This is a genomic window from Falsochrobactrum tianjinense (assembly GCF_019100495.1).
GTDB classification, from domain to species: domain Bacteria; phylum Pseudomonadota; class Alphaproteobacteria; order Rhizobiales; family Rhizobiaceae; genus Brucella; species Brucella tianjinense.
Genome location: NZ_JAHRVA010000001.1, coordinates 55960 through 169262 on the forward strand (window position 1 = coordinate 55960; position 113303 = coordinate 169262).

Consider the following 113303-nt stretch of genomic DNA (forward strand, 5'->3'; position numbering starts at 1 on the left):
CATGATAGGCGTGGTTCGACTTGGTATATGTGTACCGTTTATTTATGCGATCCGGTTAAGCTTGATGACAATGAGCATTGAATGCGTTAATTTTCAATATGCATCAATGGCTTCTCTACATTATTCTATTTATATTAGTATATCCTTTTAAGTCTCCTTGAGACGAATGCCTGGCGGACATTCATCGTCGGAGTTCCACCCCTGTATTGCCGCCGCCGGGGTGGCTGCGCTATAACGGAAACATCCGGGCAAGCGGGTATAGGCGCGGGGCACGTAACAGGGAGTTGCCAGCCTTGAATATCAATCCTGAGGCACGAACAAGCAGATCGCTGCTGCAGGCTGTCACCGCAGCCATGCTGGGCGCGGTTCTCTCCGGCTGCGCCGCTGGCGCATGGAGTGAAACCGTCAGGATCGACAGCAATCCACCCATGCCCAAAGAATGTGCGGGCTGGCAGAAGATCGACCTGAAACAGCGCACCGCGCTGGTTCTGCTTCGCGAGGATCCGCGCCTCGCCGTCGATATCGACGCCCATAATCTCAAGGGCCGCAATCTGGGTTGCTGGCAATGACCGGATCGCGCGTTCGCGCTCTTTGAAGAACGAGGGTGCCTACCGGCGTGATAAAACCACATTGCCTGCGCATTTTTATATGTGCATTTTTTACAGGTGATTCCGACTCGCTTAACCTCACATTAACCATAGAGGATAAAGGTCGATATCATATCGATTTCATCCGCAATGACTGATATGTCAGCGGACAATTCAGAAGAAGTGCGCCTGTGATACGATTTGAGAATGTCGGCCTGCGATATGGAATGGGGCCTGAAATCCTGCGGGATGTCAGCTTCCATATTCCGCCGCGTTCGTTCCAGTTCCTGACCGGCCCGTCGGGCGCTGGCAAGACATCGCTGATGCGCCTGCTTTTCATGGCGCTGAAACCCACCCGCGGCCTCATCAATATTTTCGGGCGCGATGTCGCGCGGCTGGACCATAAGGCCGTGCCGCTTCTGCGTCGGCGCATCGGCATCGTGTTTCAGGATTTCCGCCTGCTCGACCACCTCACCACCTATGAGAATGTTGCGCTGCCGCTGCGCGTGCGCGGCAAGGAAGAGGCGACCTACCGCCACGAGGTCGAGGAATTGCTGCACTGGGTCGGATTGGGTGATCGCATGAGAGTGCTGCCGCCAGTACTTTCGGGCGGAGAAAAGCAGCGCGCGGCCATTGCACGCGCGCTCATCGACCAGCCGGAACTGCTGCTGGCGGACGAACCGACTGGCAATGTCGATCCGCCGCTCGCCAAGCGTCTCCTGCGCCTGTTTACCGAACTCAACCGTTCCGGCACCGCCGTTATCATCGCAACCCATGATCTTTCACTCATGGATCAGGTCAATGCGCGCCGCATGATTCTCGAACACGGGCGGCTCGATATCTATGACTGACACGCGCGCACCCCGGCCAGGACCACAGCCCGGAGCCTTGAAGAAAGTAAAGGACGACCTGCGCGTGCGCCTTGACGACCTCAAGGACATGCTGATGGTGCGCATCGGCAAGCGCCGCAAGCGGCAGGGCCCCAGCCCCATCGTGCCGGATGGAAGCGTTACCGGAACAGCGCTGGTGATCGTGATCGCAATCATGACCTTTCTTGCCTGCCTCACCCTTGGCGGCGTCACGCTGGTCCGTGGCTCAGCTGCCGCCTGGCAGAGCCAGATTGCCCGCGAAGCAACGATCCAGATCCGTCCTGTCGATGGGCTGGACATGGAGAAGTCGTTGCAGGACGCCAGCAATATCGCGCGCGGCTTCGCCGGCGTGAAAAGCACCAGCATCATCGACAAGGATGCGACCGCGCGTCTGCTGGAGCCATGGCTTGGCAGCGGCCTCAATATCGATGATCTGCCTGTACCGCGCCTTGTCGTCGTGACCATTGATGAGAATGCGCCGCCGGATTTCGAAACCATGCGCACAGAGATCACCCGCGCCATCCCCAGCGCGAGCTTCGACGACCATCGCACATGGGTCGACAGGCTCGTCTCCATGGCCAATACGACTGTTCTGATCGGTACGACAGTGCTCTCTCTGGTGATCGCCGCCACCATATTGACGGTGATTTTCGCCACGCGCGGGGCCATGTCGGGCAATAGCCATATTATCGAGGTGCTGCACCTGATCGGCGCGGAACCGAAATTCGTGGCGCACGAGTTTGAATGGCATTTCTTCCGCACCGCGCTCAAAGGTGCGCTGTTTGGCGGACTGACGGCAATTCTGGTTTTCCTCGTCTTTTCGTGGTGGGCATCGCGACATATGGCGACGCCAGCGGGCGATCAGGCGGCGGCCATGTTCGGCAATTTCGCCATCGGGCGCGACGGTTATATCGGAGCTGCGGCAATCATCATTCTGGTGAGCGTGCTGACCATGCTGACCAGCCGCCTTACGGTCGTGCGCCAGCTTGCCACCATGGACGACTCGGAGGACAGTTCAGGAGCGCGCTCCGAATGACCGCATTCTTCGCCAGTAGCAACCGCAGCGCGAGAATTATTGGCAAGTTTCCAGCTTATCGCCGCAATGCTGGTTATGATAGCAAGGTGGTGTTGCTATCAGGCAAACAGGGAATCTCGGATAAGCGCCAGGAAGATGGCTATGCGGTTGCAAACAAACGAACCCAGACGGTGCCCCCGATGGCAGATGCGGCCCGGCATCGACGCCGCCTCGCCCTTGCGCCGTCCGGCGTCCCGTCTGTTTTGGGTAAATTCATATGGTCTGTCATAATGCGCGTGTTCCGACGACTTCAGCCCGTTTCCATTTTTCTTTTTGTGGCTCTCATCGCCTTTCTGATTGGCTTCCTTGCCTTCGGGGAAAAAGTCACAAGCATGCAATCACCCGCGCTGGATGAAGCCGCCGACGCCATCGTGGTTCTGACCGGCGGACAGTCGCGCATAAAGGCAGCACTCGACCTTCTCAAGGAAAAGCACGGAAAGCGGCTGCTCATCAGCGGCGTAAATCCGTCCACGAACGAGAGAGCCTTGCAACGCGCCACCAATACTGAACCAGGCCTGTTCGACTGCTGCGTCGATCTCGACCGCTCCGCGCTCAACACGGTGGGCAACGCCACGCAAAGCGAGCGGTGGATTCGCGCCAATGGCTATCGCCGCGTGATCGTCGTCACCAATAATTACCATATTCCGCGCAGCATTCTGGAAATGTCGCACCGGATGCAGGATGTGGAATTCATTCCCTATCCCGTGACAAACGGCGAAAAGCGCGAGCATAGCTGGGTGTCGGAAGGCGACACGCTGCGGGTATTGTTCATCGAGTATGTCAAATATCTTGGCGCCGCCATCCGGGTCGGCTGGGCGTCGGCTTTCGATAACAGCGGCTGAAAGCAACCGTTTCTCTGAATGCGCGAAATCCGTATGGAAAAACCTGTGCGTCCTGATATATCGGGTGCCGTCGCTTTGAATGAAAGTTCTCAATTCCTCCGCGCCTGATCGATCCGCCCATGGTCCATGGGGAGAGAACAGGACTAGCCAAGGTCCTCGCCGATACGATGCTTCTCTATCTGCGCTCCATCCTGTTCAATCTGGCGTTCTATATCTGCACCATGGTGCAGATGATCGTCTATACACCCTTCTATTTTCTGCTGCCGCGCAAAAAGGCGTGGATCGTTCCGAAAATCTGGGCGCGCAGCAATTTGTGGCTTCAGAAGCATATTGCTGGCACCGACTATGTGATCGAGGGGCTGGAGAATATCCCGCAGGGCGCCTATATCGTTGCACCCAAGCATCAATCGGCCTGGGACACCTATGCCTTTCTGCCTCAGCTCGACGATCCGGTGCTCATCCTCAAACGCGAACTCATGCGCATTCCACTTTTCGGCTGGTATCTCGCCAAGATGGAAATGATTCCGGTGGATCGCGGTTCGCGCGTCAAGGCGCTGCACTCGATCACCACGGGAGCGCAAAAAGCCATCGCCGAAGGCAGGCAGATCCTCATCTACCCCGAAGGCACGCGCCGCGCGCCCGGTGCGCCGCCGCAATATAAATACGGCATCGTCCATCTTTACGAAGCGCTCGACCTTCCGGTTCTGCCGATTGCGCATAATGCCGGACTTTACTGGCCGCGCCGCAAATTCCTGCGCTATCCCGGCACTATCCGCTGCCGCATCCTGCCGCCCATTTCTCCTGGTTTGCCAAAGGAAGAATTCCTGCGCCGCCTGATCGATGCGACGGAGACGGCTTGTGACGATCTTCTGGTCGCGGCAAGCCGCGATCCCAACCCCCCGCCCATGCCACCAACCGCAGTCCAAAGGCTCAAAGAGCTTGGCGAGTAACTAGAGCGTTTTTCGATCTGATTGAATCAGATCGACGCTCTATCTCTTTGTTTTAGCGCGCATCTTATCCGAAAACCGCTTCACACTTTTCGGAATGCACTCTATCGCCGCGAGTTTACATGATTTTCCGTTCACTTATGCCCGGAACCACGACAATTCGTCGCGTTGGGTTGAACTTTCGTTTTTCTTGCACCCAACCCTGAAACCCGTTATCAGAGCGCGACACGAAAGGACACATCATGAATATTGATGCCATCTCCATCGGCTCCAATCCTCCCGAAGACGTCAACGTGATCATCGAAGTTCCTGTCGGCGGACAGCCGATCAAGTACGAGATGGACAAGCAGGCTGGCGCGCTGATTGTGGACCGCTTCCTCTATACGCCCATGACTTATCCGGGCAATTACGGCTTTGTGCCGCACACGCTTTCAGAAGACGGCGACCCGATCGACGTTCTGGTGTGCAACACCCGCCCGCTGGCTCCCGGCTGCGTGATCAATGTGCGCCCGATCGGCGTGCTGGTCATGGAAGACAATTCCGGCAAGGATGAGAAGATCATCGCCGTTCCTTCGCCGCATTTGACACAGCGTTATGAAAAGATACATGACTATTCCGATTTGCCGGAAATCACGCTCAAGCAGATTCAGCACTTCTTCGAGCACTACAAAGACCTCGAGCCCGGTAAATGGGTGAAGATCGGCGACTGGGGCGACGAAGACTATGCGCGCAAGTTCATTGTCGAGGCAATCGAACGCGCCAAGGGCAAGTAATCAGCCCATCCCCTGTTCAATAAAAACGCCCGGTCTATGCCGGGCGTTTTTATGTGTATATTTTACAGCAACGCCGGCAACAGCGTCGTCCACATGAACTGACGGATGAAAAAGATAATCAGCAGCAGAATGATCGGCGAAATGTCAATACCGCCCAGATTGGGCAAAAGACTGCGGATCGGGCGCAGGGCCGGTTCGGTCGCCTTGTAGAGAAAATCACCGATCGCAGCGACGAAACGATTGGAGGAATTGACGACATTGAACGCATAAAGCCATGAATAGATGGCGCTAGCGATGATGATCCATGTGTAAATGTCGAGCGCCAGATCAATGGTACGGAACAATGCGATCATAAAGGTCTCCTTGGCAATCGGAGCGGTGTAGATCAAAACTGACCCAGAAAGAACGCTCCAGCCCTTTGAATCTCTGCATCGTATTATCCAAATCCGGTCGGGTTCAAATGCGATGCTTTAGCCGAGATGTAGCGGTTGCTTTGAGCAAGAACAAGAGCATGAGATGCAAGCAATGCAACTTTAATACCCTTGTACCCTTGCGGAAGAAAGAAGGTGCTATTTACAACATTCCAGATACAGATTTTCTGCAATGCCTGCTTAGGCGCCGGTTTGTCGGCGATATTCGTCCGGCGTGACCCCCATCAGTTTGCGGAACATCGCGATGAAGGCCGAGGCACTAGCATAGCCAAGGTCAAGCGCCACATGCTCGACTTTTTCGCCCTTTTCAAGCAGTGGCATTGCTTTCAGCGTTCGTAGGCGTTGCTTCCATTCGGGGAAGCTCATACCCAGCTCCTGCTTGCAGCGGCGCATGAGCGTGCGTTCAGACGTGTTTGCAAAACGGGCAAGCTCGTGAAGCGTGCGATTGTCACTGGGGTCAGCCTCCAGAACGGATAGGATTTTGCGAAGCGCAGGATCGCTGCTCGAAGGCAGATAGGACCCGGCACATGGCGCAATAGCTAGCTGGTCGAGCAGCGTATGCAGTAGCCGCGTCTCCTGCGGGAGCTGCGGTTGCGACGGCTTTTTCATGCGCAGATGTTCCAGCAAGGTGCGGATCAGCGGGGTCAGGCTCAGCGCACAGGCTTTCACAGGCATGTCTGCACACAACTCTTCAGCCACATAGAGCGAGCAGTAGCACGCTTCCTGGCGGTTGAGCCCTTGATGCTCGATATGTGGAGGAAGCCATATTCCATACTGTGGCGGAGCCAGCAGGTGGTTTTCACCTATGCGCACTTCCATCACACCGGTGAAGGAATAGACAAATTCACCCCAATGATGGCGATGCATGGGATAGCGTGCAGCCGGTGGCATGCAGGCAGTTCGAAAGAACAGCGGTTCCGGCAAGGCTTCCGTAAAGGGAGGCTGATGAGTGGCTTTCAAGGCGATTACCGCCATTGTGGCAATCCTGCGTTAGATCTTGTCAGTTTTAAGCTATATATATTATATCCGCCAAGGATACATCAATTGTTCGGATAAATCATAAGGATTCGGACAATGGAGCGGAAGCCTGTCGACACGCATGCGTTTGGTCTGATGCTTTTCGTTTGTATCAGCCTTGGCTTGCAGCAAGTCCTGCTGAAGATGACGGCTGCGGATATTTCGCCTTTGTTCCAGATTGCTCTGCGCTCTGGTGTCGGAGCAGCGTTGATTGCAGCCGTAATGATCACGCGCAGGGAAATCCTGACGATAGAAAACGGCATCTGGAAACCGGGCTTGCTGGTCGGTTTGCTATTTGCACTGGAGTATCTTTTTTTGGGCGAGGGGCTGCGGCTGACCTCGGCTACCCGTGCTGTGGTTCTGCTCTATACTGCGCCAATCTTTGCAGCACTCGGCTTGCATCTTCTCGTTCCGTCGGAGCGTCTGACACCCATGCAATGGGGCGGCATCGGCATCGCCTTTGCGGGAATAGCAATTGCTTTTCTGCTGCGCGGCGCGACCGTTCATGGCGATCTCCATGCAGTGCTCTTTGGTGATGCACTTTGCCTGCTTGCGGGCGTTACATGGGGAGCGACAACGATTGTGGTCCGTGGCTCGCGCCTTGCCGCGCTGCCTGCCAGGCAGACCTTACTTTATCAGTTGCTGATCGCCTTTGTGACTTTGTCTATTGCCTCTATAGTAATGGGACAGGCTCAAATTAATTGGAGCGGCGTATTGATAGGCAGCTTCACATTTCAGGCCTTCATTGTTTCCTTTGCCGTATTTCTTGTCTGGTTCCATCTCCTGCGACTTTACCGTGCATCACAGTTGGGATCGCTTTCCTTCATGACACCGATTTTTGGTGTCATTTTAAGTGCGGTCATCTTGGACGAGCCGATTGAGGCTAGTTTTGTGGTCGGCACGGCACTGGTGATAACAGGTCTCATGGTCGTTAATGGCAAGGATGCACTGGCCGATTTTGTCCGTAGATACAGGCGAAGCTGACAGCGATCAATCAGGCCGCGTCATGCGTCTGCCGTTCAGCGGCCGGGCGGATCAGTTCGTTGATATGTTCGAGCGCATGATCGCGCACCCGCATATTGCGCAGGTGTTCCAGCGTATTGACGACATAATCGACATTTGCTCCCGCTTCCCCATGTGCCGCCGCGATGATCGCCGCTGCATCCGCCCCCGTGAGCCCGCCCGCATATTGCGCGTGGTGCCGGTCGGCCACATAGGTCACGGCCCTGACGTCACGGCCATCGGCAAGCCGCAGGCGCAGCCATTTCTCGTGGTAGACCCGATTGGACATCTCCCGCTCGCGCAAATAGACCATCACCTCGTCCGTCATATCACCCGGCACGCGGAAGGCTATGCCAAGGCATGAGCCTCCGGCATCAAGCCCCAGTACCAGGCCGGGATGGTCAGGTGTTCCCCGATGAACATGGGAATAGATGCACAGGGTGCGGCGATAGCCATGCAATCGCGCGCGTACAGTTTCCACATGCGCAAACCCCGGCCGCCACATCAAGGAGCCGTAGCCGAATACCCAGAAATCATTGATATGGTGCTTGTCGGTGCGCATTGTCATGACGATATCAATATTTATTCAATAATGGCCATTTTTCGTCAATAATCTCCATAATCCCCGCTTTTTTTGACGAGCTGAACTTCACAAGACTCAATCCTGCCATAATATAGCCACCAGTTGAGAGGAGCAGAATAGGGTCGCCGGAACATTTTCGGGAAGTCCGGCACATCGCCGTATCGACCCATTATCCGATTGAAAGCAGGGCATTTTCAATGGTGCAAACTGGAACTGAAGCCAAGAAATCCAGAACGCGCCCTATAACGATTGCGATCGTTTTTCTTGTCCTCATCGCCGCTTATACGGCAGGCTGGTTCTACGTTGCCAGCCAGCTCGAAACCCGCGCCAGAGCCGATATGGCCAAACTGTCGGCCCAGGGCGTCGGTGTAGGTTGCGAAGATTTGCATATGGGCGGCTATCCGTTGCGCGTCAACGTGGTTTGCACCAGCATTTCATGGCAGCGGCCTTCCGCCGGCATGGCATTTCGCGCCGGACGCTTCACTTCCGGCTCACCGGTTTATGCGCCGCGCTCGCTGCGCAACGAACTGGCTGGCCCGGCTTTCATCGAGTTTCCAGGGCTGGAGCCGCTTGAGGTCAACTGGAGCGAATTCACCTCCAATACCCGCCTTGCCCGCCCCTTCCCCACCGAAATCGAACTGGATGCCCGCGATGTCACGGTTGGCCGGCGGACGGAAACGACCACCACAAAACCCATCGGCACGCTGGAGCAGATGAATTTCCAGATGAGTAGTTCAGGCGATCTGCTCAACGTCAACGGACGCTTCGCCGCCTTCAAGCTTGCGCCCTCCATCATCGGCAATGCGAAAAGCCCGGAAATCGACGGCCTCGCCGATATTCAGATTGCCGACGCTGCGACGCTGCTTGCTCCCAGCCCTTCACCGCTCAACGAGCGCTTGCGCGGCCATAGCGGCGTAATCAATCGGGCATTTCTCTCCATGCCCAATGGCGCCATGGTTTCAGTGGTTGGACCTTTTTCCGTGGACATGGAAGGGCTGGTCGATGCCGATCTGAAGGTTACGATGGTTAACCCGCATTCCTTCGCGCAGGCCGGGCAAACGCTTTTCCCCGAACAGGGCGGCAATATCGCCACTGTGCTTTTTGCGCTTTCCGCCATGCCAAAGGACGAAAACGGCAATCCCGTGCTGGAGATTGCCGTTCGCAAAGGCCGAGCCAAAGCAGGTTTTATTCCGCTGGGCCGCCTGCCGGAATTTTGAGCGCTTCGCTTTTAGGCTGCGCGGCCTGACGGCCGAAATCAGGCGCATCAATCTCCTGACCCGCATCGATGATGCCGCGACGAACGGCGCGCGTGCGGGTGAAAAGATCAAACAGTGCGTCGCCATCGCCCCAGCGGATCGAGCGCTGCAAGGAAGCCAGATCTTCCGAGAAGCGCCCCAGCATTTCAAGGATGGCATCCCTGTTATGCAGGCAGACATCGCGCCACATCGTCGGGTCGGATGCGGCCAGACGAGTGAAATCGCGGAAACCGGATGCCGAATATTTGATGACTTCCGATTTTGTTACCTGCTCCAGGTCGCTGGCCGTTCCGACAATATTGTAGGCGATGATATGCGGCAGATGCGACACGATAGCCAGCACCAGATCGTGGTGCTGCGGGTCCATCCGATCGAGGCGCGAGCCGCAGGCAACCCAGAAAGCGGTCAGCTTTTCAAGCGCTGCCGCATCCGTTTCAGGCAAGGGCGTGAGGATGCACCAGCGATTGGTGAACAGCTCGGCAAAGCCTGCATCCGGCCCAGAATACTCCGTACCCGCCAGCGGATGGCCCGGAATGAAGTGAACGCTTTGCGGCAACTCCGGCTGCATCTGCGCGATCACCGACGCTTTGGTGGAACCGACATCGGTGACGATGGCCCCCGGCTTGAGATTGGTTGCGATCTGGCGCGCAACCGTGCCGGATGAGCCGACCGGCACCGAGACGATGACGAGATCGGCGTCGCGCACAACCTCGGCGCTATCGGTGCTGTAGCTGTCGCCGAGGCCAAGCTCTTCGGCACGCTTGAGGGTTTCAGCGCTGCGCGTGGCGATAGCGATATGACCCGCAAGCTTTTCGCGGCGGATGACGCGCGCCAGTGATGAGCCTATGAGGCCGACGCCGACCAGTGCAATTTTGTCAAAATGGATCGTAGACATTGTTCTATTTTAAAAACTCTGTGAGAGCGGCCACGACGCCGCGATTGGCTTCTTCCGGTCCGACTGTCATGCGCAGCGCGTTGGGGAAACCGTATCCGCCAACGCGGCGCAGGATATAGCCGCGCCGTGAGAGCCACTCATCCGCCTTGTCCGCCGTGTGGGCGGCATCCTCGGGGAAATGGATCAACAGGAAGTTCGTCACCGATGGCGTGACGCGCAGGCCAAGCTTCGTGAATTCATCGCTCAGCCATGCCAGCCATTTTTCATTATAGGCCACCGACTTTTCGACATGGGCGCGGTCGCGGATCGCAGCCGAGCCTGCGGCAATCGCCGCCGAGTTCATGTTGAAGGGACCGCGAATGCGGTTGACCGCATCGATGACATGCAGGGGGCCATACATCCAGCCGATACGCAGGCCCGGCAGGCCATGGATTTTCGAGAATGTGCGCGTCATGACGACATTCTCGCTCGACGAGACCAATTCGAGGCCGGCCTCGTAATCGTTGCGGCGCACATATTCGGCATAGGCCGCATCGAGCACCAGCAGGACATGCTTCGGCAGGCTGGCATGCAGGCGGCGCACTTCCTCGAACGGCAGATAGGTGCCGGTCGGGTTGGCCGGATTGGCGATGAAAACCAGCTTCGTGCGCGCCGAAACACCAGCCAGGATCGCATCCACATCGATGTGCTCATCCTTTTCGCGCACCGTGACGGGCGTAGCGCCCGCAGCCATCGTCTGGATTTTATAGACGGCAAAGCCATGCTCGGTGATAATAGCTTCATCGCCGGGCGCAAGATAGGTCTGGCACAGAAGCCCCAGCAGCTCATCCGAGCCGTTGCCGCAGATAATATTGGCGACATTGAGCCCCTGCACTTCGGCGATAGCCTGACGCAGCGCCAGCGCCTGCCCGTCGGGATATATGGACAGATGGTCGGTACAATATCGATAGGCCTCGATCGCATGGGGGCTGGGGCCGATCGGCGTCTCGTTGGAGGAAAGCTTATAGACCTTGGCAACACCTTCCACATGCTCCTTGCCCGGCACATAGGCTGCGATATCGAGCAGGCCTGCCTTGGGCTGGGGACGGGTGAGGTTTTGCTGTTCGGTCATGATTTGGCTCCGCCAAAAGGACTAATGATAAGGTTACGCAGGGGGCATAAACCGCCATCGCGCGCAAGTCGAGGAAAACCTTATCTGCCTGCGCTAACTGTCTTTGCGCAAGCCCCCGACTGGCCTGCCGTGCGGTGCCAGCACCGGCACGAAGACCCGGCGCGAGGAACGCTGTGCCACCGGGAGTCCCTGATAGAGCCGCTTCTGAGCTTCAACCACCAGCACCCCGGCGAAAAGCGGCCACAGCCTCCGTCCCATCCCCTCCAGCGCCATGCAGGGACGGATCATCCAGCGCCGGGTTACGGGCGGAAAATGCAGAGAATTGCTGAGCGCGCTGACAGTGAAATTGGCTTCGCGCAGCAGCGCCGCCAATTGCGTGCGGCTATAGGGACGCCCGCTGCCAAACGGCGTATGGTCGAGACGCGCCCAGACGCCGCGCCGGTTGGGCACCACGATCACAAGCCGCCCATTGGGCGCCAGCACACGCCACATCTCTTTCAGCGTTTCAGCAGCGTTTTCGGCATATTCAAGCGCATGCACCATCAATATACGGTCAATCGAGGAATCAGGCAGCGGCAATTCCTCATCGAAAACCAGCACGGTCGCGGATTTTTCCATCGAAGGCCACGCAATCGCACCCTGACCGGCAGGCATGAAAGCGAAGCTGCGCTCGGTATCGGCGCTGAAACGGTCGAGATAGGGTAGGCTGTAGCCAAGCCCCACCAGCCGTTCGCCCGGCACAGGCTCCCACAGTGCGGTCAGCGCCATGCGGATGGCGCGCTCGGTCAGATGGCCAAGCGTTGTGTCGTAAAAGGCGCGTAATTCGATAATGTCCGGGTGCATGTCGGCAGGCTATCCCAAATCGCTGCAATGGGAAATGGATAAGCCATACTCCGATTTGCGCAACGGGCTGTAATTTTACAAAACAATGCTATAGACCGTGGCTTTCAAGCCCTCGCGGCGCCAAGATCAGGAGACCGGCAGATGCCAGAAGTCGGCGGCAAGACCATAGACGTGCTTTTCAGCGCGGAAGAAATCGCCTCGCGAAATCTCGCGCTTGCGCAGGATATTGCAAGACATAAATTTCACGATCTTCTGACGGTTTCCATCCTCAAGGGATCGTTTATTTTCGCAGCCGATCTTATCCGCGCCATGCATAATGCCGGTATCGAGCCTGACGTCGAATTCATCACCGTATCAAGTTATGGCGCGGGCAAGACCAGCGGCGAAGTCCGCCTTCTGCGCGATATAGACAGCGATGTGCACGACCGCGACGTGCTGCTGATCGATGATATTCTCGAATCGGGCAAGACGCTGAAATTCGTGCGCGACCTGATGCTCGAACGCGGGGCGCGCAGTGTCAGCATCGCCGTGCTGCTCGACAAAAACATGCGGCGCAAGGTCGATCTCAATGCGGACTTCGTGGCCTTTGAATGCCCGGATTATTTCGTCGTCGGCTATGGCATGGATGTGGCTCATGCCTTCCGCCAATTGCCCTATGTCGGGCATGTGAGGGACTAACTTCAGTCGAATTTCAGCAGCCGCTGAAGATATTCCTTCTCCATCTGCGGCGTCAGCGCATTGCCGAGCTTGCGGCGGATTTCATCAAGGATTTCGCGTGCGCGCTGAATATCGATCTCGCCCGGTATCTTGACGTCATTGCCAAAATCCGGGCCGCCATTACCAGGCTGGCGGCCAAGCGGATCGCGTCCGTTCTGACCGTTCTGGCCCTGGCCGTCCTGCCCCATGGCCTGCTGCATCTGGCGCATCATGTCACGACCGCCACGCCTGAGCGCATCGAGCGCATTTCCCTGCTCGTCGCTTGCTTCCGAACCTTCGCTGCGACCGAGCGCGTCACCGGCATTGCCCATGGATTTTCCTGCATCGGAGAAATCCTGATTGGGATCGATACCCATGCTCTTGAGATCATCGGTCAGCCTTTGCAGTTCCGATTGAAGACCTTGCTGGCGTTGCTGCAATTTGCGCATGGCTTCCGCCATTTCCGGCGGCACATCACCTGATGGACCGCCCTGCTGCGATCCGCCGTCTCCCAGCATGCCGTCATCGCCGGGGAATGGCTGGTCTTCCCAGAACTCGCCGTCGCTGCCGCCAAACTGCTGCTGCATCTGCTGGTCGAGTTTGAACGTCTCGTTCATCAATTGCTGCTGCTTGCGCATCATTTCGCCAAGCTTGTTCATCTGCTGCTGCATCTGTCCCGCCTGGCCCTGCTGTCCCTGCCCTTGCTGGCCGGGCTGCGCCTGCTGTCCCATTTGCAGATTGTTCATCAGTTCCTGCAATTGCGACAAAAGCTGTTCGGCCTGATCGCGCGAGCCCTGGCGCGCCAGATTTTCGATCTGGTCCATCATGCGTTGCAGATCCTTGTCCGTCAGCATCCGCGCATTCGGATCCATAGGCGTGTTGCGGGCATTGGGGTTTTGCTGCTGGCGCTGGGCAAACTCACGCAGGAAATCCTGCATCGCCTTGCGCAGTTCCGCCGAAAGTTTTTCGATCTCCTCCTGCGAAGCGCCGCTCTGAAGCGCATCGCGCAATGCTTCCTGCGCCTGCCGCAGCCGCCTTTCCGCCGCCGACAGATTACCGTCTTCAATACCCCGCGCCACCTGCCACATATAATCTGCCGTATCGCGCAGGGCGTCGTCGCCTGTGGCAAGGCGGAGCCTGCTGTGGATGGTTGCAAGCCCCAGATAATGGGCCATGTTCTGAATGGTTTCTTCCGGGCGCAGCATGAGCGCCGACAGCATATCGCGCACATGATCGCGCTGCATGGCGTCGAGCGCCAGAATACGGCGTTGCTCGACAATGGCGCGCGCCAGCGGATTGGAGAAAGGCCGCTCCGGCAGCGTTATGATCTTCGTCTCGCTACGAGCGCCATTGCCTGCGGCATCGGTGACGACCAGCGTCAGCGCCACTTTCTCGCCTGCCCACGGATGCTCGGTCAGGTCCTTGGCAGTCGTAGCCTCTTTGGTTCCGCGTCTGGGCAGGGCCAATGGCAGTTCCGGCGCATCGTAAAGAGGTAGCGCTTGCTCTTCCTCTTCCTCGTCCATATCAAGCGGCACGATTTCGCCATAGGCCTTGGCCGGACCATAATCGTCGTGGATCTCATAGGCAAGCTGCAAGGTGCCGTTGAGCGCGCGGCCAGGCTCCTTGGTGAAGCGGATAGTGGGCGGATTGTCGGGCGTTACCGCGAAGCTCCACTGCGCGCTGGTGCGTGACAGCGACAATGTCTCATTCTGCTGGAGATCGTAGCGGAAATTGCGGCTGCCATCGACCACGGCCTGCTCTGCTGCGGCCTGTTCGCTCTCCCTGGGCGAGTCGGAGGGAGCGACGGGCGCAATTTCACGGCTATGACCCGTGGCATCGGTTGCCGTAAGGCGTTCGGAACCACCACCGATCACGCGAATGGAAACGATGCTTCCCTGCGGGACGCCTATAGTTCCTGCGGTCGCAGCGGCTTGCTCATCCGCACTTAGAAAAATCGGCGCGCGTCCCGTATAAGCGGGCGGTGTCACCCATGCATCGATGCGCGCAATAGCCGTATCTCCGCCCGGACGGATATTGAAGGCATCGGCAATATGTCCGCTGCCAGAGCCGAAACTATAGGCAAAAGCGGTCACGAAAAGCAGGGCTATGACGGCGCGCAGCCCCAGCGGATCGCGTTCGGGAACGCGCGGACGCGGCAGGCCGGATTGCAGCCCCTTGAGCCGTTCGGCCATGCGGCGCTGATGCTCGCGCCACAGCGCGACCGTGAAGGGATCGTTTGCGCCCGTTGCCATATGTCCGCTCTGCACCGCCAGCGGTTCGTGAACAAGGCCGTTCGCCTTCTCGATATGCGCGGTAATCTCAAGAGCCGTGGGAGAGCGGAAGCGCGACGGCAGATAGAGCCCCGCCAGCGCCGCCACGGCAAACAGGGCGAGAACGGCGATATGCAGCCAGCGCGGCATGAGCGCGAAAAGACCGAACCAGCTCAGACTGGCAAAAAACGCAGCCAGCGCGATCAGCGGCAGCACCAGCGGCCAGAGTCTTTCAAATCCGATGATGAGAACACTGCGCAGATGCAGGCGGCGCAAGGATGCACCTTCGCCGGAAAACAGGCGAAGCAGTGCATCACGCTTGCGTGTACGCAAGTCCTTGCTGTTTTCGCTGCGCTGCGTCATCCGGGCTTTCTGCTGCGTGTTCCGGTTAAGTCCTCATACTTAGAATAACACGCATCATGGCAAAGACGAGGCTTACGTCGATAAATCAGAGCCAATCCGGCACGGAATCGAGTGCCAGCAATTCCTCATAGGTGCGGCGCGGCCGGATGATATGATAACGGTCGCCATCCACAAGCACTTCCGGCACCAGAAGGCGGCTATTATAGGTGCTCGACAGAACCGCGCCATAAGCCCCGGTCGTGCACACGGCGATCAGATCGCCCGGCGCAGGCTTCGCCACTTCACGATCAAGCCCGATATAATCGCCGGTTTCGCAAACAGGCCCCACGAAATCGGCGCGAATGCGCGGCGCGTTGTCGGCTGGCACCCTGACCGGCTTGATCTCGTGAAAAGCCTCGTAAAGCGTGGGGCGGATGAGGTCGTTCATCGCCGCATCGACGATAATGAAATTCTTCGCGTCGCCTTCCTTCACGAAGATGACTTCCGTCACCAGAAGCCCGGCATTGCCGACGATCAGGCGCCCCGGCTCGAACAGGGTTTTCAGGCCCAACGGCTTGATGTGCCTTGCAACGATTTCCGCATAGGCCACCGGCAGCGGCGGAGGATTGTTGTCGGTGCGATATGGAATGCCAAGCCCGCCGCCGACATCGACGTGGCGGATATTGTGGCCGTCAGCCTGCAATTCCTTGACCAGTTCCGCCATCAGCGCAAAGGCATTGTCGAAGGGTTCGAGATCGATGATCTGGCTGCCAATATGCATATCGATGCCGACCACATCCAGACCGGGCAGGCTGGCCGCGCGCGCATAGGCTTCGCGCGCCTTGACGCGGGGAATGCCGAATTTGTTTTCGGATTTTCCGGTCGAAATCTTGGCGTGGGTTTTTGCGTCCACATCCGGGTTGATGCGCAGCGATACGGATGCTCTCTTGCCAAGCGTTACAGCGCGGGCAGAGAGTATTTCCAGCTCCGGTTCCGATTCAACATTGAAGCAGTAGATGCCTGTTTCAAGCGCGAAATCCATCTCCTGCGGCGTCTTGCCGACGCCGGAAAAGACGATTTTGTTTGCTGGAATGCCTGCGGCGAGCGCACGACGGATTTCGCCTTCCGAGACCGTATCGGCGCCCGCGCCAAGCTTCGCCAGCGTCTTCAACACTGCCAGATTGGAATTGGCCTTCAACGCATAGGCGACCAGCGTGTCCATATCGGCGAAAGCTTCGCTGAAAACGCGGTAATGGCGCTCGATAGTAGCGCGGGAATAGACGTAAAAAGGTGTACCGACAACCTTCGCGATTTCAGGAAGGCCGACATTTTCGGCGTGAAGCACGCCGCCACGATATTCGAAATGATTCACGGGAAACAGCCCCCTGTCAGGTCAAGGATTACAATAGCTTGTCGAGAATGAAGGGCTTGTCTTCCTTCGGCTTTTCAATCGTGCGGCCCTGATCGTTGGTGATCGTCGCGGCTGGCGGCGGCTCAAGCGGTCCCTTGCGTCCGCAGGCGGCGAGTGTAGCCGCAAGCGCTGCGATCAGAAGCACGGAGGAAATGGCGGAGCGGCCTGTCATCAGCTTTGTTCCCTGAAATCTGTCTATGGGGTTAGCTCTAACCCAAAATAATCGAAAGTGAAATCGCTCTTAATCGAGTTCGAAAGTTGCGATCACCGGCACATGATCGGAAGGGCGCTCCCATCCGCGCGCTTCGCGCAATATCTGCAAGCCTTTTATATCGCCCTCAAGGTCAGCGGAACCCCAGATATGATCGAGCCTGCGACCGCGATCCGACACGTCCCAGTCCTTGGCCCGGTAACTCCACCATGTAAAGATTTTCTCATCCGCCGGAATGAGGTGGCGCATAAGGTCGCTCCAGCCGCCCTTGACGCGCAGATCTTCCAGCGTTTCCGTCTCGATCGGCGTGTGGCTGACGATCTTGAGAAGCTGCTTGTGCGACCAGACATCGTTTTCCAGCGGCGCAATATTGAGATCGCCCACCAGAAGCGATGAATAGCCGTCCGGCTTCTGCGCGACGATAGCCCGCATTTCCTCAAGGAAGGAAAGCTTGTGGGCAAATTTCGGATTGATTTCAGGATTGGGCTCGTCGCCGCCCGCAGGCACGTAGAAATTATGGATGCGCAGCTTCTTGCGCCCCGCTTCCACCACGGCGCTCAAATGGCGGCAGTCGCCCATGTCGCAAAAGCCGATCTTTTCGACTTCGCCCAACGGATGCCGGGAAATGGTCGCGACGCCATGATAGCCCTTCTGGCCGCTGATTTCGACGTGCTCATAGCCGAGCGCGCGGAACGGCTTGAACGGAAACAGATTGTCGGGACATTTGGTTTCCTGGAGACACAGAACGTCCGGCTGGTAATCGCGCAGGAACTGCTCGACCAACGGCATGCGCAGGCGCACGGAATTGATATTCCAGGTAGCAACGGAAAAACCCATGGGAAAGACTCGCGACAATCAGAAGATGGTCGCGAAACTAACCATTTATTGGATGAATGCAACCACGCTCGAAAGGATCAGCGCTGCTTGGTTTTCGTCGCGATGCGCTTGTAATCAATCTTGAACATATCGTCGGTGAAACGCACGCCGGTGCGCAGGTTGAAAACCATCACTGTGGTATCAAGATTCTGCGCGTCGGTGATCGTCCACTGCTTGAGCTCGAAATTATTCGGATCAAACATCATCGTGATGGTCGAGTTGCCGAACATCGATTTGTCGCCGACTACCAGCGTCGTCATGTCCGGCTCCTGCTTCACGCTTTGGAGACGACCGCCGCCCAGATTGATGCGGTCGGCGAGAAGCATGTTGAGCGGCGTGGTCGAAAGTGCATAGAGGTCCCACGTATCGAGCTTGCGATTGTTGATGACCACCTGATTGCCGTCGGAAATCACGCGGATGGGCGAATTATTGTAGTTGAATCGAATCTTGCCCGGACGCTCGATATAGAATGTGCCGCCGGTCTGCTCGCCCTTGGGGCCGAACTGCACGAATTCTCCCGTCATGGTGCGCACTGCCGAGAAATGATCGGCGATCTTCTGCGCTGCCGCCGCACCGCTGACGCCCTGTGCCATGGCCGCACCCGGCACAAAAGCAGGCATGGCAACGCCGAGCGCCAAGGCTCCTGCAGCCGCTACTACCGCAAGACGTCCGGCTTTTGCCCAGGCAGAGAGACGGGCGCGAAACGGGGAGAATATCATCGACAAACCTTTTCTTTTTCTCACTTTTTCAGGCTAATGCGCTACTTTGTCTCTAGTGTGGCAGGCCTGGCCCCAGGGCCGTCGAGATTGCCGCTCTGGCACAGACGCTAAAATTCGTCGTCCTCGGTCGGCACCAATATCTCGCGCTTGCCCGCATGGTTGGCCGGGCTGATGATACCCTCCTCTTCCATGCGCTCGATGATCGAGGCAGCGCGGTTATAGCCGATGCCGAGACGACGCTGGATATAGGAAGTCGACGCCTTCTTGTCGCGCAGCACCACAGCCACCGCCTGATCGTAAGGGTCGTCGGAATCCTCAAGGCTGGAGGTTCCGTCGGGGCCGCTGCCGCCCTCATCTTCTTCATCCTCGGTGATCGCATCAAGATATTCCGGCACGCCTTGCAGCTTGAGGTGCTGAACAATACGCTCGACTTCGTCGTCGCCCACGAAAGGCCCGTGCACGCGCTGTATACGCCCGCCGCCCGCCATGAACAGCATATCGCCCTGCCCCAGCAATTGTTCGGCGCCCTGCTCGCCCAGAATCGTGCGGCTGTCGATCTTCGACGTGACCTGAAACGAAATACGGGTGGGGAAATTCGCCTTGATGGTGCCGGTGATGACATCGACCGACGGGCGCTGCGTCGCCATAATGACATGGATGCCCGCCGCACGCGCCATCTGCGCCAGCCGCTGCACCGTGCCTTCAATATCCTTGCCCGCAACCATCATCAGATCGGCCATTTCGTCGATGATGACGACAATATAGGGCATGGGTTCGAGATCGAGCTGCTCGGTCTCATAGACCGCCTCGCCGGTATTGCGGTCGAAGCCGGTCTGCACGGTGCGCTCGATCTGCTCGCCCTTCTTCTGCGCCTGACCCACGCGCTGGTTGAAGCCGTCAATATTGCGCACACCGAGTTTCGACATCTTGCGATAGCGGTCTTCCATCTCGCGCACGGTCCATTTGAGCGCCACGACCGCCTTCTTCGGATCGGTCACGACCGGCGTCAGCAGATGCGGAATACCGTCATAAATGGAGAGTTCCAGCATTTTCGGGTCGATCATGATCAGGCGGCATTCATCCGGCGTCATGCGATAAAGCAGCGACAGGATCATGGTGTTGATGGCCACCGACTTGCCGGAGCCGGTGGTGCCTGCCACCAGCAAATGCGGCATCTTGGCAATATCGGCAATCACCGGCTCGCCATTGATCGTCTTGCCAAGCGCCAGAGCGAGCCTTGCTTTCGATTGCTCGAAATCGCGACTGGCCAGCATTTCGCGCAGGTAGACCATTTCGCGCTTCTGGTTGGGAAGCTCGATCCCGATCACATTGCGACCCGGAACCACCGCCACGCGCGCGGCAATGGCACTCATGGAGCGGGCAATATCATCGGCAAGGCCGATGACGCGCGACGATTTGATACCCGGCGCAGGCTCAAGCTCATAAAGCGTAACCACCGGTCCCGGTTTTACATTAATGATCTCACCGCGCACGCCGAAATCTTCCAGCACGCCTTCAAGCAGCCGAGCATTCTGCTCCAGCGCATCGCGCGAAAGCGTCGCATCACGCTGCACGAGCTTGGGTTCGGCAAGGAAATGCAGCGCGGGCAATTCGAATGCACCGCCTTCTTTAAGGAATGAAGGCTGCGCCTCGCGCTGGATGCGCGCACCCTTCCGCGGCGTGGGCGCGCGTTCTCCCACCCGCGTCTTGCCGCGCGCAGGCGGCGCGTCGTGCCACTCCTGCCCGGCAAGCGGGGCATCATCCATATCGAAAGGCGGCTCGCCCTCGTCGGGTCCATCGAACCCCGGCTCGCGGCGCAGCCCATTGCGCGTTTGCGCATCACGTATATCGTCGAATTCATTATCGCGCGGCTTGCGGCGACCCAATCCTGTAAGGCGCTTGAAGCTCGCCGATATGCTCAACGCCATATGGGTCAGCGCGCCGATCACCTGGAAACCGCCGCCGGAAACGGCTTCCTCGTCGCCCTCGCTATCATCATCTTGAGCTGTGGCACGCGGGGCCACCGGCATTGCAGGATTGACCATCGAATGACTGCCGCCGATTATGCCGCTGGCAAACAGGCACAGCCAGAGCGCGGGCACGGCCAGCACCAGCGCAATAACCGATGCGATTGTTCCCTGCGGAAATTCACCCAGAAACATTCCGGGAATGCGCAGCATCATATCGCCGAAAACGCCGCCAAGCCCGATCGGCATCGGCCAGCTTTCGGGCACGGCAAAACAGCTTGCAATTGCAGCAAACAGCAATGCTGCACCCAACCATGCGAAGCTGCGCTTACCCATCCGCCCGATATTTCCGCGCGTAACCAGCAGTAAAGACCACACCGCCAGCGGCAGCAGAGCAGGCACGCTGGCCAGTCCGAAGAACTGCATGGCGAGATCGGAAAAGACCGCGCCCGGATAGCCGAGCGCATTGGTGACAGGATTGCCGGTGGCATGGCTGAAGCTTGGATCGGCCACATTCCATGTCGCCAGCGCCCCGACAGCCATAGCCGCCAGCGCAAGCAGTGCCAGTCCCAGCAGGATATAGATCTGCCTGCGGAAAATATTTACCAGCCTTAGCCTGTCTTCTGAAATCCGCTCGTCACGCAGCGGGTATGAGGGCGAATATCCTTGCCGCATATAGCCTGTCCCGAACCGTCTGATCGCCCCCGGCCAAACGCCGGGAGCACAATGAATCGGGCCGATCCTAGAACAGCGATGGTTAATTCCCCATTAACCATGCATCCCATCCGCCATCAGGCTATTGCACGGACTCGCCATGCAGGGCGATATCCAGGCCTTCGATCTCGGCCTGCTTGCCCGGACGCAGCCCCATCACGGCCTTTACCGCGTAAAGGATGATTGCGGTTGCAACCGCGGTATAGGCGACGGTAACCGCCGCGCCGAAAAGCTGCTTGGCTACGCTTGCATCGGCGGAAGCGGGATTGATGGCCGCATCGGCAAACACGCCAGTCAGGATTGCGCCGACAAAGCCGCCGACCCCATGCACGCCGAAAGCATCGAGAGAATCGTCATAGCCCAGCACATGCTTGATCCTGACCGCTGCGGCGTAGCAGACCGCACCTGCAATAACACCCAGAATGAGCGCGCCGGTCGGATTGACGAAACCGGCAGCAGGCGTGACGGCAACAAGACCGGCCACCGCACCCGAAATGATGCCGAGAATGCTGGGCCTGCCCGAAATCGCCCATTCCACGAACATCCAGGCCAGAGCAGCGCCTGCGGTTGCGACCTGCGTATTGAGCATGGCGACGGCGGCAAGAGAATTCGCGCCTAAGGCCGAACCGGCATTGAAACCGAACCAGCCGACCCAGAGCAGCGCCGCGCCGATGACCGAAAGAACAAGATTATGCGGGGCCATATTCGTGTGGCCGTAACCGTCACGCTTGCCGATGATGAGCGCTGCGACGAGACCAGCGACACCGGCATTGATGTGCACCACCGTACCGCCCGCAAAATCGAGCACGCCGTCCGAGCCAAGGAAGCCGCCGCCCCAGACCCAGTGTGCGACGGGGATATAGACGATGAACAGCCATAGCGTCAGAAAAACCAGCATGGAAGAAAACTTCATACGTTCGGCGAAGGAACCTGCAATCAGCGCCGGGGTAATGATCGCAAAGGTCATCTGGAAGGTGATGAAGAGATATTCGGGAATGGTGCCGGTGAGCGATTCCATTGTCACGTCCGCAAAGAACGCTTTCGACAAGCCGCCAATATAGGCATTCATCACGCCGCCATCGGTAAAGGCCAGCGAATAGCCTGCGACCATCCATAATACCGACATAAGACAGGCGATGGCGAAGCTCTGCATCACCGCCGAGAGCACGTTTTTCTTGCGCACCATGCCGCCATAGAAAAGCGCAAGGCCCGGAATGGTCATCATCAGGACCAGCGCGGTCGAGATCAGCATCCATGCCGTGTCCCCCGTATCCAGCGCCGCTACCGGGCCGGCACTTTCCTGCGCCAGCGCCCCGCCTGCGGAAATGAGCAGCGCGGAAAGTGCTCCCAGCGCCGCTTGCCTGTTTCTTCCTGTCATGAACATAGAATTTCTCCATAATAGCGGCTTCCAAGCGCGCCTGCGCCAGAAAGTCCATTCAAACAGGGAGAAACAAGAATCATGCCAGTTGCTCAAAAGCCTGCACAAACAACAGAAAAGACCGGCGGCGTCCGGTTCTGCTGCGCAATTGCGGCGCGCGCTTTCTTACATCATTGCGTAAATTTTAACCGTGCATCGGAGGTCTGATTGTTTTTTAATCACGCCTTTCCTCATGCACACGGATCAATCCTTCCTGTGCGACAGAGGCGATCAGCACACCGTCGCGCGTATACAGCGCGCCGCGATTGAAGCCGCGCGCACCAGAAGCGCTTGGCGTATCCTGCGTATAGAGCAGCCAGTCATCAAGCCGCGACGGGCGATGAAACCACATCGCATGATCAAGGCTTGCTGCCTGCAATTCACGGTCGAAAATGCTGCGGCCATGCGGGTGCAGCGAAGTATCGAGCAGCGTCATATCTGATAGGTAGGCAAGAATTGCCGCCTGAAGCGCGCGATTATCCGGCACGATTCCTTTGGCGCGCACCCATACATGCTGGCTGGGCGGCAACTTCTCGCGCGAGAAATAATGCGTGAGCGAAACGGGCTTGATCTCGATGGGCCGCTCTCGCTCCCAATATTTGCGCACATTGGCGGGTGCCAGATGCAGATATTTCTCCTTGAGATCGTTATCGCCCACCAGTTCTTCGGGCATCGGCAGTCCTTCAGGCATGGCGATCTGGTGATCGAGCCCGCCCTCATCGATCTGGAACGACGCCGAAAGCGTAAAGATCGCCTTGCCATGCTGCTTGGCCAGCACGCGCCTTGTGTTGAAGCTGGAACCGTCACGGATGCGGTCGACTTCATAAATAATCGGAATCTCCGGATCGCCCGGACGGACGAAATAGGCATGCAGCGAGTGCACATGGCGCTGTGCATCAACCGTGCGCTGGGCTGCGATCAGCGCCTGCCCAATGACCTGCCCGCCAAAGACCCGCTGCCAGCCGACCTGCGGACTGTTGCCGCGAAAAAGGTCCATTTCCAGCGTTTCGAGATCAAGGGTGGAAAGAAGCACCTCCATTGCCGCGGTCTGTTTCGGTAGAGCCAAACGTGACTTTTCATCATGGGACATGGACAGCCTCTCCCCTGCGATCTTATATGGGCGTATATTGCGGATGAAATGTTTGGGCCTGCACGATGGAAGCTGTCAAGCAAAAGGCCAGTGATCTGAAGGGAAAAGCGATGTCTGCCGGAAAGAAGCACGAAATAACGGACAGCAACGATGTGGTGATCGCGGGCGGCGGCTATGTCGGCCTCGTCACCGCCGTCGCGATCAAATCCGCAGCCCCGCATCTCTCCGTCACCGTAATCGACGGCGCGCCTGCGGGGGCGTGGAAGACCGATCCGCGCGCCTCCTCCATCGCTGCTGCGGCCTCGCGTATGCTCGAAAAGATCGGCTGCTGGCATGAGATCGTCGCGCAGGCACAGCCCATAACCGAGATGGTTATCACCGATTCGCGCACCTCCGATCCGGTACGCCCGGTTTTCCTCACCTTTGCCGGTGAGGTGAACCCCGGCGAGCCCTTTGCCCATATGGTGGAAAACCGCGTGCTCAACACCGCGCTCCACAACAGGGCGGACGACCTGGGCATCATCTTCATCGAAGCCGTGAATGTCGAGAGTTTTGAAACCGGCCCGGAAGCGGTCGCAGTCAGGCTCGGCAATGGCGAAACGCTGCGCACGCGCCTGCTGATCGCAGCCGATGGCGCCAGATCGCGCCTGCGTGATCTGGCGGGCATCAAAACCGTCAACTGGGATTACGGCCAGTCGGGCATTGTCTGCAATGTCGCCCATGAGCATCCGCATAATGGACGCGCCGACGAGCATTTTCTGCCTGCCGGTCCTTTTGCGATTCTCCCCCTGCCCGGCAATCGCAGCTCGCTTGTCTGGACCGAGCGCACCGCCGAAGCCGAACGCCTGATTCGCGCCGACGATTTCGTCTTCGAGGCCGAACTTGAACAGCGCTTCGGCCATCGCCTTGGCGCGCTGACGGTCGAAGGCCCGCGCCGCGCCTTCCCGCTTGGCCTCACTTTGGTCCGCGAATATGTCAAGCCGCGTTTCGCCCTTGTCGGCGACGCCGCTCACCGCATTCATCCAATTGCCGGTCAGGGCCTGAATCTAGGCTTCCGCGACGCCGCAGCCATTGCCGAGATCATTGTCGAAACCGACCGGCTGGGCCTCGATATCGGCTCCTTCGCCGCCCTTGAGCGCTACCAGAGCTGGCGCCGCTTCGACACGGTGCAGATGGGCGTTACGACCGATGTGCTGACCCGGCTTTTCGCCAATGACAATCCCGCCATCCGCTCCGTTCGCGATATCGGCCTCGGTCTTGTCGACCGGGTTCCGAGCCTCAAATCCTTTTTCATCAAGCAGGCTGCCGGGCTTTCGAGCGATATACCCCGCCTGTTGCAGGGCGAGTCGATTTAAGACCGGGGCAGCACTGGAAGCAGCCTGCAAGCGCCCTATGTCGCAGGGAGCAACCGATCGAGAGGAGCTTCCCATGGACAGAAAAGCAACCGCCGTCTGGCAAGGCACACTCAAGGAGGGCAAGGGTGCGCTGACCACGCAAAGCGGCGCGCTCAAAAACCTTCCCTATGATTTCAAGGCCCGCTTCGAGGATGAAAGCGGGCAGGCGGGCACCAATCCGGAAGAGCTTCTGGGTGCTGCCCATGCCGGCTGCTTTGCAATGCAGCTTTCCGCCTTCCTCGCCGAACACGGCACGCCCGCTGAAAAGCTGGAAGCCACCGCGACCGTCAGCGTCGGCCCCGCTTCGGGCGGCGGTTTTGCGATCAGCCGCAGCGCACTGACGCTCAATGCCAGCGTCCCCGGCATTTCCGCCGATGACTTCAACAGGCTGGCCCAAAAGGCCAAGGAATCCTGCCCGCTCTCAAAAGCGCTGGGCGCAATCGAAGTCACGCTCGACGCAAAACTGAATTGAAACTATTTTATGGAGGGCTGGCCACAGCCTTCCATATTTTATTCATTTTTCAGACCGGATTTTTCGAATGCAAAGGCCTTTTGCAATTGCTACCCTGTTGCTTACCATGATAACCGCTCCCTCCCATGCCGTAACGGCACATGAAAAACTCGATGCGCAGCAGCGCGACATCGGCACGACTGCATTTACGGCGCACGACTACCGGCCCGGTACAGTGCAGCATATCGTGCTGTTTCGCTATAAGAACTCCGTGACGCCTGCCCAGATCAAGGAGACGCGCGAGCGCTTCCTCGCGCTGAAGGATGAGGCCCGGCGCGATGGAAAGCCCTATATTCTGCGCCTTGAAGCGGGCGCGCAGAACAGCGGCGAAGGCGTCGATCACGGCTTTCAGGAAGGCTTTATCGTCACCTTCGCATCCGAGGGCGACCGCAATTACTATGTCGGCACACCGGTCGTGAGCGATCCCCGCTTCTATGACGCGGCCCATCAGCGCTTCAAAGATTTTGTCGGCCCGCTTCTTGCGGAAAAGGATGGCGTTCTCGTATTCGATTTCAACGCGTCCGAAGCATAGCTATTCCGGCAAGTGGCAGACGGCCTCAATATTATGCCCATCGGGGTCGATCACGAAGGCTGCGTAATAATCAGGATGATATTGCGGGCGCAGCCCCGGCGCGCCATTGTCGCGCCCGCCCGCTGCAAGGGCCGCTTCATGAAAGCGGTTCACTTCCGAACGCGTTCCGGCTGAGAAGGCGACATGCAGAACACCTTCCAGCCTTGCATCCTTCTGCTTGCCGATCCAGAATTCCGGCTTGCCGTTGCGGCCATAGCCGACCCACCCCCGAAATTCCATGATCTGCGCAATGCCAAGTGGCGCGAGCGCTGCATCGTAGAATGCACGCGATCTGGTCATTGTGGAAATATTGAAGCCGATATGATCGAGCATAATGGTCTTCCTCATGAATACCGCACTAAAGCAGATATTGGCGGAACCGCAAAGATCAAGCCTTCCCCCAATGGTCTCGCCGCCAAACAAGAAAGGGAAGGCACGAGCCTTCCCTTTTTAACTGTGATCTGAATTGCCGCGATTACACGCGGCGCTCGACCATCATCTTCTTGATTTCGGCAATCGCCTTGGCCGGGTTCAATCCCTTGGGGCAGGTCTGCGTGCAGTTCATGATCGTGTGGCAGCGATAGAGCCTGAACGGGTCTTCGAGATTATCGAGACGTTCGCCTGTGGCTTCGTCGCGGCTGTCGATCAGCCAGCGATAGGCCTGAAGCAGCACAGCGGGACCAAGATAACGGTCGCCGTTCCACCAGTAGCTCGGGCACGAGGTCGAGCAGCAGGCGCACAAAATGCACTCGTAAAGTCCGTCGAGCTTGGCGCGGTCATCATGGCTCTGCAACCATTCCTTCTGCGGCTCCGGCGACACCGTCTTGAGCCATGGCTCTATGGAACGATGCTGGGCGTAGAATGTGCTCAAATCCGGCACGAGGTCCTTCACCACCGGCATATGCGGCAGCGGATAGACCTTGATGGAACCCTTGATCTCGTCCATGCCCTTGGTGCAGGCCAGCGTGTTCGCGCCATCGATATTCATCGCGCAGGAACCACAAATGCCTTCGCGGCAGGAGCGGCGCAGCGTCAGCGTCGGATCGATCTTGTTCTTGATATAGAGCAGACCATCCAGCACCATCGGGCCGCAATCGTCGCGATCGACATAATAGGTGTCGATGCTCGGATTGGCGTCGTCGTCCGGCGACCAGCGATAGATACGGAATTCCGTGACATGCTTGGCCCCATCCGGGCGCGGCCAGGACTTGCCTTCCTGCATGCGGGAATTCTTGGGAAGTGCGAGTTCAACCATTGCTCATTCCCCCGATTAATAAACGCGCTTCTTGGGCGCAATCTTCGCAAGCTCAATGCCGCCTTCATCTTCCGTGGTCAACGGATCGAGATGAACAGGGCGGTAATCGAGCCTCACATCGCCATCGGGCGAAAGCCATGACAGGCTGTGCTTACGCCATTCGGCATCGTTACGATCTGGAAAATCCTCATGCGCATGGGCGCCGCGGCTTTCCTGACGGGCTTCTGCCGAAACCACAGTAGCCATGGCATTGGCCATCAGGTTTTCCAGTTCAAGCGTCTCCACCAGATCGGAATTCCAGATCATTGAGCGGTCGCTCACCTTGAGGTCCGGCAGTTCGTGCCAGATCTGGTGCATACGCTCGACGCCCTGTTTGAGCGATTCGGATGTGCGGAACACGGCTGCATCTTCCTGCATGGTGCGCTGCATCTTTTCACGCAGCACGGCAGTCGTTGTCGAGCCATTGGCATAACGCAGGCGGTCGAAACGATCCATGATCTGTTCGCAGGCTGCTTCGTTGATGTCGGGAATTTTCGATTCACGGTCGATGACCTGACCGGCGCGGATTGCAGCAGCGCGACCGAACACGACAAGATCGATCAGCGAGTTGGAGCCGAGACGATTTGCGCCATGCACCGATGCACAGCCCGCTTCGCCGACGGCCATCAGGCCGGGCTGGACACGATCTGGGTCTTCTGCGGTCGGGTTGAGCACTTCGCCCCAATAGTTGGTCGGAATGCCGCCCATATTGTAGTGAACTGTCGGTAGAACCGGGATCGGCTCCCTGGTAACATCGACGCCCGCAAAAATCTTGGCCGATTCCGAAATACCCGGCAGGCGCTCATGCAGAACAGCCGGATCGAGATGGTCGAGATGCAGGAAGATATGGTCCTTGTCGCGGCCCACACCGCGCCCGGCACGGATTTCCATGGTCATGCAGCGCGAAACCACGTCGCGCGAGGCAAGGTCCTTGGCCGAAGGGGCATAGCGCTCCATGAAACGCTCGCCTTCGGAATTGACCAGATAGCCGCCCTCGCCGCGCGCGCCTTCGGTAATCAGGCAGCCCGCGCCATAAATGCCGGTCGGATGGAACTGCACGAATTCCATATCCTGAAGCGGCAGGCCGGTACGCGCCACCATGCCGCCGCCGTCGCCGGTGCAGGTATGGGCGGAGGTCGCCGAGAAATAGGCGCGGCCATAGCCGCCCGTCGCCAGAACCACCATCTTGGCGGAGAAGCGATGGATCGTGCCGTCATCCAGGTTCCATGCCACGACGCCGGTGCACACACCATCGGTCATGATGAGATCGAGCGCGAAATATTCGATGAAGAACTGCGCATTGTGCTTGAGCGACTGGCCGTAAAGCGTGTGCAGGATGGCGTGGCCGGTACGGTCGGCAGCGGCACAGGTGCGCTGCACCGGAGGGCCGTCACCAAAATTCTGCATATGGCCGCCGAAAGGACGCTGGTAGATCTTGCCTTCTTCGGTACGCGAGAACGGCACACCGTAATGTTCCAGCTCATAGACGGCCGCAGGCGCTTCCCGCGCCAGATATTCCATGGCGTCCGTGTCGCCGAGCCAGTCCGATCCCTTGACGGTATCGTACATATGCCACTGCCAGCTATCCGGTCCCATATTTCTGAGCGAGGCGGCGATACCGCCCTGTGCGGCAACTGTGTGCGAACGGGTCGGGAAAACCTTGGTGATGCAGGCGGTCTTCAACCCTTGTTCGGCCATGCCAAGCGTGGCGCGCAGACCCGCGCCGCCGGCGCCAACCACCACCACGTCAAATTTATGATCGACAAACTTGTAGGACTTACCGCCCGCAGCAGGCGCCGCGTTATTTATTGCACTAGCCATCGGGCTATCAACCTCCGAAGCTCAGCTTGAGGATCGCATAGAGGCTGGCAAAACCGACCACCACCGTAAAGAAGGTGTTCAGCATCACCAGCACGACTTTCATGCCTTCGCCGTGAATATAATCTTCAATAATAACCTGCATGCCAAGGCGCATGTGATAAACGCCGGTCAGGACGAAAAGTGCCATCACCAGTGCTGTGAGCGGATGGGCAAGAACAGCCTTCACTTCCGCATAGCTTGCACCATTGAGCGAAATAACCAGACCTATGAAAAACAGGACCAGCGGAACAAGTGCCACAGCACTCATGCGCTGGAACCAGAAATGGCCGGTGCCTTCCTTGGCTGACCCCAGCCCGCGAACCTTGCCCAAAGGCGTACGCATATCGTTCATTTCAGATACCCTTTCAGCGTACCGCGAAAGCAACGACCCAGACGAGGATCGTCACAGGCAGCGAGAAAGCCAGCGTCGCCCAGGCGATCTTGCTGGCTGTATGCTTTTCAAGCCCCGCACCCATATCCCAGATGAAGTGGCGCACGCCGCCAGCCAGATGGTGCAGCAGTGCCCAAGTGTAGCCGAACAACACCAGATAGCCGATCCATGAACTGTAGATCGCGCTCACCATGTTGAACGCATCTTCGCCAATTGCAGCGGCAATCAGCCATGCGGCGAGAAGAAGCGTGCCGAAATAAAGGGCTCCGCCGGTAATGCGATGCACGATCGACATGGTCATCGTGATCTTCGGTCGGTAGACCGACAAATGTGGCGATAGTGGTCGCTGACGCGTCGCGCTCGGTTGTGTCATGGCTCTTTTGGGCTTCCCTGACGTTTTATCCCTGCGTCCTTCGGCCCAAACCTTGGGTACAAGAGATAACGGGTTCATCCGAACCCTGTTCGATGCCGCCCGGAACATGGAAAAGCAATTTCGACCCTGCCCCGGCGCAACCAAAGAATTATGGCGAGACCGTGATGCACGGTCCTATGAGCCGCTTTCTACTGCGCTTTCACCATAACGTCAAAGACGCTTTTTAGCCAAACGACTAACAATTGGTCGCACCTTGACGACACATTGGCGTGAACAGGCGATTCAAACGATTGAAGCTGGCTACGCCAAAAACATGTGTAATTTCATCAACTTTAGTGATTCTGCTCAACTGCCGAATCGAATCACATAGCTCGACCAGTCCGCGCTGGCTGCGATCTGCTCATAGAGCTTGCGGCCGTCTTCGGGCAGGCGCGGCGCATTGAGCGCCAGACGCGACCAGCTCCGCTCCTCAGCCTTGTCGGCAAGCAGGTCGATCAGCGCCTTGGCGATACCCTTGCCGCGATGATCATGATGCACATAGATGTGATCGACCTGCCCCGCGCGCAGGCCGGAAACCGGTTCGGGCAGATCGTAGAAGATCACGAAGCCGACCAGCCTGCCATCGACACGCGCGCCAAGAATTTCAGTGGCGCGGTCCTGCAACAGATGCTCGGCATAATAGTCGTCGGGCCTGCGCGGCGCGCCGCGCTTCAATGCCTGCGCATAGCTGGCGAGCAATGGCGCAAATTCATGGGCATCGCGCAAATGAAGCAGCGCAATGTCAACGGCATGTTCCTGGGTCATTTGGCGTTCCTTGGCTTTTCCGTCACTGTTCTGGCAAATCATAATGCAACGAGAGCAGGCATAAAGAGAGCTCAACCTTTTACGCAGGACCAATGAGAAAGGTCAATAAAGAGCTAAAATCACCTAATATCTTTGTTAATCTATGGCTGCATTCCATTTGGGTCGAAGTCATAGAATGGTGTAGGTTTCCACCTCAAGATCAAGATATTCCATACCGGCATATTCAATACCCTGTCCAGGATTGGCTCTGCTCGCTTTAACAACAGAGCCCTTGATATGAACCTCATCATTAGGGGAGTAAGCCTTACGGATTGAATCATCGTAATGTCTGAAGAAAGGGTTTTTTCTGTTTGCAGGCATGATCATGTTATCAAGGACAGTCTCTTTCTGAAGAATATCTTTTGGGCCACCAGTAACACTATACTTAGTAAAAGCCCCACCGAACTCTTCATGAAAATCTTTAAATGGGATGGCGTTGTGCGTGTCAGTCTTGATCCTGTAAAGATGGGGAGCCTTTAATTCCGTATCCAGAAATTCATCAGCACCAATCCTCTTGGTCCTTAAATTCCTCCAGCGATGAGAAATCCCATCTCCATCAAAGCGAAAACAATTCCAGTCTTCCTCCAGATATCTTTGAACCCCGGCTCGCGAACCCGCTGAAAATACTGTATTCCTTCCAAATTGCACAAATCTGGGTAGACCCTTGTTACTATAAGTAATGCCGTTAAACCCTTCCTTCCAGATGGTAGAAGGAAGTCGACTGTCATAACGATATGTGGTCATACGTAAAGGTTCGGCCTCAAAGCTTCTCCACCTCCGACCTGGAATAGGCCAATCTGCTATATTGGGCGTGTCCATATCCCGTCCTTATACCTGAAATTCCCATGGTCAGATTAACATTCACACACCCGCGCATATACTGATCGATATACCAGAACTATAAAATGCGTTCCTGATGCGCGTGTTCGCCCCCTGCTATCGGAGGATCGCGTAATGGTAAAAGATGCGCCTGATGCAGACACCAACAAAAAAGCCGCTGGGCGAAGCAGCGGCTTTGCAATTTCTGTATGGAAAAACTACTTATTTCCAGTCGCGAATATCGACAAAATGACCGGCGACGGCGGCGGCGGCGGCCATAGCCGGCGACACCAGATGCGTGCGTCCCTTGAAGCCCTGACGGCCTTCAAAATTACGGTTCGAGGTCGATGCACAACGTTCGCCCGGCTTCAGGCGGTCGTCATTCATGGCCAGACACATCGAGCAGCCCGGCTCGCGCCAGTCGAAACCCGCTTCGATGAAAATCTTGTCCAGACCTTCCGCTTCCGCCTGTTCCTTCACGAGGCCAGATCCCGGCACGACCATCGCATCGACGCTATCGGCCACCTTCTTGCCTTCGATCATGCTTGCTGCTGCGCGCAGATCTTCGATACGTCCATTGGTGCACGAGCCAATGAAAACGCGGTCGATGGCGATATCCGTTATTTTCGTTCCGGGCTTGAGGCCCATATAATCGAGCGCGCGCCATTTGGATGTGCGCTTGTTCTCATCCTCGATCTCGTCGGGATTGGGCACGCTGCCAGTCACCGAAACCACATCTTCCGGCGAAGAACCCCAGGAAACGATCGGCGTGATCTTCGAGGCGTCCAGATCGACGATCTTGTCGAAATGCGCGCCTTCATCCGAGCGCAGTGTCTTCCAGTAGCGGACCGCCTGCTCGAACTCCTCGCCCTTGGGCGCACGCGGCTTGTCCTTGATATAGGCGAAAGTCGTCTCGTCAGGTGCGATCAGGCCAGCGCGCGCGCCGCCCTCAATCGACATGTTGCAGACCGTCATGCGGCCTTCCATGGAAAGCGAGCGAATGGCGTCGCCAGCATATTCGATCACATAGCCGGTTCCGCCTGCGGTGCCGATTTCGCCGATAATGGCAAGCGTGATGTCCTTGGCCGTGACGCCGGGCGCCAGCGTACCATTGACACGCACCAGCATGTTCTTGGCTTTCTTCTGGATCAGCGTCTGCGTGGCCAGCACATGCTCCACCTCGGATGTGCCGATGCCATGCGCCAGCGAGCCGAAAGCACCGTGGGTCGAGGTGTGGCTGTCGCCGCATACGATGGTCATGCCGGGAAGCGTAAAGCCCTGCTCCGGCCCGACAATATGCACGATACCCTGACGCCGGTCGCGCTCGGAATAATATTCGACGCCGAAATCAGCGGCATTCTTCGCCAGTGCCTCGACCTGAATGCGGCTTTCCTCATTCTTGATACCATGAATACGATCCGGCGAGGTCGGCACATTATGATCGACCACGGCCAGCGTGCGCTGCGGATGCCGCACCGGACGACCCGCAATGCGCAGGCCCTCGAATGCCTGCGGGCTGGTCACTTCATGCACAAGATGGCGATCAATATAAAGGAGGCAGGTTCCGTCTTCCTGCTGATCCACTACATGGTCGTCCCAGATCTTGTCATAAAGTGTACGCGGCGCGCTCATTGCGAGTTCCTTTGAATAGTTCTCATCGTGCCTGACATATGCACCTGCCGCCGCATTTCGTCAAGAAACCGCAACCGCAACAGGGTGTCGCAGTAAGAAAGTTACGCCGGAAGGCAGAAATTGTAGGAGATATTACGTATAGATTTTCATTGTGCAAATAAAAAAGCGGCCGGAGCCGCCTTTCAAAACCCATGACATTATAAGCGATTGCTTATTCCGCAGCAGCCTTGGCGGCTTCGGCCTTGGCGGCAGCTAGCTTGTCAGCTTCGCGCTCTGCCTTGGTGCGGTTGTCTTTCTTCTCGGCGATACGGGCTGCCTTGCCGGTCAGGCCGCGCAGGTAGTAGAGCTTCGCGCGGCGAACCTTGCCGCGGCGCACAACTTCCACACCTTCCACGATAGGCGAGAAAACCGGGAATACACGTTCCACGCCTTCGCCGTAGGAAATCTTGCGAACGGTGAAGTTTTCATGCAGGCCGGCACCGGAACGGGCAATGCAGACGCCTTCATAAGCCTGCACACGGGTACGCGTACCTTCGGTCACGCGGACCTGAACGCGAACGGTGTCGCCGGGCTGGAAATCCGGAAGCTTGCGCTTTTCTTCGATCTTTGCTGCCTGTTCGGCTTCAAGCTGACGAATAATATCGGTCATCGTCGTACTCCTTCTGAATTATTCTCAAACAGTCAGAGCGCTCTGCACTTGCCGCCAGGCTACTTTGGCCGTGCGGTTATGCCTTGAACCAGGCAGGAGCGGTACACTATTTATTCGTTTACGGATGTCGGATTTTACCGAACTGGCGCGGCAATACACCATTGATGGCGATGAATCAAGAGCGGCGCCGTTTCTCCTGATAGGCGTCCCATAAATCGGGGCGACGTTCGCGGGTGATGCGCTCCGCCTGTTCATGCCGCCACCTGTCGATTGCACCATGATTGCCCGAAGTCAGGATTTCGGGAATGGCGCGGTCTTCCCAGACCTGCGGGCGGGTATAATGCGGATGTTCCAGCAGGCCGGTTTCAAAACTTTCTGTCTCGCCCGATTGCTGGTTTCCCATCACGCCAGGCAAAAGCCGCACGACCGCATCAAGCAGCACGATCGCCGCCGTTTCGCCGCCTGACAGAATATAATCCCCGATGGAGATTTCTTCAAGCGCGCGGCCTTCGATCACCCGCTCGTCCACGCCTTCAAAGCGTCCGCAGACAATGATCGCGCCCGAGCCTTCTGCCAGTTCCCGCACCCGGCTTTGCGTCAGCGGCGTTCCGCGCGGGGTCATCAGCAGCATGGGACGGCCATCGGCCACGCTATCGAGCGCGCGCGCCACCACATCTGCCTTCATCACCATGCCCGCGCCGCCGCCGGAAGGCGTATCATCGACCATGCGATGCCTGCCTTCGGCAAAGTCACGAATTTGCACCGTGTCGAGCGCCCATGTTCCCTCGCTCAGCGCCTTTCCCGCCAGTGACACGCCGAGCGGGCCGAGAAACATTTCGGGATAAAGGGTCAGCACCGATGCGTGAAACGCACCCGCCTCGTCGCGCTGTCGAAAACTGCTCATGGCTTTTTTGGCCGCTTGCTCTGCGCGCCGGAAGCATCGTCTTCCTCATCGGCAATCAGACCCGCAGCTTGCGGATCGATCCGTATGACGCCTGCCTCGAAATCAATCTCCGGCACCGCCGCTTCCGTGAAGGGGATCAGCATGGGGCGCTTGCCCTTCTCGCTCAGTTCGATCAGGTCTCCGCCGCCAAAATCGAAAACCGCGCTGACCATGCCATAGGATTTTCCGTCTGCATCCAGCACCTTGAGCCCGATCAGATCAGTATGAAAAAACTCGTCCTCGTCGAGTTCCTCATCGGGCAATTGCGAACGGTCGATAAAAAGTTCCGTACCGTTGAGCGCTTCCGCCGCATTGCGATCATTGATGCCCTTGAAACGGACGACAACGACATTTTTGGCCGGGCGAATTTCCAGCGCTTCATAGCTCCTGCCCTGCGCGTCATAAAGCAGGCCGTAATCGGCGATAGCCAGCGGATCGCCGGTAAATGTCTTGACCCTGACTTCGCCGCGCGTGCCATGGGCGGCGCCGATGGTGGCAAGCTGGATCGGATTTTCTGGACGCGGCATTATTATCTCGTTTCTGACTTTAATTTCCTATCGCTTACCCAATTTCCGGCAAGAACGCCAAGAAAAATAAACAGGCCCTGTTTACGGCACGGCAACCTGTCGCTGGCAGACTATCGCCGACGCAACCCAACTGGCGAAATTCAGATCATGACCACACAAAGCGAAATCCTCATTCCCGCCCGCGCCGATCTGCTGGCCGCGCGCGAGGAATGGCTGAAAACGCTCAGGGATATGCGCCGGCTTTCCGATAATACGCTCGAAGCCTATGAGCGCGATACGCGGCAATTTCTGCATTTTCTCACCCATCATCTGGGCGAGCCGCCATCGCTCGGCGACATAGCCAGCCTGCGCGTTGCTGATCTGCGCTCCTATCTCGCCAGCCGCCGCAATGACGGCGCAGGCGCACGGACCTTGGGACGCGGACTTGCGGGAGTGCGCTCCCTGCTGCGCCATCTGGAGAAACGCGGCCTCGTGAATGCTGCCGGTGCAGGCGCAATCCGTGCGCCGCGCCAGCCCAAATCACTACCCAAACCGCTGAGCACCGACGAAGCGCTTCGCGTCGTAGCAGTCGACGGCCAGATGACGGAAGAACCGTGGATCGCAGCCCGCAATACGGCCGTCCTCACATTGCTTTATGGCTGCGGCCTACGCATTTCCGAAGCGCTCAACCTGACCGGAGACGCGCTGAACGATCCCGATGCCCGTTCGATTCAAATCGTCGGCAAGGGCGGAAAATCGCGGCTCGTGCCGCTGCTTCCTGTCGTACATCGGGCGCTCGCGCAATATCGCGCGCTCTGCCCCTACGATCTTTCAGCCGATAAGCCGCTGTTTCGCGGCGCGAAGGGCGGTGTGCTGCATGCGGCCATCATCCAGCGCGAAATGCAGAAGCTGCGCGCCGGTCTCGGCCTGCCCGACACGGCCACGCCCCATGCGCTGCGCCATTCGTTTGCCACCCATCTTCTGGGACGCGGCGGCGATCTGCGCACCATTCAGGAATTGCTCGGCCATGCCAGCCTGTCTACCACCCAGCTCTATACCGGCGTCGATCAGGCGCGGCTGCTCGATGTTTACGACAAGGCCCACCCGCGCGCTTAAATAAAAAAGGCGGTTCGCCATCCGGCAAACCGCCCTTTCGTGCAACTTGCAAAACCGCTTACATATGGATCGGCTTGGCGTAAGTGGCCATGGCCGATTCGCGCACGGCTTCCGACATGGTCGGATGCGCATGGCAGGTGCGCGCCAGATCTTCCGACGAGCCGCCAAATTCCATCAGAACGGCGAGTTCGTGGATCATTTCACCGGCATTATAGCCCAGAATATGCGCGCCAAGAACACGATCCGTCGCCTTGTCGGCAAGGATTTTCACAAAGCCGTCCGATTGCAGCATGGAGCGTGCGCGGCCATTGGCCGTGAACGGGAACTTGCCGACCTTGTATTCCACGCCTGCGGTCTTGAGTTCCTCTTCGGTTTTGCCGACAGAAGCCACTTCCGGCTGCGTGTAGACCACACTGGGAATGACGTCGAAATTGACGTGCCCGGCCTGTCCGGCGATGATTTCGGCAACCGCCACGCCTTCATCCTCGGCCTTATGCGCCAGCATCGGGCCCTGCACCACGTCGCCGATTGCATAAATGCCTTCGACATTGGTGCGCCAGTGATCGTCGATGGCGACGCGGCCGCGATCGTCCACGACAACGCCTGCTTCCTGTAGGCCCAGCCCATCAGTGTAAGGACGGCGGCCCGTCGAAACCAGAACCACATCGGCATCGAGCGTCTGCACATCGCCGCCCTTGACCGGCTCGAAAGTCACCTTCGCGCCATTCTTGCCAGCCTTTTCGACGCCCGTCACCTTGGCGCCGAGCTTGAAGGCAATGCCCTGCTTTTCGAGCAGGCGCTGGAACTGTTTGGAAACCTCGCCATCCATCGCGCCAAGCACCTTGTCGAGATATTCAACCACTGTGACCTTGGCGCCAAGACGCGCCCAGACCGAACCCAGTTCGAGACCGATCACGCCGCCGCCGACCACGACCATATGGCCGGGAACCTTGTCGAAGGAAAGCGCGCCGGTCGAGGAGACAATGACCTTTTCGTCAAAGGCCACATCCACGCCCGGAATACCTGCAACATCCGACCCGGTGGCGATGATGATGTTCTTCGCTTCGATTTCCGTAACCTTGCCATCTTCAGCGGTCACAGAAACCTTGCCCTTGGCCACAACCTTGCCGGTGCCGATATAGGGCGTGATCTTGTTCTTCTTGAACAGGAATTCGATGCCCTGCACGTTCGCCTTGACCGTATTGTCCTTGTGGGCAAGCATCTTGTCCAGGTTGAGCTTCGGCGTTCCGACTTCCACACCCAGCGTCTCGAAGGAATGGCCCGCTTCGGCAAATATCTCCGAGGCGTGCAGAAGCGCCTTGGATGGAATGCAGCCAATATTGAGGCAGGTGCCGCCGAAAGTCTTGCGCTTCTCTATCACCGCGACGGAAAGGCCGAGTTGGGCAGCCTTGATTGCGGCGACATAGCCGCCGGGGCCGGTACCGATGACAACCACATCGTAAGACATTGAACTATCCTTCTTGAGTCTGTTCGTGAGCGGACCGTTGGGCGGTCCTTTTATTCCTGTTCAGGTGCGCAGGTTTGAAAGCGGAATGTTTCCCATTGCAGCGGTGTTTCGGGCTTTGCCGAACCAAAATCATAACCGTCGAGTGCCGTCGCGAGATCGGGGAAGAGAATAGCCTGCGCCGCCGGCTCGTCCGCTTTGGGCAGCACATCGGCCTCCGCACCTTCCTTGAGCGCATAGATGACATTCTGCCAGATGCTGCAATCGTCAAAATCCTCCGGCTCGCTGCCACCATTCTTGCAATTGAAGGTGATAAGCGCATAGGGACGCGCCACGCCTTCTTCCGGCCAGATCACCATGCCGGACAGCTTGAATTCCGGCTTGTCATTGGCCGCGATGGTGAATTCATTCGATGGTGCAGGCGTCATTTCCAGCGCATTAGCCTGCGCGGGATGAAAGCTCAGCGTATAGGCGCCGTCGCGGTCGCGATAGATGGCGCGGTTCTGCGTGCACGCCGCCTGCACAGCGGTCGAGAAAACCGTTACGGCAAGTGCCGAAGCAGCCATTACCCTGCAAAGCTTTTTCATGTCATGCATTGGTAAGTCCTCTTGCTCGTCTGGACCGATAATCACGGACGGTGGTTAAAAGACCAGAGCAATGAACATCAGCACAAGTCCGGCGAGCGCGCCGATCCAGACCAGAGAGCGGATATAGGGAATGCCCGTCAGATAGAGCGGAATATAGACGATGCGGCAGGCAAACCACAGCCACGCACCATAAAGCCCCCAGCCCGATGCGCCATCCCAATCTGCGGCGCTGCCCTTGAGCGCCAGCGCCAGAGCGAGCGCAATGAAAGCCGGATAGGTTTCACGAAAATTCGCCGAAGCGCGTTCCGCGCGACCGGCAAGCGGGCCGGTGGGTTTAAGTCCTTCGTCACGCGGACCCGCATTCCATGTGCTGCCGAGTTCTCTGGTCGCAGTCATACCTTGCAGGAGAATATGCGCCACCAGCAGGACCACGCTCCAGCCGATTATCGGCAGGAAAGGCGAAGCGGAGAAAATCGTCGGCTCCATCACTCGGCTCCTTTCGGGTATTCCCCGCAGTTTTTGCCTGCGGGGAATAATCTCTCTTACAAATCAAGAACCAGGCGTTCCGGATCTTCGAGGCTTTCCTTGACGCGCACCAGGAAGGTCACAGCCTCCTTGCCATCGACGATGCGATGGTCATAGGACAAAGCGAGATACATCATCGGACGGATGACGATCTGGCCGCCGACGACAACCGGGCGCTCCTGAATCTTGTGCATTCCCAGAATGCCCGACTGCGGCGCATTGAGGATCGGCGACGACATCAGCGAGCCATAGACACCACCATTGGAAATGGTGAAAGTGCCGCCCTGCATGTCCGCGACCGAAAGCTGCCCGTCGCGCGCAGCACGTCCGAGACGACCGATTTCCTTTTCGATGTCGGCGATCGACATCTGGTCAGCATCACGCACGACCGGAACCACGAGACCCTTGTCGGTGCCGACAGCCACGCCCACATGGGCGAAATTCTTGTAGATGATGTCGGTGCCGTCGATTTCGGCGTTAACAGCAGGAATTTCCTTCAGCGCATGGGTGACGGCCTTGGTGAAAAAGCCCATGAAGCCAAGCTTCACGCCATGCTTCTTCTCGAAAATATCCTTGTAGCGCTTGCGCATGTCCATCACCGCCGACATATCGACCTCATTATAGGTCGTCAGCATCGCGGCGGTGTTCTGCGCATCCTTGAGACGACGCGCAATCGTCTGGCGCAGGCGCGTCATGCGGACGCGCTCTTCACGCGACGCATCATCTGCCGGAGAAGCCGGACGGGGAGCAGCAGGCGCTGCTGCTGCCGGTGCTGCGGACACGCCCTTGGCGATAGCGTCCAGAACGTCGCCCTTGAGCACCTGACCGCGCTTGCCCGAACCCTCGACCTGATCGGCGGAAATGCCGCTCTCGGTGAGAAGCTTGGAAGCGGAAGGCGCAGGCTGCATGGCAGGGCCCGACGAAGCGGGCGCGCTCGCTGTTGGAGCAGGTGCGCTGGCTGCGGCAGGTTTGGCTTCTTCCTTTTTCGCAGCAGGTGCGGCGGCGGCACCGGCGGCATCGATCTGGCCGAGCAATGCGCCGACTTCAACCGTGTCGCCTTCCTTGGCGGTGATTTCAGCCAGAACGCCCGCAGACGCAGCCGGAACTTCCACTGTCACCTTGTCGGTTTCCAGTTCCACCAGCGGTTCATCGATAGCAACAGCTTCGCCGACCTGTTTGAACCACTTTCCGATGGTTGCCTCTGTAACGGACTCCCCAAGCGTGGGAACGCGGATTTCGGTAGCCATGGTTTTTTCTTCCGTTGATCTTCAAACTTTGAATTTCGTGTTCAGTTCAGGCGGGAGCAGCTTCACCGAAGCCGCTCCGTCGCCACATCAATTGCCCAGCGCATCCTCAAGGAAAGCAGCCAACTGTTCAAGGTGCTTCGACATCAGACCCGTCGCAGGCGACGCCGCCGCCGGACGGCCCGTATAGCGCACGCGCTGATGTTTGGCGTCGATATGCGCCAGCACCCATTCCAGATACGGGTCGATGAACGACCACGCGCCCATGTTCTTCGGCTCTTCCTGGCACCAGACGATTTCCGCCTGACGGAAGCGCGACAGCTCGTTGATGAGCGCCTTGGCCGGGAACGGATAAAGCTGTTCGACGCGCAGCAGGTAGATGTCGTCGATCCCGCGCTTCTCACGCTCTTCGTAAAGGTCGTAATAGACCTTGCCCGAGCACAGCACGACGCGGCGGATCTTGGCGTCCTTCTGCAACTTGATGCCATCGCCCTTGCTGTACTGGGCGTCGTCCCACAGCAGGCGATGGAACGATGAATCGCCCGAAAATTCGCTCAGCGCCGACACAGCACGCTTATGGCGCAGCAGCGACTTTGGCGTCATCATGATGAGCGGCTTGCGGAAATCGCGCTTCATTTGGCGACGCAGAATGTGGAAGTAGTTAGCCGGCGTCGTACAGTTCGCCACCTGCATATTATCTTCCGCGCAAAGCTGGAGGAAACGTTCCAGACGGGCGGAGGAATGCTCCGGTCCCTGCCCCTCATAGCCGTGCGGCAGCAGGCAGACGAGGCCCGACATGCGCAGCCACTTGCGTTCGCCCGATGAGATGAACTGGTCGAACACGACCTGTGCGCCATTGGCGAAGTCGCCGAACTGGGCTTCCCAGAGCGTCAGGGCGCGCGGTTCCGACAGCGAATAGCCGTATTCATAGCCGAGCACGGCTTCCTCAGAGAGCATCGAATTGATGACCTCGTAGATCGCCTGTCCCTTCTGCACATTGTTGAGCGGGATATAGCGGCTCTGGTCTTCCTGATCATAGAGAACCGTATGGCGCTGCGAGAAAGTGCCGCGTTCGACATCCTGCCCTGACAGGCGGATCGGGCTGCCTTCCATGACCAGCGAACCGAAGGCCAGCGATTCTGCGGTTGCCCAGTCGATACCCTCGCCCGTGTCGATCATTTTGGCGCGATTGTCGAGGAAACGCTGCACCGTGCGGTGAACGTGGAAATCCTTCGGCACTTCGACGAGCTTCCTGCCGATTTCCTTGAGTGTCTTCATCGGCACGCCGGTTTTTCCGCGGCGCTGTTCGTCGGCATTGTCGGCGGTCCGAAGCCCGCTCCAGGCTCCATCCAGCCAGTCAGCCTTGTTCGGCTTGTAGCTCTGGCCGGCCTCGAATTCCTGTTCCAGATGTTCGCGCCACTCGGCCTTCATCTTGTCGATGTCGGCCTGCGTTACCAGACCTTCCGCCATCAGCTTGTCGGTGTATAGCTGGACGGTCGTCTTGTGCGCACGGATTTCCTTGTACATCAGCGGCTGCGTGAAGGACGGCTCGTCGCCTTCATTATGGCCGAAGCGGCGGTAGCAGAACATGTCGATGACCACCGGCTTGTGGAAAGCCATGCGGAATTCCATCGCAACCTTGGCCGCGAAAACCACCGCTTCCGGATCGTCGCCATTGACGTGGAAGATCGGCGCCTCGATCATCTTCGCCACATCCGATGGATAAGGCGACGAACGCGAGAAGGCCGGATTGGTCGTGAAACCGATCTGGTTGTTGATGATGAAGTGGACCGTACCGGCCACGCGATGTCCCTTGAGGCCCGAGAGACCGAGGCACTCGGCCACAACACCCTGACCGGCGAAGGCGGCATCGCCATGCAGCAGCAGCGGCAGAACCTTGGCGCGCTCAGTCAGCGGCACCAGATCGTCGCGGGTACGGCCCACCAGAAGATCCTGCTTGGCGCGGGCCTTGCCCATGACCACCGGATTGACGATTTCCAGATGCGACGGGTTGGCTGTCAGCGACAGGTGAACCGTATTGCCGTCGAATTCGCGGTCGGATGAAGCACCCAGATGGTACTTCACGTCACCCGAGCCTTCCACATCGTCGGGCGTGTAGGAGCCGCCCTTGAACTCGTGGAAAATGGCGCGATGCGGCTTGCCCATCACCTGTGAAAGCACGTTAAGGCGACCACGATGCGCCATGCCGAGCACGATTTCCTTGAGGCCGAGCTGGCCGCCGCGCTTGACGATCTGCTCAAGTGCCGGAATGAGCGATTCGCCGCCATCGAGGCCGAAACGTTTGGTGCCCTTGTACTTCACATCGATGAACTGCTCGAAGCCTTCCGCCTCGATCAGCTTCGACAGGATGGCTTTCTTGCCTTCCGGCGTGAACGCAAAGCCCTTGCCAGGACCTTCTATACGCTCCTGAATCCACGCCTTTTCCGTGGGGTTGGAAATATGCATGAACTCGACGCCAATGGTCGAGCAATAGGTACGCTTGAGAATATCGAGCATTTCAGGAATGGTCGCATATTCGAGACCAAGCACGTTGTCGATAAAGATCTTGCGGTCGTAATCAGCTGGCGTGAAGCCGTAATTTTCCGGCTCAAGTTCATTATAGTCGTTAGGCTTGTCCGCCAGTCCGAGCGGATCAAGATTGGCATGCAGATGTCCGCGCATGCGATAGGCACGGATCATCATGATCGCGTGAACGCTGTCGCGCGCGGCCTGCGTCAGTTCCTCGATGGAGAGCGCCCCACCGCCCTTTGCTTCATCCCTGGAAGCCTTGCCCTTCAGCTTGTCAGTGACATGCTTTTCGACTTCGGCCCAATTGCCGTCGAGTGCGGATACAAGCTCGCCATTGGCTGCGATCGGCCAGTTTTTTCTGGCCCAGGATGCGCCTTGCGCATTCTTGCGCACATCGTCGGCATTGTCCGCAAGCTGCGCGAAAAACTCCCGCCATTCCGGATCAACCGATGCCGGATCATCCTCATATCTGGCGTGTAATTCCTCGATATAGTCGGCATTGCCGCCATAGAGAAACGAGGTGAGGGCGAAAACGTCGTTGGCCCGATTGGGGGCTTGATCCTGCCTTGCCATAGACTAACCCGGAGCAGCGCTCCGTCTCCTTGTCAGCGGCTCATCTCGCGCGGGCCGGAGGTTCGACAGGAACCTCATCCCTCACGCCGCCAGGGTGGAACCGCAACAGCCCCGGCACAACTCAACTCATGCTTTGACATTGCGTCGGAAAACGGGCCATCCCCGCTATCCACAATATCGTAACCGGAAATCCGGCTTTTACGCCAAACCCGGCAGCAGCTTTCGCCACTGCCGGGATATTCACAACGATCCGCGATCTTAGCCCTTGAGGACTTCGACCAGCGTCTTGCCAAGCTGCGCGGGCGACGGCGACACGCGAATGCCCGCCTCTTCCATCGCAGCGATCTTGTCTTCCGCACCGCCCTTGCCGCCGGAAATCACGGCACCGGCATGGCCCATGGTGCGGCCTTCCGGTGCGGTACGACCCGCGATAAAGCCGACCATCGGCTTCGAGCGACCGCGCTTTGCTTCATCCTTGATGAACTGCGCCGCATCTTCTTCAGCCGAGCCGCCGATTTCGCCGATCATGACGATCGACTTGGTTTCGTCGTCGGCCAGGAACATTTCCAGCACGTCGATGAATTCGGTGCCCTTGACCGGATCGCCGCCGATACCGACAGCAGTGGTCTGGCCCAGACCTTCATTGGTGGTCTGGAACACTGCTTCATAGGTAAGTGTGCCGGAGCGCGATACAACACCGACCGAACCCTTCTTGAAGATATTGCCCGGCATGATGCCGATCTTGCATTCTTCGGGGGTCAGGATGCCGGGGCAGTTGGGTCCGAGCAGGCGCGACTTCGAGCGTTCCAGACGCTCCTTGACGCGAACCATGTCCATGACCGGAATGCCTTCGGTGATGCAGACGATGAAACCGATTTCGGCTTCAATGGCTTCGATGATCGCATCCGCAGCACCTGCTGGCGGAACATAGATCACGGAAGCATCGGCACCCGTGCGTTCCTTGCCTTCGGCAACGGTTGCGAAGATCGGCAGGCTTTCGCCCTTCGAGCCTTCCCAGGTTGCTCCACCCTTTTTCGGATGAACGCCGCCGACCATCTGCGTGCCGTAATAGGCAAGCGCCTGTTCGGTGTGGAAAGTACCGGTCTTGCCGGTCAGGCCCTGTACGAGAACCTTGGTGTCCTTGTTGACGAGAATGGACATGCCTTAATTCCCCTTCACTGCAGCGACGATCTTCTGCGCCGCATCGTCGAGATCGTCGGCCGAAATAACGTTGAGGCCGCTCTCGTTGATGATCTTCTTGCCGAGCTCCACATTGGTGCCTTCAAGACGGACAACCAATGGAACCTTGAGGCCGACTTCCTTGACCGCAGCGATAACGCCTTCAGCGATCACGTCGCACTTCATGATGCCGCCGAAGATGTTTACCAGAATACCCTGGACAGCCGGATCAGCGGTGATGATCTTGAACGCCGACGTTACTTTCTCCTTGGTAGCGCCGCCGCCAACATCGAGGAAGTTGGCAGGTTCTGCGCCATAGAGCTTGATGATGTCCATGGTTGCCATGGCAAGGCCTGCGCCGTTGACCATGCAGCCGATGTTGCCATCAAGAGCGACGTAAGCGAGATCGTGCTTGGAAGCCTCGATTTCCTTTTCGTCTTCTTCCGACAGATCGCGCAGCTCCTGAATGTCCGCATGACGGAACAGTGCATTGCCATCGAACGATACCTTGGCATCGAGAACGCGCACGCGACCATTGGTCATGACGATCAGCGGGTTGATTTCCAGAAGGCTCATATCCTTCTCGGTGAAGGCCTTGTAGAGGATCGGGAACAGCTTGAGGCCGTCTTCACGGGCTTCACCTTCAAGCTTCAGCGCATCGGCGAGCTTGGCAGCGTCCGCATCGGTCACGCCCTTGGCGGGATCGATGGCGACCGTGATGATCTTTTCAGGGGTTTCCTCGGCCACGGCTTCAATATCCATGCCGCCTTCGGTCGAAACGACAAAAGCCGGACGGCCGACCGTGCGGTCGATCAGGATCGAGAGATAAAGCTCACGCTCGATGTCGGCACCGTCTTCGATGTAAAGACGGTTGACCTGCTTGCCGGCTTCGCCGGTCTGCTTAGTGACAAGCGTGTTGCCGAGCATTTCCTTCGCATGGGCAACCACTTCATCGACAGATTTGGCGAGGCGCACGCCGCCCTTGGCATCTTCGGACAGCTCCTTGAACTTGCCCTTGCCGCGTCCGCCAGCGTGAATCTGGCTCTTGACGACATAAAGCGGTCCGGGAAGCGTCTTTGCCCACTCTTCCGCCTGTTCGACGGAATAGACAGCCACGCCGTTGGCGATCGGTGCGCCGTAGGTGTGCAGCAGGCGCTTGGCCTGATATTCGTGAATATTCATCTGGTTGTCCTCTACGGATTGACAGCCGGAAAAGGCCGGAACTGCTCATGCAGCGATCCGGCCTTGTCTGGAATTTATTTCAGCGACGGAGCAATGCCGATGCAGGCTTCGCAAAGACCGGCAACCGAGGCGACCGACTTGTCAAATTCGGCCTTCTCGTCCTTGTCGAGATCAATCTCGATGATGCGTTCGACGCCGTTGGCACCGATCACGGTCGGAACGCCGACATACATGTCCTTGACGCCATACTGACCGGTGAGTTGCGCTGCGACGGGCAGAACGCGCTTCTTGTCCTTGAGGTAGGATTCGGCCATCTGGATGGCGGAAGCAGCCGGGGCGTAGAATGCAGAGCCGGTCTTGAGCAGGCCCACGATTTCCGCGCCGCCGTCACGGGTGCGCTGGATGATCTTGTCGAGCTTGTCCTGGCTGGTCCAGCCCATCTTGACCAGATCCGGCAGCGGAATGCCGGCAACCGTCGAGTAGCGAGCCAGCGGAACCATTGAGTCGCCATGACCGCCGAGCACGAATGCGGTGACATCTTCAACCGACACGTCGAATTCTTCCGAGAGGAAATAACGAAACCGGGCCGAGTCGAGCACGCCAGCCATGCCGACGACCTTGTGGGCGGGCAGGCCGGAGAATTTCTGCAAGGCCCACACCATCGCGTCGAGCGGGTTGGTGATGCAGATGACGAAAGCGTCAGGGGCATATTTCTTGATGCCTGCGCCGACCTGTTCCATGACCTTCAGGTTGATGCCCAGAAGATCGTCGCGGCTCATGCCCGGTTTGCGCGGCACACCTGCGGTGACGATGACAACGTCTGCGCCTTCGATCGCGGCATAGTCGTTTGCACCGGTGAACTTCGCATCAAAACCGTCAACGGGTGAAGATTCTGCAATATCCAGTCCCTTGCCTTGCGGAGTACCTTCCGCAATATCGAAAAGGACGACGTCGCCGAGTTCCTTCAGACCAGCCAGATGAGCGAGCGTGCCGCCGATCATGCCGGAGCCGATGAGGGCAATCTTGTTGCGTGCCATGATTGTTTCTTTCCTCAAGTTTGATCCAGAAACGCATGAAGCCGTCCGGAAGCCTGCCGGAAACGCGTCTGCGTTGCGAGGGTTCGATAGGACTCTTTGCAAAAAAACTCAACTCATTATTTTGCGACCAATGTTTTCAATCGGTTAGAATTATATGTTCTTACGTAAACGTAAGATAAATTGGCAAAATGAAAACAATCCCACTCCCTCGCCTATGACACACGATAGGCGAGTCTTCGTTTCCTCCACATGGCCAACCACCCTATGTCCTGCCCGGCCTCACCGGTCGGTTTTGCCGACGGTCAAGATAGCTCACGAGCGATATAAGTCCAGTCTGTGGCAATCAGATGATGATCCGCCCCTGTCAGGCCGCATCCTCGGGAATCCGGGAGAGATATTCCGCGCTCTGCATTTCAAAAAGGCGCGATGCGGTGCGGTCGAACTCGAAGGCTTCGGTGCCGTGCCGCGCCTGATAGAGTTTTTCCGGCGGCGCATCAGCGGAAACGAACAGCTGCGCATGGTGATCGTAAAGCACGTCGATGAGCAGGATGAAGCGCTTGGCCTCATTGCGGCGCGTATAGTCGAGCACCGGAACATCATCGATGAACAGTGTCGGATAGCGTTTGACGATGGCAATATAATCCGACGCCGCCAGCGGTCTGGCGCAAAGCTCATCGAAGGTGAAGCGCGCAGCACCCGCAACCGTATGCCGGACTTCGATCTCGCGGCCCTTGATATGGATCACATCGGGCTTTTCAGGAGTGCCGTTCTTGTGGTTCGCCCATGCGACATTCATGCGCTTGGTCGTCTCCAGCCCCAGCGGCGTGAGGTAGACTGGCTGGCGGTCGAGTTTTTCCAGCCGGTAATCAGTGCGCGAATCGAGATTGATCACATCGACATGCTGCTTGAGAACCTGCACGAAAGGCAGGAAAAGCTGGCGGTTCAGCCCGTCGCGATAAAGATTGTCGGGCGCAACGTTCGAGGTCGCCACCAGCACCACGCCGCGCGCGAAAAGGGCGCTGAACAGCCGCGACAGGATCATCGCATCGGCAATATCGGTGACGGTGAACTCGTCGAAACACAGCACCCACGCCTGCTGGCTGAGCGCATCCGCCACCGGCGGAATCGGATCGTCCTGTTTGGTCTCACCGCGCTTGTGCGCCTGCCGGTGCGCATAGATGCGCTCATGCACATCGGCCATGAAATCGTTGAAATGCGCGCGCCGCTTGCGCTCGATGGGCAAGAGCTGGAAGAACATGTCCATCAGCATGGTCTTGCCCCGCCCGACCTCGCCATGGACATAAAGCCCCTTGACGATGGCGGTGGCGTCCTTGCGCTTGCCAAACAGCCAGCCCAGAGCGCTCGATTTTCGCGACAGCCGCCTGGTGCAGATTTCCTCGATCAGGCGGTCATATCGATCGGTGAGGCCGCGCTGGGCGGGGTCGCCATCGACATCGCCCGCCTGCACCATGGCGTCATAATGCTCGCGCAAAGAGGGAAAGGCTTTCAGATTGCCGTCAAAAGACATGATAGGTTGCGTCCAAAACCCTTCATCAAAATATGGCGGAGCGATTTTAACCGCCCCGCCCCGCGCCGTGCTGTAATATCAAATCAACGGGAAAGAGAAAGCGCCTGTCCCGCCACGGTCTGTCCGTCGAAGCGGCTCTGGCCGGAGGAGTAAAGCGTAGCCACCGTCCCGCCATTGGCGTCATAGAGCGAGAGCTGCTTGCCGTTCACAGCCCATGAGGCAAGGCTTGCAAGCTCGCCGGGGCAGCGCAGCGGACCCGCGCGGAAGCCCTGACCATATTTGGTCTGCGGGGTAGCGATCTTGCAGCTCTGTCCGGCAAGGTTGGCGTTCCACACGCCTGCGACCGATCCTGGCGTCAGATCAGGAGCCGATTCCGGCGGCAGGCTTGCCATCTGCGTTCCGCTATCCTGCGGTGCAGTTTCGGTGACTGGCGGCGTCGGGAACTGCGTAGGATTGGGATTGGGATTGAGACTGCCCTTCTGCACGGTGCCTGACGGAGCAGGCCGCAATGGTGCAGGCGGAGGCGGCGATGCATTGTCGAAACTTCCAACCCGGGAGCTTTGGCAACCGGCCAGTATGACGCCAGCCGCAGCAATGCCGAGCAAACTTGCTTTTGAAATTCCCATCTGGTTCTCCATTTCTATCGTGATGCCGGGGCCGAATTCGATCGGGGGGACAACCCCGCGCACTGCCTGCTTTCGCTTGCAGAAAGCCTGACCTAAAAACAATATTGCACCGATAAAATGGCTATATGGTTAAAAAATCAACTGCACTGCACGGCAAATCCGAGCACAAACCGATCAAGAAGGCTTGAAACCACTTACAAATTTTGACAATGGGGCAGGAAGGTCACAGTTTTTCTGCAATAGTCCGCGAAAATGCCGAATAAACGGGCCTTCCGCCAATCACTTGCCGGCACATCTCCAGCACTGGCAATTTGCGGGCTTTTCCGCCATATAGAGCATCTCCAGCAAAGTTAGAGCGCCTGACGTTACAGGAACCACCGATGAACAAGGCAGTCTTCGCCAAGATGAACGGATTGGGCAACAAGATCATTGTTGTCGATATGCGCGGGCGCGCCGACCGGATTGCACCCGCCGCAGCAATCCGTCTGGCGGGCGAAAGCGAAACCGCATTCGACCAGATCATGGCGATCCACGATTCCAGGACGCCCGGCACCGATTACTATATCGAGATCATCAATTGCGACGGCACGCAGGCGCAGGCCTGCGGCAATGGCACGCGCTGCGTGGTGCAATGGCTGTCGCGTGAAAGCGGCAGGCATGATTTCACTTTCGAGACGCTCGCCGGCATTCTGACCGCCAATGAACATGAAGACGGCCTGATTACGGTGGATATGGGCAAGCCACATTTCGGCTGGCAGGAAATCCCGCTGGCGCATGAAGTCAAAGACACACGCGCAATCGATCTTGCCGCCGGTCCCGCCAATGTCCCCGTCCTGCAATCACCTTCGATTGCGTCCATGGGTAATCCGCATGCAATCTTCTGGGTCGAGAACGATGTTTGGTCCTATGCGCTCGACGAATACGGGCCTGTGCTCGAACATGATCCGATCTTCCCCGAGCGCGCCAATATTTCGATTGCCCGCGTAACATCGCGCGAAAGCATGGATATGCGCACATGGGAGCGCGGTGCCGGACTGACGCGCGCCTGCGGTTCCGCCGCCTGCGCCGCCGCCGTTTCCGCCGCTCGCACCGGGCGCACCGAACGCAAGCTCACGGTTAATGTTCCCGGTGGACCACTCAGAATCGAATGGCGGGACGATGACCACGTCATGATGACCGGCCCCGCCGAATGGGAATTTGACGGCAGCTTAGATCCGGCAACCGGCGCATGGAGCCGCAACGCCAGCCGGGGAGCAGCCTGATGAGCGTCGAAATCGTAACATTCGGATGCCGCCTCAACACCTATGAATCCGAGGTGATGAAGCGCGAGGCCGACACCGCCGGACTTGGCGAACTCAAAGACGGCGCGATCATCTTCAATACCTGCGCGGTAACGGCGGAAGCGGTGCGTCAGGCACGTCAGGCAATCCGCAAAGCGCGCCGCGATAACCCACAAGCGCGTATCATCGTCACCGGCTGCGCCGCCCAGACCGAAGCCGGAAAATTCGAGGCCATGGACGAAGTAGACCTCATTTTGGGCAATGAGGAAAAGCTGAAATCCAATTCCTACCGGATGCTGCCCGATTTCGGCGTCAACCAGTTCGAGAAGGTCCGCGTCAACGACATTATGGAAGTGCGCGAAACCGCTAGCCATATGGTGGACGCCATCGAAGGTCGCGCGCGCGCTTTCGTGCAGGTGCAGAACGGCTGCGACCATCGCTGCACTTTCTGCATTATCCCCTATGGCCGCGGCAATTCGCGGTCCGTGCCCATGGGCGGCGTCGTCGATCAGGTCAAGCGGCTGGTCGGAAACGGTTACGCGGAAGTGGTGCTGACCGGTGTGGACATGACCTCCTACGGCCCGGACCTTCCCGGCAATCTTCGCCTCGGCAAGCTGGTGAAGACGGTTCTGGCTCAGGTGCCCGATTTGCAGCGGCTGCGCTTGTCTTCCATCGATTCCATCGAAGCGGACGACGACCTGATGGATGCCATCGCCAATGAAAAGCGCCTGATGCCGCATCTGCACCTGTCGCTTCAGGCGGGCGACGACATGATTTTGAAGCGCATGAAGCGCCGCCATCTGCGCGACGATTCAATTGCGTTTTGTGAAGAAGTGCGCAAGCTTCGCCCCGACATGGTGTTCGGCGCCGACCTCATTGCCGGTTTCCCCACCGAAACCGAGGAAATGTTCGCAAACTCGCTCAAAATTGTCGAGGAATGCGGCCTCACCCATCTGCACGTCTTTCCCTATAGCCCACGCGAAGGCACACCTGCTGCACGCATGCCGCAAGTGCGCCGCGAGATCGTCAAGGAACGCGCCGCACGCCTGCGCAAAGCGGGTGAAGACGCCTATCAAAAACATCTCATCTCGCTCACCGGCACGCAGCAGCAATTGCTGATCGAGAAAGAAGGCATCGCCCGTACTGAAGGCTTCACGCTTGCCGCTGTCGATCAGGGGAACCCTGGCGAAATCATCGAACGTAACGTGACAGGCCATGACGGCGAAAAGCTCCTCACCCGTTAGGCAGAGTCGCAAGCGGCTTAGATAAGGCATCGGAATTCATGGCAATCGGTTTCATCAAGAAAATGTTCTCCTTCGGCAAGAAGGAGGTCGAGGAAAAGCCGGACGAGCAACCCGCTCCCGACACCGTGGAGACGGAAGCTCCTCCAGCACCCGAAACACCCGCCGAAACCTCTGCTTCCGAGCCTGAGCCCCAACCGGAGCCACAGGAAGAGCGCGAACCCGAACATCCCGTCGCCGAGATCGAAATTGCGATCGAGCAGCCTCCGGTAATGGAACCGCCCGCCCCCGAACCGATTGCTCCCGAAGCCCCTCCCGCTCCTGAGCTGCCCGCCAGACCCAAAAAGGTGAAAGTCACCAAGGCCGTCGAGGAGCAGCAGGAAGAGGCCCCCGTAGAGGCGGCACCGGAGCCCAAACTTTCATGGTTCGAGCGTCTCCGGCACGGCCTTGCCCGTTCGTCGAACTCGCTCAGCGATTCCATCGGCGGCATTTTCACCAAGCGCAAGCTCGATGACGACACGCTGCAAGACCTCGAAGACGTTCTCATTCAGGCCGATCTCGGTCTTGAAACCGCCATGCGCGTGACGGACGCGCTGTCTTCCAGCCGTTACGGCAAGGATGTCTCCAGCGACGAAGTACGTGCCATCATGGGCGCGGAAATCGAAAAAGTTCTCGGCCCCGTGGCGCAGCCTCTGGAGCTTGATCTTTCGCACAAACCGCATGTCATTCTCGTCGTCGGCGTCAATGGTACTGGCAAGACGACAACTATCGGCAAGCTTGCAGCAAAGCTTACCGCAGGCGGCCTGAAAGTCATGCTTGCGGCGGGCGATACGTTCCGTGCCGCAGCCATCGAGCAACTGCACATCTGGGGTGAGCGCACCGGCGCGCCCGTCGTATCAAGCAAGCTTGGCGCTGATGCCGCGGGGCTTGCCTATGACGCTTGGGAGAGAGCCAAGGAAGCAGGCAGCGACGTGCTGATCATCGACACGGCGGGCCGTCTGCAGAATAAGGCCGAACTGATGGAAGAGCTTGCCAAGATCGTGCGCGTTCTCGGCAAGCATGACCCGGAAGCCCCGCACACAGTCTTGCAGACGCTCGACGCCACCACAGGACAGAATGCGCTCAATCAGGTCGAGATTTTCAAGAATATCGCTGGCGTTAACGGCCTGGTCATGACCAAGCTTGACGGCACGGCGCGCGGCGGCATTCTGGTGGCGATTTCCGCCACGCATAAGCTGCCGGTCTATTTCATTGGCGTCGGTGAAGGCATCGACGATCTGGAACCATTTGCGGCCAAGGATTTTGCCCGCGCCATTGCAGGAGTTGCCTGATGGAGCATCACGTCTTCGAACGCGATCCGTCGCAGAAAAGCGAAGCCGAACGCAAGGAAGTTCCGCCGCTTCTCAAGCTGGCGCTGGAACTGGGACCGCTTCTGGTCTTCTTCTTCGCCAACGCGCGCGGCGAAAGCCTGATCGCACGCTTCCCGGTGCTGGGCCAGATCGGCGAGCCGATCTTTCTGGCGACAGCACTGTTCATGGTAGCAACCGTCATCGCGCTTGCGGCATCATGGTCGATGACCCGCACGCTGCCCATCATGCCGCTGATTTCGGGCATCGTGGTTCTGGCCTTCGGCGCGCTGACGCTGTGGCTGCATAATGAGACCTTCATCAAGATGAAGCCCACCATCGTCAATACGCTTTTCGGCATGATTCTTCTCGGCGGTCTTTTCTTCGGAAAATCCCTGCTCGGCTATGTGTTCGATTCAGCCTTCAAGCTCGACGCGGACGGCTGGCGCAAGCTCACTTTCCGCTGGGGCGTGTTCTTTCTGTTTCTGGCCGTCGCCAATGAAGCTGTCTGGCGCAATTTCTCGACCGATGCCTGGGTGGCCTTCAAGGTTTGGGGCATCATGCCCATCACCATTGTTTTCACGCTTTCACAAATGCCGCTTATCCAAAAACACAGTCTGCCGGAACAAGCACCAACCGAATGAATGAGGAGAACGCCATGCCCCGCAGTGATGATAAACGGCTCGATATCGAACAATTCATCTGCCGCAGCGATAATTATGGCGTTCTCATTCATGATCCAGAAAGCGAACTGACTGCATCCATCGACGCGCCCGATGCGGGCGCCATCGAAGCGGCTCTGGAGCGGCGCGGCTGGACGCTCGATTTCATCTTCACCACCCATCATCACCTCGACCATGTAGAGGCTAATGAAGTGCTGAAAGCCAAATTCGGCATCAGTATTATCGGCCCCAAGGCCGAAGCGGCCAAAATCCCCGGCATCGACCGCGCAGTCGAGGATGGCGATGAATTCACCTTCGGCCTGTTCAAGGTGCAAGTCATCTCCACGCCCGGCCACACGGCAGGCGAGATTTCCTATTATATACCCGAAGCGAAGGCCGTCTTTACCGGCGACACGCTGTTTGCATTGGGTTGCGGGCGGCTGTTCGAAGGCAATCCCGCTACCATGTTCCACTCCCTACAAAAGCTCATCGCCCTGCCCGGCGACACGGCGGTCTATTGCGGCCATGAATATACCGAAAGCAATGCACGCTTCGCGCTCACCATCGATCCAGGCAATTCAGCGCTGAAGGAACGCGCCGTCGAGATCGCCCGGTTGCGCGCGGCGGACCGGATGACGCTTCCGACCACCATCGCCCTTGAAATGGCAACCAATCCCTTCCTGCGCTGGCATGATGGCGGCATCCGCGCACGCCTTGGCTTGCAGGAAGCTGCCGACGAAGCCGTGTTTGCGGAAATCCGCAAGCGCAAAGACCTGTTTTAGGATGAGAAGACGATGAACCTGTCCCGCTTCAAAAGCCTCAACCGCGCCGCATTCTTCGGCCTTTCGCTTGCCGTTCTGCCGTTCTGCATCCCTGCGGCGCTGGCGGAGGATATTCTGGAGATTGCCACTCCACCGGAAACCCCGGCAGAAATCAATAACTTCAAGCTGAGCGAGGATCTTCTGACCCGTATGGAAAAAATCCATGCCGCACTCGAAGAGATGCAGCTTTCCCCGACAGCCGAGGAAGGCCAGGATGCTCAGCCTTCGATGGATTCCATGGTAGGAAGCATCGAGTCGCGCCCCCAGGTGATGGCTCTGATGAACGCTCAGAATATCAAACCGCGTGACTACCTCCTTGCCTATTTCGCCATGATGAGCGCGCTTGCCGCGGCTGACGCGGAAGAAGAAGACCAGCTTGTCGATGAAGTGAAAAACATCAACCCCGAGCATGTCGAGTTCGGCAAGAAATATAGCGAGCGCATCCGCGAGCTGATCGGGGAATAGCCCGCAGGTTTCAATCCGGTTGCCTCAACAGGCGAAGCGCATTGATCGTCACCAGAACTGTTGCGCCGGTATCAGCCAGGATGGCGGGCCACAGGCCGGTGATGCCCAGCACGGTGGTCACGAGGAATACGGCCTTCAGCCCCAGCGCGATTGCGATGTTCTGGTGAATATTGCGCATGGTGCGTTTCGATAGCTCAGCCATCGCCGCAACATCGCCAACCCGGCCATGCAGAACGGCAGCGTCTGCCGTCTCCAGCGCCACATCCGTCCCGCCGCCCATGGCGATGCCGACATCGGCGGCAGCGAGCGCTGGCGCATCATTGATGCCGTCGCCCACCTTGGCGACGATCTGCCCCTGGGTGCGCAATTCGCCGACAATGCGCTGCTTGTCTTCGGGCATGAGTTCGGCGCGCACCTCGATACCGAGATCGTGGCCGATGGCTTCCGCCGTGCGACGATTGTCGCCAGTCAGCATGAGCACGCTTATGCCTGCTTGCTTGAGCCTTTCAAGACCCGCAATGGCATCGGCGCGCGGCTCGTCACGCATGGCAATTGCACCGGCGATTCCGCCATCGACAGCCAAAACGGAAACCGCCTTGCCCTCGTCGTTACAGGCCGCAATCCGCGCCGCAAGTTCGTCGGGAATTACCGCGATATCATTTGCAGCCTTACGGGAACCGAGAAACAGTTTCGACTGCCCTGCAACACCGGACACACCCTTGCCGCCATGGGCCCTGCTCTGGCTAATGCCCGAAAGTTTCAGCCCCCGCTCTTCAGCAGCGGCCACGATGGCCAGCGCCAATGGATGGCTGGACCCTGCATCAAGCGAAGCAGCAAGACGCAGCACTTCGCCTTCCGGCAGGGCGCCTGCCAGAACGTCCGTCACTTTCGGCTTGCCCTGCGTCAACGTACCGGTCTTGTCGAAGCAGGCCGTGGTGATCTTGCCAATGGTTTCCAGTACCGCACCACCCTTCATCAGCAGGCCGCGACGCGCACCCGATGAAAGCGACGCGGCAATGGCCGCAGGCGTTGAAATGACCAGCGCACAGGGACAACCGATCAGCAGGATGGCAAGACCCTTGTAAATCCATTCGCTCCACATGCCGCCGCCGACAAGCGGCGGCAGGATGGCGACCAATGCCGCAACCACCACCACGCCTGGCGTATACCAGCGTGAAAAGCGATTGATGAAGCGTTCGGTCGGGGCCTTGGCTTCCTGCGCTTCCTCCACCAGCCGCACGACGCGGGCAATCGTGTTGTCCTGAGCGGCAGCAGTCACCTTGACGCGCAAAAGTCCGTCGCCATTGATGGTACCGGCAAAGACATGATCGCCCGCCGCCTTGCCGACCGGCGTGCTTTCGCCCGTCACCGGCGCTTCATCGATAGCGCTCTCACCCGTAATGATCTCGCCATCGGCTGGCATGCGGTCTCCGGGGCGCACGGCAATCACGTCGCCCACAACCAGACTGTCCGCTGGCACTTCCCGCGTGGCCCCGTTGCTTTCGATAAAGGCCGTCTTCGGCACCAGCGCGGTCAAAGACTGGATGCTCGCCCGCGCCTTGCCCGCGGCCACGCCTTCGAGCAATTCGCCGACGAGGAACAGGAATACGACCGCTGCCGCTTCCTCGGTCGCACCGATGAAGACCGCCCCCACGGCGGCTATCGTCATCAGCATTTCGATGGAAAACGGCGTGCCGTTGAGCGCGGCCATGATGGCGCGGCGTGCAATCGGTACCAGGCCGATCAGCATTGCTGCCGTGAAGGCCCACAGCGCGATTGACGGATAGAGATGGCCGATACCGTAAGCGGCAACGAGACCGCCGCCACAGGCCAGCATCAACCGGCCCTTATCCGTCTGCCACCAGCGTGCGGGTCGCGCAGGGCGAGCCGATGCTGCACCGGCATCCGCCGGAGAATGAGCACCGGCCTTGTAACCAAGCGCCGTCACCTTCGCTGCGATCTCGTCGAGACGGGCCGAGCCGTCGTGGTTGACTATCATCGTGCCATTGGTGACGGAAACCGACACATCCTCGACGCCGGAAACCCGCCGCACCGCCTTATCGATCTTGGCCGCACAGGAAGCGCAGTCCATGCCGTCGACCCGCAAGCGCAGACTGGCTGCGCTCGCTCCTATCGGCTTTTCCGCTGCCGTGGCATGCTCGTTATGCCCGCAATTGTCGTGATCGTGATGATGATTGTGCACGCGTTCGCTATGGCTCATTTTCCAACCCTTGAATTGTCTGAATCTGGGTCTACATCCTCTAGTGACTAGAGGAGCAAGCGAAAAATGATCACGAATGTTTCGATCGGCGAAGCCTCGAAAGCCAGCGGCGTGAAAGTGCCTACCATCCGCTATTATGAGCAGATCGGCCTTCTGCCGGCGCCGCCGCGCAGTGAAGGAAACCGCCGTCTCTATGATAAAAGCGATATCGAGCGGCTTTTATTCATCCGCCATGCCCGCGATCTGGGCTTTGAGGTGGATGCAATCCGCACGCTTCTCAACCTTCAGGACACTCCCGACCAGTCATGCGCCGCCGCCGACGCCATTGCCAGCGCGCGACTTGCCGATGTGGAGCACCGCATCGCGCGACTTACAGCATTAAAGACGGAACTATTGCGCATGCTCGATTGCACGGCGCATGGCCGCATCAACCAGTGCCGCGTCATCGAAATTCTCGGTAATCACGACGAATGTGTAAGTTTGAAACACTGACGCCTACTCGGCAGCAACGGCCTGCCTGCGCCGCGAGGCAATCATGTCTTTTGCCGCCAGTGCAGCGCCTGCCGTAATCAGCACACAGGCTGCAAGGATGCGCATGGAAGGCTCTGCCGTCCCCGCTGCGATCAGTACCAGCGTCGAAAGAAGCGGCGCGGCATAGCTTGCCGCTCCCAACACCTGAATATTGCCGCGCTTGACGCCAAAATCCCACGCATAGAAGGCGGCCCCCACCGGCAGCAGTCCCAATGCCAGAACGCAAAGCCATTGTAGCGCACCCTGCGGCCAGACCGTCTGTTCAAGCGCCAGATGGCAGATGAGCGAAAGAATGGCGGTTGCCACGCAAAAGCCCGTCACCGCATCGGTCGGCACATGCGCCAGACGGCGCGAAAGCAGTGAATAGCCAGCCCATGCGAACGCGCATAGCCCCGCCATCGCATAACCGAAAGCATAGCGCGCCTCGAAGCCTGTCCCGCCGCCCTTGGTGACGATCAGCACCGTGCCGCCAAGCCCCAGCAGCGCTCCGGCAATATGAAACCAGCGCAGCCGTTCTCCCGGCATCAAGGCAGACCCCAGAACGATCAGCAGCGGCCAGAGATAGGCGATCAGGCTGGCCTCGACCGCAGGCGCATTGCGCAGCGCCGTGAAATAAAGAAAATGATAGCCGAACAGCCCGGCAACGCCCACCAGCCAGACCACCGGCGGCTGGCGCAAATGCCGCGCCGCCCCCGGACGCCATAGCCAGGAGACAAGGCCGATGGACGCACCGATGGAAAAACACATGGCAGAGAGCTGGAATGGGGGAACCTGGCCGGACCGGGCAGTGAAAAGCGCCAGAAGCGCCCACATGGCGATGGCTGAAAAGCCGATCAATGTCGCAAGTCTCATCCCGTCCCCCACCGCCCGCACTTGTTTTTAGCGCATCTTCTCAAAACGCGTGGCCTGGATTTTCAGCGTCCCCAACTGGGTGCCTATATGCGCCACCACCGGCGCATAGATACCGGAATTGCCCAATGTTGCAAACGAGATCGTGATCTTGCTACGCTTGCTCAGATAATTGATGGCTTTCTTGCCCTTCTGATAGCCAGCAATCGGTACGAACTTCGCAGAACATATGACCGTTTCGCCCGTGAACCCGCGTGTGGTGAATGCCTGTGTGCCGTTGAAGGAAAGCTTTATATCGGCACGGGTCTGGCCATCGAAGATGTTCAGCGTGCGGTCGCAGACCGAACGAAGGTTCTTGGCGGGAATCATCATCACGCTTATCGGATCGCTGACATCGAGCAGATCTCCGGGCGTCGTCTCTACCCATGGATTGCGCTTTTTCACCGGCGGCATATTTTCCGCCGACATCACATTGCCATTGGCAAAGCGGATTTTCGTACTCTTGCTCTTGCGTCCATGCTTATATGCCAGATCAAATCTCGACGGCATCACCTTCCCGGCGACCGAACGTCCGCCAACATGAACCGTACCGTCCGTATCGTCGAAAATACGCGCAATACCCGAGGTCATGAAACGTCCGTTAACGCTGTAGGCAGCACCTTTGACGGTGGTTTCGATGGCAGAACGGGCAAGGGAAAGGCCAAAAATCGAGATTTCATATTCAGTGCGGTAGAGATCGTCCGCTTGAGCGGCCCCTGTCGAAAAAAAGCCTGTTATCATAAGCCCGGCCAGCATGGACTTGCTGGCGCGCAAAGCATAATCAACTGCGAGCTTCGTCAGACGAGCCTTTCGCACTGCACCCCGTTTGGCTATACCCGACATTGACTTTTTCGTTCCTGTGTTTCCGGCCATGGGATTTGTCGAGCAGGAAAAACCGGCGAAGTTATGATCCCTCCTTGAGTGTGGCTGCGCAAATCGCCGCAAAACCGCGCCATTACAGCCAGACGAGCGAATCTGTCTTGACTGCAACGGCTGCTGTCACTATAGAAACGCGACTTTCCCAATAGGCCGCCTGTCCGAGATCGCGCGCCAGCAGCATCAAACTGCTTTGTTGCTTTGAGTTCGGACATTGGGGTCGGGGCCTGAGCAATTCCGGCGAGGCTGCGATGCAGCCTGCATCGGGAATTGCGAGAAACGAAACAAGGAGCATTTTTGCTTTCTTCAGAAAGCTGAAATGCTCCGGAAGCAAAAGTTGAAGGTGAGACCAAAATGTCCCGCGCTTGTGAATTGACCGGCAAGTCGGTCCAATACGGCAACAATGTCAGCCACGCGAACAATAGAACGCGTCGCCGCTTTCTGCCGAACCTCTGCAATGTAACGCTTATGTCCGAAGCCCTCGGCCAGAGCTATCGTCTTCGCGTTTCGGCCAACGCCCTGCGTTCGGTTGAGCATCGCGGTGGTCTCGATGCTTTCCTCGCCAAGTCCGACGACAAGGAACTGTCGCAGCGGGCTCGTCTGCTCAAGCGCCAGATCGCGAAGAAGCAGGCTGAAGCCGCCGCTGCCTAAATCATGCCTGGGAAAATCGGGCACCGGTTTTCCGATAAAGACATGATTAGACAAGAAAGCTAAAGCGCGTCGTACGATAAACGTGACACGCTTTAAGCGGTATAGATTTGAAAATTTGACAAAACAGGCTGGCTCCTGCTGGCCTTTTTTGCTGGTTCCATTACCCAGGATAAAAAAATGCCTGTTATGAACGCTTCTATTTCCCGGCTCTTGCCGGCCATGCTGGCAATGTGCGCGGCGGTTGCCGCTTCAAACATTCTGGTCCAGTACCCGTTCCAGTATCTGGGACTTCATGAAGTCCTTACCTGGGGCGCATTCACCTATCCTGTCGCTTTTCTGGTCAACGACCTGACCAATCGCCGCTTCGGACCTGTCGCCGCCCGCAGAACCGTCTATGCCGGTTTTGTGCTGGGCGTCATCATGTCGATCTGGCTGGCGACGCCGCGCATCGCCATCGCATCGGGCAGCGCTTTCCTGATCGCGCAATTGATGGATATTACCGTCTTCGACCGCCTGCGCCGCAAGACCTGGTGGAAAGCCCCCTTCGCTGCCGCCATGTTCGGCTCGGTGCTCGACACGATCCTGTTCTTCTCGATTGCTTTTGCTGCACGCTTCGCCTGGATCGATACGCTGACCGGCATGCCCGATTCGTCACTGAGCGAGCCAGCAAGCTTCCTTGGCCTCGGAATGCCTCTCTGGGCATCGCTTGCTTTCGGGGATTTCTTCGTGAAAGTCGTGATGGGAACGCTGATGCTTATTCCCTATGGCGCAATTCTCGCCATTTTCGCTCCGGCGCTCTACGCGCCGGATAAAGCGGCCTGAACCGCTTCTACCTTGCCGCCCGGCGGCGCCCCTTGCCCGCCGCCTCCGCACCCTGCTCCTCGAACAATGAGGCAAGCTGCTCGGTCATGGCGCCTGCAAGCTCTTCCGCATCGACGATGGTGACGGCGCGCTGATAATAGCGTGTCACATCATGGCCGATGCCGATGGCAATCAGTTCAACCGGCGAGCGCGTTTCAATCTCTTCGATCACGGCGCGCAGATGCCGTTCGAGATAATTGCCCGGATTGACCGACAGCGTGGAATCGTCAACTGGCGCGCCGTCCGAAATCATCATCAATATCTTGCGCTGTTCGGGACGCGCCAGCAGACGCTGATGCGCCCAGATCAGCGCCTCGCCGTCGATATTCTCTTTCAGCAACCCCTCGCGCATCATAAGGCCGAGATTGCGCCGTGCGCGCCGCCATGGCGCATCCGCGCTCTTGTAGATGATATGGCGCAGATCGTTGAGACGGCCCGGATTGGCGGGCTTGCTGCGTCCAAGCCACGCCTCGCGCGACTGGCCGCCCTTCCACGCCTTGGTGGTGAAGCCCAGAATTTCCACCTTCACGCCGCAGCGCTCCAGCGTGCGCGCCAGAATATCGGCGCAGGTGGCGGCAACCGTAATCGGGCGTCCGCGCATGGAGCCGGAATTATCGATCACCAGTGTCACGACTGTATCGCGAAAATCCGTGTCCCGCTCCATCTTGTAGGAAAGCGGCTGCGTCGGATCGATCACGATGCGTACCAGGCGCGCCGAATCAAGATAGCCCTCTTCCAGATCGAAATCCCATGAGCGGTTCTGCTGCGCCATCAAGCGGCGCTGCAAGCGGTTGGCAAGCCGTCCCACAACGCCTTGCAGATTGGCGAGCTGCTTGTCAAGGAAACCGCGCAGGCGATCGAGTTCGGCCTCATCGCAAAGATCGGTGGCCTCGACTTCCTCATCGAATTCGCGCGTGAAAACCTTGTAATCGACATGTTCGGCAAAATTCGCGAAGGGCTGGTTGGCGCGGCGCGTATCGCCGGGCGTCTTCGCATCGATATCCTCGCTGTCGTCCATATCGTCCGACGAGGCGTCGGCGGCATCCATTTCGCCCTGTTCGCCGTCGTCGCTTGATTCATCCGATTCGTCGCTTTCCGCCGAATCCGAACCGTCCTGACTCTCGTCACCGCCTTCTTCGTTTTCGTCCGGATCAGGCGTCTGTTCCTCGTCCTGCTGCTCGTCGTCGCTCTGCTCTTCAGGCGAAAACTCTTCAGCCATATCCATGGAGGCGAGCATGTCGCGCACGCTGCGCGCAAAAGCCTGCTGGTCTTCGAGATTTTCGGCAAGCCGGTCAAACTCGGAACCAGCCTTCTGTTCAATCCAGTCGCGCCACAGATCGAGCACCGGCCCCGCTTCTTCCGGCACAGCGCGGCCCGTCAGCTTTTCGCGCAGCAACAGCGACACGGCCTCTTCGAGCGGCGCATCCTGCCTGTCGGTGACGGTGGAAAAATTGGTGCGGCCATATTTATCCGCCAGCATTACGGCCAGATTGTCCGCAACGCCCGCCATGGCCCGCGCGCCGATAGCTTCCACGCGCGCCTGTTCCACCGCGTCGAAAATAGCGCGCGCCTGCTTGCCTTCCGGCGCGAAGGCCGCGTGAATACGCGCATTGTGCCGCGCCTTGCGCAGCGCCATCGAATCGCCGAGGCCGCGCGTGACGGCAATATCATGCGCGGTCGGACGCTTGGGCAGATCGGGAAGGCGGGCGCGATTGGCAGTCAGCGCCGGACGATCATTGTTAAAGGCCACTTCCAGTTCATTATCGCTGGAAATGGCGCGCATGCAGGCCGTCAACGCACGCTTGAACGGCTCCGAATCGACCGGCCCCGTTTTGCGCTCGCGCGAATTATCGCCCATTCCTGACATTTGGCCTGACATATGCCTATCCTGACTTCTCATAAAGCCGCCGCCGGACCGTTCCGGCGGCAATCTTCCCGCACATCAGGCCAGAACGATATTCGCGGCTGATTCGGGAAGCTCCTCACCAAAAGCGCGCTGGTAGAATTCCGCCACGGTAGAGCGTTCCAGCTCGTCACATTTGTTGAGGAAGGTCAGGCTGAACGCAAAACCCACATCGTTGAAGATCGCGGCGTTTTCCGACCAGGTAATAACCGTGCGCGGGCTCATCACGGTCGAAAGATCGCCATTGATGAATGCCTGGCGGGTCAGGTCGGCGACGCGCACCATCTTGTTGACGATCTCGCGCCCTTCCGCATTCTGGTAATGCTTGGCCTTGGCGAGAACGATATTCACCTCATTGTCGTGCGGCAGATAGTTGAGCGTGGTCACGATCGACCAGCGGTCCATCTGTGCCTGGTTGATCTGCTGCGTACCGTGATAAAGCCCGGTCGTATCACCCAGACCCACCGTATTGGCGGTGGCAAACAGGCGGAAAGCGGGGTGCGGGCGGATGACGCGGCTCTGGTCGAGCAGCGTCAGGCGTCCCGATGATTCGAGCACGCGCTGGATCACGAACATCACATCCGGGCGGCCCGCATCATATTCGTCGAAGACCAGCGCGACATTGTGCTGATAGGCCCAGGGCAGGATGCCGTCCTTGAATTCAGTGACCTGCACGCCGTCCTTGACGACGATGGCGTCCTTGCCGACCAGATCGATACGGCTGACATGGCTGTCGAGATTGACGCGCACGCAGGGCCAGTTGAGGCGGGCGGCGACCTGTTCGATATGGGTCGATTTACCGGTGCCGTGATAGCCCGAAACCATAACGCGGCGATTATAGGCGAAGCCTGCGAGGATCGCGAGCGTCGTCTGGCGATCGAAAAGATAGTCCGGATCGAATTCCGGCACATAGGAATCGCCCGCCGCATAGGCCGGTACCATCATGTCGGAATCGATCCCGAATTTTTCGCGCACCGAAACCGTCGTATCCGGCAAATTGGCTATATCGCGCTCAACCTTGTTCATCATGCCTCCAGAGCGGCAGGACTGTCCGGCCGCGACATTCAAATTCCCTCTGGAGCAACTCACCGGCGAGCCTGCCGACAAGCCCGATCGATGCCCCATCCATATTAAGTTGCGGGCATCCGTACTTGCATCCCGCACATGGCGCGGCAGAAGAATGTCCGTTCCGAGCATCGAAACCACTGGCCTCGTGCTCTTTGCTCACGCAACAGGCTTTAGCAAAAACCTGCCTGCTTGAGCAATTGATAAGCCTGGATCACATCGCGAAAACGCTCTTCTGATCCGCGGTCGCCACCATTCGCATCGGGATGATGAAGCTTCACCAGTTCTTTATAGCGCGCCTTGATCTTATCGCCAGTCGAATTTGCATCGAGGCCGAGCGTGACCAGCGCCTTGATCTCAAGCGTGCGCGGCTTGCGCTGCGCGGTTTTGGCCGATGCCTTGCTTTTGGCCTCATTAACGAAGTTGAACGGATCGCGCAGCCGGTTGTGATAGGAGGCGGACCCGGAGCGCCGCTGCGCCACATCGGGCGAGGTGCGCGCGCTTGCGCTCGCGGCATTGGCAGCGGTTGACCATGTCGGACGGTTTCCGGTGATCGCTTCCTTCTGGAATTTGGCGATATCGCCGTCGGACAAACCGGAGAAATAGTTGAAACTCTTATTATATTCCCGGACGTGATCGATACAGAAACGGAAATATTCGCCCTCACGCATGCGTCCGACCGGTGCGCGATGCGTGCCTGGCTTGGTGCAGCCTTCCCACTGACAGGAAGGCGCGTTGGATTTCGCCTCCGCTTCCTTCTTGGGGCGGATACGAATGCTGTCGAAGTATTTGGAGCTCGTTGTCATCGAATCGGATTATGCGGATTAAGAGTGACTAAACAAGAATTGACATTTCGTCCTGACTGGTTCTGGTCCCGGTGTGACCATTGTTTCAGGGCGGAATTTTGTTGCAAACTGCATTTCCTGTGCGGATTTGCCCCACCGATTGCCGCCGAGGCGACGTCTATATGAAGCACAGCGTCTATATGGGGAGAACTGGCCCGAATGTCCATTCTTAATAACAAACAATCTGCCATGGAAGAAAAGCTCAAGGCAGCTTTTGCGCCACAACACCTTGAAATCATAAATGAAAGCCACCTTCATGCCGGTCATCATCACTCCGGCAGCGATCATCACGGCACCTATGACGGAACTGGCGAAACCCATTTTCGCGTTCGCATCGTCGCCGATGCCTTCACCGGCATGAGTCGCATTCAGCGCCATCGCGCTGTCAATGATGTGGTCAAGCAGGAACTCGACAGCGGCGTTCATGCGCTCGCGCTCGAACTTTCCGCTCCCGGCGAACCGGCTCGGCGCTAACCCCTTTTGGATCAATTAACGGCCTTTACCGCCATCCCGCCCGAAATCGGCTTGCCATCTGCATCCAGCGGCACGATGCGCAGGCGCGTGAGACGATTCTTTTCCTTTTTCAGCACGGAAAAGCGCTTGCTGTGAAAGGTGAAGGCCTGTTTCATTTCCGGTATGGTCTGGGTTTCATGGATCACCAGACCGGCAATGGTGGTGGCTTCCTCATCGGGCAGATGCCAGCCCAGCGCCCGGTTGACGTCGCGGATGGGCAGCGAGCCATCGACGATCACCGAACCATCCGGCTGCCAGCGCAGCCCCTGCATGTCGAGATCGTGCTCGTCGGTAATATCGCCGACGATTTCTTCGAGAATATCTTCCAGCGTCACCAGTCCCTGCACATCGCCATATTCGTCCACGACGACCGCAATATGGGCCTTGCGCCGCAAGAAGGCGTCGAGCTGGTCCTGAAGCGTGGTGGTATCGGGCACGAACCACGGCTTGCGCGCGACCTTCATCACGTCAATGCGCGAGAAATCATTATCGACATCGTAAAGCGCGCGCAGAAGATCCTTGGTGTGGATAATGCCGACAATATTGTCGATATCCTCGCGCCAGACCGGCATTCGCGTATGCGGACTACCCAGAATTTCGCGCACGATCTGGTCAGCGGGCGCATCGCCATCGATTGTGCGCATGCCGGTGCGGTGCACCATCACATCGCTGACCTCCAGTTCCTTGAGATCGAGCAGGCCGCCGAACTGGTCGCGGTCTTCCTTGATGAGCGACTTGTCGCGATGCAGCACCTCGACCGCGCCGCGCAATTCCTCTTGCGCGCTCAGCATGGAGCGCCCGGCAGCGAGATTGATCCCGAACAGCCGCAGAATCATCCGCACGATCCAGTTTACCGCGCTGGAAGCCCATCCCAGCAGCGCCACGACGACAGAAACCGGACGTGCGACCTGAAGCGAGAAGCGGTCCGGGCTTGAAATCGCCCAGGATTTCGGCAGCACTTCCGCGAAAATGACCAGCAAAACCGTCATCGCCAGCGTGGAATAGGCCACGCCCGCATCGCCGAACAAGGACAAAAATATGCTGGTGGCAACCGACGTGGCGAGAATATTAGCGAGGTTATTGCCAATCAGAAGCACGCCGATCAGCCGGTCGCGCTTGCCGATCAGATGCTGCACGATGCTCGCGCGTTCATCGCCATTATGCTCAAAACTGAGCATCCGCGCACGCGAGGCCGCAGTCAGCGCCGTTTCCGCGCCAGAGAAAAACGCCGACAGAATGACACAAAGCAGGATGATGCCGCACATGATCCAGAATTCGTAAATCATTCTCTCCGGTCCTTTCGATTAGTGTGCGGAAAGGCGCTCCTTGAGGAATTCCAGTACGCTGGCAGGCGGCACATCTTTGGCGATGAAGGATTGGCCGATGCCATGCGTGAGGATGAAAGTGAGCGCGCCGCGCGCCACTTTCTTGTCCTGCGCGATATAATCCATCAGCGTTTCCGCCGGCGGTAATCCACCCGGCACATCGGCAAGTGCTGTGGGCAGGCCGACCGCCTTGAGATGCGCCTCGACGCGTTCCGCAGTCTCGACGCCGCATAAATTCATCTTGACCGAGAAACGATGCGCCAGCGCCATGCCGATGGCAACCCCTTCCCCATGCACCAGACGGCTTGAATCATAGGAGGTCACGCCTTCCAGCGCATGGCCGAATGTATGGCCGAGATTGAGCAGCGCCCGGTCGCCGCTTTCCCGCTCGTCACGCGCCACGACGGCTGCTTTCGCCCGGCAGGATTGCGCAATCGCTTCGGTACGCGCCGCACCGCCAGAAAATACTTCCCCCCAGTTCTGCTCCAGCCATGCGAAAAATTCCGGCTGGTCGATGAGGCCGTATTTCGCAACTTCCGCATAGCCTGCGCGAAATTCGCGTGCCGAAAGTGTGTCGAGAACATCCGTATCGGCCAGCACCAGTTGCGGCTGATAGAAAACGCCGACAAGATTCTTGCCATGCGCGGTATTGATGCCGGTCTTGCCGCCAACGGACGAATCCACCTGTGCCAGCAGTGAAGTCGGCATCTGCACGAAATTCATGCCGCGCCGCACGATACCGGCCACAAAGCCGGAAAGATCGCCGACCACGCCGCCGCCAAAAGCCACAACCGCATCGCCGCGCTCAAGCCTTGCTGCCAGAACCGCATTGGTCACGCTTTCCAGCGTCGAGAACGATTTCGACTTCTCACCCGGCGCAACGATGATCGGCGCAGCGTCTATACCGGCGCGCGCAAAGCTCGCCATCAACCGCTCCAGATGCGCCGCAGCGACATTTTCATCGGTGACAATGGCAACCCTTATGCCCGCAAGGCGACCGGCAATTTCTTCGCCTGCACGGTCGACCAGCCCCTTGCCGATCAGAATCTCATAGGAACGCTCGCCCAATGAAACCGGAACGGCGACATGATCGGCGGCAGTCGAAGGCGCATTCATATTATTCTCCCGCGGGTTTACACCCGCTCTTTCTTTAAGTGCGCTGTCAGAACCTCGATCAGTTCCCCGGCAATCACTTCCTTCTTGTCGTCGCGCGTCATCACCTGCGCATCGGCAAGCGCATAAATCGGATAGCGTTCGTTCATCAACCGCTGCATGACGCCGCGCGGATCGTCGTTTTTCAGCAACGGGCGGTTCTGGCGACGCGAAACGCGGTCCATCAGCACGTCGAGTTCCGCATTGAGCCAGATCGAAACACCGGCCTGCGCAATCGCCGCGCGGGTTTCCGCATTCATATAAGCGCCGCCGCCGGTCGCCAGTACCATCGGGCCGTCATCAAGCAGGCGCAGGATCACCCGGCGTTCAAGATCACGGAATTCTTCCTCGCCATAGGTTGCAAACAATTCCGGCACGCTCATACGCGAGACGGCCTCGATTTCATTATCCGCATCGCGAAAAGGCAGGCCGAGCATCGTGGCCACCTTGCGCCCGACCGTCGATTTGCCCGCACCCATCAAGCCAACGAGAACAACCACTTTCGTGCCCAGCAGTTGGCGGACGGTTTCCGCCCTGTCATTGAGATTTGTCTGTTTTTGCGTGCTGTTCATCATTCTCGCCCGTTTGTTCCGTTTCCACATCAAAAACCGCGCGGCGTCAATCCCGGCAGGGCTTTTTAATCCCCGGCCCTGGCTCTCCTTGCTTTCGTCTCAATAGCGCAGCATAAAAGCACCATGCCCACGCTGACGCGCATCCTTGCATTGCTTGCTGTTATTGCCGCCATTGCTTATGGCGCGATGCTGGCGCTCGCCAGTTTTGTTGAGCCCACGCCCCATCAGATCACCGTGGAAATCCCCGCGTCAAAAATCCGCCAGACCGTCATTGCGCCCCCGCCTCCACCTCCCGTTGCCGCACCTGCGCAGGAAGACTGACATGCGCACATCGCTGGCAATCGAAAACTTTCTTGAAATGATGAGTGCTGAACGCGGCGCGGCTCAGAACACGCTTGAATCCTATCGCCGCGATCTGGAAGCCTGCGCGCAGGCCCTTGCGCCGCGCGGGGTCAACCTCGCCAAAGCCGGAACCGAAGACATCCGCCATGCCATCGACGCCATGGCTGCGCAGGGCTTTGCCGCGACATCGCAGGCGCGCCGCCTCTCCGCGCTCAAGCAGTTTTTTCGCTTTCTTTATGCCGAAGGGTTCCGGCAGGACGACCCGACCGGCACGATCGACGCGCCCAAAAAGCAAAAACCGCTGCCCAAAATCATAAGCGTCGAAAATGTTTCGCGCTTGCTCGACCGCGCGGCACTGGAGGCAAGCGAAGCATCCGAGCCTGACGAGCGCATCAAGGCGCTGCGCCTTCATGCCCTGCTTGAGACGCTCTATGCGACGGGATTGCGCGTGTCCGAACTTGTCGGCCTGCCGGTCAGTGTCGCACGCACCGACCACCGCTTTCTGATCGTGCGCGGCAAGGGCTCGAAAGATCGTATGGTGCCGCTGTCGCAAAAGGCGCGCGACGCCTTGCAGCTTTTTCTGGCCCTGCGCGACAGCCAGCCCGGAGCAGACGACAATCCATGGCTGTTTCCGGCCTTTTCAGAAAGCGGCCATCTGGCGCGGCAGGTTTTTGCGCGCGAACTGAAAACGCTTGCCGCGCGCGCCGGACTGTCGAGCGCTTCCGTCTCGCCGCATGTCCTGCGCCACGCCTTCGCCAGCCATCTGCTGCAAAACGGCGCGGATCTGCGCACCGTGCAGCAATTGCTCGGCCATGCCGATATTTCGACCACGCAGATTTACACCCATGTACTGGAAGAAAGGCTGCATAAGCTGGTAAGTGAACATCACCCGCTTGCCGATTAATCTGGCTGCTTGTATGAGAAAGCCGGAAAAATTTGCAAGATGCGCACGAAGTAAATATGTAAGGCCCGTAAGTCAGTCTCTTCCGGTCAGTTTCTGGCCAATATCCTGGAACGCATAATAGTCAGGCCCGATGTACAACTATCTCGATTTTGAAAAACCCGTCGCCGACCTCGAAGGCCAGATTCTGGAGCTCAAAAAGCTTGCGCAGGAACAGGGCAGCGTCGAGATGAGCGACGAGATCAGCCGTCTCGAGAAGCGCTCCGCCGATGCGTTGAAGGATATTTATCGCAAGCTGACGCCATGGCAGAAGGCGCAGATCGCCCGCCATCCGGACCGTCCGCACTGCCTCGAATATATCGAACGGCTGTTTACCGAATTCACACCGCTCGCAGGCGACCGCCAATTCGCCAATGACGAGGCCATTCAGGGCGGCTTCGCCCGTTTCAACGGCCAGCCGGTCGCCATTCTGGGACAGGAAAAAGGTTCCGACACCAAAACCCGCCTCAAGCACAATTTCGGCTCGGCGCGCCCCGAAGGCTATCGCAAGGCCGTCCGCATCATGGAAATGGCTGACCGTTTCCAGCTTCCCCTCATCACTTTCGTCGATACGGCGGGAGCCTATCCGGGCGTGAGCGCCGAAGAGCGCGGACAGGCGGAGGCCATCGCGCGTTCGACCGCCCAGTGCCTCAAGCTCCGCGTGCCGGTGATCTCGATCATCATCGGCGAAGGCGGTTCCGGCGGCGCAATCGCCATCGCGGTCGCAAACCGCGTCTATATGCTTGAACATTCCATCTATTCGGTGATTTCGCCCGAAGGTGCCGCTTCGATCCTCTGGCATGATTCCACCCGCGCCAGGGACGCCGCCTCCAATATGCGCATAACCGCGCAGGATCTGTTTGATCTCAAGATCATCGACGGCATCATTTCCGAGCCGATGGGCGGCGCTCATCGCGGCAAGGAAGCAGCAATCGACGCGACCGGCGACATCATCACCGCTTCGCTGCGCTCGATGAAGGATATCGACGGCGAGACCCTCAAGCAGGAACGCCGACAGAAATTCCTGCAAATCGGTCGTAACCTTTGATTCACTATTAATCTCGGATTTTTGATCTGGCGCAGCCTGTCTGCGCCGGATTTGCATCAGGCCGTCAATTCCGCCATATTGCGGACATTCTGATTTTTAGGTAATCAAATAAGGATTTGTCAACGATACCGAAAGGTTTTGTTGTCAGGATCGGGGCACCGGAAAGTCAGATTTGCTTAACAGCGCCTCCGGGCGCTGCTCTCACAGGCTCGATGCGATATGAAGATCAGAACCGCTATTCTTGCAACCGTCATGGCATCCGCGCTTCTTGCGGGCTGTCAGGGTTCGTCCGTTTCCGATCTGGCCCTGCGGGCTGAAAAGCCGCTGCCGACAAAAGTCGTGGCGAAAATGAAGGCGAAGGGCATGTCCCGCAACTCGCCGATCATGGTCCGTATCTTCAAGGAAGAAGGCGTTCTGGAGGTCTGGAAGCAGAAGAATAACGGCAAGTACGACCAGATCGCATCTTACGAGATCTGCAAATGGTCGGGCAAGCTCGGGCCGAAATTCGTAGAAGGCGATCGACAGGCACCGGAGGGCTTCTACACGGTGCGCCCCGCGCAGATGAACCCCAAATCGCAATATTACCTCGCTTTCAATATCGGCTTTCCCAACGATTATGACCGGGTGAATGGCCGCACCGGCCAGCATCTGATGGTGCATGGCGCCTGCTCGTCGTCAGGTTGCTATTCGATGACCGATGACAGCGTGAGCGAAATCTATGCTTTCGGTCGCGACGCCTTCCGCGGCGGCCAGCGTGAGTTCCAGATTCAGGCATTTCCGTTCCGCATGACAGCGGCCAATATGGCGCGCTATCGCAATGATCCCAATTACGGCTTCTGGAAAATGCTCAAGCAAGGCTATGATTCCTTCGAGGTAACGAAGGTCCCGCCGAAGGTCGATGTCTGCGAAAAGCGCTATGTGTTCAACGTCGCGTCGCCGGATGGTCAACCCTTGTCACCGGCGGAAGCCTGTCCGCCATCGGTCAGCGCCGAAGCCATGTCCTATGCGACTTACGGGAAATCCTATCTTACCGCTTTCAGCGCCGCTCAGAAGGCTCCCGCCCCTTCCATTCAGGGGCTGGCGGAAGCAAAGCTGGTTTCCGCTTGGAGTGCTGCGCGCGCCCGTGGCGAAAGGGTAAGCCGCGAGCCGCCTTCATTAAAGTCGTCTTCGGCTGAAACGCCCAATGCGCCCGATATTGCGCCGGCTCAGCCTGCTCCGATCGAAAGCGCAACAGCAACCGTGCCGGTTCCGCAGGAGAATCCGGCAGCCCCGGTCTCACCCATGACGACCGCCAGCACTGTTGCCGATACGGTTGTTGCACCGGCGCCTGAGAAGAAAAAGTCATGGTGGAAATTCGGTCGGGACTAATGCTGCAAGAAGACAGCATTCCCGTCTATGACCTAAGGGGGCTTAAATGCCCTCTTCCGGTTTTGAAAACCCGCCACCGCCTAAAATCCATGCCGAGCGGCGCGCGTTTATGGGTCGAAGCGACCGATCCGCTCTCCGGTATCGATCTGCCGCATTTCTGCACGCAGGAAGGCCATATGCTGCTGGCGCAGGAATGCGAAGACAACCTGCACCGCTTTCTTATTCAGAAGAAATAAACCGGCTTCAGAAGAAGCATTCCGGTTCAGCTCCGCGGCGAATAGCCAGGAATGGCCAGCGGATTATCCATCATCGCCGCGCGGTCTGGCCGGTCGATGCCCGCCTTGCCCAAAAATGCGTCGAAAAGCTCGCGCACATAGCTTTCAGGCAGATCCTTCACGATCATAACCAGCAGCGTTTCACGCGCACCCGATCCCTGTCCTTGCGGCCATTGCGGCAGTCGCGCAGGGGGATGAAAAATCTTCTGCACGCCATGAATGACTAACGGACGATCTGGATCTTCCGCGATCTGCACAATGCCTTTCACGCGCAAAAGCTTTTCGCCATGGGTGGAGCGCAGCAGATCGAGAAACATCTCGAAGGTCGAAAAAGGAATGGGATCGCCATGCCTTAGCGAGAACGAGCGGATCGCATCGTCATGATGATGGTGCGCATGATCATGATCGCAATCGGGGCCACATACATGATCATGGTGATGATCCTCCTCATAGGCTTCCGCCCGCAGCCAGCGCTGCACATCCGCCGATTTGGTTTGAGGATTATACAGCCCGCATTCAAACAGCCCCGCATAGCCGGTGCGCATATCGGATGCTTCGAGAATATCCGCGCCCGGATTGAGCAGCCGCAGCCGCGCTTTGAGCGCCGCAAGCCCCGGTTTCGCGTCGTCAAGATCGGCCTTCGTGATGACGATACGATCGGCCATTGCCGCCTGTTTGACCGCTTCTTCGTGATTGTCGAGCGTCGCCATGCCGTTGACGGCATCGACCGTCGTCAGAACGCCATCGAGACGAAATGCCTGCATCAGCACCGGATGGCCCATGATCGAATGCAGAACCGGTGCGGGATCGGCCAGCCCGGTGGTTTCGATGATGACGCGCTTGAGCGCCTTGATGCGCCCAGTCTCCAGCCGGTCGATCAGATCGGCCAGCGTATCCACAAGTTCACCACGCACCGTGCAGCACAAGCACCCATCGGCAAGCTCGATCACTCCTTCGCTGGCCTGCTCAACCAGCAGATGATCAATACTGACCTCGCCGAACTCGTTGATGATGACAGCCGTGTCCGTCAGGGCCGGGTCCTTGAGAAGCCGGTTGAGCAGCGTGGTCTTGCCCGAGCCGAGAAAGCCGGTCAGGACGGAAACAGGAATAGGATGCGGCATGTTCTCGACTTAATTAATCGTGGCTGTATTGACACCCGCGGCGCGTTGCGGACGCGGCTTGGGCACAGGGATCTGCGAAATATCAAGTTGTCCAACCTTGCTGACATTTCGCGGCGGTTCCGATACCAGTCCGACCTGCACCGCAACCGGCTCGCGATCCATTTGGCGGATATAGGGCGAATCGATCTTGAGACGGCCTTCCACATCGCGCCCGTCCCAGCGGCTGGCCATCGCTTCCTGGCTGCAAATCGTCTTGCGCATATCCACGGCCTGATCGACAGCGCTGCCTGCTGGCGGCGTCATACTGGCGAGCGTCGGCACGCCTGCGCCATTGCTGCGGAAAGCATCGCTCATCAATTGCGCGGCCTGTACGGTGCGCGTTTCCTGACGATCCGCGCCAAGCACGATTGCAAGCATCGTACGGCCCTGACGCGTTGCCGAACCAGCCAGGTTGAAGCCCGAGGCGCAGACGAAACCGGTTTTCATGCCATCTGCGCCGTCATAACGGCCAAGCAGGATATTATAATTGGCCTGCGGCTTCTTGCCATTGCCCGTATCGATCGCTTCGGTTGCGAAATAATGCGCATATTGCGGAAATTCGCGGCGCAGCTGCACCCCCAGAATGGCGAGATCGCGCGCGGTCGAATAATTATTGGGATCGTGCAGCCCGTTGGGATTGGCGAAATGCGTGCCGATCATGCCAAGCCGCTGCGCTTCGGCATTCATGCGCTGCACAAATGCCGATTCAGTGCCGCCAACGGCCTCGGCCAGCGCCACGGATACGTCATTGGCCGATTTGACCAGCATGATCGTGAGTGCGGTATCGAGCGTCATCACGGAGCCGGGGCGATAGCCCATCTTGCTCGGTGGTTCCTTGGAAGCGTTGACGGTCATGCGCACGGGAGATTCAAGCGTCATCTGCCCCGCCTGAAGGGCGCGGAAAGTAACATAGGCGCTCATCATCTTGGTAAGCGAAGCCGGATACCAGCGCTGGAAGGCATCCTTTTGCGCATAGACCTTGCCGGTGGCCACATCGACGGCAATCGCAGGATTCGCCGAAGCCGCAGAGAGGGCCACGCCTGAGATCGCCGCCGCTGCGAACCAGATTTTCAATGACTTCGCTATCATTTCCGTAGTTCCAATCAACAATGGCCGCAATTCATGCGCGCAACAGGTTTCCCTCCTTTGCCCGCTTTCTGGGCGTCCATGACGGTTTGCGATTTTTCAATCATAATGGAGGTTCTGCGCTGTTCTATCTATGCCATGTGGCAAGGAAAAGGCAAACAGGGATTGCTCGCTTTCACTGAAACATCATATCCTGCACCCACATATTCATGCCCAGTATTCGGGAGTCCCTCAATGCCAGTGCTTAACCGTGCCGTAGAAACGCAAGCGGAAATCGCCGCATGGCGCCGTCATCTTCACCAGAACCCGGAACTGCTTTACGACCTGCCCGAAACCGCCCGGTTTGTCGCCGAAAAACTCGACGCCTTCGGCTGTGATCGGGTCGAAACCGGTATCGGGCGCTCCGGCGTGGTAGGGCTCATCAAGGGCAGACGCGGCGGAGGCCCGGTTATCGGCCTGCGCGCCGATATGGACGCGCTGCCCATCACGGAAACCAGCGGCGCGCAATGGGCCTCGAAGAACCTCGGCAAGGCGCATTCCTGCGGCCATGACGGGCATACGGCCATGTTGCTTGGCGCCGCGCAATATCTCAGCGAAACACGTAATTTCCGTGGCTCCGTCGCGCTCGTCTTCCAGCCGGCCGAAGAGGGCGGCGCGGGCGCTCTCGCCATGGTCCGGGACGGGCTGATGGATCGTTTCGGCATATCCGAAATCTATGGCGTGCATAATCTTCCCGGCCTGCCCATCGGCCATTTTGCCATGTGCAAGGGGCCGATCATGGCCGCGACCGATGAGTTCGACCTCTTCATCACCGGACGCGGCGGCCATGCCGCGCAGCCGCACCGCACCATCGACCCGATTCTGGCTGGCGCGCAATTGCTTTCGGCCATTCAGGGCATCGTTGCGCGTAACACCGATCCCCTCGATTCGCTGGTGATCTCGGTCACGAAATTCATTGCGGGCGAGGCCTATAACGTCATCCCGCAGACTGCGAAACTTTCGGGAACGGTGCGCACGCTGAGCAAGGACGTCCGCGCTTTCGCCGAACGCCGCATCCGCGAAGTGGCGACCGGTATCGCAACGGTGACAGGCGCTGAAATCGCCGTGCGCTACCAGAACAATTATCCTGTCACCTTCAATCACGACGCCCAGACCGAGTTTGCCGCGCGCATCGCCATGGGCGTGGCGGGTGAAAGCAAGGTAAAAACCGATGTCGCGCCTATGATGGCGGCGGAGGATTTCTCCTATATGCTCGAAACGCGCCCCGGTGCCTATATTTTCATCGGCAATGGCGATACGCCGGGCCTCCATCACCCGGCATACGACTTCAACGACGAAGCCATTCCCTATGGAGTGAGTTATTTTGCCTCGATCATCGAGACTGCGCTTGCGGCCTGAAATCAGCAAGAAATCCGCCAACCCCGCATTTTGCGGGGTTGGCGTGGGCAATGAAAGACAGTATGTGTCGGGAGGCATCCGCAAGGGTCGGAATCAGTTTCCCCTTTGCGAAAGCATTGCGCCGTCGGCGGTCCCGTAGCTCAGTAGGATAGAGCGACAGATTCCTAATCTGTAGGTCACAGGTTCGATTCCTGTCGGGATCACCACCCGGTTTATTACTCCTCAAGGCCAATTGGCTTGTGAGAACACGCCGCCGTCCACCCAGATTGTCTGGCCGGTCACGAAGCGTGCGGCATCCGAAACAAGGAATAATGTCGGCCCCGAAAGGTCTTCCGCAGTGCCAACGCGCCCCAGCGGCGTGATTTTCGACCAAATTTCGGCATAGTCTTCCGCCTCCATCGCCGTGCGCTCGTTAAGAATGGCGCCCGGCGCGATGCAATTCACGCGAATGCCATGGGGCCCAAGCTCGACAGCAGAGACTTTCGTGAATTGTTCGATGCCGCCTTTGGAAGCCGTGTAGGAGACAAGCCTCGGGAAAGCGAGCTTGTTGCAGCCGGAGCCTATATTGACGATCGCCCCGCGTTTTCCAGCCTCCACCATGCGGCGCGCAGCTTCCTGCGTGTTGAGAAAACACCCCTTCAGGTTGGTACGGATCACATCATCCCAACCATCCTCGGAAAGCTCCAGCAGCGAGGCCCAGGTCTGGATACCGACATTGTTGACCAGCACATCGGGCGCATCGTCGAACCAGCGACATGCCTCCTCATAAAAATTCTTTACGTCGGAAAGTTTGCCGGCATCACACGCCAGCCCAAAAACTTTCCCGCCTGCTCCCTCGACCTCTGTCGCAAGCGCCTTGGCTGGCGCATCGTCACCGACATAGGTGAACGCAACCGCATAGCCTGCCTCGACAAATGCCGAAACGAGGGTGCGCCCGATACCGATGCTTCCGCCTGTAATGACTGCCAGTTTCGCCATAGTGTTCCTCCCGGTGACAGGGACGAATTTAGCCGGATTTCCACAATGGTAAACCTGTAGAAAAGAAAATATCATCCAGACAAAGAAGAGGAGTGGAAAATGAACCCCGACATTGAGGAAGCCAATGGCGCCTGCCACTGCGGAACCGTGCGCTTTCATGTAAAACTGACCGACGGGCTTCACAGCGCGCGCCGCTGTACCTGCTCTTATTGTCGGATGCGTGGAGCAGTAGCCGTTTCAGCGGATCTCGATGGATTGAAAATTCTTGAGGGCGAAGAGGCGCTGACGCTCTACACTTTCAACACAGGCGTGGCGAAACACTTCTTCTGCTCGAAATGCGGGATTTACACGCATCACCAGCGCCGTTCCAACCCGCGCCAGTTCGGCGTGAATGTCGCCTGCCTCGAAGGCATATCACCCTTTGATTTTAAGGTTGTGCCAGTGAATGACGGAATGACACACCCTGCCGATGATCCGCAGCATCAAGGATCACGCATTGCGGGGTATTTGCGATATGAAGATGCAAATACCCGATCATAATATCAGTATCCGCTTACCCGCTACATCAGGCTGTACGCCGCCGGTGATTCCGCTCCCAACTGAATATCGCAGGCGGCAGCGGATCATGCCCCCGAATGATATCCGCGCCTTTTTCACCCATCATGATGGTCGGCGCATTGGTGTTGCAGGACGGCACACGCGGCATGATCGAACTGTCGCACACGCGCAGCCCCTCCAGCCCATGAACCTTTAATTCGGGGTCGACGACGGCCATGGCGTCCGTGCCCATCTTGCAGGTGCCGACCGGATGGTGATCGGTCTTGGCGTTGGCGCAGGCATAATCGAACAATTCATCATCGCTCATGACTTTTGGCCCCGGCAGGCGTTCGGCCATCACGAAGGGCTTGAGCGCGTTCTGGCTCATGATCTCGCGTGCGATCTTCAGTCCCTCCAGCGACATTTTCACATCATGCGGGTCGCTCCAGTAATTCGGGTCGATCAAGGGTGCGGCCGCCGGATCGCTGGATGAAAGCCGCACGCTGCCCCGCGAACGCGGATGCAGATAGGCGGAATTGAGCGTCACACCGGCGTTTTTGAGTTTTTCAACCCCCGCCTCGATGCCCGAGCCAAGCCCTAGGTGAAACTGGGTATCAGGCGAGCGCGCATCCGGGTCCGCATACCAGAAGCCGCCGGTTTCAAACAGGCTCGATGCCACCGGCCCCGAACGCAGCACAATATATTGAAGGCCTGCGGCAAGCGTGCGGTGCAGCTTCGCCACGCCGTCATAGGTGTGATCGCCGGTGCATTCGCAGATCACGAACAGATCGAGATGATCCTGCAAGTTTTCGCCCACACCCGCCAGATCATGCTTCACATCGACACCGACCTGCTTGAGATGATCGGCAGGGCCGATACCCGATTGCAAAAGCAGCTTCGGCGACCCGATGGCGCCCGATGCGACGATCACCTCGCGCGAGGCGCGCAACACCTCGCCGCTCATCAGTGCAACGCCGGTGGCACGGCTCTTTTCCAGCATAATGTTGCGCACGGCGGCGTTCATGCGAATGGTCAGGTTTTTGCGCTCGCGGATCGGCGCAAGATAGGCCAGTGAAGCGGAAGAGCGGCGGCGATTGCGCTGCGTAAGCTGATAAAAGCCGACGCCTGCCTGCTCACGCCCGTTGAAATCGGGGTTGTAGGGAATGCCCAGTTCCTGCCCCGCTCGAATATAGGCATCGCAAATGGGCAGCGGCGCAGATGGCATGGAGACACCCAGCGGCCCGCCATAGGAATGATAATCGTCGTTGAAGCGCTGATTATCCTCGGCGCGTTTGAAATAAGGCAGAACGCTGCGATAATCCCAGCCGGTGCAGCCGTCTTCGGTGGCCCACAGATCATAATCGGCTGCATTGCCGCGCGTGTAAATCTGCGCATTGATGGTGGAGCCCCCGCCAATCACTTTCGCCTGCGTATAGCGAAGCACGCGGTTTTTCATGTGCTTCTGCGGCACGGTTTCCCAGCCCCAGCTTCCTACGCCTCTGGTCATCCTGGCAAAACCGGCTGGCATGTGGAACAGCGGGTTCCAGTCGCTTCCGCCCGCTTCCAGCAGCAGCACTTTCACCGCTGCATCCTCGCTCAGGCGATTGGCGAGAACGCATCCGGCAGGCCCGCCGCCGACAATGATATAATCATAAGCCATGGCATTTCTTCCTAAAGCTTTGCGATTGACAGGCCGCCATCGGCACTGATGGCCGAACCGGTGGCGAAGATGAAATCGCCGCCCGCAAGACCGGCAACGATAGCGCCCACATCGCCCGCCTCGCCCCAGCGCTTCATCGGCACCAGCCCATCTTCGATCAGCGTGTCATAACGTGCGGCGACCTTTGCGGTCATATCGGTGCGAATAATGCCGGGCCGCACCTCGAAAACCCCGATGCGCGCTTCCGCCAGCCGCAGGGCCAACCCCTGCACGAAAGCCGAAAGCCCCGCCTTGCTGATGCAGTAATCAAGCCGCTCGGGCGATGTCATCACGGATGAAACCGAGCTGATCGTCGTAATACTGCGCGAAAACGGCACCGCCGCCGCCGAAAGCATCGCCTTCACCACAGCCTGCGTGAAAAACACCGTGCCGCGCAGGTTCACATTCATGATCGTGTCAAAATTTTCGGGCTTCAGGCCCAGAAAATCGCCGCGCTCGACCGAACCCATCCCGGCATTGTTGACAAGGCAATCAATGCCGCCGAACTCCGCAAGCACTGTGTCCACAACTGCTTCATGCCGGGCGACATTGGCCAGATCGCTTTCGAGAAAAACCACTTTTCGTCCGGTTTCCTGCAATTCCTTTACGGCGCTTCTGGCCGTCTCATCATGTTCGCGGTCGGTAATGGCGAGATCGAAGCCCTTGTCCGCGAGCGAGCGCGCAATGGCAAAACCAATGCCGCGCCTTGCGCCAGTCACCAGCGCCACGGGTCGTTGACGCGTCATGCAAGCGCCTCCTTTTTAATATGATCGGCCACGCGCAAAGCCTGGGCCGCAATGGTGAGCGCCGGATTGACCGCCGCCGATGTGGGCAGGAAAGACGCATCCACCACAAATAGATTGGGATGATCGAAAGCGCGGCAATAAGGATCAAGCGGCGCTGTCAGCGGATCATTGCCGATCCGCACCGTGCCGCATTGATGCGAGGGTGTGCGCCGGTCGAAAGCCTGCGAAAGCACGATGGGAAAGCCTGCCTGCCTGAGCACGGATTTGAGCTTTTCCACCAGCATCAGATGCGCTTTCCAATTGCTGCGCACCCAGCGCAGAACAATGCGCTCGCCATCCACGCTCACGCGGCTGTCGGGCGAAGGCAGATCCTCGCTCATCGCATAAAAATCCACTGTGCGCCGCGCAATGCGGTTGAGCAGCCATTCGGGCACGCGCGGCATATTCGCCTTTAAAACCGCGCCCGAAACGCGGCCCAGCAATTGCACATTGCCCAGCGGCGGCCCGCCTGCCCCATCGCCAAGATAGAAATCATTGAAGCCGAATGTCTTCTGGTAAACGCTGTCATTGCGAAAGCGCGGATCAAGGCCAATCACCGCGCTGGCATTGTGGTTCATAAAATTGCGTCCCACCTGATCGGAACTGTTGGCCAGCCCCGAACGCAGCAGCAGCGCCGCCGATTGCACCGCGCCCGCTGAAACAATGACCAGCCTGGGGCGCAGTTGCCGCGCTTCGCCATTCCTCACGTAATGCACGGCAGCGATCCGCGCGCCCTCCGCCTCCAGCCGCGTCACCCTTGCGGATGTTTCCAGCTTCACATTGGGAAATTCGAGCGCTACTGCCAGCGGGCAGGTTTCGGCATCCATCTTGCCGTCATCGCAGTTGGGATGGGCATCCCAAGGCGTCTTGCCCTTTGCCAGCCAGCGTTCAATATCGACGCCAAGCGGCAGGGAAGCGGCGTTAATGCCGTTCCTTTTCAGCCTTGCGCGCAGATCGGCAATGGCCGGTTCATCCGGCACGGGTGCAAACGGATAGGGCTGCGAATGATGCGGCTCGCTCGGATCCTCGCCCAACGCACCGCGCACCTTGAACAATTGCTCGGCGCGGCCATACCACGGCTCCAGCTCCTCATAGGGAAAAGGCCATGCCGGGGACACGCCTTCAAGATGCGCCATTTCCTCAAAATCCTCGCGGCGATAGCGCAGCAGCACCGCCCCATAGAATTTTGAATTGCCGCCCACATTATAATAATTGCCCGGATTGAACGGCGTGCCGTCCGCCTCGTACCAGCTCTCTTTCGGGCGGAAGAAGCCGCGCTGGAAAATGGCGCGCGGATCGCGATTTTCCGGTCGGTCGGCCAGCCGCTCGCCTGCTTCCAGAATGACAATTTCAGCGCCCGACCCAGCCAGCCCGGCGGCGATTGTCGCGCCGCCGATTCCTGATCCGATAATGACAATATCCGGCTGACCTCCCATCGCCGTCGCTCCTATTTTGCCTTTTGCAACTTTTCAGAGGGCATCCACCATCCGCTGCGTGGGCCTATATGCATGTTGAGCGTCTTGGTCTCGGTATAATCCTCCACCGCATGACGCCCCAGTTCGCGCCCCAGGCCCGACTGGCGATAGCCGCCGAAAGGCAGTTCCGGTGTGCCGTCCATAAAGGTGTTCATCCAGATCGTGCCTGCGCGCACCTTGCGCCCGATGCTCATGCATGTGTCGAAATCGCGGCTCCACACGCCTGCCGAAAGGCCGTAATCGACTGCATTGGCAATGGAAATCGCCTCATCCAGCGTGTCGAAAGACAGAACCGACAAGACCGGCCCGAACACTTCTTCACGCGCCACCGCCATATCCGGCTTCACGCCCACAAGCACGGTCGGCCCCATATATTGGCCCATCCCGAGATCCAGCACTTCGCCGCCATGCGCCAGCGCCGCGCCAGCCTTTTCCGCCTCATCGACATAGGCGCCGATTTTGCCAAGATGCTGCGGCGAGATGATCGCACCGACCTGCGTCTGATCATTGAGCGGGTCGCCGATCACGACCTTTTTCGACAGATCGGCAATGCGCGCCACAACCTCGTCGACAATCGAATGATGCACGATCAGGCGCGACCCGGCATTGCAGCATTCGCCTGCATTGAACCACGCGCCGAATACGGCGGCATCGATGAACTCATCCAGATTGGCATCGGGGAAAACGATTTGCGGGTTCTTGCCGCCAAGCTCCAGCGACACTTTCTTCAGCGTCTGCGCGGCATTGGACATGGTCAGCCTGCCGACCCCGGTCGAGCCGGTAAAAGACACCATATCGACCTGGCTGTGGGTGCTCATATGCTGGCCCACATCCGCGCCGGTGCCGGTGATGATATTGACCACGCCATCAGGCACCCCGGCCTCGGTGAGAATTTCACCCAGAACCAGCGTCGAACCGGAAGTAAGCTCGGAAGGCTTCACCACCGCCGTACAGCCCGCAGCCAGCGCAAAAGGCAGCTTCTGGCTGACGATCAGGAACGGGAAATTCCATGGTGTGATGATGGAAACGACGCCGATGGCTTCGCGCAGAACCACGCCCAGCGTGCCATCGCCCAGCGTGTTGTAGCTCTCGCCATGCAGGTCGCGGGCCAATGCCGCCGCATAGCGCCAAATATCGACCGCCCCGGCAATTTCACCGCGCACCTGCGCGATTGGTTTGCCGGCTTCAATCGCATCAAGATAGGCCAGCTCCTCCGCCCGCGCCTCGATCAGATCGGCGGCCTTGAGCAATATGAGTGAACGCTGCGACGCGGTTTTCGAGACCCAGCGGCCATCGTCAAAAGCCTTGCGGGCGCTCGCAATTGCGCGCTCCGCATCAGCCTTGCCGCCCGCCGGATAGCGGCTGACGGTGACGCCATGGCCGGGGGCCACACGCTCGATTGTCTCGCCGCTTGCAGCAGCCACCCGTTCGCCGTCGATCAGCATGGAGAATTCGCGGATTTCCAGCCCCGCCAGCGGCTGCGGTTTGACAATAACACTCATCACCATTCTCCCTTAAACTTCGCTTCGCGCTTTTCGCTGAAAGAGCGCACGCCTTCCTTCAGGTCGCCGGTCTTGGCCACGAGAATGGAGCCGAGCGCCTCGACAGCGGTGCCATTATCCTCACCATTGGCGACGGACAGCATCAATTTGGAAACTTCCAGCGCCGCCGGTCCGCGTCTGACCACCCGCGCGGCATAATCCTTTGCAGCTTCCAATGCTTTGCCCGTATCGGCAACAGCATCAACCAGCCCGTGAGAAAGCGCTTCCTCAGCCGTGAACATCTCGCCGCCCAGCACCATGCGCCGCACGATCTGCGCGCCGAAGCGGCGCACCAGACGCTGCGTGCCCGACCAGCCCGGAATCATGCCCAGCGAAGTTTCCGGCAAGCCGATCTTTGCCTGCCGCTCGGCGATGCGAATATCGGCGCTACCTGCCAGTTCCAGCCCACCGCCCAGCGCATGACCGTTCATGGCGGCAATCAGCGGCATCCGCAAAGTCGCGAGCCGCTCGAAAACGCGATGGCCATAGCGCACCCATGCATGGCCGAATTCCGCCGCTTCCATGCCGCCCCAAGCCTTGATGTCGCCGCCAGCCGAAAATGCCTTGCCTTCGCCGGTGAGGATGGCAACGCGCACGCTCTGGTCCGCTTCCACCCGGTCGCAGGCGGCAGACAATTCGTGCAGCATTTCGATATCGAAAGCATTGAGCTTCTCTGGCCGTCTGATGGTCATCACCGCAATATGGTTTTCGACCACAATCTCTATCCGTCCCGACATTTACGCCTCCAGCTTTCGCGCAGGCTTCTGCGGCAGTTTCAGCCCGATCGGCTCTTCGCCAAACAGCGCCGCATCCATCACCTTGAGCTTGTCCGATACGATCAGCGGGAATTCCGACTGGTCGAGAATATGCGTTTGCAGATCGACGCCCGGCGCAATCTCGGTCAGCACGATCCCTTCCGGTGTCAGCTTCATGACGCAGCGCTCGGTGACATAGGTAATGTCCTGTCCCTGTGCGACGCTGCGCGGACCGGAGAAAGTGACGTGCTCCACCCTGTTGACGAGCTTTTTGAGCTTGCCTTCCTTCTCGATCATAAGCTTGCCATCGGCCACCGCAAGCTTCGCTCCCGCATTGAACATGCCCGAGAACACGATCTTTTTCGCGCGCGCGGTAATATCGGCAAAGCCGCCCACTCCTGCCGTCACATGCGGACGGAAGGAAAGTTTCGACACGTTGACCGAACCATCGCGCCCGATTTCAAGGAAAGAGAGCAGCGAGGCATCGAAGCCCGCGCCCTGAAAATAGGTGAACTGATAGGGCGAGGGCATATAGCCATCCGCATTCGAGGCGCAGCCAAAGGCGAAGTCGAGCAGCGGCACGCCGCCGACAGCCCCCTGTTCGATGACCCATGTTACCGTGCCGTGCAGCCCTTCCTCGAGCAGGATACGCGGCACATTGGCCGAAATGCCAAAACCTAAGTTGACCGCACTGCCCGCTTCCAGCTCCTGCGCCACGCGGCGCGCGATTGCCTTTTGAATGTTGAATTCAGCCAGCCGGAACGTATCGAGCGGACGGATGATCTCGCCGGAAATGGCCGGATCGTAAAGCGTCTGTGTCGTCTGCTTCTGCTCCGGATCCACCACGACATAATCGACCAGCGTGCCCGGCACGCGCACATCATGCGGCTTCAGCGTTCCTGCCTTGGCAATGCGCTTGACCTGCGCAATCACGATGCCGCCATTGTTGCGTGCAGCCAGCGCCTGATCGAGACCGCCCAGATAAGCCCCCTCATGCTCATAGGTGAGATTGCCGCGCTCATCGGCGGTCGTAGCCCTTATGATGGCCACCTGCGGCACGATATTGGGGAAGTAAAGCCAGTCTTCACCGGCAAAATTCACCTTCTCGACCAGCGGTTCCTTAGCCGCCAGATCATTCATCGCGCAGCCCTGCTGTGCGGGATCGACAAATGTATCCATGCCGATCTTGGTCAGCACGCCGGGGCGCTTGGCCGCTGCCTCGCGATGCATGTCGAACATGATGCCGGAAGGCACATTATAGGCCGGGATCTCATTATTGCTGATCATCTGCCAGATCAGCGGCGGCTCGGCGCTGGAAGGGCCGGACGGATAGGAACCGGCGACGATCTTTTTCAGAAGCCCCTTTTTGGCGATATAATCGACCCCCTTGATACCGCTCATATCACCGGCGGCAATCGGATGCAGCGTGGTGATGTTCTGCGGATGGCCGCTTTCATCGAAACGCGCGCCGATGGCTTTCAGCATCAGATCGGGACAGCCAAGGCCGCTCGATGACGAAACCGAAACGACAGCGTTGTCGGGAATAAGTGCCGCGGCTTCTGCCGGAGTGATATGCTTGCTCATAGCTTTAAATTCCAGGTTGGATCGGAGTTGCGCTGCCGCTCTTGGCGGCTTCTGCGACGGCAAGGCCGGTCGCCAGCGACCAGATGCCATCTTCCAGCGTCGCCGATGGCTGGCCCTTTCCGGCAATGGCGTCATGGAAAGCCCGCAGGGATGTTTCATAAAGATTATACTGGTCGAGCGGCAATTCGCGCTCGCCCTCGCTGTCGCGCAGGATCACGCTTCCCACCGGCCTTTGCGTCATGACATTGCGCGCGATCAGCGAGCCTTCGCTGCCATGCACCTCAAATCCGGTTTCGGCATATTTCGTCGTGAAGCCGTCATGGAACTGCGCCATCGCCCCGGACGGAAAGCGCAGCACACCCATCACGCCATCTTCCAGCCCCTCGCCGCTCAAGCCCCCCTGCTGGCTGAAAGCCACCGCCTCCACCGGGTCTTCGCCCAGCACGAAGCGCAGCGTGTCGGCATCATGCACGGTTATATCGAGGATGACCCCGCCGCCCGCATCGCGGCGCTCGATGCGCCAGCCTTGCAGATGCGGCGGCAGATAGACCGCATGAAACACCCGCGCGCCCAGTACCTTGCCGATCCTGCCGTCACGCACCGCATCGCGCATGGCCCGATGGCTCGCAGCATTGCGCAGATGATGGTTGGTGCCAGCCACGACAGCCGCCTCCTGCACGGCTTTGAGCATGGCTTTCGCATCACCAAGCGTCAGCGCCAGCGGCTTTTCGCACAGAATATGCTTGCCCGCTTTCGCCGCCGCAATCGCTTGGCGGCGATGCAGCTCATTGGTGGTGGAAATATAAACCGCGTCGATTTCCGGGTCCGCCAGCAGCGCATCGAGGCTCGTCACCGAGCGCGCAATGCTGTTCTCACGAGCGTAATTTTCACCGCGTTCGGCATTGGTGCTGTAAACGGAAACGACCTCGCCACCGGTGGCGCGGATCGCCCCGATCACCCATTCCCTTGCAATCGTGCTTGCGCCGATCAAACCCCATCTGCTCATGCCACTTCCTCCCGTTTTGTCCGGAACGGCGCACCGCAGCTTGCGCGCACCGCAAGGCGCACCGAAAGCCGCTGCGCTTCTGCCTCCACCCGTTCCGAATTGATCTGTTTGAGCAAAAGCTGCGCCGCCCGTTCGCCCATGCCCTGCGGATCGACCGAAACCGTCGTCAGCGCCGGAACAGCGGACTTCGCCTCGATCACATCGTCGAACCCGACCACGCCGAAATCCCGCCCCGGTTCAAGATTTGCGGCGCGCAACCCGTCGCAAACACCAAAAGCCACCGCATCATTGAAGCATACGGTCGCCGTCGGCTTTGCCCCGCCAAGCAGCATACGCTCCACTGCCTCGACACCGCCCGCTCGCGAAGGCGCGGAATTAAAGACCAGTGCATCAGCAAAAAGAATTCCCGCCTGCTCCAGCCCCGCGCGATAGCCTGCAACGCGCTCGGAAAACACCGCCGTATCGGCATAACCCCCCATGAAGGAGATTGCCCGATGTCCCAAAGCGACCAGATGCTCGACCGCTTTCGCCACCCCGCCGCGATTGTCGGACACGATGGACGAAACACCGGAACCGGGCACATCGCGCACCATCTGCACCACCGGCAGGCCGCTTTTGGCCAGCGGCTTGAGATCGCTGGCCTCGGTGCCCCGCGCTGGCGAGATAATCAGCCCGGCAATGCCGTGCTCACGCATCGAGGCCACCACTTCGCGCTGCCGGTCTATGCTTTCCGCCGTATTGGCGAGAAACTGCACGTAACCCGCAGACTGCATGACCCGATCCACCCCCACCGCCAGTTCGGCAAAAAAGCCGTTGGTGAGATCGTTGACCACAAGGCCAATGATTTTGGAATTGGACTGGCGCAGATTGGCCGCCGAGCGATTATAGACATAGCCGAGTTTTTCGATTGCCTGCTGCACCCGTTCGCGGGTTTCGGCATGGACCAGCGGACTGCCGCGCAGCACCAGCGAAACGGTCGACTTCGACACGCCCGCCTCCTGCGCAATATCGATCACCGTGATCCTGTCCCTGCTCATCCAAATCTCCCAACTGCATAGCACAGTTTAATTGGAACGTTCCAAATTTGTCAATATCTCGAAAGCAGGCAGCAAAATGCACCATGATTTCAATGAAATCAGCAAAAACAGTGAGGATATCCTTCCGTTTTCGCCTGAAATCTCAGCTTCTCTTGCCATTTGGAACGTTCTAATTTAAATAAGCCCCAGCTATGCGGAGGAACATGATGAGCGAACTGTCCGATTCCATGCTGGTACTGCCTCAAGCAGATGGCAGTGCGAAACCCTATCGTTTAAGCGGCACTCCCACCGGACGTCCGCAGCAAATTCCGCAATTCAGCCGCATCGCCTATGCTGCAGCCCATGTGGTTTCCGATCCACGCAGGGATGCCGCCCCGTGGAACAGCACCGCCATCGATTGGGATGCCACAATGGCCTTCCGCCATCATTTGTGGGAGCTTGGCTTCAAGGTCGCGGAAGCGATGGACACCTCACAGCGCGGCATGGGACTGGACTGGACCGGCGCGCAGGAACTGATCCGCCGCTCGCTGGCCGAAAGCAGAACCGTTGCCGGGGCTGATCTCGCCTGCGGCGCTGGCACCGACCACCTTGATCCTGCCGATGCGAAAAGCCTTGATGACGTCATCAAAGCCTATGAAACGCAGGCGGAATTCGTTGAAAATCACGGCGGGCGCTTCATCCTGATGGCCAGCCGCGCCCTTGCCCGCATCGCGAAATCGCCTGACGATTATGCGAAAGTTTACGGCCATATCCTCAGCCAAGCGCGCGAAAAGGTCGTGCTGCACTGGCTGGGCGATATGTTCGACCCGCAATTGCACGGCTATTGGGGAGCGCAAAACTTCGAGCAGGCGCTCGATACGGTGATCAGCATCATCGAAGCCAATCGCGACAAAGTTGAGGGGATAAAAATTTCGCTGCTGGAAGAACGTTATGAGATCGCGCTGCGTGATCGCCTGCCCGAAGGCGTGCTTTGTTTCACGGGCGACGATTTCAACTATGCGCCCCTGATCGAAGGCGATGGCAACAAGCACAGCCATGCGCTCTTGGGCATTTTCGATGCGGTCGCCCCGCAGGCTTCCAATGCGCTGGCGGCTCTTGCAAAGGGCGATAAGGAACGCTTCCGCGCGATCATCGCGCCGACAGTGCCGCTTTCACGCAAGATTTTTGAAGCGCCGACCCAATATTACAAGGCAGGCGTGGTGTTTCTCGCCTGGCTCAATGGCCACCAAAGCCATTTCACCATGCCTGGCGGGATGCAATCGGCGCGCGGCATGGTGCATTATGCGGATATTTTCCGCCTGGCCGACAAGGCAAACGTGCTGGACAAACCCGACCTCGCCATCACCCGCATGAAACGGCTGATGGCGGTCTATGGAATAGAATAGGAAACAGGCGGTTTAGGGTCTAAACCGCCTGTCTTTTTTCAGCGCCAGATGAGAGCCGGGGCGACCTGTTTCAGGATCGATTCAATGACATGAGCATGTAATCGACACCCAGCTGGTTCGGCACGGGGCAACGGATCAGGTCAACCGCAAGCAATCTTCACTGCAATTTTTGAACCCATACAGGCTGCCAGTGATTGAAAGTCGGATACTCTACTACACGCGTATTGTTCCATTGCTCTGGCATCCGCACATTTAGCAGTCTCAATATTCTCAGGTTCAACAGCAAATGCACCAACGCTAAATGTTGTTAGCAATAAAAATGATAAAATTATTCTCTTCATAAGACACCCAATAATAGAAATTACTTCTTAAAGTAATAAGTTGACTTATTAAATATTCGTACCAGAGGTTCTTATACATAATGCGCTGACCCTCTTGGCAACACAGGTTATTTTGAAATATAATGTGGCCCAATAATGACGCCTTTACCCCCAACTCATTGCCAGTCGATTTGGGTAAATGAATTCTGCTTAGATGCAAAAAGTATGAGTGAAAACAAATAGAGAGAGAGCGGTTCGGTGTTTCAATTAAAACTGGAACCGCTCTGGTCCTTGTTTCAGCGCCAGCCCAGGGCGGGCGCTACGTGCTTGATGATCGCCTCGATGACATGCGCATTATAATCGACGCCCAACTGGTTCGGCACGGTCAATAACAGCGTATCGGCTTCGGCAATGGCCTCATCCTGCCCCAGTTCCTTGATGAGCTGTTCCGGCTCGGCGGCATAAGAGCGCCCGAAAATCGCGCGCGTACTTTCATCGATGTACCCCACCGAATCCTGCTCCCTGCTACCGCCGAAATAGGCGCGATCCCGGTCATCAACCAGCGCGAAGATGCTGCGGCTTACTGAAACGCGCGGCGTCCGCGTATGCCCTGCCTCTTTCCATGCTTCGCGATAGGCGCGGATCTGCGCTGCCTGCTGCACATGGAACGGCTCACCCGTTTCGTCATTCTTCAAGGTCGAGCTTTGCAGATTCATGCCAAGCTTCGCAGCCCAGATAGCCGTGGCATCCGATGCAGCGCCCCACCAGATACGATCTCGAAGACCTTCTGAATGCGGCTCGATACGCAGCAGGCCGGGAGGATTGGGAAACATCGGGCGCGGATTGGGTTGGGCAAAGCCCTGACCTTTCAGCATTTCAAAAAATGCCTCGCCCCGTTTGCGGGCCATGTCGGTATCTGTTTCTCCCTCCGCTGGCTTATAACCGAAATAGCGCCAGCCATCGATGACCTGCTCTGGCGAGCCGCGGCTGATGCCAAGCTGAAGCCGCCCTTGCGAAATCAGATCGGCTGCACCGGCATCTTCCACCATGTAAAACGGGTTTTCATAACGCATATCGATGACGGCGGTGCCGATCTCGATCTTGCTGGTCCTCGCGCCGACCGCCGCCAGCAGCGGAAAGGGCGAAGCAAGCTGACGGGCAAAGTGGTGCACGCGGAAATAGGCTCCGTCCGCGCCAAGCTCTTCAGCCGCAACAGCCAGATCTATCGATTGCAACAGCGCGTCACCTGCGGACCGGGTTCCTGATTGCGGAGACGGCGACCAATGGCCGAATGAAAGAAAGCCGATCTTCTTCATGACGAAATTCCTTGGATATGGGCCCGTAGAGGCGTTTTCTCAGAATATGGCGACAGCGCATAGTGTTTGAAAGCGCACTGAACACTGTGTTCATGGAATGAACCCCGCATGTTTTTCATCTGGCAGGAGATAGGGAGGCAGCTACGATACGTTGACAGCCTATTCGGACAAGATTAAGCCTCGAAATAGGCGGATTCATACACCGGCTCCGACTTGTTGAATATGGGCATATGCCGACACAAGACGCATTAAAACAGGGGAGATCTTCATGCGTTCCATGCTTCTGGCCTTGCTGGCCGCAACGGCCATCGCCACATCGGCGCACGCCAGGGACGTAACCGTCATGGTTACTGCCATTGTCGAACATCCTGCGCTTGACGCGGCTCGTGACGGCGTAAAGGATGCGCTGGGTGAAGCTGGCTTCAAGGAAGGCGAAGGCCTCAAATTCGTCTATCAGTCCGCACAGGGCAATCCGGCGACCGCAGCGCAGATCGCCCGCCAGTTCGTGGGCGATAGCCCGGACGTGATCGTGCCGATCTCGACGCCATCGGCGCAGGCAGTGGTTTCCGCCACCCGCGACATTCCGATCGTCTTCACCGCCGTTTCTGATCCGGTCGGCGCACAGCTCGTCAAGAGCATGAAAAATCCTGGCGGCAATGTGACCGGCATTTCCGACATGTCGCCAGTGGCCGAGCATATCAAGCTCATCAAGGAAGTGATGCCGGACATCAAGAAACTCGGCTATCTCTATAACTCGGGTGAAACCAATTCGGTCTCGCTGCTGGAGGCGCTGAAGGAAGCCGCTTCCGCCGAAGGCATCGAAATCGTCGAATCGGCCGCCACCAAGTCGGCGGAAGTTCAGGGAGCCGCGCGCGCGCTCGTTGGCCGCGCCGACGCCATGTATGTGCCGACCGACAACACCATTGTTTCCGCGCTTGAAAGTGCGGTCGGCGTTGCCGAGGAAAGCAAGCTGCCACTCTTTACTGCCGACACAGATTCCGTCAAACGCGGCGCCCTGGCTGCCCTTGGTTTCAACTATTATGACGTCGGCAAGCAGACCGGCGCCGTGGTCGTCAAGATTCTTAACGGCGAGAAACCCGGCGATATTCCGGTTGAAATCGCCAAGGGAACCGATCTCGTCATCAATCTGAGCGCCGCCAAGAAGATGGGCGTGGAATTCCCGCAGGCCGTCATCGACCGCGCTACCAGCAAGATCGACTGATCGCTGATTACGATCAAAATGGCAGGGCGGGGGTAAACTCCCGCCCTTTTCAATTTGAGTAAGTAGATCGAGAATGACCAGAATCCGCACTCTTCCCGCCGATGACAACACCAATGGCTGGAGCCATATTTTGCCCCCGCGCGTGCCAGGACTGGCGCTTGCGGACGATATCAAGGCCGATTGGGTGGTGATCGGCGCTGGCTATGCGGGCCTTGCCGCAGCACGCCGGCTTGCGGAGAACCGCCCCAATGACCGGATCGCCCTTCTGGATGCGCAGCAGGCGGGCGAAGGCACATCGGGCCGCAATGCCGGCTTCGCCATCGATTTACCCCACAATGTCAGCTCCTCCATGGAAGAACTGGCAAAGTCGCATAGCTACCGCGCGCTTACCCGCGCGGGCATCGACTACCTGCAACAGCAGATCGACCGGCACGGCATTGCCTGCGACTGGCACAAGCATGGAAAGTTTCACGCCGCCGTTTCCGATCAGGGCATCAGGGAAGTTCTGGAACCGACCCTTGGCGAAATGGAACGGCTGGAAGAGCCCTTCATCTGGTATGAAGGCAGTGAACTGGCGAAACGGCTCGGAACGAGCCATTTCAAGGCGGCAATCTATACCTATGGCACGATCCTGCTCAACCCTGCGGCGCTGGTACGCGGCCTTGCCGACAACCTTCCTGAAAATGTCACGCTTTATGAAAATACGCCTGTAGTCGCCGTGGATTATGGCGACTGCATCACAGTGACGACCGACAGCGGATCGGTTCAGGCTCCGCAACTGATCCTGACGGTCAACGGTTTTGGCGAGCAATTCGGCTTCTTCAAAAGGAAATTGCTCAACTTCGCCGCTCATGCCAGTCTCAGCCGTCAACTCACCGACGCTGAATACCGGGCTTTGGGTGAGGTCGAACCCTGGGGACTGACCCCGGCAAACTCCTTTTCCGGCATTACCATGCGACTCACGCCCGACCGGCGTTTCCTCGTGCGGCAAAATGTGCATTTCTGCCCGTCGCTGCGGCAATCGGACGAACGCCGCCGTATGATCAAGGACGAGCATAAACGCCTCTTTGACGCGCGTTTTCCAATGTTGACGCAAGTGGAGATGCAATACACATGGACGGGCTATATCTGCCTTTCGCGCAATAGCGCGCCTGGCTTTGGCCGCATCGCGAAAAATGTGTATACCTCGCTCTGCCAGAATGGCGTCGGCATCACCAAAGGCACGATCGGCGGAATGCTGGCAGCCGATATGGCCTGCGGCGTCGATAATCCGCTGATTGCCGATATGCTCAAGCTCGGCAGCCCCACCCAGCTTCCGCCGCGCCCACTGCTCGATATCGGCGTCCGCGCGCGTTTCGCATGGGAGTTATGGCGCGCACGCGGCGAAGTTTGAACGCATCTGGAACAGAATGTTGTAATAGTTCCACAGAAGCGTCTTTATCGCAGGGCTTTTTGCGATAAAGCTTGCGTGGGGAAACGGTTGGGTTGTATCCCGTCACGTTAAATTGAGCGCGCTGCCATCGGGCGCGACGAAGAACAAGGAATGTTGTTGTGAGTCAGATCGCCTTTTGGGGTGCGGTCGAATTGGGCCTCGTCTTCTCATTTGTAGCCATCGGCGTCTATCTGGCGTTCCGTATTCTCGACTTCCCCGACCTTACCGTTGACGGTTCTTTCCCGCTTGGCGCTGCTGTAACCGGTGTGCTGATCCTCGCCGGGTTCAATGCCTGGCTTGCTGCGGCAATCGCCATGGTGGCGGGTGCTGTAGCCGGACTTGTGACCGCCACGCTCAATGTGCGCTTCAAAATTCTCAATCTTCTCGCATCCATCCTGACCATGATCGCGCTTTTCTCGGTCAATCTGCGCGTCATGGGCCGCCCCAATATTGCGCTGATCAATCAGGATACCATGCTCTCGCCCTTCTATGGCCACGGCATTCCCGACTATTATGTGCGCCCGGCATTTCTGTTCGTACTGGTAGCTATCGCCGTGTTCCTCGTCTGGCGCTTCCTTGAAAGCGATATGGGCCTTGCCATGCGCGCAACCGGCGCCAATCCCCGAATGGCGCGCGCGCAGGGTGTGCGCACCGACCGCCAGATCTATCTCGGCATGGCGATCTCCAACGCGCTTGTTGCGCTTGGCGGTGCCTTGTTTGCCCAGACCAACGGCTTTGCCGACGTAACCTCCGGCGTCGGCACCATTGTCGTCGGCCTTGCCGCCGTCATCATCGGCGAAACCCTGCTGCGCACTCGTCTTATCCTTGTTATTCTGATCGGCTGCGTCGCAGGCTCCATCATCTATCGTATCGCCATTCAGCTTGCGCTTTCCAACGGCAGTATCGTCGGGCTGCAAGCGTCCGATCTCAACATCGCGACTGCGCTTCTCGTCACCATCGCCCTGATATTGCCGCGCCTGCGCCGCAGAGGAGCATCGGCATGATCGAATTATCCAAACTCGATGTCATTTTCGGTCGCGGCACGCCGTTGCAAAAACAGGCGCTGAGCCAGATCAACCTGACCATGGATCAGGGTTCTTTCGTCACCGTGATCGGCTCCAACGGCGCGGGAAAATCGACCGTGCTTGGCGTTCTCGCCGGCGATATTATTCCCACCTCCGGTACGGTGGTCATTAACGGCAAGAACGTTACCCGCAAGCCGACCGCCGAGCGCGCCGGTCTTGTCGCGCGCGTGTTTCAGGACCCGTTGGCTGGAAGCTGCGGAACGCTGACCATCGAGGAGAATCTTGCGCTTGCCGCCGCCCGCGGCAAGAAGCGCGGCCTTGGCGCAGCTCTTGGCTCTGCCCGCCGCGGGCAGTTCCGCGAACGCGTCGCTAGCCTCAATCTCGGCCTTGAAAACCGCATGCAGGACCGCATGGAGCTTTTGTCCGGCGGTCAGCGCCAGGCGCTCTCGCTCGTCATGGCGACCCTGGCGGGTTCGGAAGTGCTGCTGCTTGATGAGCACACCGCAGCGCTTGATCCTGGCATGGCGGAATTCGTCATGGAACTGACCCGCAATCTGATCAGGGAAAACAAGCTGACTGCGCTGATGGTGACGCATTCCATGCGTCAGGCACTCGATTATGGCGACCGCACCATCATGCTGCATGGAGGCAATATCGTGCTCGATGTCACTGGCGACAAGCGCAAGACGCTCAGCGTCGAGGACCTGATCGAGATGTTCCGTAAAGTACGGGGCCAGACGCTCGATGACGATGCGCTGTTGATAGAGTAGGCTGGCGGCTGTTTCGTTTGGCAGCGAATTACGCTAGTTACGTTGCATGGCGCAGAAAAAAGCACACGAAGTCGATCAATTTATCAACCGGCCAAACAGTTCGTTTCCGGTCGTATTGCTTTATGGCCCCGATAAGGGGCTGGTGAACGAACGTGCACGCCGCTATGCGCAGGCCACCCAATTGCCGCTGGACGATCCTTTTGCGGTCATCCGTATGGAGGCCGATGAGATCGACGCCGACCCTTCCCGGCTCGCCGATGAAGCGCGTACCATATCGATGTTTGGCGGCGAGCGGCTGATCTGGATCAAGAACGCCGCCGGACAGAAGAAGCTGGCCGAGGCGATAAAATTTCTTGCCGCAGAGCCACCGCGTGAAACATATATTCTCGTGGAGGCAGGCGACCTCAAGAAGGGTGCTGGCCTGCGCAGTGCTGTGGAGAATGCACCCGCCGGAATGGCGCTGCCCTGTTATACTGACGATGCGCGCGGCGTTGATGGCGTTATCGATGACGTTCTGACCGAATGGAAACTACAGATCACCATGGATGCACGCCAATTGCTGCGAGCAAGCCTTGGAGGCGATCGGCTTGCCACGCGCGGCGAGCTGGAAAAGCTCTGCCTCTATGTGCGCGGCAAGCAACGCATCGACATTGACGATGTGCGTGAAGCGGTCGGTGATGTGGCTGCTCTCTCCACCGACGAGGTGATCGATGCGGTGCTGCTGGCCGATCTGCCCCGCTTTGAAGTCTCGTTTGACCGTATAGTGAAATCCGGCACCGCGCCTTTTTTGCTGCTCAACACCGCCACGCGCCAGTTCCAGCAGATCCAGGCTCTGCGCCATATCGCCGATACGCAACGCAAAAGCGCCTCTACTGTCGTGGCAGGTGCCCGGCCCCCGATTTTCTTCAACCGCAAGAAACTGATCGAGAATGCTGTCAGTCGCTGGAGTGCAGAGAGCCTCACGCGGGTTCTGGAACGTCTTCAGCGCGCCGTGCTGGAAAGCCGACAGAACGCAGCATTGGCCATTCCGATTATTCGCCAATGCCTGTTGGCAATAGCTGTAGAAGCGGCGCGTAACATGCGTAAATAATAAAACCTCATTGCAATTAAGCAACGAGGTTTTTTGTTCAAGCATCTATAAACAGACTAGCTTTGCAATCGACGGCAGATTTCGTCAAGTTGCTCCAGGGAACTGTAGCGAATCTTTACATCTCCACCCCGTTCACGGTGATTTATCTCAACCTTCATGCCCGTTACATCCGAAAGCAGCTTTTCAAGCGCTTTGGTGTCGGCATCTTTCTCAACAGGAACGTTCTTGCCTGACTTTGGCTCCGCACCGCCGCGCGCCTCCGCCTGTGACAGAGCTTCCACCTGCCGAACCGACAGTCCTTCCTTAACGACGCGCTCGGCGAGAGCAGTCGGGTTCTCCATGGTGATTAGAGTGCGGGCATGACCTGCGGACAAGGCACCATCGGAGATGAAATCCTGCACACGCTGCGGCAGTTTCAGCAGACGCAAAGTGTTGGCGACATGGCTGCGACTCTTGCCGATCACCTGCGCGAGGTCGTTCTGCGTATATTCGTGATTATCGATAAGCTGTTGATATCCCATCGCTTCTTCGACAGCATTCAGGTCGGCGCGCTGCACGTTTTCGATAATTGCAATTTCCAGCGCTACGCGATCATCCACATCGCGAACGATAACTGGAATCGTATCCACGCCCGCCCGCTGCGACGCGCGCCAGCGGCGCTCACCGGCGATCAGCTCGAAGTGGTCTGGCTGCCCGGGTGCCGGCCGCACGACAATTGGCTGCACCACGCCATGTTCACGGATCGATTGCGCCAGGTCTTCCAGCTCCACTTCCGAAAACATGCGGCGCGGGTTGCGCGGATTGCGTGTTACGAACTCGATCGGAACATTACGCTCGCTTGAAATCGGAACTTTATGTTCTTCCGCCGGACGGTCGATTTCGCCAATGAGGGCAGCCAGGCCGCGGCCAAGGCGTTTTTTTGAAGGATCGTCGTTCATAGTTCGGCAAATTCCTGCAATTGTTTCGTTAACGAATTGATCAAGATACTAACTCAATACCTTGATTCATGCAGCCTTAAGCTGCCGTTCGCGCTGGATCACTTCCGATGCGAGTTGCAAATAAGCCTGACTGCCAGCGCATTTCAGGTCGTACAAAATCGCTGGCTTGCCATGCGACGGCGCTTCCGACACCCGCACATTGCGCGGAATAACGGTACGATAGACTTTTTCGCCCATAAAAGCACGCACATCGTCCACCACCTGCGATGCGAGGTTATTACGGCTGTCGAACATCGTCAGCACAATACCTTGAATCGTCAGATCGGGATTTATTGTCGAGCGTACCTGATCAACCGTCTGCAAAAGCTGGCTCAGACCTTCAAGCGCAAAGAATTCGCATTGCAACGGCACCATAACTGAATCTGCTGCTGCCATCGCATTTAATGTCAGCAAATTAAGTGATGGCGGGCAGTCGACGAGAATATAGGAAAAGCGATCAGCAACCGCTGAATCGAAGCGCAAAGCATCACGCAAGCGCCGCGTACGGTCCGCGGCTTGCGCGATTTCCATTTCAATTCCCAGCAGGTCAAGGGTAGAGGGCACGATAAACAGATTGGGAACATCCGTCCGCATTGCAGCTTCGGGTACGGAAGCGGCTTGCGTCAACACATCATAAGAAGAAAGCGGGCGGTCATGTCGGTCTATCCCCAGCCCCGTACTGGCGTTGCCCTGTGGATCGAGATCAACGATCAGCACAGTCTCACCAATGGCTGCGAGCGCAGTGGCCAAATTGATGGCCGTCGTGGTCTTGCCAACGCCGCCCTTCTGGTTTGCAATGGTTATGATCCTGGATCTCTTGTTCATTGCCGTCGCCCTGCTCTTCTCTTCCATCTATCCGCTACTAATCTGCCGCTCGCCGCAGATTGCTGATTTCGAGTATGACCGAAGCCGGATCAATGGCACTTTGATGTTGTACCAGATCAAAACTCCAGCCGACACGGCTTTCATCGATTTCCCTCTGGTAATCCCGACCTTTTTGAAAAAGCGCTCTGGAACCGCTAGTCAGCCATGGTTCTGCCAGCCTGAAAAGGTCGTTCAGCGAAGCCAGAGCGCGCGCAGTCACGATCTCTGGTGTCTCGATTTTACCCCACATCGCTTCGATGCGGGCTGAATGCACACGGGCAGGAACGTCCAGATGCCCGGTTGCGGTACGCAAAAAAGCAGCCTTTTTGCCCGCGCTTTCAACCAGATCAATTGATGCGCCCGACACTTCTTTCAGAAAACAGGCCGTCACAATGCCCGGAAATCCTCCACCAGAACCGAGATCGAGCCAGTGCGAGGCGTGAGACGCCAGCGGAAAAATCTGCGCGCTATCAAGAATATGGCGGTTCCACAGGTCAACCAGCGTCGATGGCGAAGCCAGATTTATTGCTTTGGACCACTTATGGAACAGCGCTTCGAACGCAATCAGCCGCTCTGTTGTTTCACGTGAAACAGACGGAACCACGGAACGCAAGCTTTCAAACCGGCTATCCACACTCATGCGGCACCCTTATCGGCAAGCTCTACAACAGCACGTTCGCGCGCACCATGCTTTCTTATCTGTGCAATCAGCAACGCCAACGCCGCCGGTGTCATTCCATCCACCCTCTGCGCTTCCGCGATAGTTTCCGGTCGCCGTTGCTGGAGCTTCTGCTTGAGCTCATTCGACAGGCCAGAAATTGCCTCAAAATCTAGAGCCGCAGGTATAAGCAACCGTTCCTCGCGCTCCATAACCGCAATATCATTCTGTTGGCGATCCATATAGACGGCATATTGTGCCTCGATTTCAAGCGCTTCGCGTGTCATCAGATCGATTCCCGCCAGTTCTGGCCAGATATTGGCTAACTGGCCCAGATCAATATTCGGGTAGGACAAAAGCTCATAAGCCGAGCGGCGAACTCCGTCATGATTGAGATGCAAATCGTAGCGGCTCGCAAGATTGGGGGTAATTGACAATTCCTGACTCAGCGCACGAGCCGCTGCCAGCGCACCTTGCCTCGCAGAAAAACGCTCGCGGCGTTCGTTACCCAATATACCCCATTCATCGGCAAGTGGCGTCAGGCGCTGATCGGCATTATCAGCGCGCAGCGACAGGCGAAATTCCGCACGCGACGTAAACATACGATAAGGTTCGCTGACGCCACGCGATGTCAGGTCATCAACCATAACACCGATATAGGCTTCCGTGCGCTGGATGATTACCGGCTCACTGCCCCCTGCCCGTCGCGCCGCGTTCAGCCCGGCAAGCAATCCTTGCGCACCCGCTTCTTCATAACCTGTGGTGCCATTGATCTGACCGGCAAGAAACAGGCCCATGATCCGGCGGGTTTCCAGGCTGCGCTTCAATTCGCGCGGATCGATGAAATCATACTCAATCGCATAACCTGGCTGCAACATGGCTGCCGTCTCCAGGCCAGGGATAGTCTTGAGAATAGCAAGCTGAACATCTTCCGGCAAAGACGTGGAAATACCGTTGGGATAGATCGTATCGTCGTCCAGCCCTTCCGGCTCCAGAAAAATCTGGTGGCTATCTCGATCGGCAAATTTGACGATCTTGTCTTCCACAGAGGGGCAGTATCGTGGCCCGATGCCTTCAATTGAACCGGAATACATCGCGGAGCGATGCAGATTTGCCCGGATGATGTCATGGGTCTTCAAGCTGGTATGCGTAATGCCGCAATTGATTTGCGGAGTCGTGATCTTATCCGTCATAAGCGAGAAGGGTATCGGATTTTCGTCGGCTGACTGCATATTCAGACCTTGCCAATCGATGGTACGGCCATCCAGGCGGGGCGGTGTGCCGGTTTTGAGACGCCCAACAGCAAAACCCAGCACCCTTAGCGTATCAGACAGGCCCAGGGCAGGCTTCTCGCCCATGCGGCCAGCCGGAATTTTCTTCTCTCCGATATGAATAAGGCCATTTAGGAATGTGCCGGTCGTCAGAACTACGGATGCACAGGCAAGCTCTCGTCCGTCTGCGAGAACAACACCGGTAATGCGCCCATCGGTTACGCAAATATCCGCTGCGCCTCCTTCAACCACGGTGAGATTGTCCTGTTCGGCAATCAATTCCTGCATGGCGAGCCGATAAAGCTTGCGGTCTGCCTGCGTGCGAGGTCCGCGGACCGCAGGACCTTTGCGTCGATTAAGCAATCGAAACTGGATGCCGGCTTTATCGGCTACACGGCCCATCAAACCGTCAAGTGCATCGATCTCACGAACGAGATGCCCCTTCCCTAATCCGCCAATCGCCGGATTGCAGGACATAACGCCGATCGTGTCAAATCTATGCGTCAGCAAGGCCGTGCGCGCGCCAGTGCGCGCCGCAGCTGCAGCCGCTTCACAACCAGCATGGCCGCCACCGATGACGATGACGTCATAGGCCATAGCTTCGGCAGAACTTAGAGGGTTCATCCTGATACAATCCGAATCCGTTTCTGAAAGCGTCTCTTTGCCACGAATATGCCCGTAACGGAAGGAAAAACTATGGGGCAGAGATCAACTCTTGGATAGGCGTGTCTATCCCATGAAGGGTAGACTCATGGATGCTAAAGGGAGTCAATATCATACAACGGATTCCACAGATGTTTCACGTGAAACAATCAGGTATTGATAGTCGCCTTTAGGCGTGTGTTTCACGTGAATCATTTACCTATACAGTACTGCGAGAAGATAACATCCAATATTTCTTCTACGTCGACGTCGCCGGTGATGCGGCCCAGATACTGTGAGGCGCGGCGCATATTCTCGGCGCGTAATTCCAAAGGCATATCATCGCGCTCAGCTGCTATCTCAATCTCCGAGATTGTTGATTGCAGAAGGTTGATGTGGCGTTGACGCGTGGGAACGGCATCATTGATTTGCCCGATGCGGTTTTCGGCGAAAACCTGTAGTGCCTCAAGAAATTCATCGAGGCTCTCACCAGTTTTAGTAGATATCCGATATTGCCATTCTCCTGCCCTCTTATTATCGAGGTCTCTTTTCGTTCCGATTGTCCATATTTCCGCTCTGATCTCCTCATCGAGAGAGACAGTAATGGGTAACTGCATATCTTCCAGCAGTAAAACCAGATCAGCCTCGGCTGCGCGCTCAAGGGCGCGCTCAATTCCTATTTTTTCGACTGTGCTGCTTGCCTCGCGGAGGCCCGCCGTATCCGTAACATAGACCGGGATGCCGCCGAGATTGAGTTTGACTTCCAGAAGATCGCGCGTCGTACCCGCTTCTTCCGAAATAATTGCAACTTCGCGACCGGCAAGAAAATTGAGCAAGCTGGATTTCCCGGCATTGGGTGCGCCGGCAATGACAACATGCAGCCCGTCACGCAGCATCGCTGCCCGCTTTCCGCTTTCTATATGGCGGGAAATTTCCGCTTTAAGGAGTTTTAGCTCATCCCATACCTGCCCGGACACAGAACCAGGCACGTCGCTTTCATCAGAAAAATCAAGCTCCGCTTCGATAAGTGCGCGTGCTCGCACGAGACGTTGTCGCCATTGCGTATAAAGCTGGCGCTGTGAGCCAGATGCCACCTGCAAAGCAAGGCGGCGCTGGCCTTCCGTCTCGGCGGCAATGAGATCGGCCAGTCCTTCGGCAATAGTCAGATCCATTTTCCCATTGGTGAAAGCGCGACGCGTGAATTCACCCGCTTCTGCTATCCGGCAATAAGGAAAGCCGTGCAGCTCCTCTAACAGCTTTTCAACCACCGCCACACCGCCATGCAGATGAAATTCCGCACAATCCTCCCCGGTAAAGCTGTGCGGGCCCGGAAAATACAGAGCAAGGCCACGGTCAATCGGATCGCCATTACGGCAGCGGAATGTCTTATAGGCCGCAAAACGTGCATGGATGGATGAGCCGATGATTGTTTCGAGTACGAATCGAACTTGCGGCCCGGATATGCGCACCACCGCAACGCCCGATGGTAAACGTCCACTCGACAGGGCAAATATGGTATCGTGAAAAGCCTCACGCTCGCTCATTTGATTTATCGTCCTATATTCATCCTATACTCACTTTGACTGCATATTGATTCAGGACAGGAAAGAAAAGGCTCATGACCTATCTAAGCCGTAACCGCCTTGCCAATGAGCCAAGCGCCTATCTGCGTCAGCATGCCGATAATCCTGTCCATTGGCAGCCTTGGGGACGCAAAGCGCTTGATGCAGCGCAGGAACTCAATCGACCGATCATGCTGTCCATCGGCTATGCAGCCTGCCACTGGTGCCATGTCATGGCCCACGAATCTTTCGAGGATGAGGATGTGGCAGCAGTCATGAACAACCTCTTCATCAATGTGAAAGTGGATCGTGAGGAAAGGCCAGATATCGACCAGATTTATATGGCCGCGCTTGGTGCGATGAGACAGCAGGGAGGCTGGCCGCTCACAATGTTCCTGCGGCCTGACGGCAAACCCTTCTGGGGCGGCACATATTTCCCGCGCCATTCACGCCATAACATACCCGGATTTGTCGATGTGCTCCATGCCATCAATAATCTCTGGCAGAAGGATAAAGAGAAAATTAACCATAATGCGGAGGTGGTTTTCAGCCATCTGGAAGCGCGGCTCGCAGCTCAAAGCAAGGCAGGCCAGAACGAGATCGAACATTTCAACCAGATCGCAACGCGTATTCACAGCCTCTTCGATCCTGTTCGCGGCGGCATTGACGGCGCACCGAAATTCCCAAATGTGCCCTTCATGGACGCACTCTGGCTCTCCTGGCTCTATAATGGCGATGCGGCGCACCGCGACATGTTCCTTCAGTCACTGAAAACCATGTTGCAGGGCGGCATATATGATCACCTGGGTGGCGGACTATGCCGTTACAGCACGGATGCCGACTGGCTGGTGCCGCATTTCGAAAAAATGCTTTATGACAATGCGCAAATGATCCGTCATGCCAATTGGGCTTATGGCCAGACTCAGGATAGTTTGTTTCGCATCCGAATCGAGGAGACCATTGGCTGGATGGTTCGGGAATTGCGTCTTTCAGATGGAAGTTTCGCTTCCAGTCTCGATGCCGATAGCGAAGGCGAGGAAGGAAAATTCTATATCTGGTCGAAAGCGGAGATTGACGCGATTCTCGGCGATAAGGCGCAAGCTTTCAATAGCTATTACGGAGCGAAGCAGGAGGGTAACTGGGAAGGTAAAAACATTCTCAACCGGCTTCATGCGGTGCCGGTGCAGGAACCGGCAGAGTTTCCCGATTCCATTGCCAGCACCAGAACGCTTCTGCTTAATCACCGCGAAAAACGCGTGCGTCCCAGTCGCGACGAAAAAGCTTTGACCGACTGGAATGCGCTCGCTATCCGAGCGCTGGCCGAAGCCGGACGGAGCTTTGGCCGCACAGACTGGATTGATTATGCTTTGCACGCCTATCGTTCTATAGTTTCGACATTTCACGATGGCCGCATCGCTCATTGCCGTATGGGCGAAAGCCTGCTCTATCCTGCGCTTTCGACCGACTATGCGGGTATGATCAATGCCGCACTTTCGCTTTACGAAGCAACCACGGATAAAACCTTCATCGATGATGCTATTGCCTATAAGAACGCGCTGGATGACGCCCATCGCGATGCATCAGGCAATTACCGGCTCTCGGCACTTGATGCCGACGATGTGATCCTGCATAGCTATGGCGATTATGACGAGGCCATCCCCAGCGCCACCAGCCAGATAATCGAAGCTTTTTCGCGCCTGTTTCTCGCCACAGGCACTATGGAGCTTTACCACAAGACCGAGAAACTGATCGAGCAGGCGCTGGGTCGCGCGCTTGTGCAGCAATATGGCCAGATCGGCATATTGAACGCAGCGCGCATCGCAGCCGAACCGCTTTCACTGGTAATTGCCACTGAAAACAAAGGCGGAGAACTTGTTTCGTTGGCGAATCAAACCCCTGATCCGAGGCGGATAGATAAGATTATCCTGTTTGAACCGGGCCGGACAGTGGAACTCCCGACGGGAGGAACCACCCATACCCAAAATCCAGCCGCCTGGCTTTGCAAAGGACAGGTCTGCCTGTCGCCGGTGGAAAATGCACAGGCATTGAAAATTCTTCTTGCCGGAAATTAACCCCTGAAACAAAACGCCGCGTTGAACTATCAACGCGGCGTTTTTGAATAGATCGGGAATTCAGCAGAATTACGTATTCATCGAATCGAAGAATTCGCTGTTGCTCTTGGTCTGTTTGAGCTTGTCGATGAGGAATTCGATCGCATCGGTCGTACCCATCGGCGCAAGAATACGGCGCAGCACGAAGATTTTCTGAAGATCGGCGCGCGGAACCAGCAGGTCTTCCTTACGCGTCCCAGACTTGAGAATATCCATGGACGGGAAGATACGCTTGTCGGCCACCTTGCGGTCGAGCACGATTTCGGAGTTGCCGGTGCCCTTGAATTCTTCAAAGATCACTTCATCCATACGCGATCCGGTATCGATCAGTGCGGTCGCGATGATGGTGAGCGATCCGCCTTCTTCGATATTGCGTGCAGCACCGAAGAAGCGCTTGGGGCGCTGCAAGGCGTTGGCGTCGACACCGCCGGTCAGAACCTTGCCCGATGACGGCACAACCGTATTATAGGCGCGGCCCAGGCGGGTGATCGAGTCGAGAAGAATGACGACATCACGACCATGCTCTACCAGGCGTTTGGCCTTTTCGATGACCATTTCCGCCACCTGAACGTGACGTGATGCCGGCTCGTCAAAGGTCGAGGAAATCACTTCGCCTTTCACCGAGCGCTGCATATCCGTCACTTCTTCCGGGCGTTCGTCGATCAGAAGCACGATCAGATAGCATTCAGGATGATTGGCCGTGATCGAATGGGCGATATTCTGCAACAGAACGGTCTTACCCGTGCGCGGTGGAGCCACGATCAACCCGCGCTGGCCCTTGCCAAGCGGCGCAACCAGATCGATGACACGCGCAGAAAGATCCTTCGAGGTCGGAACTTCCAGTTCCATTTTGAAGCGCTCATTCGGATAAAGCGGCGTCAGATTGTCGAAATGGACCTTATGGCGGATTTTTTCCGGGTCTTCAAAATTGATCGAATTGACCTTGAGCAGCGCGAAATAACGCTCCCCTTCCTTGGGGCCGCGAATAGGGCCTTCGACCGTATCGCCAGTTTTCAGCGAGAAACGGCGCAATTGCGACGGAGAAATATAAATATCGTCAGGGCCTGGCAGATAATTGGCATCCGCCGAGCGCAGGAAGCCAAAACCATCCTGCAACACTTCAACCACACCTTCGCCGATAATTTCGACGTCCTGCGCGGCAAGCTTCTTGAGGATCGCGAACATCAGTTCCTGCTTGCGCATAGCGCTCGCATTTTCGACCTCAAGCGTTTCGGCGAAAGCCAGAAGCTCGACCGGCGTCTTGTTCTTGAGTTCTTGTAGTTTCATTTCCTGCATGGGCGAGGAGCTCTTTTAAAATATAAGGAGAAAATGCAGTGGTTCGGAAAGGTGGTCACTGACGTGACCGGCATCGAAGGCCTGCTATCATGATGGGAAGAGAACGCTTTCATACCGATTCACGGTAAGAAGAGCAAGTATCAGTTAGTGATTGCCAAAAAAATCCGCAATAGGCAATTGGTAGAAACCCGGAAAAAATCCGGATTCCTTTTTCATTGACTTAATTATCAGAAGGGCTTCACGATCACCAGAACGACAATCAGGATCATGAGAACGGTTGGTATCTCATTGACGATACGCCAATGCCGGGCCGATTTGATGTTGCGGTCTTCCGCGAAAAGCCGTGTGGCTTTCGAAAGATAACCGTGCAAACCGGACATGAGCACGACAAGCAGAAGCTTGGCATGCAGCCAACCGCCCTTGAAGCCGAAAATCTCCCACGCCATCCACAGGCCGGCAATCCAGCTTACTGCCATGGCCGGATTGATGATGAAACGCAGCAAACGCTGTTCCATAACCTTAAAAGTCTCGGATGCTTCCGATCCAGGCTGGGCTGCGCAGTGATAAACGAAAAGGCGCGGCAGATAGAGCATCCCTGCCATCCATGAGATGATGGCGATCACATGCAACGCCTTGACCCACGGATAGGCGCTGGCTGGATTCACATAAAACAATGCCCATACGCCCAGCACGACGACAAGAAGGCTGATAATTGTCCGGACCAGAACAGCCTTCCCGCTATTCTCGTTGCTCTGTATACTCATCATGCACCTCCGCGTATCCGGTCAATCATGCGATGAACATTCTCGATAGGGGCTTGGGGTGTGATCCCATGGCCAAGATTGAAAATCAGCGGACCCTGACCAAGCTTGTCGAGGATTGCATCCACACCTTCATCCAAAGCCTGGCCACCGGCAACCAGACGCAGCGGATCGAGATTGCCCTGAACCGCGCCCTCGCTTTGCAATTGAGCGGCAAAAGAAAGCGGAACCGACCAGTCGAGGCCAAGCACGTCCACGCCGGTTTTTTCGCGATAACCGGCATAAAGCGTACCTGCGCCTTTCGGGAAACCAATAATGCGCGCTTCGGGGTAGACCGCCCTCACCTTCTGCACGATGCGCGCAACCGGTTGGATGCAGAACCGCTCGAAGCAGTCTTCGTCCAGAACGCCCGACCAGGAATCGAAAATCTGCAAGGCATCGGCGCCCGCATCAAGCTGTTCTATAAGATATTGCGCGGAAACATCGGCAAGATCGTTCAAGAGTTTTTCAAAAGCTTCGGGAAAGCGATAGGCGAACAGGCGGGCGGGAGCCTGATCCGGTGTGCCGTGACCCGCGATCATATAGGTCGCAACGGTCCAGGGCGCGCCGCAGAAGCCCAGCAGCGTTGTCTCGTCGGGAAGCTGCTCGCGAAGCAGTCGGACCGTCTCGTAGACCGGTTCCAGCCGTTTTGCAGCCCCTTCTGTCTCCAGCCAGAATATTTCGTCGGCATCGATTGGCGTCATCAATGGTCCCTTGCCCTCTTCAAAGCGAAGATCGCGTCCAAGAGCATGCGGAATGACCAGAATATCCGAAAATAGAATGGCTGCATCAAAGCCAAATCGGCGGATTGGCTGTAGTGTTACTTCAACGGCCAGATCGGGCGAATAGCAAAGATCGAGAAAGCCGCCTGCCTGTTTGCGCAGCTCTCGATATTCGGGAAGATATCGGCCAGCCTGTCGCATCATCCAGATGGGAGGTGGAAATACCGTTTCACCATCGATCACTTTCAAGACTTTGCGCTTCATTCCTTGCACCTTTTTAAATTGGGCACCTTTTGATCAGACCATTTTCTGAAGGGCTATCTTCTTAACTGAATAGCCTGATTCCCTGTCCTGTTGCGACCAGGAGTTTTCCCGCCCAGTTCTTATAAAGAAAGGAGATTCTTGAATCTTTTTATTCTTAGAGTCTGTTGGAATCGGGGATTAAGCTTTGTCCGTCTTTTCCCCACAGTTCCTGTCTGGTCGCGTCTTCCTGTGCAATAATTCACCGATCATCTTGATAAAAGCAATGAGAACTCAATTTTTTCATTGAATATAAGGGGTTACGAATTGACGCACTCTGCCTGTTCTTGTGGAAAAGGCGGGGATAAGCTCTGGCTTCATCCATATTGCGAGTCTTGTCCACAAGCCTTTTATAACGCTTGGCACATGTTAGCTCGCTGTGGATGACTTGCCAAGTTTCCCACTGCCTGCCATGGCTTGTGGATGAAGCGCCCACATTACGCACAGTCATCAACAGGGAGGCCAGAAAACTGTGATCAGACCGCTTTCCTACTTTCATCTTCATCTGATTTCTGATGCGACCGGAGAGACTCTCCTTGCCGCGGGCCGCGCAGCCGCAGCGCAATATACGAATGCGCGGGCGATCGAGCATATCTACCCCCTCATCCGCACTGAAAAGCAATTACGCAAGGTGCTCGAAGATATAGATGACGAACCGGGGATCGTGCTTTATACGGTCGTCGACCAGAAGCTTGCCGCCATCATCGATCAGTCTTGCGTGGAAATGGGGGTGCCGAGCGTTTCCGTCCTTGAGCCGGTCCTCAATACATTTCAATCCTATCTCGGTGCACCGGCGCATCGCCGCGCCAGCGCGCAGCATGTGCTCAATGCCGATTATTTCCGCCGCATCGATGCGCTTAATTTCACCATGGAACACGATGACGGGCAGTTGCCCTACGATATAGAAGAGGCGGATGTCATCCTGGTGGGCATATCGCGCACGTCGAAAACGCCAACCAGCATCTATCTCGCCAATCGCGGGATCAAGGCCACCAATGTTCCAATTGTGTTGGGAATCCCAGTTCCCGAAGCACTTTTTACGGCAAAACAGCCCCTGATCGTCGGGCTGATCGCGACGGCGGAACGCATTTCACAAATCCGCCAGAACCGTCCGCTCGGCAGCGTTCCTTCGCTCGATACCAGCCTTTATACGGATCGCGCGTCGATTTCTGAAGAACTGGCCTATGCGCGCAATCTGTGCAACCGGCACGGCTGGCCCATCATCGATGTGTCGCGCCGCTCCATCGAGGAAACCGCAGCCGCCATTCAGGCGTTGCTGCGCAGCGGCAGAAAGGAAGACTGACAATGACGAAAAAACTTATTCTTGCATCCAAAAGTCCATTTCGTTCTGCCTTGCTTAAAAATGCGGGCATAGAATTTTCAGGCGAAAGCGCCGATATAGACGAGCGCGCGGTGGAGGCTCCGCTTTATAAAAGCGGCGCCTCGCCGGAAGACGTGGCGCTGGTGCTGGCTGAAGCCAAGGCGCTCGATGTGAGCGCAAGACATCCCGATACGGTGGTGATCGGCTGCGACCAGACGCTGTCGATGGGAGACGAGATTTTTCACAAGCCGGCCGATATGGATGCGGCGCGCCGGCAATTGCTGAAATTTTCAGGCCAAACTCATCATCTCAACAGCGCCGTGGTGCTGGTGAAGAATGGTGGGACGCTCTGGCGGCATGTTTCGGTGGCGCGCATGACGATGCGTGATCTCGATCCGGGCTTTGTTGGGCGCTATCTCGGGCGCGTCGGCGATATTGCGCTCGCAAGCGTCGGCGCCTATCAGGTCGAAGGTTCGGGCATCCAGCTTTTCGAGCGCATTGATGGCGATTATTTCACCATTGTCGGATTGCCGCTGCTGCCGCTTCTGGCCGAACTGAGGAAGGAAAACCTGATCGATGGCTGAAACCGCCAAAAAAGCTTTTGTCACCGGCTTTCCGATAAAGCACTCGCGTTCCCCGCTGATTCACGGCTTTTGGCTCAATGAATACGGCATCGAAGGCTCATATGAGGCCATCGAAGTGAAGCCGGAGGATTTTACATCTTTCGCTGGATCTTTCAGGGATGAGGGTTTTGCGGGCGGCAATGTCACTCTTCCGCACAAGGAAGCAGCCTTTGCCGCAGCGCAAAGCCGCGATGCGGCGGCAACTGCAATCGGCGCGGTCAATACGCTCTGGTTCGAAAATGGCAGGCTGTGCGGCGGCAACACTGATGCCTATGGCTTTGCCGCCAATCTCGATGCCAGCACGCCGGGCTGGGACAATGCCGATACGGCGTTGGTCCTGGGTGCTGGAGGTGCTGGCCGGGCCATCGTTCACGCCTTGCAGACGCGAGGTTTTTTGCGCATTGCCATCGTCAATCGCACCTTGAGCCGCGCCGAGGAACTTGCAGCTCATTTTGGCGCAGGCGTTTCAGCCCATGGCTGGACCGACGCTCCCCGTTTGGTCCGGGATGCCGGCTTGATCGTCAACACGACATCACTTGGCATGAGCGGCCATGGTGAGGCCGAAGATTTCCCTCTCGATCTTAATGCAGCGCAAAAGACGACGGTTACGACCGATATCGTCTATGTGCCGCTCAAAACGCCTTTTCTTGCCAAAGCTGAGAAAGCGGGGCTTAAAACCGTCGATGGTCTCGGCATGCTGCTGCATCAGGCCGTTCCGGGCTTCGAGCGCTGGTTCGGCACAAGACCGCAAGTGACACCGGCCCTGCGCGAGCATATTCTGGCGGATATGAAAAAGACTGGCGCTTTATGATTATTTTGGGACTGACTGGCTCCATCGGCATGGGTAAAACCACGGCGGCAAACATGTTTGCCGAGGCGGGTATGCCGGTCTATAGCGCCGACGATGCAGTGCACAGGCTTTATTCGGGGCGCGCCGCACCCCTGATCGAAGCGGCTTTCCCCGGCACGGTCGCAAATGGAACCGTCGACCGCCAGAAGCTTTCCGCGGCAGTGCTGGGCAATGAAGCGGCGATGAAACGGCTTGAAGCCATTATTCACCCAATGGTGCAAGAGGAAGAGGCTGAATTTCTGCGCAAAGCGCGCGCAGCGGGCGCGGATATCGTCCTGCTCGATATTCCGCTGCTTTATGAAACCGGCGGCGAAAAGCGCGTCGATCATGTGGCGGTGGTTTCCGCTCCGGCCCCGCTCCAGCGCGAACGCGTTTTGTCCCGTCCGGGAATGACGCAGGAAAAACTCGCCACGATTCTTGCACGGCAGGTGCCGGATGAGCAAAAGCGTGCGCGTGCCGATTTTATTATCAATTCGGGCGGCAGCTTCGAGGAAACATGCCGCCAGATCGCAAATATAATCGCGAAATTGCGTGGATGACTGGCGACTAACGCCTGATCTCCGTCTGCTTGTGCTATAGAATGACGAAATTGAGAGGTTGAGATGCGCGAAATCGTTTTCGATACGGAAACCACCGGACTTGAGCGGCTGGAAGACCGTGTGATCGAAATCGGTGGGGTGGAGCTGGTCAACCGTTTTCCTACTGGCCGCACCTTCCACAAATTCATCAATCCGCAGGGCCGTCAGGTCCATGCGGAAGCGCTGGCCATTCATGGCATCAGCAATGAGAAATTGCTCAACGAACCGGTATTTGCCGATATTCTCGATGAATTCATGGAATTTATCGACGGGGCAAAATTGGTTGCGCATAATGCAATGTTCGACCTTGGCTTCATCAATGCTGAGCTGGACCGGCTGGGCCGCCCGCAAATTGCGGCGGAACGCATTGTCGATACGCTGGCGCTGGCTCGCCGCAAGCATCCGATGGGGCCGAATTCACTCGATGCGCTTTGCAAGCGCTATGGGATCGAGAATTCGCACCGCACATTGCATGGGGCCTTGCTCGACTCCGAAATTCTCGCGGAAGTTTATATTGAACTGATCGGCGGCAAGCAGACGGCGCTCGGCCTGAGCATTTCGGGCAGTTCCGGAGGCGATGGCCGCTCGGATAATGGTGCTGGCATAGTGCTGCGCCAGCGCCCTCGCCAGCTTGCACCGCGTATCAGCCCGGAAGAGCGCGCCGCACATGCCGCGCTGGTGGAAAATCTCGGTGACAAGGCGATCTGGAAAAAATATCTTTAAAAAGAAAAAGCCCGGCAATGCCGGGCTTTTTCGTATCAGTGTTGAAATCAGCTCTTTACGGCGGACTTGGCCTGTTCTTCGGCCATGCGCTGCTGGAACATCTGCGCGAAATCGATCGGGTCGATCATCAGCGGCGGGTAGCCGCCATTGCGCGTTGCGTCGGCGATGATCTGGCGCGCGAAGGGGAACAGCAGGCGGGGGCATTCGATGAACAGCAGCGGCAGCATGTGCTCCTGTGCCATTCCCTGAATGCGGAAAACGCCGCCATAGGTCAGTTCGGCGTTGAACAGAACGTCCTTGCCGTCGACGGCCTTGGCTTCCAGCGTCAGCACGACGTCGAAGTCCGTTTCGGACAGCGGATTGGCGTTCACGTTCACATTGATATTGATGGACGGAGCCTTCTCGCGTGGACGCAGCGACAGCGGCGCGCCGGGGCTTTCGAAGGAGAGATCCTTCACATATTGCGCCAGAATATTGAGGGATGGCTGCGCATCCGCACCATTGCTGTTCTTTACTTCGCCCGTTGCGGCCTTATCGCTCGGCGTCTTTGCCATTATCGGTATGCCTTCTTTTGGTGATTTATCTTGTTGCCTCTAAAGCAGTGATGCTTGGCTAGCATGCGCGCGAAGTTGAGGCAAGAAAGGCTTTGCAGGTTAGTATTTGCGCAATCACCGATCTTTCTGGTCCGGGTTCCATGGCGAATTTTCATCGCCTTTATCGGTATAGTCTTCCGGATCGAGATCAATCACATGGTCGTCACGCGGCTGAGCGCGTCCATAGCCTTGCGAATAGCGGGTGGATGTGGCGGTAACAACCATGCGTCCGCGCACGGCTCTCTCCCAGACGAGATCGCGGATCGGGGGGATGAAAAGCAGAAGGCCGATGGCACTGGTGACGAAACCGGGAACGATCAGCAATATGGCGGCGAGAACGAGCATGGCGCCATGCACCATTTCACGATCCGGCACGCGCCCGGCGGCGGTTTCGGTGCGAATGCGCTGCAACAGCCCGATTCCCTGCACGCGCAGCAGGAAAAAGCCGAGCATCGCGCTCAATATGATGAGGCCCAGTGTTGCCAGCACGCCAATTTCGCTGCCGATAATGACAAATCCGGCAATTTCGATGAAAGGCATTGCCAGCATGGCAATAAGGGCTAAAGAAGGGGACACGTCGGTTACGACCTTATGTTGATTTGCGTTTCCGTAGCATCTCGCCCGAAACAGGAACCGGTTTTCGAATAACGATATGCGTGCAGACAATCGAGACTGTCTATCATAGAATAACAGATAGGTATGCGCGATCGGGATTTGAATGATCAATGATCCCGATCTATATGTAGGGGTAACGAAATTGAAGACGGAAGGGAGATGCATATCCCGGTCCGTCAGGTGGTGGCAGTCAGTATGGAATTTTTTGATTTTGGTACGATATTCTTCTTCATCGCGGCGGTGGTCATTTTTCTCCAGTTGAGAAATGTTCTAGGTCGCCGCACGGGAAATGAGAAGCCGCCTTTCGATCCCTATACGTCGGCGCGCAACGCCGAGGCGCAAACGGCGGGGGCCGAAACGGATAATGTCGTTGCCCTGCCGCGCCGCAGCACCGAGAAGGATTTCACTGCCATCGACAAAATCGCGCCGTCCGGCACGCCGGTCAATGACGGGCTCCGCGCCATTTATGCCGCCGATCCTGCTTTCGAGCCGAACAGTTTCATCGAGGGCGTGAAAATCGCCTATGAAATGATCGTCATGTCCTTTGCCGATGGCGACCGCAAGGTTCTCAAAAACCTTCTTTCAAAGGAAGTCTATGAGGGCTTTGTTTCGGCGATCGATGAGCGTGAAGCGCGCGGCGAAAGCATCCGCTCCTCTTTTGTCGGTATCGACAAGGCTGAAATC

At 57.7% G+C, this 113303-nt stretch carries 110 protein-coding genes, 1 tRNA gene and 1 pseudogene (1 of these 112 running past the window's edge); 45 read left to right on the plus strand and 67 right to left on the minus strand.

What is annotated here, in order from left to right; translation table 11 throughout:
* Positions 1-353: 353 nt before the first annotated feature.
* The 6 genes from KUG47_RS00280 to ppa all read left to right on the plus strand — a co-directional run bounded on the left by KUG47_RS00280 (position 354) and on the right by ppa (position 5093).
* Positions 354-569: a hypothetical protein gene (locus KUG47_RS00280; RefSeq protein WP_217676918.1), complete on the plus strand. Its 216-nt coding sequence runs from the start codon at positions 354-356 to the stop codon at positions 567-569.
* Positions 570-814: 245 nt separating this feature from the next.
* Entirely contained in the window at positions 815-1438 is a 624-nt protein-coding gene (gene ftsE / locus KUG47_RS00285) for a cell division ATP-binding protein FtsE (protein ID WP_254799282.1), read from the plus strand.
* An 88-nt stretch (positions 1439-1526) separates the two neighbouring features.
* Positions 1527-2492, plus strand: a complete 966-nt coding sequence (locus KUG47_RS00290; RefSeq protein WP_217676919.1) for a cell division protein FtsX — start codon at positions 1527-1529, stop codon at positions 2490-2492.
* Positions 2489-3373 (plus strand): YdcF family protein, encoded by an 885-nt coding sequence (locus tag KUG47_RS00295; protein ID WP_217675964.1) that lies wholly within the window; start codon positions 2489-2491, stop codon positions 3371-3373. The genes KUG47_RS00290 and KUG47_RS00295 overlap by 4 nt, the downstream gene beginning before the upstream one ends.
* A gap of 167 nt (positions 3374-3540) precedes the next feature.
* Positions 3541-4323: a lysophospholipid acyltransferase family protein gene (locus tag KUG47_RS00300; protein ID WP_217676920.1), complete on the plus strand. Its 783-nt coding sequence runs from the start codon at positions 3541-3543 to the stop codon at positions 4321-4323.
* A 239-nt stretch (positions 4324-4562) separates the two neighbouring features.
* The gene (ppa, locus tag KUG47_RS00305; RefSeq protein WP_217675965.1) at positions 4563-5093 is read left to right on the plus strand and encodes an inorganic diphosphatase; all 531 of its coding nucleotides are present in this window, start codon (positions 4563-4565) and stop codon (positions 5091-5093) included.
* 62 nt (positions 5094-5155) lie between these two features.
* On the opposite strand, the gene KUG47_RS00310 is transcribed toward ppa, so the two are convergent.
* Both KUG47_RS00310 and KUG47_RS00315 read right to left on the minus strand, forming a co-directional pair.
* Positions 5156-5446, minus strand: coding sequence for a YggT family protein (locus tag KUG47_RS00310; protein WP_217675966.1), 291 nt, complete (start codon positions 5444-5446; stop codon positions 5156-5158).
* A gap of 258 nt (positions 5447-5704) precedes the next feature.
* Positions 5705-6499 (minus strand): AraC family transcriptional regulator, encoded by a 795-nt coding sequence (locus KUG47_RS00315; RefSeq protein ID WP_217675967.1) that lies wholly within the window; start codon positions 6497-6499, stop codon positions 5705-5707.
* A gap of 99 nt (positions 6500-6598) precedes the next feature.
* Here KUG47_RS00315 and KUG47_RS00320 point away from each other — a divergent pair, with 99 nt between their 5' ends.
* A complete protein-coding gene (locus KUG47_RS00320; protein ID WP_217675968.1) occupies positions 6599-7525 on the plus strand; it encodes a DMT family transporter in 927 nt (308 codons plus the stop codon).
* Positions 7526-7535: 10 nt separating this feature from the next.
* Here the strand turns inward: KUG47_RS00320 and KUG47_RS00325 are convergent, their stop codons facing one another.
* The gene (locus KUG47_RS00325) at positions 7536-8105 is read right to left on the minus strand and encodes a gamma-glutamylcyclotransferase (protein ID WP_217676921.1); all 570 of its coding nucleotides are present in this window, start codon (positions 8103-8105) and stop codon (positions 7536-7538) included.
* A gap of 218 nt (positions 8106-8323) precedes the next feature.
* Here KUG47_RS00325 and KUG47_RS00330 point away from each other — a divergent pair, with 218 nt between their 5' ends.
* Entirely contained in the window at positions 8324-9343 is a 1020-nt protein-coding gene (locus tag KUG47_RS00330; RefSeq protein ID WP_217675969.1) for a DUF2125 domain-containing protein, read from the plus strand.
* On the opposite strand, the gene KUG47_RS00335 is transcribed toward KUG47_RS00330, so the two are convergent.
* The 3 genes from KUG47_RS00335 to KUG47_RS00345 all read right to left on the minus strand — a co-directional run bounded on the left by KUG47_RS00335 (position 9312) and on the right by KUG47_RS00345 (position 12231).
* The gene (locus tag KUG47_RS00335) at positions 9312-10277 is read right to left on the minus strand and encodes a prephenate/arogenate dehydrogenase family protein (RefSeq protein WP_217675970.1); all 966 of its coding nucleotides are present in this window, start codon (positions 10275-10277) and stop codon (positions 9312-9314) included. The two genes, KUG47_RS00330 and KUG47_RS00335, sit on opposite strands and share 32 nt — an antisense overlap.
* Before the next feature lie 4 nt (positions 10278-10281).
* Positions 10282-11388 (minus strand): histidinol-phosphate transaminase, encoded by a 1107-nt coding sequence (gene hisC / locus KUG47_RS00340; protein ID WP_217675971.1) that lies wholly within the window; start codon positions 11386-11388, stop codon positions 10282-10284.
* A 93-nt stretch (positions 11389-11481) separates the two neighbouring features.
* Positions 11482-12231: a class I SAM-dependent methyltransferase gene (locus tag KUG47_RS00345; RefSeq protein ID WP_217675972.1), complete on the minus strand. Its 750-nt coding sequence runs from the start codon at positions 12229-12231 to the stop codon at positions 11482-11484.
* A gap of 141 nt (positions 12232-12372) precedes the next feature.
* Here KUG47_RS00345 and hpt point away from each other — a divergent pair, with 141 nt between their 5' ends.
* Positions 12373-12909: a hypoxanthine phosphoribosyltransferase gene (gene hpt, locus KUG47_RS00350; protein ID WP_217675973.1), complete on the plus strand. Its 537-nt coding sequence runs from the start codon at positions 12373-12375 to the stop codon at positions 12907-12909.
* Positions 12910-12911: 2 nt separating this feature from the next.
* On the opposite strand, the gene KUG47_RS00355 is transcribed toward hpt, so the two are convergent.
* The 8 genes from KUG47_RS00355 to tesB form a co-directional block, all read right to left on the minus strand.
* Positions 12912-15560 carry a TIGR02302 family protein gene (locus KUG47_RS00355; protein WP_217675974.1) on the minus strand — a complete coding sequence of 883 codons (2649 nt, stop codon included), beginning with the start codon at positions 15558-15560 and terminating at the stop codon, positions 12912-12914.
* Between the two features lie 85 nt (positions 15561-15645).
* Positions 15646-16911 (minus strand): diaminopimelate decarboxylase, encoded by a 1266-nt coding sequence (gene lysA, locus KUG47_RS00360; RefSeq protein ID WP_217675975.1) that lies wholly within the window; start codon positions 16909-16911, stop codon positions 15646-15648.
* A 28-nt stretch (positions 16912-16939) separates the two neighbouring features.
* Complete coding sequence (gene lptM, locus KUG47_RS00365; RefSeq protein WP_217675976.1) at positions 16940-17122, minus strand: LPS translocon maturation chaperone LptM; 183 nt, start codon at positions 17120-17122, stop codon at positions 16940-16942.
* Between the two features lie 69 nt (positions 17123-17191).
* On the minus strand, positions 17192-17998 hold the full coding sequence (locus KUG47_RS00370) for an exodeoxyribonuclease III (protein WP_217675977.1): 807 nt from the start codon (positions 17996-17998) through the stop codon (positions 17192-17194).
* Between the two features lie 77 nt (positions 17999-18075).
* A complete protein-coding gene (locus tag KUG47_RS00375; protein ID WP_217675978.1) occupies positions 18076-18756 on the minus strand; it encodes an outer membrane lipoprotein carrier protein LolA in 681 nt (226 codons plus the stop codon).
* Between the two features lie 107 nt (positions 18757-18863).
* Positions 18864-21398 (minus strand): FtsK/SpoIIIE family DNA translocase, encoded by a 2535-nt coding sequence (locus tag KUG47_RS00380; protein WP_217675979.1) that lies wholly within the window; start codon positions 21396-21398, stop codon positions 18864-18866.
* Positions 21399-21519: 121 nt separating this feature from the next.
* Positions 21520-22821: an ammonium transporter gene (locus KUG47_RS00385; protein ID WP_217675980.1), complete on the minus strand. Its 1302-nt coding sequence runs from the start codon at positions 22819-22821 to the stop codon at positions 21520-21522.
* A gap of 208 nt (positions 22822-23029) precedes the next feature.
* A complete protein-coding gene (gene tesB, locus KUG47_RS00390; RefSeq protein WP_217675981.1) occupies positions 23030-23944 on the minus strand; it encodes an acyl-CoA thioesterase II in 915 nt (304 codons plus the stop codon).
* A 110-nt stretch (positions 23945-24054) separates the two neighbouring features.
* Here tesB and KUG47_RS00395 point away from each other — a divergent pair, with 110 nt between their 5' ends.
* The 3 genes from KUG47_RS00395 (at position 24055) to KUG47_RS00405 (ending at position 26381) form a co-directional block, all read left to right on the plus strand.
* Entirely contained in the window at positions 24055-25299 is a 1245-nt protein-coding gene (locus KUG47_RS00395) for a ubiquinone biosynthesis hydroxylase (protein ID WP_217675982.1), read from the plus strand.
* A gap of 73 nt (positions 25300-25372) precedes the next feature.
* Entirely contained in the window at positions 25373-25810 is a 438-nt protein-coding gene (locus KUG47_RS00400; RefSeq protein WP_217675983.1) for an OsmC family protein, read from the plus strand.
* Between the two features lie 67 nt (positions 25811-25877).
* Positions 25878-26381 (plus strand): Dabb family protein, encoded by a 504-nt coding sequence (locus KUG47_RS00405; protein WP_217675984.1) that lies wholly within the window; start codon positions 25878-25880, stop codon positions 26379-26381.
* Here KUG47_RS00405 and KUG47_RS00410 read toward each other — a convergent pair whose 3' ends face one another.
* Positions 26382-26753 carry a VOC family protein gene (locus tag KUG47_RS00410; RefSeq protein ID WP_217675985.1) on the minus strand — a complete coding sequence of 124 codons (372 nt, stop codon included), beginning with the start codon at positions 26751-26753 and terminating at the stop codon, positions 26382-26384.
* On the opposite strand from KUG47_RS00410, the gene KUG47_RS00415 reads away from it, so the two are divergent.
* Positions 26742-26885 (plus strand): hypothetical protein, encoded by a 144-nt coding sequence (locus KUG47_RS00415; RefSeq protein WP_217675986.1) that lies wholly within the window; start codon positions 26742-26744, stop codon positions 26883-26885. The genes KUG47_RS00410 and KUG47_RS00415 overlap by 12 nt on opposite strands.
* A 10-nt stretch (positions 26886-26895) precedes the next feature.
* On the opposite strand, the gene KUG47_RS00420 is transcribed toward KUG47_RS00415, so the two are convergent.
* The 10 genes from KUG47_RS00420 to rimM all read right to left on the minus strand — a co-directional run bounded on the left by KUG47_RS00420 (position 26896) and on the right by rimM (position 35751).
* Complete coding sequence (locus tag KUG47_RS00420; protein WP_185916948.1) at positions 26896-27675, minus strand: succinate dehydrogenase iron-sulfur subunit; 780 nt, start codon at positions 27673-27675, stop codon at positions 26896-26898.
* A gap of 15 nt (positions 27676-27690) precedes the next feature.
* Positions 27691-29535, minus strand: coding sequence for a succinate dehydrogenase flavoprotein subunit (gene sdhA, locus KUG47_RS00425; protein WP_217675987.1), 1845 nt, complete (start codon positions 29533-29535; stop codon positions 27691-27693).
* 7 nt (positions 29536-29542) lie between these two features.
* Positions 29543-29926, minus strand: coding sequence for a succinate dehydrogenase, hydrophobic membrane anchor protein (gene sdhD, locus KUG47_RS00430; protein ID WP_217675988.1), 384 nt, complete (start codon positions 29924-29926; stop codon positions 29543-29545).
* A 13-nt stretch (positions 29927-29939) separates the two neighbouring features.
* Entirely contained in the window at positions 29940-30338 is a 399-nt protein-coding gene (gene sdhC / locus KUG47_RS00435) for a succinate dehydrogenase, cytochrome b556 subunit (RefSeq protein WP_217675989.1), read from the minus strand.
* Positions 30339-30683: 345 nt separating this feature from the next.
* Positions 30684-31142 (minus strand): GNAT family N-acetyltransferase, encoded by a 459-nt coding sequence (locus KUG47_RS00440; protein WP_217675990.1) that lies wholly within the window; start codon positions 31140-31142, stop codon positions 30684-30686.
* A gap of 168 nt (positions 31143-31310) precedes the next feature.
* Positions 31311-32000, minus strand: coding sequence for a hypothetical protein (locus tag KUG47_RS00445; protein WP_217675991.1), 690 nt, complete (start codon positions 31998-32000; stop codon positions 31311-31313).
* Between the two features lie 222 nt (positions 32001-32222).
* Positions 32223-33632 (minus strand): 3-isopropylmalate dehydratase large subunit, encoded by a 1410-nt coding sequence (gene leuC / locus KUG47_RS00450; RefSeq protein ID WP_217675992.1) that lies wholly within the window; start codon positions 33630-33632, stop codon positions 32223-32225.
* Between the two features lie 211 nt (positions 33633-33843).
* A complete protein-coding gene (rplS, locus tag KUG47_RS00455) occupies positions 33844-34281 on the minus strand; it encodes a 50S ribosomal protein L19 (protein WP_217675993.1) in 438 nt (145 codons plus the stop codon).
* A 175-nt stretch (positions 34282-34456) separates the two neighbouring features.
* The gene (gene trmD, locus KUG47_RS00460; RefSeq protein WP_217675994.1) at positions 34457-35185 is read right to left on the minus strand and encodes a tRNA (guanosine(37)-N1)-methyltransferase TrmD; all 729 of its coding nucleotides are present in this window, start codon (positions 35183-35185) and stop codon (positions 34457-34459) included.
* Entirely contained in the window at positions 35182-35751 is a 570-nt protein-coding gene (gene rimM / locus KUG47_RS00465; protein WP_217675995.1) for a ribosome maturation factor RimM, read from the minus strand. The genes trmD and rimM overlap by 4 nt, the downstream gene beginning before the upstream one ends.
* A gap of 147 nt (positions 35752-35898) precedes the next feature.
* On the opposite strand from rimM, the gene KUG47_RS00470 reads away from it, so the two are divergent.
* The gene (locus KUG47_RS00470) at positions 35899-36846 is read left to right on the plus strand and encodes a tyrosine recombinase XerC (RefSeq protein ID WP_217675996.1); all 948 of its coding nucleotides are present in this window, start codon (positions 35899-35901) and stop codon (positions 36844-36846) included.
* 58 nt (positions 36847-36904) lie between these two features.
* On the opposite strand, the gene lpdA is transcribed toward KUG47_RS00470, so the two are convergent.
* From lpdA to KUG47_RS00520, 10 genes are all read right to left on the minus strand, one after another.
* Entirely contained in the window at positions 36905-38314 is a 1410-nt protein-coding gene (gene lpdA / locus KUG47_RS00475; RefSeq protein ID WP_217675997.1) for a dihydrolipoyl dehydrogenase, read from the minus strand.
* 50 nt (positions 38315-38364) lie between these two features.
* Positions 38365-38907, minus strand: coding sequence for a hypothetical protein (locus KUG47_RS00480; protein ID WP_217675998.1), 543 nt, complete (start codon positions 38905-38907; stop codon positions 38365-38367).
* A 45-nt stretch (positions 38908-38952) separates the two neighbouring features.
* Positions 38953-39384 (minus strand): MAPEG family protein, encoded by a 432-nt coding sequence (locus KUG47_RS00485; RefSeq protein ID WP_217675999.1) that lies wholly within the window; start codon positions 39382-39384, stop codon positions 38953-38955.
* 56 nt (positions 39385-39440) lie between these two features.
* Positions 39441-40670 (minus strand): 2-oxoglutarate dehydrogenase complex dihydrolipoyllysine-residue succinyltransferase, encoded by a 1230-nt coding sequence (gene odhB / locus KUG47_RS00490; protein WP_217676000.1) that lies wholly within the window; start codon positions 40668-40670, stop codon positions 39441-39443.
* An 87-nt stretch (positions 40671-40757) separates the two neighbouring features.
* Positions 40758-43769 carry a 2-oxoglutarate dehydrogenase E1 component gene (locus KUG47_RS00495; protein ID WP_217676001.1) on the minus strand — a complete coding sequence of 1004 codons (3012 nt, stop codon included), beginning with the start codon at positions 43767-43769 and terminating at the stop codon, positions 40758-40760.
* A 258-nt stretch (positions 43770-44027) separates the two neighbouring features.
* On the minus strand, positions 44028-44930 hold the full coding sequence (sucD, locus tag KUG47_RS00500) for a succinate--CoA ligase subunit alpha (RefSeq protein WP_217676002.1): 903 nt from the start codon (positions 44928-44930) through the stop codon (positions 44028-44030).
* 3 nt (positions 44931-44933) lie between these two features.
* Positions 44934-46130 carry an ADP-forming succinate--CoA ligase subunit beta gene (gene sucC, locus KUG47_RS00505; RefSeq protein ID WP_217676003.1) on the minus strand — a complete coding sequence of 399 codons (1197 nt, stop codon included), beginning with the start codon at positions 46128-46130 and terminating at the stop codon, positions 44934-44936.
* A gap of 74 nt (positions 46131-46204) precedes the next feature.
* Positions 46205-47167, minus strand: a complete 963-nt coding sequence (mdh, locus tag KUG47_RS00510) for a malate dehydrogenase (protein ID WP_217676004.1) — start codon at positions 47165-47167, stop codon at positions 46205-46207.
* Between the two features lie 364 nt (positions 47168-47531).
* Entirely contained in the window at positions 47532-48695 is a 1164-nt protein-coding gene (gene zapE / locus KUG47_RS00515) for a cell division protein ZapE (protein ID WP_217676005.1), read from the minus strand.
* Between the two features lie 83 nt (positions 48696-48778).
* Positions 48779-49321, minus strand: a complete 543-nt coding sequence (locus KUG47_RS00520) for a protease inhibitor Inh/omp19 family protein (protein WP_217676006.1) — start codon at positions 49319-49321, stop codon at positions 48779-48781.
* Between the two features lie 380 nt (positions 49322-49701).
* Here KUG47_RS00520 and dapF point away from each other — a divergent pair, with 380 nt between their 5' ends.
* From dapF to KUG47_RS00550, 6 genes are read left to right on the plus strand one after another with little or no spacing between them, the layout of a single operon-like run.
* Complete coding sequence (gene dapF / locus KUG47_RS00525; protein WP_217676007.1) at positions 49702-50583, plus strand: diaminopimelate epimerase; 882 nt, start codon at positions 49702-49704, stop codon at positions 50581-50583.
* Complete coding sequence (gene mtaB / locus KUG47_RS00530) at positions 50583-51845, plus strand: tRNA (N(6)-L-threonylcarbamoyladenosine(37)-C(2))-methylthiotransferase MtaB (RefSeq protein ID WP_217676008.1); 1263 nt, start codon at positions 50583-50585, stop codon at positions 51843-51845. Before dapF ends, mtaB begins: the two co-directional genes overlap by 1 nt.
* Before the next feature lie 38 nt (positions 51846-51883).
* Positions 51884-53173 (plus strand): signal recognition particle-docking protein FtsY, encoded by a 1290-nt coding sequence (gene ftsY / locus KUG47_RS00535; RefSeq protein WP_217676009.1) that lies wholly within the window; start codon positions 51884-51886, stop codon positions 53171-53173.
* The gene (locus KUG47_RS00540; protein WP_217676010.1) at positions 53173-53832 is read left to right on the plus strand and encodes a septation protein A; all 660 of its coding nucleotides are present in this window, start codon (positions 53173-53175) and stop codon (positions 53830-53832) included. The genes ftsY and KUG47_RS00540 overlap by 1 nt, the downstream gene beginning before the upstream one ends.
* A 14-nt stretch (positions 53833-53846) precedes the next feature.
* Positions 53847-54632: a hydroxyacylglutathione hydrolase gene (gene gloB, locus KUG47_RS00545; RefSeq protein WP_217676011.1), complete on the plus strand. Its 786-nt coding sequence runs from the start codon at positions 53847-53849 to the stop codon at positions 54630-54632.
* 12 nt (positions 54633-54644) lie between these two features.
* Positions 54645-55136, plus strand: a complete 492-nt coding sequence (locus KUG47_RS00550; RefSeq protein WP_217676012.1) for a hypothetical protein — start codon at positions 54645-54647, stop codon at positions 55134-55136.
* Between the two features lie 10 nt (positions 55137-55146).
* Here the strand turns inward: KUG47_RS00550 and KUG47_RS00555 are convergent.
* Positions 55147-57339, minus strand: a pseudogene (locus tag KUG47_RS00555) (heavy metal translocating P-type ATPase); the annotation flags it as partial.
* Between the two features lie 84 nt (positions 57340-57423).
* On the opposite strand from KUG47_RS00555, the gene KUG47_RS00560 reads away from it, so the two are divergent.
* A complete protein-coding gene (locus KUG47_RS00560) occupies positions 57424-57849 on the plus strand; it encodes a MerR family transcriptional regulator (RefSeq protein ID WP_254799231.1) in 426 nt (141 codons plus the stop codon).
* A gap of 3 nt (positions 57850-57852) precedes the next feature.
* Here the strand turns inward: KUG47_RS00560 and yddG are convergent, their stop codons facing one another.
* The 3 genes from yddG to KUG47_RS00575 all read right to left on the minus strand — a co-directional run bounded on the left by yddG (position 57853) and on the right by KUG47_RS00575 (position 59947).
* A complete protein-coding gene (gene yddG / locus KUG47_RS00565) occupies positions 57853-58740 on the minus strand; it encodes an aromatic amino acid exporter YddG (protein WP_217676013.1) in 888 nt (295 codons plus the stop codon).
* A 27-nt stretch (positions 58741-58767) separates the two neighbouring features.
* Positions 58768-59619, minus strand: coding sequence for a DUF3108 domain-containing protein (locus tag KUG47_RS00570; RefSeq protein WP_254799232.1), 852 nt, complete (start codon positions 59617-59619; stop codon positions 58768-58770).
* A 112-nt stretch (positions 59620-59731) separates the two neighbouring features.
* Entirely contained in the window at positions 59732-59947 is a 216-nt protein-coding gene (locus tag KUG47_RS00575; RefSeq protein ID WP_217676014.1) for a hypothetical protein, read from the minus strand.
* Positions 59948-60006: 59 nt separating this feature from the next.
* On the opposite strand from KUG47_RS00575, the gene rpmB reads away from it, so the two are divergent.
* The gene (gene rpmB / locus KUG47_RS00580) at positions 60007-60303 is read left to right on the plus strand and encodes a 50S ribosomal protein L28 (RefSeq protein WP_217676015.1); all 297 of its coding nucleotides are present in this window, start codon (positions 60007-60009) and stop codon (positions 60301-60303) included.
* Positions 60304-60480: 177 nt separating this feature from the next.
* Positions 60481-61125: a queuosine precursor transporter gene (locus tag KUG47_RS00585; protein WP_217676016.1), complete on the plus strand. Its 645-nt coding sequence runs from the start codon at positions 60481-60483 to the stop codon at positions 61123-61125.
* A gap of 7 nt (positions 61126-61132) precedes the next feature.
* Here KUG47_RS00585 and cobT read toward each other — a convergent pair whose 3' ends face one another.
* The 3 genes from cobT to KUG47_RS00600 form a co-directional block, all read right to left on the minus strand.
* A complete protein-coding gene (cobT, locus tag KUG47_RS00590) occupies positions 61133-63043 on the minus strand; it encodes a cobaltochelatase subunit CobT (protein ID WP_217676017.1) in 1911 nt (636 codons plus the stop codon).
* 63 nt (positions 63044-63106) lie between these two features.
* A complete protein-coding gene (gene cobS, locus KUG47_RS00595; RefSeq protein WP_217676924.1) occupies positions 63107-64093 on the minus strand; it encodes a cobaltochelatase subunit CobS in 987 nt (328 codons plus the stop codon).
* A 212-nt stretch (positions 64094-64305) separates the two neighbouring features.
* Complete coding sequence (locus KUG47_RS00600) at positions 64306-64938, minus strand: J domain-containing protein (protein ID WP_217676018.1); 633 nt, start codon at positions 64936-64938, stop codon at positions 64306-64308.
* Between the two features lie 198 nt (positions 64939-65136).
* Here KUG47_RS00600 and KUG47_RS00605 point away from each other — a divergent pair, with 198 nt between their 5' ends.
* Complete coding sequence (locus tag KUG47_RS00605) at positions 65137-65451, plus strand: BolA family protein (protein WP_217676019.1); 315 nt, start codon at positions 65137-65139, stop codon at positions 65449-65451.
* A gap of 11 nt (positions 65452-65462) precedes the next feature.
* Here the strand turns inward: KUG47_RS00605 and KUG47_RS00610 are convergent, their stop codons facing one another.
* The 3 genes from KUG47_RS00610 to KUG47_RS00620 are packed head-to-tail and all read right to left on the minus strand — an operon-like array spanning position 65463 to position 68539.
* Positions 65463-66776 carry an HlyC/CorC family transporter gene (locus KUG47_RS00610; RefSeq protein WP_217676020.1) on the minus strand — a complete coding sequence of 438 codons (1314 nt, stop codon included), beginning with the start codon at positions 66774-66776 and terminating at the stop codon, positions 65463-65465.
* 18 nt (positions 66777-66794) lie between these two features.
* A complete protein-coding gene (gene aroB / locus KUG47_RS00615) occupies positions 66795-67931 on the minus strand; it encodes a 3-dehydroquinate synthase (RefSeq protein ID WP_217676021.1) in 1137 nt (378 codons plus the stop codon).
* Positions 67932-67948: 17 nt separating this feature from the next.
* Complete coding sequence (locus KUG47_RS00620) at positions 67949-68539, minus strand: shikimate kinase (RefSeq protein WP_217676925.1); 591 nt, start codon at positions 68537-68539, stop codon at positions 67949-67951.
* A 123-nt stretch (positions 68540-68662) separates the two neighbouring features.
* Here KUG47_RS00620 and KUG47_RS00625 point away from each other — a divergent pair, with 123 nt between their 5' ends.
* The 5 genes from KUG47_RS00625 (at position 68663) to KUG47_RS00645 (ending at position 72473) form a co-directional block, all read left to right on the plus strand.
* Complete coding sequence (locus tag KUG47_RS00625) at positions 68663-68860, plus strand: recombinase (protein WP_217676023.1); 198 nt, start codon at positions 68663-68665, stop codon at positions 68858-68860.
* Position 68861: 1 nt separating this feature from the next.
* Positions 68862-69785, plus strand: a complete 924-nt coding sequence (gene xerD, locus KUG47_RS00630; RefSeq protein WP_217676024.1) for a site-specific tyrosine recombinase XerD — start codon at positions 68862-68864, stop codon at positions 69783-69785.
* A 130-nt stretch (positions 69786-69915) separates the two neighbouring features.
* Entirely contained in the window at positions 69916-70869 is a 954-nt protein-coding gene (locus tag KUG47_RS00635) for an acetyl-CoA carboxylase carboxyltransferase subunit alpha (RefSeq protein WP_217676025.1), read from the plus strand.
* 219 nt (positions 70870-71088) lie between these two features.
* The gene (locus KUG47_RS00640; protein WP_217676026.1) at positions 71089-72237 is read left to right on the plus strand and encodes a L,D-transpeptidase family protein; all 1149 of its coding nucleotides are present in this window, start codon (positions 71089-71091) and stop codon (positions 72235-72237) included.
* Positions 72237-72473, plus strand: coding sequence for a sulfurtransferase TusA family protein (locus tag KUG47_RS00645; RefSeq protein ID WP_217676926.1), 237 nt, complete (start codon positions 72237-72239; stop codon positions 72471-72473). Before KUG47_RS00640 ends, KUG47_RS00645 begins: the two co-directional genes overlap by 1 nt.
* A gap of 26 nt (positions 72474-72499) precedes the next feature.
* On the opposite strand, the gene KUG47_RS00650 is transcribed toward KUG47_RS00645, so the two are convergent.
* Together KUG47_RS00650 and KUG47_RS00655 are read right to left on the minus strand one after the other, a co-directional pair.
* Positions 72500-73633, minus strand: a complete 1134-nt coding sequence (locus tag KUG47_RS00650; protein WP_217676027.1) for a CobW family GTP-binding protein — start codon at positions 73631-73633, stop codon at positions 72500-72502.
* Between the two features lie 9 nt (positions 73634-73642).
* Complete coding sequence (locus KUG47_RS00655; RefSeq protein WP_217676030.1) at positions 73643-74761, minus strand: D-alanyl-D-alanine carboxypeptidase family protein; 1119 nt, start codon at positions 74759-74761, stop codon at positions 73643-73645.
* A gap of 231 nt (positions 74762-74992) precedes the next feature.
* Here KUG47_RS00655 and KUG47_RS00660 point away from each other — a divergent pair, with 231 nt between their 5' ends.
* Entirely contained in the window at positions 74993-76156 is a 1164-nt protein-coding gene (locus KUG47_RS00660; RefSeq protein WP_217676031.1) for a M20 aminoacylase family protein, read from the plus strand.
* Between the two features lie 129 nt (positions 76157-76285).
* A tRNA-Arg gene (locus KUG47_RS00665) sits at positions 76286-76362 on the plus strand.
* 16 nt (positions 76363-76378) lie between these two features.
* Here KUG47_RS00665 and KUG47_RS00670 read toward each other — a convergent pair.
* Positions 76379-77134 carry an SDR family NAD(P)-dependent oxidoreductase gene (locus tag KUG47_RS00670; RefSeq protein ID WP_217676033.1) on the minus strand — a complete coding sequence of 252 codons (756 nt, stop codon included), beginning with the start codon at positions 77132-77134 and terminating at the stop codon, positions 76379-76381.
* 99 nt (positions 77135-77233) lie between these two features.
* On the opposite strand from KUG47_RS00670, the gene KUG47_RS00675 reads away from it, so the two are divergent.
* Complete coding sequence (locus KUG47_RS00675; protein ID WP_217676035.1) at positions 77234-77674, plus strand: GFA family protein; 441 nt, start codon at positions 77234-77236, stop codon at positions 77672-77674.
* Between the two features lie 25 nt (positions 77675-77699).
* Here the strand turns inward: KUG47_RS00675 and KUG47_RS00680 are convergent, their stop codons facing one another.
* Genes KUG47_RS00680 through KUG47_RS00715 form a run of 8 tightly spaced genes read right to left on the minus strand, consistent with a single transcriptional unit; the run spans position 77700 to position 87553 of the window.
* Positions 77700-79331 carry a GMC family oxidoreductase gene (locus tag KUG47_RS00680; RefSeq protein ID WP_217676036.1) on the minus strand — a complete coding sequence of 544 codons (1632 nt, stop codon included), beginning with the start codon at positions 79329-79331 and terminating at the stop codon, positions 77700-77702.
* Between the two features lie 11 nt (positions 79332-79342).
* Positions 79343-80116 carry a 3-ketoacyl-ACP reductase gene (locus KUG47_RS00685; RefSeq protein ID WP_217676037.1) on the minus strand — a complete coding sequence of 258 codons (774 nt, stop codon included), beginning with the start codon at positions 80114-80116 and terminating at the stop codon, positions 79343-79345.
* Positions 80113-81591 carry a GMC oxidoreductase gene (locus KUG47_RS00690; RefSeq protein ID WP_217676039.1) on the minus strand — a complete coding sequence of 493 codons (1479 nt, stop codon included), beginning with the start codon at positions 81589-81591 and terminating at the stop codon, positions 80113-80115. The genes KUG47_RS00685 and KUG47_RS00690 overlap by 4 nt, the downstream gene beginning before the upstream one ends.
* 11 nt (positions 81592-81602) lie before the next feature.
* On the minus strand, positions 81603-83138 hold the full coding sequence (locus tag KUG47_RS00695) for an aldehyde dehydrogenase family protein (RefSeq protein ID WP_217676043.1): 1536 nt from the start codon (positions 83136-83138) through the stop codon (positions 81603-81605).
* The gene (locus KUG47_RS00700) at positions 83132-83908 is read right to left on the minus strand and encodes an enoyl-CoA hydratase/isomerase family protein (RefSeq protein ID WP_217676045.1); all 777 of its coding nucleotides are present in this window, start codon (positions 83906-83908) and stop codon (positions 83132-83134) included. Before KUG47_RS00700 ends, KUG47_RS00695 begins: the two co-directional genes overlap by 7 nt.
* Entirely contained in the window at positions 83909-85510 is a 1602-nt protein-coding gene (locus KUG47_RS00705) for an acyl CoA:acetate/3-ketoacid CoA transferase (RefSeq protein ID WP_217676047.1), read from the minus strand.
* Between the two features lie 4 nt (positions 85511-85514).
* Positions 85515-86516 (minus strand): Gfo/Idh/MocA family protein, encoded by a 1002-nt coding sequence (locus KUG47_RS00710; RefSeq protein ID WP_217676048.1) that lies wholly within the window; start codon positions 86514-86516, stop codon positions 85515-85517.
* Positions 86513-87553 (minus strand): LacI family DNA-binding transcriptional regulator, encoded by a 1041-nt coding sequence (locus KUG47_RS00715; protein WP_217676049.1) that lies wholly within the window; start codon positions 87551-87553, stop codon positions 86513-86515. The genes KUG47_RS00710 and KUG47_RS00715 overlap by 4 nt, the downstream gene beginning before the upstream one ends.
* 215 nt (positions 87554-87768) lie before the next feature.
* On the opposite strand from KUG47_RS00715, the gene KUG47_RS00720 reads away from it, so the two are divergent.
* Positions 87769-88938: a dihydrodipicolinate synthase family protein gene (locus KUG47_RS00720; protein ID WP_422718054.1), complete on the plus strand. Its 1170-nt coding sequence runs from the start codon at positions 87769-87771 to the stop codon at positions 88936-88938.
* A gap of 616 nt (positions 88939-89554) precedes the next feature.
* Here the strand turns inward: KUG47_RS00720 and KUG47_RS00725 are convergent.
* Complete coding sequence (locus tag KUG47_RS00725) at positions 89555-90574, minus strand: LLM class flavin-dependent oxidoreductase (RefSeq protein ID WP_217676050.1); 1020 nt, start codon at positions 90572-90574, stop codon at positions 89555-89557.
* A 268-nt stretch (positions 90575-90842) separates the two neighbouring features.
* Between KUG47_RS00725 and KUG47_RS00730 the strand changes: the two genes are divergently transcribed.
* From KUG47_RS00730 to holA, 5 genes are all read left to right on the plus strand, one after another.
* Positions 90843-91796 carry an ABC transporter substrate-binding protein gene (locus KUG47_RS00730; RefSeq protein ID WP_217676052.1) on the plus strand — a complete coding sequence of 318 codons (954 nt, stop codon included), beginning with the start codon at positions 90843-90845 and terminating at the stop codon, positions 91794-91796.
* 73 nt (positions 91797-91869) lie between these two features.
* Positions 91870-93189: an NAD(P)/FAD-dependent oxidoreductase gene (locus tag KUG47_RS00735; protein WP_217676054.1), complete on the plus strand. Its 1320-nt coding sequence runs from the start codon at positions 91870-91872 to the stop codon at positions 93187-93189.
* Positions 93190-93347: 158 nt separating this feature from the next.
* Positions 93348-94232: an ABC transporter permease gene (locus KUG47_RS00740; RefSeq protein WP_217676057.1), complete on the plus strand. Its 885-nt coding sequence runs from the start codon at positions 93348-93350 to the stop codon at positions 94230-94232.
* Complete coding sequence (locus KUG47_RS00745; protein WP_217676058.1) at positions 94229-95023, plus strand: ABC transporter ATP-binding protein; 795 nt, start codon at positions 94229-94231, stop codon at positions 95021-95023. The genes KUG47_RS00740 and KUG47_RS00745 overlap by 4 nt, the downstream gene beginning before the upstream one ends.
* Before the next feature lie 46 nt (positions 95024-95069).
* Positions 95070-96113 carry a DNA polymerase III subunit delta gene (gene holA / locus KUG47_RS00750; protein ID WP_217676059.1) on the plus strand — a complete coding sequence of 348 codons (1044 nt, stop codon included), beginning with the start codon at positions 95070-95072 and terminating at the stop codon, positions 96111-96113.
* 56 nt (positions 96114-96169) lie between these two features.
* Here holA and KUG47_RS00755 read toward each other — a convergent pair whose 3' ends face one another.
* The 5 genes from KUG47_RS00755 to mnmE all read right to left on the minus strand — a co-directional run bounded on the left by KUG47_RS00755 (position 96170) and on the right by mnmE (position 102069).
* Positions 96170-97051: a ParB/RepB/Spo0J family partition protein gene (locus KUG47_RS00755; RefSeq protein WP_217676060.1), complete on the minus strand. Its 882-nt coding sequence runs from the start codon at positions 97049-97051 to the stop codon at positions 96170-96172.
* A 66-nt stretch (positions 97052-97117) separates the two neighbouring features.
* Positions 97118-97915 (minus strand): ParA family protein, encoded by a 798-nt coding sequence (locus KUG47_RS00760; protein WP_217676061.1) that lies wholly within the window; start codon positions 97913-97915, stop codon positions 97118-97120.
* 37 nt (positions 97916-97952) lie between these two features.
* Positions 97953-98594, minus strand: a complete 642-nt coding sequence (rsmG, locus tag KUG47_RS00765) for a 16S rRNA (guanine(527)-N(7))-methyltransferase RsmG (RefSeq protein ID WP_217676062.1) — start codon at positions 98592-98594, stop codon at positions 97953-97955.
* Positions 98591-100507 (minus strand): tRNA uridine-5-carboxymethylaminomethyl(34) synthesis enzyme MnmG, encoded by a 1917-nt coding sequence (mnmG, locus tag KUG47_RS00770; protein WP_217676063.1) that lies wholly within the window; start codon positions 100505-100507, stop codon positions 98591-98593. The genes rsmG and mnmG overlap by 4 nt, the downstream gene beginning before the upstream one ends.
* Positions 100508-100737: 230 nt before the next feature.
* Complete coding sequence (gene mnmE, locus KUG47_RS00775) at positions 100738-102069, minus strand: tRNA uridine-5-carboxymethylaminomethyl(34) synthesis GTPase MnmE (RefSeq protein ID WP_217676064.1); 1332 nt, start codon at positions 102067-102069, stop codon at positions 100738-100740.
* A gap of 74 nt (positions 102070-102143) precedes the next feature.
* On the opposite strand from mnmE, the gene KUG47_RS00780 reads away from it, so the two are divergent.
* Positions 102144-104159, plus strand: a complete 2016-nt coding sequence (locus tag KUG47_RS00780; RefSeq protein WP_217676065.1) for a thioredoxin domain-containing protein — start codon at positions 102144-102146, stop codon at positions 104157-104159.
* Positions 104160-104228: 69 nt separating this feature from the next.
* On the opposite strand, the gene rho is transcribed toward KUG47_RS00780, so the two are convergent.
* The 3 genes from rho to hemE form a co-directional block, all read right to left on the minus strand.
* The gene (gene rho, locus KUG47_RS00785; protein WP_217676066.1) at positions 104229-105494 is read right to left on the minus strand and encodes a transcription termination factor Rho; all 1266 of its coding nucleotides are present in this window, start codon (positions 105492-105494) and stop codon (positions 104229-104231) included.
* A 227-nt stretch (positions 105495-105721) separates the two neighbouring features.
* Positions 105722-106258, minus strand: a complete 537-nt coding sequence (gene hemJ, locus KUG47_RS00790; RefSeq protein WP_217676928.1) for a protoporphyrinogen oxidase HemJ — start codon at positions 106256-106258, stop codon at positions 105722-105724.
* Positions 106258-107280 carry a uroporphyrinogen decarboxylase gene (gene hemE / locus KUG47_RS00795; protein ID WP_217676067.1) on the minus strand — a complete coding sequence of 341 codons (1023 nt, stop codon included), beginning with the start codon at positions 107278-107280 and terminating at the stop codon, positions 106258-106260. Before hemE ends, hemJ begins: the two co-directional genes overlap by 1 nt.
* A gap of 508 nt (positions 107281-107788) precedes the next feature.
* Here hemE and KUG47_RS00800 point away from each other — a divergent pair.
* The 5 genes from KUG47_RS00800 to dnaQ all read left to right on the plus strand — a co-directional run bounded on the left by KUG47_RS00800 (position 107789) and on the right by dnaQ (position 111411).
* The gene (locus KUG47_RS00800; protein WP_217676068.1) at positions 107789-108619 is read left to right on the plus strand and encodes a pyruvate, water dikinase regulatory protein; all 831 of its coding nucleotides are present in this window, start codon (positions 107789-107791) and stop codon (positions 108617-108619) included.
* Positions 108620-108621: 2 nt separating this feature from the next.
* Positions 108622-109221: a Maf-like protein gene (locus KUG47_RS00805; protein WP_217676069.1), complete on the plus strand. Its 600-nt coding sequence runs from the start codon at positions 108622-108624 to the stop codon at positions 109219-109221.
* Entirely contained in the window at positions 109214-110071 is an 858-nt protein-coding gene (locus KUG47_RS00810) for a shikimate dehydrogenase (RefSeq protein WP_217676070.1), read from the plus strand. The genes KUG47_RS00805 and KUG47_RS00810 overlap by 8 nt, the downstream gene beginning before the upstream one ends.
* Positions 110068-110649, plus strand: a complete 582-nt coding sequence (gene coaE, locus KUG47_RS00815; protein WP_217676071.1) for a dephospho-CoA kinase — start codon at positions 110068-110070, stop codon at positions 110647-110649. The genes KUG47_RS00810 and coaE overlap by 4 nt, the downstream gene beginning before the upstream one ends.
* A 63-nt stretch (positions 110650-110712) precedes the next feature.
* A complete protein-coding gene (gene dnaQ, locus KUG47_RS00820; protein ID WP_217676072.1) occupies positions 110713-111411 on the plus strand; it encodes a DNA polymerase III subunit epsilon in 699 nt (232 codons plus the stop codon).
* 47 nt (positions 111412-111458) lie between these two features.
* On the opposite strand, the gene secB is transcribed toward dnaQ, so the two are convergent.
* Positions 111459-111965 carry a protein-export chaperone SecB gene (secB, locus tag KUG47_RS00825; protein WP_217676073.1) on the minus strand — a complete coding sequence of 169 codons (507 nt, stop codon included), beginning with the start codon at positions 111963-111965 and terminating at the stop codon, positions 111459-111461.
* A gap of 114 nt (positions 111966-112079) precedes the next feature.
* On the minus strand, positions 112080-112580 hold the full coding sequence (locus KUG47_RS00830; RefSeq protein ID WP_217676074.1) for an FxsA family protein: 501 nt from the start codon (positions 112578-112580) through the stop codon (positions 112080-112082).
* 234 nt (positions 112581-112814) lie between these two features.
* On the opposite strand from KUG47_RS00830, the gene KUG47_RS00835 reads away from it, so the two are divergent.
* Positions 112815-113303, plus strand: the 5' portion of a protein-coding gene (locus KUG47_RS00835; RefSeq protein ID WP_217676929.1) for a Tim44/TimA family putative adaptor protein. 207 nt of this gene lie beyond the right edge of the window; the window shows 489 of its 696 coding nt (coding positions 1-489); it begins with the start codon at positions 112815-112817; its stop codon lies beyond the right edge, outside the window.

Bases quoted from the DNA above. Each gene is read 5' to 3' on its own strand.
- mnmE (WP_217676064.1), bottom strand. From the start codon at position 102,069: ATGAGCGAGCGTGAGGCTTTTCACGATACCATATTTGCCCTGTCGAGT.
- holA (WP_217676059.1), top strand. From the start codon at position 95,070: ATGGCGCAGAAAAAAGCACACGAAGTCGATCAATTTATCAACCGGCCA.
- KUG47_RS00375 (WP_217675978.1), bottom strand. From the start codon at position 18,756: ATGATATTCTCCCCGTTTCGCGCCCGTCTCTCTGCCTGGGCAAAAGCC.
- KUG47_RS00540 (WP_217676010.1), top strand. From the start codon at position 53,173: ATGGAGCATCACGTCTTCGAACGCGATCCGTCGCAGAAAAGCGAAGCC.
- dapF (WP_217676007.1), top strand. From the start codon at position 49,702: ATGAACAAGGCAGTCTTCGCCAAGATGAACGGATTGGGCAACAAGATC.
- KUG47_RS00345 (WP_217675972.1), bottom strand. From the start codon at position 12,231: ATGCACCCGGACATTATCGAATTACGCGCCTTTTACGACACAACGCTT.
- KUG47_RS00610 (WP_217676020.1), bottom strand. From the start codon at position 66,776: ATGATTTACGAATTCTGGATCATGTGCGGCATCATCCTGCTTTGTGTC.
- mnmG (WP_217676063.1), bottom strand. From the start codon at position 100,507: ATGAACCCTCTAAGTTCTGCCGAAGCTATGGCCTATGACGTCATCGTC.
- KUG47_RS00780 (WP_217676065.1), top strand. From the start codon at position 102,144: ATGACCTATCTAAGCCGTAACCGCCTTGCCAATGAGCCAAGCGCCTAT.
- gloB (WP_217676011.1), top strand. From the start codon at position 53,847: ATGCCCCGCAGTGATGATAAACGGCTCGATATCGAACAATTCATCTGC.
- KUG47_RS00585 (WP_217676016.1), top strand. From the start codon at position 60,481: ATGCCTGTTATGAACGCTTCTATTTCCCGGCTCTTGCCGGCCATGCTG.
- lpdA (WP_217675997.1), bottom strand. From the start codon at position 38,314: ATGTCTTACGATGTGGTTGTCATCGGTACCGGCCCCGGCGGCTATGTC.
- ftsY (WP_217676009.1), top strand. From the start codon at position 51,884: ATGGCAATCGGTTTCATCAAGAAAATGTTCTCCTTCGGCAAGAAGGAG.
- KUG47_RS00315 (WP_217675967.1), bottom strand. From the start codon at position 6,499: ATGGCGGTAATCGCCTTGAAAGCCACTCATCAGCCTCCCTTTACGGAA.
- KUG47_RS00405 (WP_217675984.1), top strand. From the start codon at position 25,878: ATGCAAAGGCCTTTTGCAATTGCTACCCTGTTGCTTACCATGATAACC.
- KUG47_RS00310 (WP_217675966.1), bottom strand. From the start codon at position 5,446: ATGATCGCATTGTTCCGTACCATTGATCTGGCGCTCGACATTTACACA.
- sucC (WP_217676003.1), bottom strand. From the start codon at position 46,130: ATGAATATTCACGAATATCAGGCCAAGCGCCTGCTGCACACCTACGGC.
- KUG47_RS00645 (WP_217676926.1), top strand. From the start codon at position 72,237: ATGCTGCAAGAAGACAGCATTCCCGTCTATGACCTAAGGGGGCTTAAA.
- KUG47_RS00440 (WP_217675990.1), bottom strand. From the start codon at position 31,142: ATGACCCAGGAACATGCCGTTGACATTGCGCTGCTTCATTTGCGCGAT.
- KUG47_RS00655 (WP_217676030.1), bottom strand. From the start codon at position 74,761: ATGATAGCGAAGTCATTGAAAATCTGGTTCGCAGCGGCGGCGATCTCA.
- KUG47_RS00710 (WP_217676048.1), bottom strand. From the start codon at position 86,516: ATGAGCAGATGGGGTTTGATCGGCGCAAGCACGATTGCAAGGGAATGG.
- KUG47_RS00700 (WP_217676045.1), bottom strand. From the start codon at position 83,908: ATGTCGGGACGGATAGAGATTGTGGTCGAAAACCATATTGCGGTGATG.
- KUG47_RS00380 (WP_217675979.1), bottom strand. From the start codon at position 21,398: ATGCGGCAAGGATATTCGCCCTCATACCCGCTGCGTGACGAGCGGATT.
- sdhC (WP_217675989.1), bottom strand. From the start codon at position 30,338: ATGACACAACCGAGCGCGACGCGTCAGCGACCACTATCGCCACATTTG.
- KUG47_RS00420 (WP_185916948.1), bottom strand. From the start codon at position 27,675: ATGGTTGAACTCGCACTTCCCAAGAATTCCCGCATGCAGGAAGGCAAG.
- KUG47_RS00640 (WP_217676026.1), top strand. From the start codon at position 71,089: ATGAAGATCAGAACCGCTATTCTTGCAACCGTCATGGCATCCGCGCTT.
- hemJ (WP_217676928.1), bottom strand. From the start codon at position 106,258: ATGAGTATACAGAGCAACGAGAATAGCGGGAAGGCTGTTCTGGTCCGG.
- KUG47_RS00410 (WP_217675985.1), bottom strand. From the start codon at position 26,753: ATGCTCGATCATATCGGCTTCAATATTTCCACAATGACCAGATCGCGT.
- ppa (WP_217675965.1), top strand. From the start codon at position 4,563: ATGAATATTGATGCCATCTCCATCGGCTCCAATCCTCCCGAAGACGTC.
- zapE (WP_217676005.1), bottom strand. From the start codon at position 48,695: ATGTCTTTTGACGGCAATCTGAAAGCCTTTCCCTCTTTGCGCGAGCAT.
- KUG47_RS00620 (WP_217676925.1), bottom strand. From the start codon at position 68,539: ATGAACAGCACGCAAAAACAGACAAATCTCAATGACAGGGCGGAAACC.
- KUG47_RS00495 (WP_217676001.1), bottom strand. From the start codon at position 43,769: ATGGCAAGGCAGGATCAAGCCCCCAATCGGGCCAACGACGTTTTCGCC.
- KUG47_RS00635 (WP_217676025.1), top strand. From the start codon at position 69,916: ATGTACAACTATCTCGATTTTGAAAAACCCGTCGCCGACCTCGAAGGC.
- KUG47_RS00805 (WP_217676069.1), top strand. From the start codon at position 108,622: ATGACGAAAAAACTTATTCTTGCATCCAAAAGTCCATTTCGTTCTGCC.
- KUG47_RS00715 (WP_217676049.1), bottom strand. From the start codon at position 87,553: ATGAGCAGGGACAGGATCACGGTGATCGATATTGCGCAGGAGGCGGGC.
- xerD (WP_217676024.1), top strand. From the start codon at position 68,862: ATGCGCACATCGCTGGCAATCGAAAACTTTCTTGAAATGATGAGTGCT.
- sucD (WP_217676002.1), bottom strand. From the start codon at position 44,930: ATGTCCATTCTCGTCAACAAGGACACCAAGGTTCTCGTACAGGGCCTG.
- leuC (WP_217675992.1), bottom strand. From the start codon at position 33,632: ATGAGCGCGCCGCGTACACTTTATGACAAGATCTGGGACGACCATGTA.
- dnaQ (WP_217676072.1), top strand. From the start codon at position 110,713: ATGCGCGAAATCGTTTTCGATACGGAAACCACCGGACTTGAGCGGCTG.
- KUG47_RS00695 (WP_217676043.1), bottom strand. From the start codon at position 83,138: ATGGTGATGAGTGTTATTGTCAAACCGCAGCCGCTGGCGGGGCTGGAA.
- KUG47_RS00355 (WP_217675974.1), bottom strand. From the start codon at position 15,560: ATGACGCAGCGCAGCGAAAACAGCAAGGACTTGCGTACACGCAAGCGT.
- sdhD (WP_217675988.1), bottom strand. From the start codon at position 29,926: ATGAACGATATGCGTACGCCTTTGGGCAAGGTTCGCGGGCTGGGGTCA.
- cobT (WP_217676017.1), bottom strand. From the start codon at position 63,043: ATGTCAGGCCAAATGTCAGGAATGGGCGATAATTCGCGCGAGCGCAAA.
- odhB (WP_217676000.1), bottom strand. From the start codon at position 40,670: ATGGCTACCGAAATCCGCGTTCCCACGCTTGGGGAGTCCGTTACAGAG.
- rsmG (WP_217676062.1), bottom strand. From the start codon at position 98,594: ATGAGTGTGGATAGCCGGTTTGAAAGCTTGCGTTCCGTGGTTCCGTCT.
- KUG47_RS00625 (WP_217676023.1), top strand. From the start codon at position 68,663: ATGCCCACGCTGACGCGCATCCTTGCATTGCTTGCTGTTATTGCCGCC.
- KUG47_RS00745 (WP_217676058.1), top strand. From the start codon at position 94,229: ATGATCGAATTATCCAAACTCGATGTCATTTTCGGTCGCGGCACGCCG.
- KUG47_RS00300 (WP_217676920.1), top strand. From the start codon at position 3,541: ATGCTTCTCTATCTGCGCTCCATCCTGTTCAATCTGGCGTTCTATATC.
- secB (WP_217676073.1), bottom strand. From the start codon at position 111,965: ATGGCAAAGACGCCGAGCGATAAGGCCGCAACGGGCGAAGTAAAGAAC.
- KUG47_RS00290 (WP_217676919.1), top strand. From the start codon at position 1,527: ATGCTGATGGTGCGCATCGGCAAGCGCCGCAAGCGGCAGGGCCCCAGC.
- KUG47_RS00605 (WP_217676019.1), top strand. From the start codon at position 65,137: ATGTCCATTCTTAATAACAAACAATCTGCCATGGAAGAAAAGCTCAAG.
- KUG47_RS00680 (WP_217676036.1), bottom strand. From the start codon at position 79,331: ATGGCTTATGATTATATCATTGTCGGCGGCGGGCCTGCCGGATGCGTT.
- KUG47_RS00335 (WP_217675970.1), bottom strand. From the start codon at position 10,277: ATGTCTACGATCCATTTTGACAAAATTGCACTGGTCGGCGTCGGCCTC.
- aroB (WP_217676021.1), bottom strand. From the start codon at position 67,931: ATGAATGCGCCTTCGACTGCCGCCGATCATGTCGCCGTTCCGGTTTCA.
- hemE (WP_217676067.1), bottom strand. From the start codon at position 107,280: ATGAAGCGCAAAGTCTTGAAAGTGATCGATGGTGAAACGGTATTTCCA.
- KUG47_RS00485 (WP_217675999.1), bottom strand. From the start codon at position 39,384: ATGGAGCCGACGATTTTCTCCGCTTCGCCTTTCCTGCCGATAATCGGC.
- KUG47_RS00415 (WP_217675986.1), top strand. From the start codon at position 26,742: ATGATCGAGCATAATGGTCTTCCTCATGAATACCGCACTAAAGCAGAT.
- KUG47_RS00325 (WP_217676921.1), bottom strand. From the start codon at position 8,105: ATGCGCACCGACAAGCACCATATCAATGATTTCTGGGTATTCGGCTAC.
- KUG47_RS00755 (WP_217676060.1), bottom strand. From the start codon at position 97,051: ATGAACGACGATCCTTCAAAAAAACGCCTTGGCCGCGGCCTGGCTGCC.
- KUG47_RS00385 (WP_217675980.1), bottom strand. From the start codon at position 22,821: ATGTTCATGACAGGAAGAAACAGGCAAGCGGCGCTGGGAGCACTTTCC.
- KUG47_RS00705 (WP_217676047.1), bottom strand. From the start codon at position 85,510: ATGAGCAAGCATATCACTCCGGCAGAAGCCGCGGCACTTATTCCCGAC.
- KUG47_RS00600 (WP_217676018.1), bottom strand. From the start codon at position 64,938: ATGACAACGAGCTCCAAATACTTCGACAGCATTCGTATCCGCCCCAAG.
- KUG47_RS00470 (WP_217675996.1), top strand. From the start codon at position 35,899: ATGACCACACAAAGCGAAATCCTCATTCCCGCCCGCGCCGATCTGCTG.
- KUG47_RS00480 (WP_217675998.1), bottom strand. From the start codon at position 38,907: ATGCATGACATGAAAAAGCTTTGCAGGGTAATGGCTGCTTCGGCACTT.
- KUG47_RS00370 (WP_217675977.1), bottom strand. From the start codon at position 17,998: ATGGGTTTTTCCGTTGCTACCTGGAATATCAATTCCGTGCGCCTGCGC.
- KUG47_RS00550 (WP_217676012.1), top strand. From the start codon at position 54,645: ATGAACCTGTCCCGCTTCAAAAGCCTCAACCGCGCCGCATTCTTCGGC.
- trmD (WP_217675994.1), bottom strand. From the start codon at position 35,185: ATGAGCAGTTTTCGACAGCGCGACGAGGCGGGTGCGTTTCACGCATCG.
- hpt (WP_217675973.1), top strand. From the start codon at position 12,373: ATGCCAGAAGTCGGCGGCAAGACCATAGACGTGCTTTTCAGCGCGGAA.
- rplS (WP_217675993.1), bottom strand. From the start codon at position 34,281: ATGACCGATATTATTCGTCAGCTTGAAGCCGAACAGGCAGCAAAGATC.
- tesB (WP_217675981.1), bottom strand. From the start codon at position 23,944: ATGTCCCATGATGAAAAGTCACGTTTGGCTCTACCGAAACAGACCGCG.
- ftsE (WP_254799282.1), top strand. From the start codon at position 815: ATGGGGCCTGAAATCCTGCGGGATGTCAGCTTCCATATTCCGCCGCGT.
- cobS (WP_217676924.1), bottom strand. From the start codon at position 64,093: ATGAACAAGGTTGAGCGCGATATAGCCAATTTGCCGGATACGACGGTT.
- rimM (WP_217675995.1), bottom strand. From the start codon at position 35,751: ATGCCGCGTCCAGAAAATCCGATCCAGCTTGCCACCATCGGCGCCGCC.
- KUG47_RS00735 (WP_217676054.1), top strand. From the start codon at position 91,870: ATGACCAGAATCCGCACTCTTCCCGCCGATGACAACACCAATGGCTGG.
- KUG47_RS00320 (WP_217675968.1), top strand. From the start codon at position 6,599: ATGGAGCGGAAGCCTGTCGACACGCATGCGTTTGGTCTGATGCTTTTC.
- KUG47_RS00395 (WP_217675982.1), top strand. From the start codon at position 24,055: ATGTCTGCCGGAAAGAAGCACGAAATAACGGACAGCAACGATGTGGTG.
- KUG47_RS00400 (WP_217675983.1), top strand. From the start codon at position 25,373: ATGGACAGAAAAGCAACCGCCGTCTGGCAAGGCACACTCAAGGAGGGC.
- KUG47_RS00650 (WP_217676027.1), bottom strand. From the start codon at position 73,633: ATGCCGCATCCTATTCCTGTTTCCGTCCTGACCGGCTTTCTCGGCTCG.
- mdh (WP_217676004.1), bottom strand. From the start codon at position 47,167: ATGGCACGCAACAAGATTGCCCTCATCGGCTCCGGCATGATCGGCGGC.
- KUG47_RS00330 (WP_217675969.1), top strand. From the start codon at position 8,324: ATGGTGCAAACTGGAACTGAAGCCAAGAAATCCAGAACGCGCCCTATA.
- sdhA (WP_217675987.1), bottom strand. From the start codon at position 29,535: ATGGCTAGTGCAATAAATAACGCGGCGCCTGCTGCGGGCGGTAAGTCC.
- KUG47_RS00520 (WP_217676006.1), bottom strand. From the start codon at position 49,321: ATGGGAATTTCAAAAGCAAGTTTGCTCGGCATTGCTGCGGCTGGCGTC.
- KUG47_RS00660 (WP_217676031.1), top strand. From the start codon at position 74,993: ATGCCAGTGCTTAACCGTGCCGTAGAAACGCAAGCGGAAATCGCCGCA.
- rpmB (WP_217676015.1), top strand. From the start codon at position 60,007: ATGTCCCGCGCTTGTGAATTGACCGGCAAGTCGGTCCAATACGGCAAC.
- KUG47_RS00560 (WP_254799231.1), top strand. From the start codon at position 57,424: ATGATCACGAATGTTTCGATCGGCGAAGCCTCGAAAGCCAGCGGCGTG.
- KUG47_RS00810 (WP_217676070.1), top strand. From the start codon at position 109,214: ATGGCTGAAACCGCCAAAAAAGCTTTTGTCACCGGCTTTCCGATAAAG.
- KUG47_RS00760 (WP_217676061.1), bottom strand. From the start codon at position 97,915: ATGAACAAGAGATCCAGGATCATAACCATTGCAAACCAGAAGGGCGGC.
- KUG47_RS00575 (WP_217676014.1), bottom strand. From the start codon at position 59,947: ATGCTCCTTGTTTCGTTTCTCGCAATTCCCGATGCAGGCTGCATCGCA.
- coaE (WP_217676071.1), top strand. From the start codon at position 110,068: ATGATTATTTTGGGACTGACTGGCTCCATCGGCATGGGTAAAACCACG.
- hisC (WP_217675971.1), bottom strand. From the start codon at position 11,388: ATGACCGAACAGCAAAACCTCACCCGTCCCCAGCCCAAGGCAGGCCTG.
- KUG47_RS00570 (WP_254799232.1), bottom strand. From the start codon at position 59,619: ATGTCGGGTATAGCCAAACGGGGTGCAGTGCGAAAGGCTCGTCTGACG.
- yddG (WP_217676013.1), bottom strand. From the start codon at position 58,740: ATGAGACTTGCGACATTGATCGGCTTTTCAGCCATCGCCATGTGGGCG.
- KUG47_RS00295 (WP_217675964.1), top strand. From the start codon at position 2,489: ATGACCGCATTCTTCGCCAGTAGCAACCGCAGCGCGAGAATTATTGGC.
- KUG47_RS00280 (WP_217676918.1), top strand. From the start codon at position 354: ATGCTGGGCGCGGTTCTCTCCGGCTGCGCCGCTGGCGCATGGAGTGAA.
- lptM (WP_217675976.1), bottom strand. From the start codon at position 17,122: ATGACAGGCCGCTCCGCCATTTCCTCCGTGCTTCTGATCGCAGCGCTT.
- KUG47_RS00675 (WP_217676035.1), top strand. From the start codon at position 77,234: ATGAACCCCGACATTGAGGAAGCCAATGGCGCCTGCCACTGCGGAACC.
- KUG47_RS00670 (WP_217676033.1), bottom strand. From the start codon at position 77,134: ATGGCGAAACTGGCAGTCATTACAGGCGGAAGCATCGGTATCGGGCGC.
- KUG47_RS00685 (WP_217676037.1), bottom strand. From the start codon at position 80,116: ATGACGCGTCAACGACCCGTGGCGCTGGTGACTGGCGCAAGGCGCGGC.
- KUG47_RS00445 (WP_217675991.1), bottom strand. From the start codon at position 32,000: ATGGACACGCCCAATATAGCAGATTGGCCTATTCCAGGTCGGAGGTGG.
- KUG47_RS00690 (WP_217676039.1), bottom strand. From the start codon at position 81,591: ATGGGAGGTCAGCCGGATATTGTCATTATCGGATCAGGAATCGGCGGC.
- mtaB (WP_217676008.1), top strand. From the start codon at position 50,583: ATGAGCGTCGAAATCGTAACATTCGGATGCCGCCTCAACACCTATGAA.
- KUG47_RS00730 (WP_217676052.1), top strand. From the start codon at position 90,843: ATGCGTTCCATGCTTCTGGCCTTGCTGGCCGCAACGGCCATCGCCACA.
- rho (WP_217676066.1), bottom strand. From the start codon at position 105,494: ATGCAGGAAATGAAACTACAAGAACTCAAGAACAAGACGCCGGTCGAG.
- KUG47_RS00725 (WP_217676050.1), bottom strand. From the start codon at position 90,574: ATGAAGAAGATCGGCTTTCTTTCATTCGGCCATTGGTCGCCGTCTCCG.